Here is a 115,343-nt window from a genome sequence, read left to right as displayed (position 1 = left end):
ACTTCACGCGCAGCACGCGCCGCACCGCCTCGTCCACCACCGCCTCCGGAAGCCGTCCGGCGCGCACCTCCTCGGCCAGCTTCCGCACGTAAATCCCGCTGACCATGTCCATGTCCACCCCCGCCTCAAGCGCCTTGCGCCCCGCCTCGGCACTGTCGGCCGCAATTCCATGGAAAAGCAGCTCCCAGATGGCCGTCCAGTCGCTCACCACCAGCCCTTCGAAGCCCCATTCGTTGCGGAGCACGTCGGTCAACAGCCAGCGGTTGGCCGTGGCCGGCACGCCCCCGATCTCGTTGAAGGCCGACATGATCGAAAGCGCCCCGGCGCGCACCGCCGCCTCGAACGGCGGCAGATACACCTCCCGAAGCGTCCGCTCCGAAACATCCACCGTGTTGTAGTCGCGTCCGGCCTCGGCCGCCCCGTAGGCCGCAAAGTGCTTCGCCGTGGCCAGAATCGTCGTCGGATCCCGGAGATCGCGCCCCTGAAAGCCCCGCACGCGCGCCGCCGCCATCACCGCGCCCAGATACGGATCCTCGCCGCTACCCTCGACGATCCGGCCCCAGCGGGCATCCCGCGCAATGTCGACCATCGGCGCAAACGTCCAGTTGAGCCCCACCGCCGACGCCTCCACGGCCGCCACGCGGGCCGCCTGCTCGACCAGCGCCGGGTCGAACGTGGCCGCCTCGGCCAGCGGCACCGGAAAAATCGTCCGAAAGCCATGGATCACGTCCAGCGCAAACAGCAGCGGAATGCCCAGCCGGCTCTCCTCGACGGCCTGGCGCTGCATGGCGCAGACGGCCTCGGCCCCGAAGAAATTCATCACGGCGCCCACGCGGCCGCGACGTATGGCGTCGGGCTCGCCTTCGCGCACGACCGGACCAGTTTCGGCCATGCCGCCGTTGTAGAGCGTGAGCTGGCCGAGCTTTTCTTCGAGCGTCATGCGGACCAGCAACGCTTCGATGAGCGAGTCCTCGCGAGCCCGGTCCACCGGCTGTGCCACAGCAGGGAACAACCAGCCACTCCAGAACAGGCTCAGCACAAGCAGGCGTAACGCGCGCATGGTGCTTCAAACGACGGGTTCAGGTGTCTGTCGGGAAGGTTAACACGCCGGCCTCTTTCCGGCAAGTCTTTTTTCAGGAGACAGTCCCCCCCGCCGTTTTCCCTATCGATCACGGTGCGGATATGGAAGATCGTCCAATACTTCGGGAAAATTGTTATACCTCGTATTGCGCACGTTTTGCTATGCTTGTAGCGTATCCGGCCACCCACCAATCGAGCTGCCATGGTTCGCCTGTTGCTTCCCTGCTGTTTGTTCTGGATGGTTACGAGCAGTTATGCCCAGCAGCCTGCCGGAGCTACTTCGGAGGCCACCGCCACAGAAATCATTACCCTGTCGCAGAAGAAATGGCAATGGATGGCCGATCGGCTGGTGGACTCGCTGGAGGTGCTGTTCCATCCGGAGGCGGTCTTCGTGCACATGGGCGGCACGCTGACTCGTGAACAGGAACTCGAAGTCATTCGAACCGGCCGCATTCACTACAAACATGCCGAGATTTTTGAGGTGTCCGTACGGTTTCTTTCGCCGACTACTGCCGTCCTGCTCAATCGCATTCGCCTGGATGCCGTCGTGGGCGGCAACGAGGTGACCAATCCTTTCATGGTGACCGAAGTGTACGTGCGGGAAAACAACCGATGGAAACTGGGAACCCTGGCCTTTACCCGATTGCTCGAACGATGAAACCCACCTTCTTCAGAGGCGGCGCGCTTACGCTGCTTTCCGTAATGCTTCTCAGCGCATGCGGAAGGCATCGGGTTGATCCATCCGCGCTGATCATTCAGGAACAGGGGAGCTTTTTCGTAGGCGGGACGGTCATCTCGGCCCCGGGTACGTTTGACCCCATACGCCAGGGGGCCTTCAATCCGGCCGGGCCGGACCCTCAGGGCCAGACGCTGCACGGCGACCACGCCTACGTGTTCTATCAGATTCCGGCCGACGCACGTAAACTGCCGCTTGTCTTCTGGCACGGCTACGGCCAATCGGCCAAAACCTGGGAGACGACGCCGGATGGCCGGGAAGGCTTTCAGAACCTGTTCCTGCGCCGTCGCTTTGCCGTTTACCTGATCGATCAGCCACGCCGGGGAAGGGCCGGTCGCAGCACCCAGCCCACAACGATTCAGGCCACACCGGACGAACCGTTCTGGTTTGGCATCTTCCGCCTGGGAATCTGGCCGGAATTCTTTCCCAACGTGCAGTTTTCGCGCGATCCGGAGGCGCTGGAGCAGTTCTTTCGTCAGATCACGCCGAACACCGGCCCGTACGAACCTCCGGTGTTCGTCGAGGCCGTCTCGGCCCTGTTCGACCGCATCGGCCCGGCCATTCTGGTCACGCACTCAGCAAGCGGCGGTCTGGGATGGCGTGTGGCCATGCGCAACCCGAACGTTCGGGCCATCGTCTCCTTCGAGCCCGGTAGCAATTTCGTCTTTCCGGAAGGAGAGGTGCCCGAACCCATTCCGTTTGCCGGAGGCCAGGCGTGGGCTACGTCGGCCCCGCTGGAAGATTTTCTACAACTGACCCGGATCCCCATTCTGCTTTACTACGGCGACAATATCCCTGAGGAACCGTCGCCCTACCCGGGCCAGGATCAGTGGCGGGCTTTTCTGGCCATGGCCCGCCTGTGGCAGGAGGCCGTCAACCGCCACGGCGGAGATGTTACGCTGATCGAACTACCGAAAATCGGGATTCACGGCAACACCCACTTTCCCATGTCCGACCTGAACAACGTGGAAATTGCGGACCACCTTTTCAAATGGCTCCAGCAGAAGGGGTTGACCGAATGAGCTGACCAACCTGCAAGGCGACATGGTGCGATTGCTCGTTTTGCTGATCCTGACCGGTGCAATGCTCGCAAACGCATCCCACGGACAGGGCGCGATCCGGGTCATAAGCGGTGTTGCTCCGGTGGATACGGCGCAGGCGCAGCATTTTACAGGGGTCGCCCGTGTGGGGGGAAATTTTCAGGCCGCTTCGCCTGCACGCACCTATGGAGCCACGGTCACTTTTGAACCGGGGGCCCGAACGCACTGGCACGTCCACACACTCGGCCAGATCCTTGTCGTTACGGCCGGTCGAGGCATCGTTCAGGAATGGAACGGACCGGCCCGGGAAATTCGGCCGGGGGACGTTGTGGTGATTCCGCCCGGCGTCAAGCACTGGCACGGGGCATTCCCCGACACCCGTCTGACGCACGTGGCCCTGGTGGAACGCCCCGAAACGGGAGCGGCGACCACCTGGATGGAGGCGGTTACCGATGCCCGGTACGCCGAAGCGCTGGCTGGTGCCGCAGCCGCCGCGGGCGAACTTCGGCCTTCTCGGGCGCAGCAACTCTTTGGCGAAATCGCACCCGAACTGGCCGAGTTAACCGACCGGGTGCTGTACGGCCGGGTATGGGCCGATCCGACGCTTTCACCCCGGGATCGGAGCCTGATCACGGTGGCGGCGCTGATCGCCCTGAACCGGCCGGACCAGCTTCGATCGCACCTTGCCCTGGCGCTGCAAAACGGGGTTTCCCCGAGCGAACTGATCAGCACCATCGTTCATCTGGCTTTTTACGCCGGATGGCCGAACGCAGTCACGGCGCTTCAGAGTGCCCGGGAAGTTCTCGCCCGTCAGTAGCTGGCCCTCATTCAACCCCGCCCGAGGCTGAGCTGGCGGTGCGCCCTTGCCAGGCAAACGACACCTTTCCGCCAGTCGTGTCCACGGCTCGCGTCGGGCATCCGGGATGTGGCCTCATTCTTGCTCCGACAAGCCATGCGCTTCATGCATCTGCTGGCGGGTACCTACGGATCAGGTTCAGGTATTTCGCGCGGACGACCACAGGGCAACGAGTCGATCGAATTGTAGGCGGTTGACACCGGACCGTTATCAACGGATTGGAGCACGTCGGCAACGTTCGTCCGCAATCCACTTTTTCGGAAAAATTCGCCTCGTATGCAAAATATGGTCATGCAGTCGGTTGTTTCAGGCGCTGAAGGTTCGTAAGTTACCGATTCTCCTGTCGATCATGGCTTCATTGCCATCCTTGCCTTAAGGCATTCGTTTACGCGTACCCTCGAAACAACCGGTCTGTGTTATGCCACATACGAAAACCTTCCCGGAAACCTCAGCGGTCGAACTGCGGGATCGTCTGCTGGAAACGGTCCGTCAGCAGGTGCCGGTGCCCTTCACCGAGCGCGACGCCGAGCGGGCACTGGCGGCCCTGCTGACCACCGACAATCTGTGGGACGCCATCCGGATGAGCCGCGTGCCGTTGCGGGTGCTCAGTGCCTTCTGGCATCAGCTGATTGCCGAGGGTCTGCTGGAGGCGCACGATGGCGCGCTGCGCCTGACCGAAAGTGGTCAGGCGCTGGCCCAGGCACTGGGCGCGGCCCCCGTCCGCGAGGCCACCTGTGTGCATTGCGAGGGCCGGAGCGTCGACTATCGCACGCTCCCCGACGACGTGGTCGAACGCTTTGCGGAAATTTGTCGGCACCGCCCCGAGGCCATTCAGGACTACGACCAGGGCTTCGTCACCGAAGCGACCACCCTTGCGCGCATTGCGTTCGCCTGGCACCGGGGCGATCTGGAGGGCAAGCAACTGCTCGTCCTGGGCGACGACGACCTGATGAGCATCGCCGCGGCGCTGACCGGCGCACCGGCCTACGTACTGGCCGTTGACATCGACGACCGGCTGATTCAGTTCATCAACGACGTGGCCCGGCGCGAGGGGCTCGACCGGCTCGAAGCCGTTCGCTACGATCTGCGCGAACCACTTCCCACTTCGTGGCTTCGGAAGTTCGACACGTTCATGACCGACCCGACCGAAAGTTTTCTGGGCTTCAAAACGACGATCGAGCGCGGGCTGCTGGCACTGCGCGGCCCGGGATGCGCGGGCTACTTCGGGCTGACGCACGTAGAGTCGAGCTACGAGAAATGGGCACAAATCCAGCGCTTCTTGCTCGACAGCGGCGTCGTGCTCACCGATCTGATCGATGATTTCAGCGCCTACGTCAACTGGGGCTACATCGAATCGATGCGCTCCTGGGAATGGCTGCCCACCCACCGCCTCCCCGAGCGGCCCTGGTACTACTCGGCGCTCCACCGCATCGAGCTGCTGCACACGCCCGCACTGGAAAACGCGGCCGTCGAGGGCGACATCTTCACCGACGAAGAAGCTGCCACCACCTAACGTATTACAAAGCCATTACATAGGCGCTGAAGCGATTTTGGCACAACGACGTTCGAGCTACCGGTTGCCCAAACAGCCGGTAGCTTTTTTATGGCTGGAGCTGTTTCGCGCGAGGCCGGACCGCTGGTCGAAGCGATCGTATCGCTGCGGCATGCGGCCGCCGCCGCGCCGCCTCTGGAGGGCGTCCCAACGGGCGTCGAGGGTCTGGACGAACTGTTTTTCACGACGGAGTGGCGAGAAGGTCGTCCGGTGCGCAAGCCCCTGGGGGGCATTCCTCGCTATGCCGTTTTGCAGGTAACCGGTGTGGCCGACACCGGCAAGAGCCTGCTCGTGGAGCAGTTCGCCGTCGCGCAGGCCCGGCGCGAGCAGGTGTGCCTGTTTCTGACCACCGAGAGCCCGGCGCCGTTCGTGGCGATGGGTCTGCGTACGCGGGCCGCTGCCATGGGCGCCGACTGGAACGCCATCGAAGACCGGATCGTGCTGGTCGATGCGGCCACGCACACGATCCTGACGCAGGACCTTCCCACGCTGTTCAACACGCTGGCGCACGCCATCAAAACCTACCACGTACGGGCCGTGGTGATCGACTCGATCACAGGCCTTTACGAAGCCCGCGAAATGCTGGCCCGCGACGTGGTGCGGCCGATCTTCACGTTCCTCAAAAAATGGCACCAGACGGCGCTGCTCGTCTCGCAGAAGCGCAGCGGTCACGAACTGCTCACGGCCGAAGCGGCCGGCGGCTATGCGGTAGGCCATATTCTCGACGGTACGCTGGTGCTGGCCAAGCAACCCATCACCAGCGCCCAGCAGGCCCGGCTCTACCGCGTGCCCATCGGCGAGACGGTCCGGCTCTTTCGGATCGACGGCTGCCGGCTGTGCGGGCACGACACCAGCACGCACCTGCTGGAAATCACCCCGACGGGGCTGGTCCGCATCGGCCCCAGCCTGCAGACATTCCATCAGGAAGCATCCGTCGAACCCAACTACCAGACGTAGCCATGCCGGTCGAAGTCACTCCGCAACCGGTCGATCTGGACCAGCGCGCGCTGCAGGTGTTTCTGAAAGCCATTGAACTGGCGGGCGGCCCACGCGGTCTGCTCGAGCGGAAACGCCTGACCTGGCTGCCCAGCCTGATGGAGGCCGCCTATGCCGTCGTGCTCGAAGCCGAGCATCATCGCTCGGTGGATGAAATCGCCCGTTTTCTGGGGCTTTCGACGGCCGCCACGCGCAACCTGCTCCGGGCCTCGACCGAGGCCGTCCGAGAGCGGCTGGAGCAGGAAGAGCCCTCGGAACGCAACGTGCACATCGCCGGCGGCCTGGCCCGCCTGGCCTACGAGGCGCTTCAGCGCGAGGCGGCCCGGGCTGGTTGAAGGGCGGGTATTTTCCACCTGAGGCCAGGCTACGGGAGCCGGTTCACCGGGCCGGAACGAGGGTCAGCCGCGCGCCCGCTCGAAGGCCTGCCGGAGCGCCCGCCGCGCAAGCACGTGGCACAGGTGCGCCCGGTATTCGGCACTGGCGGCCAGATCGCTGAGCAGGTCGTCGGGATCGACCATGTCTTCGAGCGAGGCGGCCAGCGTCCGTTCGTCGATCGTCTTCCCGACGAGCCGCTTTTCGGCCTCGGTGGCCCGGAAGGCGGCCGCCGCGGCACCCGTGATCCCGATGCGCACCTCGGCGCACGTGTCGTCGGGTGCCAGCTTGACGAAAGCCGCCACGCCCACCACGGCGTAGCGCGAGGCCGGGTTCGGGAACTTGAGATAGGCGGCGCCGCTGCGCGGCGGCATCACCGGCACGCGCACGCGCGTGAGCAGCTCGCCAGGCCGAAGTGCCGTGGTGAAAAGCCCCTGGAAAAAGTCGCGCGCCGGAATGGTGCGGCGGCCGTCCGGCCCGGTCGCCTCGATTTCGGCATCCAGTGCCAGCACGACGGCCGGGTAGTCGGCGGCCGGATCGGCATGGGCCAGGCTGCCCCCGATCGTCCCTTTGTTGCGCACCTGCGGATCGCCGATCTGCGCGGCCGCTTCGGGCAGCACCGGGCATTTCTGCCGGAGCAGCTCGGAAAATTCGATCGTCCGGTGCGTGACGAGCGCTCCCAGCTCGAGGCGACCGTCCCGTTCGCGGATCTCCGTCAGTTCCCGGATGCCGCCGATGTCGACGAGCAGCTCCGGCGTGCTCAGCCGCAGTTTCATGAGCGGAATCAGGCTGTGGCCGCCGGCCAGCACCTTGGCTTCGTCGCCGTGCTCCCGGAGCAGCGCGAGCGCTTCGTCGATCGTGTGCGCCTTTCTGTATGCGAAGGTCTGCGGAATCATGGCCGTTCCGGTCGTTTTCGTTGGTCAGGAAGCGTGTCCGTCGGTTGGGAGCCCGCGCATGGCGCGCCAGACGCGCTCGGGCGTCAGCGGCATGCGGATGTCGCGCACGCCCAGATGGTAGAGCGCGTCCACGACGGCGTTGACCACGCAGGCCGTGGCCGCGATCGTGCCGGCCTCCCCGGCGCCCTTCGCGCCCAGCGGGTTGTGCGGACAGGGCGTCTCCTGGTGCCCGACCTCGAACGACGGCAGGTCGTCGGCCCGCGGCAGCGCATAGTCCAGCAGCGAGCCGGTCAGGAGCTGGCCGCTGGAGCGATCGTACACCGCCCCTTCGAGCAGCGCCTGGCCGACGCCCTGCGCCACGCCGCCGTGGATCTGGCCCTCAACGATCATCGGGTTGATGATGCGTCCCACGTCGTCCACGGCAATGTAGCGGAGCAGCTTCACCCTGCCGGTCTCCGGATCGATCTCCACCACCGACAGGTGCGTCCCGAAGGGAAAGGTGAAGTTGGCCGGATCGTAGAAGGCGTTCTCCTCCAGACCGGGCTCCAGCCCTTCCGGATAGTCGTGCGGCACGTAGGCCGTCAGCGCAATGTCGCCAAAGCCAATGGCCCGGTCGGTGCCCTTCACGATGAACTGACCGTTGCGGAACTCCAGGTCCTCTTCGGCCACTTCGAGCTTGTGCGCGGCGATCTTCCGGGCTTTGGCCTTGATCTTTTCGAGTGCGCGATAGATGGCACTACCACCCGTGGCCAGGCTGCGCGAACCGTAGGTGCCCATCCCGAAGGGGATCTCGGCCGTGTCGCCGTGGATGACCTCTACGTCTTCGAGCGGGATACCCAGCTCGTGCGCCACGATCTGGGCGAAGGTGGTCTCGTGCCCCTGACCGTGCGAGTGCGTGCCGGTGAAGACCTGCACCTTGCCGGTGGGCATCACCCGGATGGCCGCGCTTTCGTACAGGCCGGCCCGCACGCCGATGGCGCCGGCCACCTTCGAGGGCGCCAGGCCGCACGCCTCGATGTAGCAGGAAAGTCCGATGCCGATGAGCCGTCCCTGCTCACGTGCCCGCTTCTGCTCCTCGCGGAGCTTCCAGTAGTCGGCCATCTCCAGCGCCTTGTTCAGCGCGCCCTCGTAGTTGCCGCTGTCGTACTGGAGCACGACGGGCGTCTGGTAGGGGAATTCGTCCGGCTGGATGAAATTGCGCCGCCGGAGTTCGGCCGGGTCGATGCCCAGCTCATGGGCCCCCAGTTCCACCAGGCGTTCGACCACGTAGGTCGCCTCGGGCCGTCCGGCCCCGCGGTAGGCATCGACCGGGGTCGTGTTCGTGAAGACACCCTTGACCTCGACGTGAATGTGCGGCGTCTTGTACTGACCGGCCAGAAGCGTGCCGTAGAGCCAGGTAGGCACGCCCGGTGCGAACGTCGAAAGGTAAGCGCCCAGGTTGGCGATCGTCCGCACGCGCAGCCCCACGATGCGGCCATCGCGATCGAAGCCCATTTCGGCCGTCGTGACGTGGTCGCGGCCGTGCGCGTCGCTCACGAAGCTCTCGCTGCGGACGGCCGTCCACTTTACGGGCCGGCCCAGCTTGCGGCTGCTCCAGGCACAGATGACCTCTTCCGGATAGTGAAAGATCTTCGAGCCGAAGCCGCCCCCCACGTCCGGCGAAATCACGCGCACTTTGTGTTCGGGAATTTTCAGCACGAAGGCGCTCAGCAGCAGCCGGATCAGATGCGGATTCTGGGACGATGTGTAGAGCGTCAGCTCGTCGCGTCCCGGATCGTAATGACCGATGGCCGAGCGGGGTTCGATGGCGTTCGGAATGAGCCGCTGGTTGACGAACTCCAGCTTCGTGACGTGGTGCGCTGTAGCCAGCGCGCGGTCGGTGGCTTCCCGATCGCCCAGTTCCCAGACGTAGCACAGGTTGCCGGGCGCGTCGTCGTGCACGAGCGGCGCCCCCTCCTTGAGCGCCTCGGCCGCATCCACCACGGCTGGCAGCTCCTCGTAGTCCACCTCCACCAGCTCGGCGGCGTCGCGGGCGGCCGCCTTCGTTTCGGCGATCACCACGGCCACCCCGTCGCCCACGTAGCGCACCTTGTCGACGGCCAGCGCGTAATGCGGCGGCTCCTTCATGTCGGGACCGATCTGCCAGCCCGTGGGCAGCGATCCCACGCCGTCGTCGAGCAGGTCTTTGCCCGTAAAGACGGCCACCACGCCCGGATGCTGCCGGGCTTTCTCGGTGCGAATGGCACGGATCCGGGCATGCGCATGGGGACTGCGCACAATCCAGGCGTAGAGCATGCCCGGCAGGACGATGTCGTCGGTGTAGCGCCCTCGTCCTGTCACGAAACGCCGGTCTTCGACCCGGCGAATGGGCGCGCCGATATAGCCTCTGGCTTCCATGGCTCCAGACAGGTTTTCCGGTTCGTGGATATGCGCCGATCAGGATGCCCCCGTGGACGCGGCTTCGCCCCGCGGGACGACGGCCTCGCCGCGCATGCGGGCGGCCGCGTACTGAATGGCCCGCACAATGTTGTGGTAGCCCGTGCACCGGCAGAAATTCCCTTCCAGCGCGTGCCGGATTTCTTCCTCCGACGGATCCGGGTTGCGCCGCAGCAGGTCGGCCGCCGCCATGATGATGCCCGGCGTGCAGAAACCGCACTGCAGGCCGTGCTCCTGCCAGAAGCCCTCCTGCAGCGGATGCAACGCGCCATCTCGAGCCAGTCCCTCGATCGTGGTGATCTCGCAGCCGTCGGCCTGCACGGCGAACATGGTGCAGGACTTGACGGCCTCGCCGTTGACGTGCACCGTGCAGGCGCCGCACTGGCTCGTGTCGCAGCCGACGTGCGTGCCCGTCAGCCCCAGTACGTCGCGGATCAGTTCGACCAGCAGCAGGCGGGGCTCGACCTCCACCCGGTGCGTCTGCCCGTTGACCGTGACCTGAATCGTGTGCCGCATGACGCCCTCTTTTTTTATTCGCCCGATTAAAAGCGCTTCCAAAAGGCCACAACCACTGCTATTCACCACAACTTCACTTCCGGTTAATTAAAAATTTTCCATCGCTCAGTCAAGAGATGGGCCTTGCCTTTCGGGGCGTTACCGGTTTGTAACAATTCCGGAATGTAGCAATGTGAACAAGAAAGGAGGTGAGAAAGCACGGGCGCACACGGCGGTACGCCCCTGCCAGATCCCTGACGTTTTCCCCATCCTGTAGGGGCGACCCCCTGTGTCTGCCCGGTCATACCCGCCGGATTATGTCCGGCACCCAGGGATGTGTCACCCTCATACACCGGTAAATCAGCGATCCTATAGGATCACCGCCTGCCCACACGCTCCGATGACTATCGGGTAGCTCTGGCGGCGTGGGCCGAACCCGCTTCGGGTTCCGGAGGCCAGTGGGTGCGGCGATTGCGCACGAAGGGACTTTCGGGCGGTCCCAGATAGCTCGGGCGCAGCCCGCCCGTGTCGATGACGATCCGTTCCACCACGACGCCGCCGTCCACCGCCCAGAGCTTGAGCGTGTGGGGGCCGGGTCGGGTGATTTCGTGCACGGACGTGACGATGCGCACGTTGCGGGCGACGGCGTCCATCCACACGCGGCCGTAGCGCCAGTCGGGGATCGTGTCGGCGGCGTGTACCTCGACGAGCTGTGGCGGCGCGTCGTCCAGCGAGACGGCCAGCCGGAGTCCACCGGGGCGGTTGACGAAATTGTAGGTAGGCGTCAGGTAAAGGTGCACGCGAATGCGTCCGGGCGCGGGCAGCAGCACGTCGTATTCCAGGCGCGGGCTGTCGGCGCCGGGCGCTTGCGCCCGCATCGTCACGGGCAGCGGAGTGACGGCCGAGGCCGTTCGTCCCAGGTTGGGGATCACTTCCCAGCGGGCTTCGCCGGCCGGCACCTGTCGGCTGAAATGGTGGGCCTCGATGGCCAGGTGTCCGTCACGCGCCACGAAGCCCTCGAAGTCCGGCGGTATGCGGTCCACGATCCGCTCCAGCGGGGCCACGACGGGCACGCGCATACCTGGCCCTTCCACGTAGAAGACGAGCTGCGCTGCTCCGGGCGGCACCTTCGCCCAGTCGACGGTCACCTGGATGCGCTGCTGCTCGGTCACTTCTCCTTCGGTGGAGGAGAAAACCAGGCCGGGCGATTCGGCCTGAATGCGAAAGCGGAACGGTTGCCGCCCCCGGTTGAACACTTCGAGGTAATGCACCGGGCGGGTCAGATCGTCGAAGACGGGCAGCGTGGCCGGTGCGTCGGGTCCGGGCCAGGCCTCGGGCTGTCCCTCGACGGCCACGGCCGGCAGGGCCGTGTCGGGCACGGCGATCGTTTCGACCTCCGGCATGATGTTCTCGTCCGGGTCGTCCCAGCTCGTGTAGCCGATGCGCGGCTGGTCCATCATGTGGTTCCAGCGGCCGCCGCCCATCACGTGATTGTAGTAGGCGGCCAGTTCAGCGTCGCGCGCGAACAGACGCCGCACCTTTTCGGCCATCCGGTTGGTGGCGGCGCGCCGCTGGCGCGCATAGAGGCGGTTCAGCGCCAGCGCATGGTACATCTCGTACAGGTTGGCGCTGGCCATCACCGGATAGGCCACAAGCTGGTAGAACGCATCGCGGTAGGCGGCGGGCATGCGCTCATGAAGGGCCTGCGCACGGGCGGCCAGCGCCCGGTAGTCCGCGACGACGCGATCGAACTCCCGGTAGTGGTGCAGGCTGTAGGTGTCGGCGTCGAGCAGCTCCGGCTTGCGACGGGCGTTGTACTTCGTGTAGGTAGCCAGCAGCGTCGCGATCTCGGCGGCATACCGGGGCCCGAACTGTTCGGCGGCCCAGCGTTCGTAGTAGCGGGGCAGGTCGGCGGCCGTGAAGCGCTCCGGATCCCAGGCCATGTCCATGAAAAAAGTGAGGGGCAGCTCCATGGGCTTGATGTCGCCCACGTTCACGACCCAGAGCCGATCGACGCCGTGCCGGTAGGTGAGGCGCATCTGCTCCCAGGTGCGTTCGATCTGCACCGTGTTGATCCATTTGTAGCTGCGCGGCGCCCCCACATAATCGAAATGGTAGTACATGCCGTAGCCGCCCTTTCGCGGCGGACTACCGGGCGGCGGCAACAGACGCACGTTGCCCCAGTTGTCGTCGGTGAACACGATCGTGATGTCTTCGGGGACGCGCATTCCCTTTTCGTAGTAGTCCTGCACCTCTTTGTAGATGGTCCAGGCCTGGGGGATTTCGGAGGGATCGCGGCCGGTTTCTTCGGCCAGAATCCGCCGCTGATCGCGGATGATACGCTCCAGCAGTTCGATGGCCGTCTCTTCGCTCATGGGCTCGTCGCCGTCGCCCCGCATGCCCACCGTCACGATCGCCTCATTGTGCTTCATGCGCCGGATCCCCTCCCGCCAGAAGGCCTGCAGCGTCGCGGCGTTTTTCGTGTAATCCCAGGGTCCTTTGCCGTGCCATTGCCATTCGACGTGCGCCCGGAGCATGGGCTCGTGGTGCGAGGTGCCGATCACGATGCCGTAGCGGACGGCCGTGGGGATGTTCAGACTGTCCTCCTCGAAAAACGAGCGGCCCCACATGGCCGGCCAGAGGTAATTGCCCTTCAGGCGCAAGATCAGCTCGAAAACGCGCGCGTAGAAACGGTGGTTGAAGCCGCCGAATTTTTCATAGGCCCAGCCCGAAAGCGCGGGCGCTTCGTCGTTGATGAAGATTCCCCGATAGCGCACGCGCGGGTAGTCCGTGCGGCGAAGCGTACGCGCCACGTAAAGCGCGGACCGGTGCGGTACAGGCACGTCGGTCCACCAGTACCAGGGCGAGACGCCCATCGCCCGCGACAGGTCGTAGATGCCGAAAACCGTCCCGCGCGGATCGCTGCCGGCGATGACCAGGCGGTCGGCTCCCCGGACGTCGGGTACGACCTGCAGCAAAAACGCCTCCCAGCGTCCTTCGATTTCGCCTGGAGCGAGCTGTCCGGTCTCCACCAGTTCCCGGATCAGGGGACTGTGCGCCAGGCTGCCCACGACGAGGGACGGTTCGGCGGGCCACGTGTCGTAGTGCACGACGGGACGCCGCCCCGTCACGCGCTCCAGGTCGGCCACCAGATCCTCGATGGCCCGGAGCACCACCGGATCGTCGGCCCGGCTCGCCACGATCGACACGACACGGCCGTTTTCGGCCAGAGCAAAGCAGTCGTCCGGACAGGCGTCCTGCACGTACGACGACAGGGGCTGCGCCGGTGCCGATTCGATCAGCAGCAGACCCGTCAACAGCAAAAGCAACGCGCGCATCTGCGAAAGCATGTTTTTAGATAGAGACCTGCGGAACCGGGTAATTCCCTACCGGTGGAAGATCTTTCTGAAAAAGGGATCCCCGCGAGTCGGCTCTACCCTGACTGCATGCAACCTCTTCTGCATCGAGAAGCTTTTCTGGAGCGCCTGCGCAAGCAAGAACAGTGGGATGTGCTCATTATCGGAGGAGGGGCTACGGGGCTGGGAGTGGCGCTGGATGCAGCGGCCCGGGGCTTTCGGACGGTGCTTTTCGAGCAGCACGACTTCGGCAAAGGCACTTCGAGCCGGAGCACGAAGCTCATCCACGGCGGCGTGCGCTACTTGCGGGAAGGCGATCTGGGGCTGGTGCGCGAGGCGCTCCGCGAACGTGCCCGGCTCCGCCACAACGCGCCGCACCTGGTCTGGCCGCGCCTGTTCGTGGTGCCCTGCTACCGCTGGTGGGAGCGGCCCCTCTACGGCATCGGACTCTGGCTCTACGATCGCCTGGCCGGCAAGGGCCGGCTGGGACGGACCCGCCGGCTTGACGCCGTCGAGACGCATGCCCTGCTGCCAACGCTCCGGCGCAATCATCTGCGGGGCGGCCTGGCCTACCCAGACGGACAGTTCGACGACGCCCGGCTGCTGGTGCATCTGGCCTGGACGGCCGCCGAGCACGGCGCCGTCGTGCTCAACTACATGCCCGTCGAGGCGCTGATGGGCACGCGGTCGCGCCTGGAAGGCGTCGTCGTGCGCGATCTGGAGTCGGGCGAGCGCTTCGAAGTGCGGGGACGTGTGATCGTCAACGCGACGGGTGTCTTCGCCGACACCGTGCGCCGTATGGACAACCCGAACGCCACCCCGCTCATCATACCCAGCCAGGGCGTGCATCTGGTCCTGCCCCGACGCTTTCTGCCGGGCGAAGCGGCCCTGCTCATTCCCCGCACCGACGACGGCCGCGTGCTGTTCGTGATCCCCTGGCACGGACAGGTGCTGCTCGGCACCACCGACGAGCCGGTACCGGATCCCGAGCTGGAGCCCCTGCCCACCGAGGAGGAAATCACCTACCTGCTGACGCACGCCGGCCGCTACCTGGAGCCGGCTCCCACCCGGACCGACATCCGCGCCGTCTTTGCCGGACTTCGGCCGCTGGTACAGCGCGGTGGGATGCAGGAAGACACGGCCCATCTATCGCGTGAACATGTGATTCTGGTCTCCCGCCGGGGGCTGGTGACCGTCACGGGTGGGAAGTGGACCACCTACCGGCTCATGGCCGAGGAGACGGTGGACCGGGCGCTGCAGGTGGCCGGTCTGCCGCACCGCACTTCGCCCACCGCCACGCTACGCCTGCACGGTGCCACGCGGCACGTCAATGTGGCCGATCCATGGCACGTCTACGGCACCGACGCCCGGCACCTGCGCCGACTCATGGAAGCCGAACCCGAACTGGCGGCTCCGCTGCATCCCCGACTGCCCTATCGCATGGTCGAAGTCGTCTGGGCTGCACGCTACGAAATGGCCCGCTCCGTCGAAGACGTGCTGGCCCGGCGCACGCGGGCGCTGTTTCTGGACGCGGCCGCCGCGCTCGAAGCGGCACCGGCCGTGGCCCATCGGCTCGCCGCCGAGCTGGGCCGCGACAACACCTGGGTAAATGCGCAGCTCCGTGACTTCGTCGCTCTGGTCCGCCGCTACGTGCCCGATCTGCACGCCCACGACCCGAACGACGCATCGCCTTCTGAGCAAACGGCACCGCGCCGGGACTGATACGATTTCCGGAAAATCATCGTGCATGTGAAAAAGCACGGGGCACCCTGTGGTGCGCTTCTACCGGACAAAAGACAACGTTGCCGCCAGGTAGAGGCGGAGCGCTATTTCGCCCTATCATGTTCGCGGATCGATATTGCACCATCATGCACCGCTAAATCGGCGATCACGCTGTGCAAAAGACAAAGGGGACGGCTCGGCATGAGCCGTCCCCTTTGTTCGTCAAACCAGCAAAGCTCAGCGAATACGTACGACCTGGCGTGAGACAACCTGTTCACCGCTACGGGCTACCACCAGGTAGAGTCCCGACGCGACGCCGGCGCCCGTGTCGTCCCGTCCGTCCCAGGTAATCGTATGCGTGCCCGGCGTCAGCCGTGCCGACGACTGCAGCACACGCACGCGCTGGCCAAGCGCATTGTACACCTCAAGGCTGACCGTCTGCGGCCGATCGATCGCCAGCGTCACGGCCAGCTTTTCACCAAACGGATTCGGATAAGCCTCCACGGCACCCAGCCCGGACCGCTTCTCGTCCGGCAGCCGCTCGTTGCTGGTGGTGGTCACGCCCAGAAAGTCCCGCATAATCGGGAACAGGTCCGTATTGTCGAGCAGCCCGCGGCCGGTAATGCGGCTGGCAAACGCCCCGTCCACGTTGTCGTCGGCGCCGACCCATACGTCCTGCGGCGTGTGGTTGCCCGGCGTGGTGCCGATCGTACCGCCGTTGCCGTTGACGAGCGGGTTCGAGCCGTAGGCGATCACGATACGCCGGGCGTTCGGTCCGGCCGGCTCGGGCCACAATTTGCCCTGAAACTCCACCAGTTCGTACTCCGGAAACCAGCCACCGATTTCATCATCGCCACGGTCGATGTTTTCCGGAACGGGCGTGAACTGGCCGTCGGTCTTTTCGGGCTGGCGGGCATAGGTGCGAATCAACGTGCCGTTCCCCTGCGCGTCTTCGGCATCGTGCAACCCGACCACCGTGAAGCCGCCACATTCATGGTCGGAGGTGCTCAGGATCAGGGTCTGCCCTGCGGTGGCGTCATTCATGAAATTCAACCCCTCCTCGATGGCATAGTCGAAGTCCAGCACTTCTTTGATCATATAATCCGAGCCATAGACGCCGGCCAGTCGATCCGTTCCGCCCCCGTAGACGTCGTCGGCAATGATCGCCTCGACGTCGGCCACGACGGTGTACCGATCGCCCTCGTAGCCGATGCCGCCTGCGTTGGCATGCTCCAGATGATCGATGCGACCGCCCTCGACCACCAGGAAGAAGCCTTTGTCGCTTTTGCGTTTGAGCACTTCGATGGCCACCATGGTCATTTCCCAGAGGGCCGGCTCCCACGGATAGAGCTGCTGGCGCTCGGCCTCGTAGCTGCGGTGCGAGCTGCTGAAGAGGCCCAGCAGTTTGGCGTCGTTCTCCGGAGAGAACTCGTCCAGGCGGTCCAGAATGCCCAGCAGCGCATCACGGCTGTTGACGTACACGTAGCCCCGATCTTTGGCAATTTCGATCAGGTCCACGTTGTCGCTGCGGCGGCCGCTCAGCACCACCGGCTGGCCGTTGCCATCGGTGATGGGCTGGCCGTTGCGGTCGCGCACCGTGGCATTGCCGTTCACGTCGGGATTGTTACGCGGCAGAAAGTGGCGAGCGCCACCGCCCAGAATCACGTCGATCTCCACCCCCACTTTGGGCTCGGGCAGCACCCAGTCGCGGGCCGGATCGTAGCCGGGGCCGGCGTTGAAAATGGCCTCGTATTCTTCCTGGCTGGCCGACAGGTACTGCGCGGCAATATAGTCTTCCAGATCCCGATTCCAGATGTGCGCGGCGAAGGCAGCCGGCGTGGCGTGCGTTACACGCGTCGTGGTCACCAGGCCCACCGCATAACCGGCCTTTTTGGCCGCCTCCAGGATGGTTTCCAGCGGCTCAAACGTCTCCGGGTCGAGCGAAATGAACTCGTTGTCGATCTTGCCGCGCTTGCCCACGGCATAGACCGAGGCGCCCGGCGCCGAGTCGGTAATCCAAGAGTTGAGCGAGTGGGTGGTCACCATAGCGTTGTAACGCAGGCGGTCCTGCGCCAGTAGATGAAAGTTGGGTTCGTCGCTGAAGCGACTACCGGGCCGTCCCTGTCCGAGCGCCATCCGCGTGGCCGTGCGCGGCGCAATGCCGTGGCCGTCGCCGATGTACAGGATCACATGCTTGCGGGTCTGGGCCGTCAGGCTCGCCGGCAGGCAGAGCAACAGCATCAGGGCCCATTGTAACGCGCGTCTCATAGGGCTTGTGGAAGGTTGGGTGAACGGTGTTTCCGGTGCCCGCAACCTACAGCACTGCTGCAAAACGGGTGTTAGGAGGCCGTTAGCGATCCGTTAGCAGACGGTAGTCAAATCGTTAAACCGATGGCAGCGGCTTGTCCGATCGGTCTGTGCATGCTAAACTCGCAGCACCGGAAACTGCACGCTGCATGTTTCAGGACGCTTCAAGCCATCCGTATTTCCCCGTGAGAAAAACCGAGCTGCTATTATGACGCCCCGCGCGCTCCTCTGGATGGTGCTGCTGGTGGTGGCCGGGTGCCGCACGACGCAACCCGTCACGGTCACGCTGCCCGCATCGCTTCCCGAGCCGCCCACCGTACTGCTCCCCTGGCACGACGGCTGGCTACTGGGTGGCGGGACGGTGTTGTGGTGGCTGCGCGACGAACGCCCGATCCACCGCTGGACACTGCCCGCGGCCGTGCAGGGCGGGGTCGTCGATCCGGAAGGCGTCCTCTGGCTGGGCACCGGGGCGGGTCTGGTGCGGCTTGTGGCACCGACGGCCCAACCTGAACGCGTTCCGCTTCCGGCGCTGAATCGCTTCCCTTCGGTGACCGCCCTGACACTGGACGCACAGCAGCGTCTCTGGGTTGCTACCGAGCAGCATGGCGTCTTCCTGCGCGCCGACACGAGCTGGCGACCGGTGCTGGCCGCTGCGCCGGTGTACGCGCTGGCCACCACGACCGACGGCACCGTATGGGTGGGAACCGGTATCGGCCTGTTCCGACAGACATCCGACGGCTGGCTGGTCTATTCGGAAGAGGGTACGGCCAACCACGGTTTGCCCGACAACATCGTCGAACGGCTCGTTGCATTGCCTGAGGGGCTCTGGGTGATCATGAGCGAGGCCGTGAGCTTCTTTCCGGTCGACGAAGTAGATCACCCCGTCGAATTTGCCTACCTCGGCCACCCGGGCAACCGCATCCACGACGTGGTGGACCTGCCGGAGTCCGGCTACCTGCTGACCACGGACGATGGACTCGTCTGGCTACGCGAACTGCCGCATTTCGATACGCACGGTGGTCTCCGGGAGCTGCGCGTGATGGAATACGACCTGGCTCGTCCCCTTTCTTCAGAAAGGCTCGATCTGCCCGACGAGCCGATCACACGCCTGGATCGCCGGGGAAACTGGCTCTACCTGGCCGGCCCCTCCGGCCTGTTTCGCCGGCTGCTCCCTCCCGCTGCACTTGCCCACAGATGATCACGACGCCCGAAAGCGCAGCAGGCGCAGTCCGTTGAGCGAGACGAGCACGGTCGATCCTTCGTGGCCGACCACGGCGAGCGGAAGCGGCAGGCCCTGCAGCAGAATGGCCCCGATCATCAGGCCCATCATGCCGAAGGCGATCGCAAAGTTCACCAGTAGCGTGCGACGTGTGGCCCGGCTGAGCGCCAGCACATAGGGAAGTTGCCCGAGATCGTCGCGCATGAGCACGACGTCGGCCGTCTCCAGCGCCACATCGGTGCCGGCGCCGCCCATGGCGATCCCGACGGTGGCCGCCGCCAGCGCGGGCGCGTCGTTCACGCCGTCGCCCACCATGGCCGCCGCGCCGTAGCGATCGACCAGCGCCTTCACGTGCGCCACCTTCTGGGCGGGGAGCAGTTCGGCATGCACGGCATCGACGCCGGCTTCGCGTCCGATCGCCTCGGCCACATGCCGGTTGTCGCCGGTCAGCAGCGCCACATGCACAACGCCCAGTTCGCGCAACCGGCGTATCGTTTCGGCCGCGCCCGGTCGCAACCGGTCGGCGAAGGCCAGCCAGCCCAGTATTTCGCGCCGTCCGTCACGCTCACGGGCTACCAGTACGGCCGTCTGGCCCTGCCGCGCCAGCGTCTCGACGGCTGCCCGGCCTTCGTCGAACCCATCCGCCGCCTGCCACACCGCCTCGAAGTAGCGCAGGTTGCCCACGTGCACGGTGGCGCCTTCGACCACGGCCCGGACGCCCTTACCCACCACGGCCTGAAAGCCTTCGGCTTCCGGCATCGTCAGTCCCCGCTCACGAGCCGCCGCCACGGTGGCCCGCGCCAGATGGTGCTCCGAGCGCTGCTGCACGGCCGCGGCCAGCCGCAGCAGCTCGTCCTCGGAGAGTCCGGCCGCTTTCCGCACGCCCACCTGCACCAGTCGCGTGCGCCCCTCGGTCAGCGTGCCGGTCTTGTCGAAGGCGATCGCCCGCACGCGCGCCAACGCCTCCACATAGACGCCGCCCTTGAAGAGCACGCCCCGTCGGGCACCGGCCGCAATGGCCGAAAGCACGGCGGCCGGCGTCGAGATCACCACGGCGCAGGGCGAAGCGGCCACCATCAGCGTCATGGCCCGGTAGAAAGCCCGGGCGAACGGCTCGTTCAGAAAGACCACGGGAATCACGATGGCCAGCGCCGTCATCGCCAGCACGCCCAGCGCGTAGGGTTGCTCGAGCCGATCGATGAGCCGCTGCGTGACCGCCTTTTCGCTCTGGGCCTGCTCGACCAGTTCGATCATGCGGGCCAGCGTCGAGGCCGAGGCGGGACGCGTCACACGCACCTCCAGGCTGCCTGTCGTGTTGATCGTACCGGCAAACACCTCCTGACCCGGCCCCTTGTCGACGGGCATCGACTCGCCCGTGATGGACGATTCGTCCAGTGCACTTTCGCCGCGAACGATCACGCCATCAAGCGGCACCCGGTCGCCGGGCCGCAGCACGAAGATCTCACCCACCCGGACTTCCTCGACGGGCACCTCGACTTCCTGCCCCTCCCGCAGCACGCGGGCCCGATCGGGCCGCAGCTCCATGAGCGCCTGAATGGCCCGACGCGATCGGCCGATCGCGTAATGCTGGAGCAGGTTGGAAAGTGAAAACAGGAAAAGCAGCGTGGCGCCTTCGGCCGGCGCACCGATCACGAGCGCGCCGAGCGCGGCCAGCACCATGAGCAGGTCCACGTCGACCGTTCGATGCCGGAGCGCGTCGATCCCGTTGCGCAGCCCGTCCCAGCCACCGAACACATACGCCACCCCGTAGGCCACGGCCGCCACGAGCGGCGCGCCCAGCCGTCCGGCCAGCCAGCCCGTGGCAAGTCCGGCGAGCGTCAGCGCCACGAACAGCGCCTCGCGTCGTGTGCCTTCGAGCCAGAGACGCCAGGAGACTTCCGGCTTCGGGGGTAGCGTGCGCACGCCGAAGCGCTCGACCACGCGGGCCAGTTCCTCCGGCGAGGTCCGGGTCGCGTCGTAGACGACATGAAGCACCCCACCTCGGAACGACACGCGCGCCTGCCGCACGCCCGGAAGTGCCCGGAGCCGACGCTCCAGCGCCAGCGCGCACGTCTCGCAACTACGGCCGCCCTGACCCTGCACGTGCAGCGTGCAGTGGGCCGGACGCTCCTCGAAGGCCGCCACCAGACGCCGCGCCAGCCGCTCGGCGTCGGCCGGCGAGAGCCGCGCCCGGTCGTAGGTAAGCGTCAAGCGCCCCGAAGTCGGGTCCACCTCCACCTGCACCAGTCCGTCCGCTTCGGCTGCCGATTGCTCGACCAGCTCCGCACAGGCCCTGTCCTGAGCTTCGTCGGTCATCAAGAATAACCTCCACTATCTGTTTTCACCTGAGAAACGCAAACAATAGCGCGACGAGCGTGCCGATCTGACCCACCCAGAACAGAAACATCCACCGGATCAGATCGGCCCGAACACCCGCCAACCGCTCTCCGAGGCGCGCTTCGACTTCAGCGATTTGCTTTTCAAGCTTCGCTTCCACCGAGGTAATTCGTTCATTCAGCCGACTCTCCACCTCGGTGATCCGTTCATTCAACCGACCCTCCACCTCGGCAATCTGCTTTTCCAGTTTCGCCTCCACCTCGGTGATCCGTTCGTTCAGACGCGCCTCCACCTCAGCGATCCGTCCGTTCAGCCGACCCTCCACCTCGGCGATCTGCTTTTCCAGTTTCGCCTCTACCTCGGTGATCCGCTCGTTCAGGCGAGCCTCCACCTCAGTGATCCGTTCGTTCAGGCGGGCCTCCACCTCAGTAATTCGTTCGTTCAGACGGGCCTCCACTTCGGTGATCCGATTGTCCAGACGTTTGCCTTCGTCTGTCACCCGTCGCTCAAAGCGCTCTTCCAGGATGCCCAACAGGTTATTGCGTTCGTGATGGGCCGCTTCGTTAAGGAGCGCGACGAGCGCCTCGGCCCCTTCCTCGCCGAGCTTCTCGCGCAACACCCTGGGAACGGTGACGATTGCCATAGACCTGTTTTTTTCAGCAGAAACTCCAGACGCCGTGTTGCAAGTTCCACCACGCGCCTCGTCCAATGCATCCTCCACGACTTCTGGAATGCTCTAACGCCGGGAAACGTTTCAGGATGCAGAAAATGCCAGATTTAGAAGCAATCCGAATTCAGTTCGCCCTGTCATGCTTCCACCGTCGGGGTTTTATCTTTGCCAGGAATAAGCTGCATAACTTTCTGTATGTCCGTCTGGGCGAGCCGCTTCGATGGGGGCGGCACGCTTACAAGCGACAGGTGGGTTTCATGCTCGAAGACCTGGCGTTGATGGAGCGGCTCACCGGTCGCGAGCAGCTCGAACTGGCCGCCCGGCTCTACGGTCTGTCACCGGAACAGGCGACGGCCACGATCGAAGCGCTGGTGGCGCCTTTCGAGGTCGCCACGGCGCTCGATCGCTGGATCGAAACCTATTCGCACGGCATGCGCCGCCAGCTCGCTTTTCTGCTGGCGCTGCTGCACCGGCCGCGGCTGCTCGTGCTCGACGAACCCTTCGAAGCCATGGATGCGCAGGCGATCGAAGCGGCCATCGCATTACTGCAGGCGCGCCACCGCGAAGGTGCCACGCTCCTGATCAGCTCCCACCGCCTCGACAAGCTCGAACGCCTCTGCGATCACCTGGTCGTGCTACACCGGGGACGCGTGCGCTTCGCCGGACCGATGGCCGCTTTCCGCGATCACCTGCCCGAAGCCGCCACCCTGGAGACCGCCTATCTGCGCTGGCTTCGGGAGAGTGATTGAGCTGCTGAAAGGAACGAGGTTGTCGGACTGATGTGTAAAAGCCCAGTATCCCAAAATCTCCACCAGGTGCTTATGCCCTCTGAAAAAGCACGGATCCAGTTCATTACCGATCAACGCGGACGGCGTATTCGAGCCGTTTTGCCGCTTAAGCGGTATCGAGAGCTTCTGGAAGCCGAAGAGGAGCTCGAAGCCATTCGCGCCTATGACCAGGCCAGAGCTTCAGAAGACGAAGCCATTCCTTTTGAGCAGGCGCTCCGTGAAATAGAAGCGCAGCGTCAGTGCCGTACGAAGTCTTCATCCTTCGAAGCGCCCAGAAAGCGTTAGCCGACCTACCCGAACGCGACTATCAACGCGTGTGCCGGGCTATCCGCGCGCTGCGGGACAATCCACGGCCGCCCGGAAGCAAAAAACTGACCGGCCGCGAAGGCTGGCGCCTGCGTATCGGAGCGTACCGCGTCATCTACGAAATAGACGACGCACAACGGCGCGTCACGATTCTGGCTATTGGCCACCGGCGGGATATCTACCGCTGAATCTTGCCGGTATGGACATCAGTCTTCGTGCGGTTCTTCAGCTTCTTCGGCCGCTTCCGGTCCGGGCACCGGGGAGCGCGTCGTTTCCTGCAGCGCAGCGCCGGTGATTTCCGGGTGGCTGATGCGGCCGCCCAGGTTGGCCGCATAACCCACCACACCCAGCACGACCAGCGCCAGCACGAACAGCGCCGTGCGCCAGGCCGGAGCAACGGGTCCCCGTCGCAGCAGCGTCCCCAGCGACAGCACGCCCAGTGCGATCGTCAGATAGGCGGCCAGGTTGCCCGTCTCTTCGTGCGCCTCGATGGCATCGTGCGAGCGCCCCAGTTCCTCAACGATCTCTTCGGCGCCGTGCCCGCTGAAGTAAGCGGCCACGGCACCCAGCGCGCCCAGCACGAACAGCATCAGCGCCACGCGCACGACGCTTTCCTCGCGCCGCCAGGCGCCGTAGAGCCCGACCAGCAGGCCCAGCAGCACCGCAAACAGCGGCAAATGATTCGTCAGCAGGTGCAGGTGTGCAGCGTTCATGTGATCTCAGGGGTTGGTGAAGGTCAGTTCATGTCCCAGAAATCGCTCCAGTTCGATCAGCTGGTGATAATAGTCCCGAAGCGCCTCATAATAACGCTGCTCGCTTTCCAGAACAAGCCGCTGCGCGTCGAGCAACTCGATCAGGCTGACTTCACCCAGACGGTACCCGCGTTGCAGACGGTGCAGGAGCGTGCGCGAACGGTCGCGGATCTGACGGGCGTAGCGTTCAACGACGATGCGGGCCGTCTCGTAGCCATGCCAGGCCTGTTCGGCCTGTTTTTTGAGCTGGAGACGCAGGTCTTCCAGCTCCCATCGTCGCATTTCATAGAGGGCACGGGCTTCGCGTACACGTCCCCGATATCCCGGCAAAAAACCCAGAGGGAGTGAGATTCCGATCTGAAAGCCTACGAATCGATACCCGCTTCCGTAATCCTGGGGATAGACGTCCAGTTGCAACTGGGGCAGTAGCGAGGCCCGTGCCTGTCGGATGTTCACTCGGGCCGCCTGGAGCTGCGCCTGCTGGCTGTGTAGTTCGGGCAACTGATCGAGGCGTGCCAGCACTGCCTCCTGGGGAATCTCGACGGTCACATAGGCGAGGGTGTCCGGAAAGACAATGTCGTAGCGCTGCGCTTCCGGATCGAGTCCGACGGCCCGAAACAGTTCGTAGCGAGCCTGCAGGAAGTCGCGGCGTGCGGTTTCCAGCCGCGACTGCGCGTCGGCCAGCTGGATTTCGGTGCGCGCCACCTCCAGATCGGTTGCCAGTCCGGCCGCCACACGCGCCTGCACCGCCTCTCGGAGTTGCTCGAGTAGGGCGACCTCCTCCTGTCGGAGATGCACCAGTTCCTGCGCGTAGAGCACGTCGGTATAGGCGCGTTTTACGTCGGCGCGGATGCGCGCGGTCGTGGCTTCCAGTTCGGCCGTCAGCGCCCGGGATTCCAGGCCGTTGGCTTGCAGGCGATAGTACGTAACCAGCGGGAAGTCGATGCGCTCGACCAGCGTCCAGCGCTGCTCGGCGAAGGCCTGACCGCTCCCGATGCCTTCGCGAAAAAAGTAGAGCTGTGGCGTTTCGATCCCATAGGCTTGAAGCCTTCGCCCCTGTAGCGCCTCCTGCCGGGCGCGCAGCGCCTGCAATTGGGGATGGTGGCGCAAGGCCAGGGCCAGGGCCTCCTGAATGCCTAGCGTGTCCGGGGCGGGCGCGACGTTGGGATTGCCCAGCAGCAGACTCAGTCCCAGCAGCAAACCCAGCATGACTTGTTCCGGTTACGTCTGAGCAGTTGCAGCCGACACAGAGGCCGCCATCTGTCCATCTTCCTCCCACTCCGGTTCGGGACCACGAGGCGGCCGGTCGTCTCGCTCGAGCCAGTCGTAGATGGTGGGCAGCACGCGTAGCGTGAGCAGTGTGGCCGTAATGAGCCCACCGATCACCACGGTGGCCAGCGGCCGCTGCACTTCGGAGCCCGGCCCCGTATTGAAGGCCATGGGCACAAAGCCCAGGCTGGCCACCAGTGCGGTCATCAACACCGGCCGTAGCCGGTCGGTGGCCCCCTGCAACACCGCCTCACGCACCGACAGTCCCTGACGCCGAAGCGCGTTCAGGTGCGCGATCATCACCACACCGTTGAGCACCGCCACCCCGAAGAGGGCAATGAAGCCGACGGCCGCCGAGATCGACAGGTACATGCCGCGCAACCACAGCGCAAACACTCCTCCGGCCAGCGCCAGCGGCAACACCGAGAGAATCATTAACGGATAGCGCATCTCACCGAACATCAAATAGAGCAACCCGATGATGATGAGCAAAGCCAGCGGAACCGCCACATACAGGTGACGCATGGCGCGCTGCTGATTTTCGAAGGTTCCGCCGTACTCCAGAAAGACGCCGGGCGGCAGCTTGACCTGCGTCTCAATGGCCCGCTGCAGGTTCGACACATAGGTCCCGATGTCTATGCCCTTGATATTGATGCCCACCACGAGCCGGCGCCAGCCGTTTTCGCGAGCGATCTCCCGGGGTCCCTCTTCGGCCCGGATGTGCGCCACCCGGCGTAGCGGAATGGTGCCGCCCCCCGGCAGCGTCACCGGTGCCTCCATGATGGCCTCGAAGTTATTTCGGTACGCTTCGGGAAAGCGCACGACGATATCGAACCGCCGCTGCCCTTCGAAGACCTGTCCGGCCGGCGCACCGCCCAATCCGGCCTCGATCACCTGCTGCACGTCCTCGACGTTCAGGCCGAAGGCCGCAATGGCTTCGCGATCGATTTCGATGTTCACATACGGCTGACCGGCGAATTTTTCCACGTAGAAGTTGTCGGTGCCGGGCAGGTCCGGAAGCAGTCGGGCGATGCGCGCCGCCACCGCCGCCAGCGTGTCGAGGTTTTCGCCGTAGAGTTTGACTGCAATATCGCTTTTGACCCCTGAGGTCAGCTCGTCGACGCGCATTGCGATGGGCTGCGTGAAGTTGTAAGCCAGACCGGGCTCGGTTTCGAGAAATGGCCGGATCTGCTCGATGATCTTTTCTTTGGTCATACCCGGCCGCCACTGTTCGCGTGGCTTGAGTATGATCCATACGTCCGTCTGATGCACGCCCATCCAGTCGTTGGCCAGATCGCTACGGCCTGTTTTGGGCACGACGGTTTGAATTTCCGGGATGTGTCGGATGAGCTGTCCGGCCAGCCAGTTGGCATTTTCCACCGAGGTCTCCAGCGTGACGCTCGGCATCCGTACTTCTTCGATCAGGATCGACCCCTCGTCCAGTTCCGGCAGAAACTCCGTGCCCAGAAACGGCAGGAGCGCCAGCGCTGCGCCGAATACCAGCAGGGCAACGGCCAGGGTCGTCTTGCGCCGTTCCAGGCTCTTTTCCAGGAAGCGCCGATAACGCGGCCGCAACCAGTCCATCAGATAGTTACGACGTACCCGAACGCCCCGGCGAAAAACCAGAGTAGCGATGGCCGGCACATAGACCAGCGCCAGCAAGAGCGAGCCGAACACGGCCGACGCCACCGTAATCGCCATCGGACGATAGAGAATGCCCTCCATACCCCGAAACGTGGCGATTGGCACATACACCATCAGGATGATGAGCACGCCGAAAAAGATGGGGCGGGCGACTTCGTGCGCGGCCTGACGCAACAGCGCCAGTCGGCTGCGGCCGCTTCGGTCTGCCTCGAGCCGATGTACCATGTGCTCGACCATCACGACCGAGCCATCGACAATCATCCCGAAGTCGATGGCTCCCAGGCTCATCAGATTGGCCGCCAGCCCGAAGGCGCGCATGCCGATAAAAGCAAACAGCATCGAAAGTGGGATGACCGAGGCCACAATGAGCGCGCCTTTGATCTCGCCCAGCAACAGCAGCAGCACGGCGATCACCAGAAAGCCCCCTTCCAGCAGGTTTTCCTTGATCGTGCCCGTGGTGCGCGCGATCAGATCCGACTGGTCATAGAATTTCTCGATGCGAACGCCGGGGGGCAGGCGTGGATTGATTTCCCTGATTTTTTCTTCGACGCGACGGATGACTTCGCGGCCGTTCTCGCCCCGAAGCATCATGACGATACCGGTGACGACCTCGCCCTTCCCATCCTGCGTGACGGCCCCCTGTCGGATCTGCCGTCCCAGACGTACGGTGGCCACGTCGCGTAGATAGATGGGTCGCTCGCCCCGACGTGCCACGATGATGCGCTCCAGATCGTCCGTCGAGCGAATCTGTCCGAACCCGCGAATGATGTACTGTTCCTGGTTGTGCTCCAGGTAATTGCCGCCCGAGACGCTGTTGTTGCGTTCGATGGCATCGATGATGTCGCGCAGGCTCAACCGCAGCGCCCGGAGTTGCTCCGGATCGACAATCACCTCGTACTGCTTGACGAAACCGCCAAAGCTGTTGACTTCGGTCACGCCGGGTACCGCACGGAGCTGCGGCGCGATGATCCAGTCCTGAATTTCGCGCAGCTCGGTGAGCGAATAGCCATCGCCTCGCACCACATACTGGTAGATCTCGCCGAGCGCCGTCGAGATGGGTCCCAGTTGAGGCGACGAGACGTCGGGGGGGAGCTGGTCCCGTACATCCTGCAGACGCTGGGCCACGAGCTGTCGGGCAAAGTAAATGTCGGTGCCTTCTTCGAATTCGACCGTGACGGCCGACAGACCGAACTGGCTGATCGAGCGCACTTCTTTGACCCGCGGTAGGCCGGTCATGGCCGTTTCGATCGGGAAGCTGACCAGCTGTTCGACGTCGTACGGCGAATAGCGACCGGCCTTGGTGATGATGAGCACCTGAACGGGCGTAACGTCGGGAAGCGAGTTGATCGGAATGCGCTCAAGGGCCACGATCCCGCCGAAGGCCATCAGGGCCACCAGGCTCAGCGCGACAAAGCGTTGCCGGAGGCTGAAATCAATCAGACGATGCAGCATGGCTCACTCTTCGGCAAATTCGCTGTAACGCATCAGCGCCTTCAGACTGAAGACCGGATGAACGACCACGCGTTCGCCTTCGCGGACGCCATCGAGCAGCAGCGCCTGGGCGGCATCGGTGCGCCAGACGGTCACGGGACGCACCTCGTAGGTATCGGGAGCCTGTTGCACAAAGACGATGGCCTGCTGGCCGTCGTAGGTCAGGGCTGCAAGGGGTACGACGTAAACCGGACGAGGCGTACGCAATCGGATCCATAGCCGGACGTTCTGCCCGGGCCGCGGCCATCCCTGATGGGTGCTGGCCAGAATGTTGACCACCACGGCCCGATTTTCGGGATCCAGCGCCGGATTAATCGTGTGAACCCGAGCCCCCAGCGTTAGCGAATCGGGCACCTGAAGCACCAGCCGAACGGAATCGCCTGGTTGCAGGCCCAGCGCATCATCCGGGGCCAGAAATCCTCGGATGTGCACCCGCGATGGATCGACGATCGTCATCAGCGTCTGATTGGCGCTGACGGCCTGTCCCAGCTCTACCTGATGCTGGTCCACGTACCCGTCGATGGGCGCCCGCAGGGGAAGCAGGGGGCGCTCCTGTTGCCCCAGCGCCCGGGCAACTTCGGGCGTAACTCCGAGCGCCCGCAGACGTACTTCAGCCGCCTGACGGCGCGCCTGGGCGCGCAGATAATCGGCCTCGGTCTGATCAAGCGTGCTCTGCGGCGTAAGCTGCTCGGTCACCAGCTGCCGGAGGCGAGCTACCTGCCGGGCCAGATAGGCCTCCTCGGCCTGCGCCTGCAAAAAGTCCGAGATCAGCTCGGCAAACGCCAGACTTTCCAGTTCCAGCAGCACCTGCCCGCGTCGTACCGGTTCGCCTTCATGAACGTTCAGATGGGCCACCCGGCCCTCAATCGGCGTGGAAACCTGGGCCATCAGACCTGGGGCCGGATAGACTTCGCCGGGAATGCTGACGGTGTACGTAGCGCGCTCATGGCGCACCGGGACCACCTGCACCTGCAACCTGCGCTGCTGAGCCGAGTCCAGACGCACCATCCGATACTTTGCCGAAGCGGAATCCGCCTGAAGGGAAGGAGGCACACCGATCGCTTCCGGAAGCAGCGCCTCGATGGGCGCCCTGCGACAGGCACTCAGGCCCAGCAGCACCAGGATCGTCAGCGTAATACGGCTCATTGCTTTCGAAGTCCTCCCCGGGTTTCTTGCTCCACAATCGCCGAAACACCCGGTGCAGTTCTTAGAAAAGGCTTAAAACCTGCTGAGCCTTCCTTTAAAAGTTTGGCCGGAACAGGTCCGGAGTCAGCTCTTGGCGTATAAATGCCCAAAAAACCCGGACGCAATGCCTCGTCCGATTTTACTGGTGGAAGACGAGATCGCCATGGCGGCCCTGTTGCGTCAGGGGCTGGAAGAAGAAGGGTACACGGTCGAGTGGGTACTCACCGGCGAAGAAGCGCTGGCGCGACTGGAGCATCTGGAGCCGGCCTTGCTGGTGCTGGACGTGCGGCTGCCGGGCATGGATGGCGTAGAAGTGTGCCGCCAGGTACGCCAGCGCTGGCCGGATCTACCTGTTCTGATGCTGACGGCCCTCGACGATGTCGAAAATCGCGTGCGCGGGCTACGGGCCGGTGCCGACGACTATCTGTCCAAACCGTTCGCCTTCGAAGAACTGCTGGCCCGGATCGAAGCCCTGCTGCGCCGAAGCAAGCGCCAGCCCACCCGCCACCTGCTACGCGACGGTCCGCTCACGCTCGACCTGAACGCCCGCACCGCTACCTGTGGCGAACGCCCGCTTTCCCTTACGCCGCGCGAATTCGATCTGCTGGCCTACCTGATGCAACACCCCCGTCGGGCGATTTCGCGGCTGCAGATCTACCGCGAAGTGTGGGGCCACGACTTCGACCACGGCACCAGCCTGCTCGAAGTGTATATCAGCTACCTGCGCCGCAAATTGCAGGAAGCAGGCTGCCCGGGCTACATTGCAACGGTCCGGGGCGTCGGTTACCGCTATGAACCGGCCGAAGGGTGAACCATGCCTCCATCTTCCCGCCATCCATCCTTTCTGAACAGGCTGCTTGTGCAGAGCGGTGGTACCCTGATCGCCGCTCTGGCCCTGCTGGGTCTGCTGGCCTGGCTGGCGGCCTACGGGTGGATCAACGAACTGGCACGGCTCCCGCTACGCAACGAAATCCAACTGGTCGCCAGCCGCATTGTCCGCGACGACCATCTGGACGTCGACGCCTATTACTGGGACGAACCGCACCATCGGCTGCTGGAACGGCACGTGGATCCTTATTTTCTGCAGGTCTTCGATGCCAGAGGACACCTGATCCGCCAGTCGACCAACATACGACTCCTTTCGGACCGCTATCCCGAAGTGCTCCTGCACGCCCCGGTGCAGCAGGAACCGTTCTGGAAGCCACTCCAGACGTTCCAGGTGGGCGAATATCGCCTCTATTATCTGGTGTTTCCCTTACACGATCCAGCCGGACGCTATCTGGGCGCTATCCAACTGGCCCGCTTCGAACCCGGCTTTGTGGCGCTTTATCGTCAGCTTGCCCTTGGCCTTTTTGTAAGCTGGGTGCTGCTTTCGGGATTGATTCTGACGCTGCTGGCCGTCAGTGGCCGACGCGTGCTGCGGCCTTTGCACGAACTGACCCGGGCGACGGCCGCCCTTTCGCCTGAAAGCCTCCACGAACCCATCCGCCTGACGTCTCCGCTGGACCGGGAGACCGCCCAGCTGCTGGCCACGCTGAACGCGCTGCTCCATCGTCTGCACCGGGCTTTCGATGAACTCCGGCGCTTTACGGCCAACGCAGCCCACGAGCTGAAAACGCCACTGGCCATCCTCCACGGTCAGGCGGAGCTGGCCCTGCGACGCCCACGCTCGACGGATAGCTACCGCACCACCCTGCGCCAGATCCTCGATCAGACCGAGCAGATGACGAGACTGGTCCAGCACCTGCTGCTGCTGAGTCGTCTGGACCAGCCTGAGGCGGCCTTTCCATTTGCCCCGGTGGACTTCTCCGAGCTGGCCGCCCGCGAACAGGAGCTTTTTGCAACGCGCGCCCGCACCCGCGGTGTTACGCTGACGGCATCGCTGGCACCAGACGCCCGGCTTTATGGCGTCGAAACCCTTCTGCAGGAGGTTGTCCGAAACGTGCTGGACAACGCCGTCAAGTATACCCCGCAAGGACAGATTGACGTAGTAGTGCGCGCCACGGGCAACCACATACTTTTCGAAGTCCGCGACACCGGCATCGGTATTCCCCACGAGGCGTTGCCACACGTCACCGAACGCTTCTACCGCGCCCCCCAGACCGCCCCCGGCATCGAAGGGCACGGTCTGGGCCTGGCCCTTGTAGCCCGCATTGTAGCCCTACACCAGGGCACGCTGGAGATCACCTCAGAACCCGGTCAGGGCACCACGGTGCGCATTGCGCTACCTGCGCTGTCGGTAACGGCTTCCGAACCCACACCAATGGCTCAGCTTCCCCGATAGATCACCCGCCAGATGCGGCCGCGGACCGAATCGGAGATGTAAAGCGAGCCGTCGGGCCCTACGGCCAGCCCCATCGGCCGGTGCTTCGCGTCGCCCGTGCTCCGGATCTGGTCGGTACCAGCAAAACCGTCGGCAAACACTTCCCAGTCGCCGGCCGGCGTGCCGTCCGCATTCATGGGCTGGAAGACCACGTTGTAGCCGGCCTGCGGGAGCGGCGCGCGGTTCCAGGAGCCGTGGAAGGCAATGAAGGCGCCGCCCCGATAGCGCTCGGGAAACTGCGTGCCGTCGTAGAAGATCAGGTCGTTGGGCGCCCAGTGGGCCGGATAGGCCACGATCGGATCTTCAAACTGATCGCAGCGCCCGACGGTCTGGCCGTCGCCACCATACTCGGGCGCCAGCACCTTTTTGTTCTGAATCGGATCGTAGTAGCAGTAAGGCCAGCCAAAGTCGTCCCCTTCGTCCACGCGGAAGAACTCCTCGGCCGGGAGGTTGGCGTTGTCCTCGGCGTCGAAGTACTCGGGCCAGAGCGTATCGAGCTGGTCGCGGCCGTGCTGCACGACGTAGAGCGCGTCGGCGAACGGATTCCAGGCGATGGCCACTGCGTTGCGGATACCTGTGGCGTAGCGCAGGCCGTCGTCCTGACGTTGACCGAGCACGTCGGTCCGGAAGCGCCAGATACCCCCGTAGCGCTCCAGCAGCGGACACGGATCCATGCCCGGCACGCCCCGCTGACGGTCGCGCGACTGACAGGCGTTCGAGGGCGCCCCGATGTTGATGTACACGTAGCCGGCCTCGTCGAAGGCGAACGTCTTGGCCGCGTGCTGGCCGCGTTCGGGCAATCCTCCCACCACCAGTTCAGGCGGCTCCTGCGGGAGCAGCTCGCCCTCGACAAGCCGATAACGCAACAGGGCCGTATCGGGCGCAAAGTACAGGTAGCCGTCCCGGATGTCGATCCCGGTACCGGGCACGTCCCCGAAGTAGGCCACAATGTCGGCCCGGCCGTCGCCGCTCGTGTCGCGCAGCGCGGCAATGCCGTGGCCGTTCTGCAGGCGCATCAGCGCCACGTAGATGTCGCCGTTGTCGCGCACCACGATGTGGCGGGCGCGGCCGACGTTGTCGGCCACCACCAGCGCACAGAAGCCTTCAGGGAGCGTGATGCCGCCGTTATCCGGGTCGCAGGCCAGACTCTGCTGAACCGGCCGGCTGTTTATGCCGTTACATCCGGCCAGCAGCAATACCAGGAGCCATTGCGCAACGATCTTTCGACTGCTTTTCATTTCCAAACCGTTCGGCTTATGTCCATTCGACGTGCTCCAATATACAAAACGGTCCTGAAGATCGCGCTCCTGGCGGCCGTCGTCGTGTTGAACTGGCAATGCCGCACGCTGCGCGCGTGGCAGGCGCTGCGCCAGGTCGATTTCTACATCGACCGCGTCTCGGACGTCAACCTGGCCGGCGTCGAGCTGGACCATGTGCGCAGCTACGAAGACCTGACGCTGGAGCAGACGCTCCGAATAAGCCAGGCGCTGGCCCGGGGCACCCTGCCGCTACGCTTCCGGCTACACCTCATCGCCGAAAATCCGGCCGACAACCCGGTAACCGCCCGCCTGGAGCGGCTGGAATGGACGCTGCTGCTGGACGACCATCCCACGCTCAGCGGCACGCTGGACCAGACCTACCGACTGCCGCCCGGCGAACCGCAGGAAATCCCGCTGGATTTCGAACTGGACCTGCTGGACTTCTTCGAAAAGAACCTGCAGGATCTTGTCGAGCTGGCCCTGGCGCTGGCCGGCACCGAAGGGGTCACGAAGCGCGTCAGCCTCGAAGCGCGGCCGTTCATCGAAACGCCGCTGGGTCCCTTGTCCTATCCCCGCCCGATTCGTATCCTGACGCGTGAAGTCGGGCGCACGTCCTGAAGCGATGTCGGGGCTCTGGAAACGCTGGCTGATCGTGCTGCTCGGTCCGCTGCTGTGGGCTGGCTGCCTGGGTGATCTGCCCCGGGACAATCCGCTGGATCCACGGTCGGATCGCTACGAGCCGCTGGGACGCCTGGAAGGGGTGGTTACCCGGCTGTATCCGCCCTACCCGCCGCTGGCGGGCGTAGCCGTGCGCCTGTTGCCCGCCGCCGACTCGCTGCAGGGCGGGCGCCTGGCCTACACCGGTCCGAACGGACGCTTCGCCTTCGACGAACTGCCATCCGGCGACTACCGCCTGGTGGCACAGGCCACGGGTTTCCGGGCGCTGCAGGACACGCTCGCCGTCTCGATCGCGGCCGGCCAGACCCAATCGGTCACCGTCCGCATGAACGCCCTGCCCCGCTTCACCGACTACACGGCCGTCACCGTACATATCAGCCGCTGGTGGCCGGCCACCGACCTGTACCGCCTCGAAGTCGAAGCCACCGTCACCGACCCCGACGACGTGCGCGACGTCGTGCGCGTGTGGCTGAAGATTCCCGCGCTGGGCTTTGCCGACACGCTCGAGGCCACGCAGCCGGCCGGTCGCTTTTTCAAAGCATTGCTTCAGCAGGAGCTGCCAGGCGGCTCGCTGCACAACCTGCTGGGCTACGCACTGTACCTGGGCGCCCGCGACCGCACGGGCGACACGGTCTACACCCCGGCCTTCCAGCTCGCCCGTGTGATCGAGGCCGTGCCCGTCGCGCTCGATCCGCGCGGACTGGCCGCCGTCGACACCACTCGCCCCGTGCTACGCTGGGAGCCGATGAGTCTGCCCTTCACCTTCACCTACCGCATCGACCTGGTGCGGCGCGAAGCCGATCTGGACATCCCGATCCTGACGCTCGAAGGACTGGCTTCGACGCGCGATTCGGTACGCGTGCCGCAACCGCTGATGCCCGGCGTATATTACTGGACGGTTTCTGTGGTCGATATTTTCGGTAACCGCAGTCGCTCCAAAGAAGCAGGATTTCAGGTGCCATGAGTGTTTCGCCCCCGCGGACGTCGCTGGATGCGCTGGTAGAAATCGCCCAGACGATCAACACGCTCCGGGATCCGGAGGCCGTGCTGGAAAAGGTGCTGGAGATCGCCATGGAGACACTCGAAGCCGAGCGCGGCTTCATTCTGCTGAAGGCGCCCCAGCACCCCGAAGGGTTCGCCATCCGGAGCCAGCGCAATTTTACCGAGCAGCAACTGGGCGAACTGGTCCGGATTTCGACCAGCGTCGTGCGCGAAGTCCTGCGCCAGGGCGAGCCCGTGCTCGTCTATGAAGCGCAGCAGGACGAACGCTACGGGAAGGCCGAAAGCATCGTCCTGCAACGCATTCAGTCGATCGCCTGCGTGCCGCTGCGCATCAAGGAGCGACTGATCGGCGCCATCTACCTCGACAGCCTCTCCCAGCGTGGTCGCTTCACCCGCGACAACCTGCCGTTTCTGGAAGCCTTCGCCCACCAGGCGGCCATCGCCATCGAAAACGCTCAGCTCTACCAGGCCCTGCGCGAAGAAAACCGACGGCTGCGCAGCGAAATCCAGCGCCTGCACGGCTTCGACGAAATCGTCGGCCAGAGCCCGGCCATGCGTGAGGTATTCGACACCATGGCCCGCGTGCTCGATACCGACGCCACCGTGCTCATCGAAGGCGAAAGCGGCACCGGCAAAGAACTCATTGCCCGCGCCATCCACTACAACAGCGAGCGCAAGGATAAACCGTTCGTGGTGGTCTTCTGCGGCTCGCTGCCCGACGAGCTGCTGGAAAGCGAACTCTTCGGCCACAAAAAAGGCGCCTTCACCGGAGCCCTGTCCGACAAAAAAGGCCTTTTCGAAGTGGCCGACGGCGGCACGGTCTTCCTGGATGAAGTGGGTGACCTGAGCCCGCGCATGCAGACGGCCCTGCTGCGCGTGCTGCAGGAAGGCGAGATCCGACGCGTGGGCGACACCCAGGTGCGCAAGGTGGACGTCCGGGTCATCTCGGCCACGAACAAGCCGCTGCGCGAACTGGTCCAGCAGGGCAAATTCCGCGAAGACCTTTACTACCGCCTCAATACGATTCAGATCACGGTACCGCCGCTGCGGCATCGGCGCGGCGACATCCCGCTGCTGGCCCATCACTTTCTGGACAAATACGCTGTCAAAAAACGCGCGCACATCAAGGGCTTCACGCCGGAGGCGCTGGAGCTGCTGGAACGCTATCACTGGCCGGGCAACGTCCGCGAGCTGGAAAACACGATCGAGCGGGCCGTCGTGCTGGCGCGGGGCGAGCTGATCACGCCGGAAGACCTGCGCCTGCCCGACACGGACGGGGCCGATCCCTTCGAGCCCGACCTGCCGCTGAAGGAAGTCGAGCGTCGCGTGGTGCTGCACACGCTGAAACGGCACGGCGGCAACATTTCGGAAACGGCGCGCGTGCTGGGCGTATCGCGTCGCTGGCTGCACTACAAGCTGAAGGAATGGGACGTCCAGAACGCATAGGCGACCTGCAGCCCTTTGCGGAGCTGGCCTCGGGCCCCACGGCCACCGTCTACAAAGCCTATCAGGCGTCGCTGGACCGCTTCGTGCTGCTGAAAATTCTGCGACCGGAACTGGCCGAAGATGAGACCTTCGTGCAGCGCTTCGAGGAAGAAGCCCGGCTGGCGGCGCGCGTTCAGCATCCGAACGTGGTAGCCGTCTATGCCTTCGGCCGCGAAGGGCCGCACGTCTACTTCGCCACGGAATTCGTCGAGGGCGTTTCGCTGCGCGAGCTGCTGGCGCATGGGCCGCTGCCCCCGGCGCTGGCACTGTACATCGCGGCCGAGGTGGCCCGCGGCCTGAAGGCCGCCCACGAGAAGGGCGTGCTGCACCGCGATCTCAAGCCTGCCAATATCCTGATCTCGCTCGAAGGCCAGGTCAAATTGACCGACTTCGGCATGGCCTCGCTGCTTGCGTGCGGCGACGGCGAAGTGCGCGGCACGCCCGGCTACCTGGCGCCCGAGCAGGTGCTGGGCGAAGCGCCCGGGCCGGCCGCCGACCTGTTCGCCCTGGGTGCCACGCTCTTCGAAATGCTGACGGGCACCCCGGCTTTTCCAGGCGAGACGCCCGGTGAAATCTTCGACGCGGTGCTGCATCACGATCCCATTCCACGCCTGCGCAACCTGGCGGCCGTGCCGGACGACGTGGTGGCCCTGTGCGCCCGGCTGCTGGCCAAACGTCCGGAGACGCGCTATCCCGATGCCGCCGCGCTGCTGCAGGACCTGGCGGCACTGCGTCGTCGGCCCGAACTGCACGCCACGGCCGAAGACCTGGCGGCCTATGTGGAAGATCCAACGGCCTTTCCGCGCACTCCGGTCCCGACGGCGCAACCCGAACCGCCCGCTCCACCTCCTGCGCGGCGTCGTCGTCGGTGGTTGCCGGCCACCGCCGTTGCCGTCGCCCTGCTGCTCGGGCTGGGGTTTCTGTTCTGGGAGCGCCTGTCTGTCAGAAGGGAAAGTACGGCGCCCTCCTCTCGGGCCGCTTCCGTCCGCACTGCGCCGGAAGACGAATCGCTGACTACAACGCCGGAGCAACCAACACCGGATGCCGAATCGCACCCGGCGACGGACACAACCGTCCCCCACTCCCGGCCTGCTCTCAACTCGACCACGGATCGATCATCTGAATTCACCCAAACGCCCGCAGGTGCATCCCACGCTTCGGCCTCGGTCGCAGCTCCTCCGTCCCGGACGCCTCCTCGCCCGGCCCGGCTCCGGCTGGAAGTCACGCCCTGGGCCTATGTGTTGCTGGAACGCCCGGACGGCCTCGACTCGCTGGGCACCACCCCGCTGGATGCTCCGCTGACGCTGCTTCCCGGAAGCTACACGCTGCATGTGCGCAATCCGGAATTCCCCCCCTACCGGCTGACGCTGACGCTCCGCCCCGGCCAGGACACCCTGGTGGCCGTTTCGCTGTGGATGCAAGTAGCCCGTCTGTGGCTGGAGGTTCATCCGTGGGCCCATGTGTACATCGACAACCGCTACTACGATGTCGTCCCGCCTCAGCAGCGACCATTCATTCTGGCACCGGGCCTGCACCGCCTCCGGCTGGTGCATCCGGAGCTGGGCACCCGCGACACACTGATCCAGCTTCAGGCCGGCACAGAACAGACGCTCCGAATCGATCTGCTGCGGCGACGACAACCGGAACGCTAATTGTTTGACCAAACATTTACATGCTGGATCTGCTAAAAAATTGTCGCAACCGTCGTGCAAAGCCTGCGCAGCCGCCGTTACCGGGCTGCACAGGAAACCTCTGCGTCATGCGTCTGCTAACGCTCTGCAGTCTGCTGCTGATTGCCCTGCCGCTGCACGCGCAGGTCTGGCACGAACTGCCCCCCATGCCCACGCCACGTTATGCGGCCGCCGCTGCCGAGCTGGACGGCTACCTCTACGTCATCGGCGGCATCGGTGAAAACGATGCCCTCCTGACTACCGTCGAAGTCTACGACCCGGCACGCGGCGTCTGGATCTATGAGGTGCCCCAGCTGGACGAGCCCCGCGCGTATGCTGCCGCCGTCGTGCTGGAAGACCGCCTCTACCTGATCGGTGGGCTGGAAGGCGACACGTTGGCCCATGCTGAGGCAACCGACGACGTGCTCGTCTTTGATCCGGAAAGTGGCTGGAAAGAAGTGGCCTCTCTTGAAGAAGCCCGCTACGGACTGGCGGCCGTCGTGTTCAAAGGTCAGATTTACGCGATCGGGGGGCTGTCGCGCGAAGCGCAATTTTTCAACGATCGACTGAATCGACAGCCGACGCCGCTCAGTACGATCGAAGTGTATGACCCGCAACAGGACCGGTGGGAGACGGTGGCCCGGCTGCCGCAGGCCGTTGCATTCACGGCCGCCGCGCTTCTGGGCGAGGACGTCTATGTGATCGGCGGGCTCAGCAGCAACATTCCGGTCACGCTGATCCAGCGCTATCGCCCGGCCACCAACGAGGTGGTCCCCCTGACGATCGCGCTGCCGCAGGAGTGGTGGGCCGGAGCTGCGCTGACCTATCGTGATCAGATTCTTCTGCTCGGAGGACTGGGCGGCGCCCGGGGCACGCCGCTGGCAAACGTCTATGCCCTGCAGTTTAACTCAGGAAGCCCGGAATTCCGCGACCTGCCCGGCCTGCAACAGGCACGTTTCAGCTTTGCGGCCGCCTCGTACAACGACACAGTTTTTGTCTTCGGGGGGCTGGATCAACCCGAAGGCCATCCGCTGGACTCGGCCGAAGCGGCCTCCGCTTCCATCCTGACGCCTCGTGAATCTCCGACACTGCCCGCCGACTTCGGTCTGGCACCGCCCACGCCCCATCCTTTCCGCGAACAGGTCACTTTCACGCTGAGCGTCAGTGCCCGACGGCCCGACGCCCCGGTGCAGCTGGTCGTGTACGATCTGCTGGGACGCCCGATCGCGCGGCTGCTGGATCGGCCGCTACCGCCCGGCCGCCACGTGCTTTCCTGGAACGGCACCGATGCGGCGGGACATCCGGTGCCGGCTGGCGTTTACCTGGTACGCCTCACGCAGGGGCCCTACCACCGGGAACACCTGTTGATTCGGATTCGCTGAGCGCATGTGCCGGGTCGTACGCCGCTGCCTGCCGATCCTGCCGGGGATCCTGCTCGGGATAACCGCCCTGGCCCAGCCCGTCCGTACGCCGGAGCAGCTCCTGCAGGCCGTCTGGCGGGCCTACCAGGCGCTGGATTACGAGCAGGCCGACAGTCTGGCCCGGAATGCGCTGAACGATTATCAACACTTCACGCCGGACCAGCTCGTCGAACTGCATACGGTGCTGGCGCTGGTGGCCATGTCGCGCAACGAAACCACCGAAGCCCGACGCCACTTCGAGGCCGCTCTTTCGCTGAATTCCGAGCTTCAGCTCGACCCGGTGCTGGCCTCGCCCAAAGTCCGGGACTTCTTCGAGCAGATTCGTCAGGAAATGCAATCAGCGCTTCCGGTCACGGCCTCCTCGGAGGCCACCATTCGCTACGTGATTCAGCCCGATCCGCGCCCGGAGGCGGCGCTGCGCTCGCTGCTGCTGCCCGGCTGGGGGCAGCATTACAAAGGCCAGCACCTGAAGGGCTGGATCCTGACCGGAAGCTGGGGCCTGTTGCTCGGCGCGAGCCTGACCGCCCATCTGCAGTACACACGCGCCTACGACCGCTACCGTGGCGAAACCGACCCCGCCCGCATCGAGCGCCGCTACCGCACGGCCAACCGTTGGTTCAAAGCCCGCAACGGGTTGCTCATGGGTCTGGCGGCCGTGTGGGCCTACAGCTACCTGGACGCCCTGCTGCAACCCGTTGCCCCGACTGCCTCGCCGGTCGTGCGCCCCTACGTGTCGGGCACCGGAGCCGGGCTGGAAATGCGCTGGCACTTCTGAGGCGTGCACGTTTTGCACGGGAGCGGTCCGCGATATGCACATCGCTCCCGAGAAAGCACGGGCGCACACGGCGGTGTGCCCCTACCAGATCCCTGACGTTTTCCCTATCCCGTAGGGGCAAACCCCTGTGTCCGCCCCGTCGTACCCGCCGGATCACGTCCGCCACACGGGGTGTGGCCCCCTCATGCACCGGTACATCAGCGATCCCATATTACCGGGTATTTTTTCCTGTGTGCGGACCGGCATGTTCTTTGTGTCTCTGCAACGCAAGGGGGGTGATCGACCCGTCCCGCGCCGGAAGCCGGGATGAGGGAGCACGCGAAAGGGGATCCCGCGCCGGGATCCCCTTTCGAATTTTTATCCTTATCCCTTGATGCAGCCGATCGGCCGGAGCTGCGCCACCTTGCGGGAGATACCCGCCCGATGGCACACCTCGACCACCTCGGCCACGTCTTTATAGGCCTCGGGAATTTCCTCGTTGATCGTGCGGATGCTGGCGCCCCGCACGATGATGCCCCGGGCGCGCAACTCCTCGGCCACGTGGCGGCCACTGGCCACTTTCTTGGCCTTCGTCCGGCTGAGCTGGCGACCGGCCCCATGGCACGTGCTGCCGAACGTCTCCTGCATGGCCTGCTCGGTGCCGACCAGCACGTAGGAGTAGCGTCCCATGTCGCCCGGAATCAGCACGGGCTGGCCGATGCTCCGGTAGGCCGCCGGAATCTGGGGATGGCCCGACGGGAAAGCCCGCGTCGCGCCTTTGCGGTGGACGCACACGCGCCGCCGCTCGCCGTCGATCGTGTGCTCTTCGATCTTGGCGATGTTGTGTGCCACTTCGTAGACCGTTCGCAGCCCGATGTCCTCTTCGCGCATGCCCAGCGCCTCGGCGAACGCCTCGCGCGTGTTGTGCGCGATGATCTGGCGGTTGGCGAAGGCGAAGTTGATCCCGCAGCGCATGGCGGCCAGGTACTGCTGGCCTTCCGGCGAGCGCAGCGGTGCGCAGGCGAGCTGGCGATCCGGCAACCGGATATGGTACTTGGCCAGCGCGCGGTCCATGACGGCCAGATAATCGTCGCAGATCTGGTAGCCGAAGCCGCGCGAGCCGGTGTGGATGATGACGGTCACCTGCCCCGGAAACAGCCCCAGGATCCGCGCCGCCTCGTCGTCGAAGATCTGCGCCACGTAGCCGACCTCCAGGAAGTGGTTGCCCGAACCCAGCGTGCCGAGCTGGTCCGCGCCCCGCTCGTAGGCACGCTCCGAGACGGCCGCCGGATCGGCCCCTTCGATGCGCCCGTTTTCTTCGATGAACTCCAGATCGACTTCCGAACCGAATCCATGGCGCACGGCCCAGTGCGCGCCTTCGACGGCCACGCGCCGCAGCTCCTGCTTCGAAACTTTGAGCGCACCCGAGGCCCCTACGCCGGTGGGCACGCGCCGGAAGAGAATCTCAACAAGACGTTCCAGATGCGGCTCGACCTCCTCGTAGGTCAGTCGGCTGGCCAGCAACCGCACCCCGCAGTTGGAGACCACAAAGCCGTTGGCAACGAAGTTGTGATCGGGATGATCGACGGTCAGGTCGTACACCCGGAGGTCGGGACGCTCCACCGGCTCGATGCGCACAATCTCTTCCCAGACGCAGCCCAGGGGCTCCTGGCCGTCCTGCCGCTCCCGACGAAATGCCGCATAGCTGCACACCGCATCGCCGATGCGAGGCGCGCCGCTACGCTGCTCGTAATAGGTGCGTTCGACAAAGCGCCGGTTGATGCCCTGGTCGGCCAGCCGCCCCGTCGCTTCTCCGACCGACACGCCGGCCGTCTTCCAGCGACGCAGCAGCCGCACCGCCTCCTGGCGCTGCCGCACCACCTGTTCTTTGTACTTGACGTACTGCAGCGCGCAGGCGGCTTCGTGCTGCCGCCGCAGATTGTACTCGTAGCCGATGCGGCCCCAGAGTGCCCGCAGGCTGGCCGGATCGGATGCCAGCCGCCACTGCCAGCGCACGCGCTCGCCGGTAGCAAGCAGCTCACGGCGGGCTTCGATGGCCTGCGTGCGCACGCCCAGCGCGGCCGCCCAGCGCGCCAGCGTCTCCAGAAAACGGCGGCCGCTTTCGGCAAACGGCGCCCGCTTGGTCAGCGTCAGCACCGGAGCCGCAAACGTGCGCGCATGCCCGCTCATGAGCCGCGGCATCGAAAGCTCGGCCCCGAACAGTCCGGCCAGAAACAGGCGTTTCTGCCAGCGAGGCGCCCGCTCCAACCAGGCCGGCGCCTCGAAGTCCTGAGCGGTTCGGTCGCCGATTGGCATGCCCAGCGCGACCAGCAGCAGGGCAAATGCCCGGCTGGTGATATGCAGGCTGACCTCTTCACGCTCGAAGGCATAGGTGCGGTAAACCGTCTGCACCCGATGCCGACGGCGACGCCGGTACACTCGGGCCGCACGGATTCCCAGTGCCTCCAGATCGCGCCGCATCGTTTCCAGATCTTCCGCGCGGCCGTAGGCAACCAGTCGGATACGGCCGTTGCGCTCCCGGTAGCAGGTGCCATCGCCCAGAAGATAGCCCAGCAGCTTGCAGAGTAGCGGTAGCGCAGGCGAATCGTAGCGCAGCGGCAGCAGACCACGACGCGTCAGATAGCGCACGAGCTGCCGGTAACGCTGGCCGCGATCAGGAATGCCCCACTGCCGCAGCGCTTCGCAGAAAGCCTCGGGACTCAGAATGGTCTCGGATGACGGCGCCTCGTAGGGCACGCCTTCGAAGGGACAGAACGCCACCCGATCGCCGGGACGCAGCTCCCGCAGCGGCACCATTCCCTGTGGCGTCCAGAACGGATGGTCTTCGGTAGCCTCCACGCTGTCGCCGCTCCGGGTCCAGACGCGCCAGACGCGCGTACGCGGCGTTTCCCCGAAACGATAAATGATCCGGGCCGACTCGGGCCGACGCACCGCAAACCGATAGCTGCAGAGCGGATCGTTCGTGTCGGCCTCAACGATTTCGGCGATCGTGCGATAGTAGCCATGGGCATGAAGCACCCGCGCCTCGCCGGTAAGGCAGTTGATATCGTAGCCTACACCGCCGGGCGAAATCACCCCTTCGTCCAGATCGAACGCGGCCACGCCGCCGATGGGAAAGCCGTAGCCCCAGTGGATGTCGGGCATGGCCAGCGAGTACTTGACGATGCCCGGCAGGTGCGCCACGTTGACGGCCTGCTGAGGCGCCTGGTCTTCCTTCAGTTCACGCAGGATCTTCTCGCTGGCGTAGATGCGGGCGGGCACCCGCATGCCGCCCGTCTTGGGAATCTCCCAGAGATAGTCGTGGATCTTGACAAAGCGCAATTCCGCCATGGCTGTTTTCCCTTCGGACGATTGATGCGTCCTTTTTTAACAGCCAGGCGGAGATTCCGTTCAGGCCACGGCGCGCCGACGCGTCGAGCGCACGCCCCACTGCATCCATTCGGGCCGGCGTGCCAGCAGGTCCAGCACCAGCGCGGCCGTCCAGGAAAACTGCTCCGAGCCGTGCCCTTCGCCCGTGTACGGATGGTAGTACTCGTAGAAGCCGTTGCGTTCGACGAGCAGCCGGACGGTGCGACAGAGATGCGCGGCGTGCTCGGTATAGCCGTAGCGGGCCAGCCCTTCAATCAGCAACCAGTTGATGTTGATCCAGACCGGTCCCCGCCAGTACTGCACCGGCGAAAAACCCAGTCCGTTGGGATCGTAGCTCGGCACGGAGTAATAGGATCCGTCCCAGTTGAAAAAGCCCGATGCTTCCAGGTGGCTGACCAGCCGGGCGGCCTGCAGCCCGTCCGGGATGCCGGCAAACAGCGGCGTAAAACAGGCGGCCATGCGCACCCAGATCGGTCGATCCAGCACCAGATCGTAGTCGAAATACAGTGCCCGCCGATCGTCCCAGAGCTTTCGGTTGACGGCCTCGGCTACGCGACGGGCTCGTTGGCAGAACGGCTCGGGATCTTCGCCCAGCTCCGCGGCGATTTCGGCCAGATCCTGCTCGGCCTGGCAGAGCAGCGTGTTGAAGAGCACATCCTGCACCAGAAACGGACACGCCTCCCGGATACGCGCCTCGTCATAGCCGGCCTCGGCAAACAGTCGCACCAGGTACAGATAGCGGTCGTACTCGGCACTTGTCGGGCGATCGGCCTCGGCCACCAGCGTCGTATCCACACGGCGGTAGCGCGGACGGTCGCCCGGATTCAGATGCATCCGCTGGGCAATTCCATCCCACAGCGGCGCATTGTCCATGCCTGATTCCCACGGATGCCGGATGTAGACCAGCCCCTCGCCGTAGTAGTCCCGCTCCCGGAACAGGTAGTCATGCCAGGCCGCCAGCTTCGGAAACAGCTCCTCCAGAAAAGCCCGCGCCGCGCTTCGGTCACGTGCCTGCTGATAGATGGCCCAGGCGGCCGTAGCATGCACGGGCGGCTGTACGATTCCGGAGGTGGCGATCCGGACTGGTGCGTCCGGGCTACGGTGCGTTTCCCAGACACCGGGCCCCGGGAAATACCCGCGTGTCCCTCGGTGAAACACGATGTGCGGCACCAGCCCGTTCTTCCATTGCGCCCGGAACAGATGCCGCAACTCCTGCTGCGCCCGTTCCTGATCCTCGTGCATCCACCCCAGCGCGATGAAGGCGGCATCCCAGGACCACTGATGCGGATACAGGCGCGGCGCCGGTTTCGTGAAACGACCTGTCCAGTTGGCTTCCAGAATCTGACGCGCCTGTTCCTCCAAGGCCGTGGCTGTACCCATAGATTACGACGTAAACTGCTCCGGTATGTGCAGGATAGGTTATCGGATGTTTTCACCAAAGCTTAACAAGGCGCAAAACAACTTCACCATTGGTTCGAAAAAAGGGGTATTTCTGGCGCAAGGCCTCTGACGGCTCCGGCGCATCCGATTCTGGAACCTGAGCGGTAGGCTCCGCCGTTTCTGGATTAAAGAAGCATGCCGCTATTCGTCTGTTCTTTTCAGGCGGTCACCAAACGGGAAAATCACCATGCGTATCGAGATACCACGGGAAGCCGAACGGTTTGGCGCCAATCACATCTATGGCGTACAGAAGGTCTATGAACTGGACTCCGGCCTGCGCCAGGATGCACCGGCTTCGGAAAACAGCGTGATTCAGAATCTTCCCTACGAGACGCTTTACGAAATCGAGCGCGACATGGCCATCGTCGTCCCCATCCGGGACGAACGGCTCAAGCTGCTGGAAGGCGTGCTGTTCGGCATTCCCCATCAGTGCACGGTAATCATCGTGTCGAACAGCCGCCGCGCGCCGGTCGATCGCTTCAAAATGGAACAGGACGCCGTCGAGACCTGGTCGCGTTTCACCCAGAAGCAGTTGTTGCTCGTCCACCAGAAGGATCCTTTCATCGCCCGGGCGCTGGCCGAAGCTGGCTATCCGTACATCCTCGACGAAAACGACCTGGTGGCCGATGGCAAGGCCGAGGGCATGATCGTCGCCACGCTCCTGGCGCGCATTCTGGGCAAGCGCTACATCGGCTTCATCGACGCGGACAACTACTTCCCGGGCGCGGTCTACGAGTACGTGCACGAGTACGCGGCCGGTTTTGCGCTGAGCAAGTCACCCTACACGATGGTCCGCATCGCCTGGCACAGCAAACCCAAGGTGGTCCAGTCGCAGCTTTTCTTCGCCAAATATGGACGCACGTCGGTGGTGACCAACCGCTTCCTGAACCAGCTCATCAGCTACTACACGGGCTTCGAAACCGAGGTGATTCGCACGGGCAATGCGGGCGAGCACGCCATGACCATGGAGCTGGCGATGCTCCTGGACTATGCAACGGGCTACGCCATCGAGCCCTATCACTACATCGACCTGCTGGAAAAGTACGGTGGCGTGATCGAAAGCGCCCATCCGGAAGTAATGCAGCATCAGGTCAATGTCTTTCAGATCGAATCGCGTAACCCGCACCTGCACGAATCGAAGGGCGAAGAGCACATCGACGACATGATCCTTGCCTCGTTGCAGGTCATCTATCACTCGAAAATCTGTCCGGAGCCCATCAAGCGCGAGGTGTTGCGCGAGCTGTATCGCCGGGGCATTCTGTCGAAAGGCGAGGAGCCGGCGCCCCCCCGCATCTATCCGGCCCTGCTGCATGTGGATCTGGAGGCGTTCCGCGATGCGTTGATGCGGGCCCCCTACAGCGAACAACTGGAGACGATTGCCCAGACGCGGGGCTATCGTCGCCGGCTGCCCCGACCGACGGTCACACCGCCCGAAGGTGACGGCTCCGAACAGGTCGCCACGCCCGCATGAACCGGACGCCTACGCCCCTGCCGGTCATTTTTACGGATCTGGACGGGACGCTGCTCGATCTGCACACGTACGATCCCGGTCCAGCCCGTGAAGCCGTCGCCCGATTGCAGGAGCGCGGCATCCCGATCGTATTCTGCTCTTCCAAGACACGGGCCGAGCAGCTCGCCTACCGCCGGCAACTGGGCATCCGGGATCCGTTCATCGTCGAAAACGGCGCGGCCATTTTCATCCCCCGCGGGTATTTCACCGTACCGCATGAGGCGCGTCCCACCTCGCACGGCCTGGAGGTGATCGAACTGGGGCGGCCCGCCGCCGAAATCCGCCGGGCACTCCGGGAAATCCGCAAAGAGACCGGCCTGTCGTTCCGGGGCTATCACGAGATGACGGTGGAGGAGGTGGCCGAACTGACCGGCCTGCCGCCCGAGGCGGCGCGCCGCGCCATGACCCGCGAGTACAGCGAAACGATCATCGTGGACTTCGGACCGGCCGACTGGCAACGGTTCAACGCCGCGCTGGTGGCGCATGGGCTGGTCTGCTTCGCGGGCGGTCGCTTCCACACGGTGGTGGGCCTTGGCACCGACAAGGGACAGGCGGTGCATCGGCTGGCCGAGCTCTACCGCCAGCAACATGGCGCCATCCTCACCGTCGGCCTGGGCGACAGCCCCAACGACGTGCCCATGCTCCGCGCCGTCGATCGGCCGTTTCTGGTGCAGCGGCCGGACGGCACCTGGGAGTCGGTCGATGTGCCCGGTCTGGTGCCCATTCCGGCACCCGGACCCGAAGGCTGGTGCATGGCCGTGGAGCAGCTCCTGACACAGCTTGCCCTTTAGGCTGCGCCGTTGCCACTCAGCACCAGCGCCATCTCGCTTCTAAACTGTACAAATGATTTGCCGTTGATCAGCGGCATGCGCTCCCAGGCTTCATGCCAGGGCGGCAGCAGCAACCGGGCCGGAATGTACGTAACGGACACGGTTGGCGTTTGCACCCGACGCGCCGGAAACTGCTTCAGAAAATGCCAGAACTCCGGAAATGCCCGGCGCAACAACACCTCCCGGGTCCACCCGCGAAGCAACAACCCCTGCAACAGGGCCGGGGTGCACACGTCTTCGGGCTGCACGGTTACCTGCGGCGCCCGGCAACTCAGCACCTGCGTCGGAATGCGCCGTCCCTCCGGTCCCGGATAGCGCTGTTGACGCAGCGTCAGGTCGATCACGTCGTAAGGCGGCGCCACCACCCAGGCGTGCGGGACCTCCACCGGCTGCAGGTCGAACAGATAGAAAACGCGCGGTCGCACGTCGGCCGGCACAAACGAGAGTACGCAGCCTCCGGCCACCACGTAATTCCAGATGCCCAGCTCCTCCAGCAGACGACTCAGCAGCGCACTGGTCTGCACGCAGAGCCCCGGCCGCCCGTCGGCGGCCACCTCTTCCCCGAGCCAGCGAACCAGCCGGGGAACGAGCTGCCGCACCCGCTGCAGGTAAGCCGGTTCATGCGCCTGCGCCTCCACGTGCCGGGCATAGAGCTGCAACGCCTCCGGATGGCGCGCCAGCAGCGCCTGGAAGGCCTGCGTGCGATAGCAGCCCGGCACGTCGAACCGAAAATGCTCGTCTGTGGCAACCTGTCGCGTCCCGGACATGCGCGGTGCCATGACAGGCGATTTTTGCCCGAAAGGATGTTTCTGGAATCGGCCGGTACGCACTTTTTCTTAAATGCGACCGCCGTCAGCGCCACCGGTCGGCCCGCAGCGGCGCCGGATCGACGGGCGGTTCGACGCCTCCGATCAGCGCCGCCACCAGCTCGCCCGTGACGGCCGCCAGCGAGATGCCCAGCATGGCATGGCCGGTCGCCAGCCAGAGATTTTCGGTGCCCGGCACACGATCGATCACCGGCAGGCCGTCGGGTGTGCAGGGACGCAGCCCCGCCCAGAGCTCGGCCTGTTCTCGGGCAGGCAACCGAAGCGCAGGTAGGTAACGGCCGGCCGCCCGGTAAATGGCCTGCACCCTTCGGTCCCGGATGGACAGCTCCAGCCCCGACAGCTCCAGCGTCCCGGCCAGGCGAAACGCCTCCCGGAACGGGGTCACGGCCACCTTGGTCTCGGTCAGCAGCAGCGGGCGCAGGGGCACGCCCTCCGGCGGTGGCGCAAAGGTCAGGCTGTAGCCTTTGGCCGGCTGCAGCGGCAATCGGTACCCGACGGCCCGCACCAGACGCGCCGACCAGGCACCGGCCGCCACCACCACCTGATCAGCCGAGAGCAAACCGTCAGGCGTGCGCACGCCCGTCACCTGCCCTCCCCGACGTTCCAGTTCGGTCACCGGCGTCTCCGGCAGAAACCGCACGCCCTGCTGCTCCAGGTAGCGATGCAGCGCCGCCGTAAAGCGGTCCGGCCGCAGATGCGCATCCCCGGGGAAGAACAGGCCGCCCTCCGCCCGCACCTCGGTGCCGGTCAGCTCCGCCAGCCGTTCGGCCGGGATCCACTCGTGCGCCATCCCGAGTCGTTCGGCTTCACGCGCCAGCTGCTCACACTCGTGCCGTCCCTCCTCGCTCTGGAACGGCATCAGCAATCCGTCCCGCCGAAACTCGAAATCGCCCACCGTCTCCTGAAGCCGGGCCGTCAACTCCCGACTCCGCTCCAGCAATGCCTGCAGGACCGGCGCGCTTCGGGTCACATGGAGCTCGGTGGCCGAACGCCGGAAAAGCCAGAGCCATCGGAACAGCTCCGGATCCCACCGGGGCCGGATGTAGAACGGGCTCTCCGGGTTCAACAGCCAGCGCAAGCCCTTGCCGATCACGCCCGGCGCCGCCAGCGGCACCACATGACTGGGACTGATAAAGCCGGCATTGCCGTAGGAGCAGCCATCCCCGATCGGCCCCTGATCAATCACGGTGATCGAAAAGTTGCCACGCTGGCGAAGAAAAAAGGCGGACGCCAGCCCGATGGCGCCGCCCCCTATGATGACAACCGATGGCATGTCCTGTCGGCCCGATGGTTACCTGAAGCGATCCACGTTGCTTTTAAAGTACCTGAAATCCGTGACAATAGGGATCGCGCTCATCAATGAAAATCGTGTTGAATCCGGTCACCCGTGCCCATCCTTCGATGCTGGGCACGATGGCCGGGAAGTCGCCTACCTGTGCGGCCGCTTCGACACGTCCGACAAACAGGCTGCCGATAATGCTTTCATGCACGAAGGTGTCGCCCACGCGGAGCTTGCCTTTCGCATAGAGCTGGGCCATCCGGGCCGAAGTGCCCGTCCCGCAGGGCGAACGGTCGATGGCTTTCATGCCGTAGAAGACAGCATTGCGGGCATGAGCCTCCGAGTGGTGCGGCGGTCCCGTCCACATCACGTGGCTGAGCCCCGCAATGCGCGGGTCTTCGGGATGGACGAAGCGATGGGCGGCATTCAGGCGCTCCCGGATCACCGGACTCCAGCGCAGGATGTCCAGCGCCGAGATGGCATCCAGTCCCGGATAGTTTTCCTGTGGCTCGATGATGGCGTAGAAGTTACCGCCGTAGGCCACGTCCACCGTTAGCTCGCCCAGGTCCGGGCACTCCACCCGGAGCCCTTCGGCGTAGAGAAACGAGGGCACGTTGACGATACGAACGGACTCGACGTACTCGCCCGCTTTTTTGTAGTAGGCTTCCACGCGGCCGGCGGGCACCTCCAGCGCCACGACGCCTTCCGTGCGGGGACGTACAAGCCCGTGCTCCAGCAGCACGGTAACCGTCCCGATGGTCCCGTGGCCGCACATGGGCAGGCAGCCGCTCGTCTCGATGAAGACGAGCCCGATGTCGCAGTCGGGCCGTCGGCTCGGATAGAGCAGGCTGCCCGACATCATGTCGTGCCCGCGTGGCTCGAACATCAGCCCGGTGCGGATCCAGTCGTAGCGCGCCATGAAGTCCAGCCGCTTTTCGGCCATGGTATCGCCCTGCAATTGCGGCGCACCGCCCACCACCACACGCACCGGGTTGCCGCAGGTGTGTGCATCGATGCAGGAGAACGTGTAGCGCGCCATCACTCCACCTTCTGTTCAATGTAAGTATGAACCAGACGCTCCAGCGTGCCAAGCGGCACGTCGCCCTGGCGTAGCACGACTTCATGGAAATCGCGAAGGTCGAAGCGATCGCCCAGTCGCGTTTCGGCCTCCCGGCGCAGGCGCAGAATCGTCAGCTCGCCCATCTTGTAGGCCAGCGCCTGTCCGGGCCAGCTGATGTAGCGGTCCACCTCGGTCGTGATCTCGTGCAGCGAAAGCGCCGTGTTGGCGACCATGTAGTCGATGGCCTGCCGGCGCGTCCACCCCAGCGCGTGCAGCCCGGTATCGACCACCAGGCGACAGGCCCGCCACATCTCGTAGGTCAGGCGGCCGAACTCTCGATAGGGGTCGGCATAGAAGCCCACCTCTTTGCCCAGCTTCTCGGCGTAGAGCGCCCAGCCTTCCCCGAACGCCGAAAAAGAGACCCACCGCCGGAAGGGATGCACATCGGTGAGTTCCTGCCGAATTGCATATTGCAGATGATGACCGGGCACGGCCTCGTGCAGCGTCAGCGCCTCCAGCACGTAGAGCGGCCGACCGTTCAGGGGATAGGGATTGACCCAGTAGTAGGCCCCCGTGCGCGACTCCGGTGGGGCCGGGATGTAGCGGCCGCCGGTATAGCGGGGTTGCAGATGCGGCGGCACCGGCGCCACGCCGTAAGGCTGGCGCGGCAGCGTGCGCACATGAAACAGCGCGGGCAGGCGTCCGTCCATCTGCTTGGCAATCCAGGCCGCCTCGCGCAGCAGCTCGTCGGCCGAGCGGGCATAAAAGCGCGGGTCGGTCCGGAGAAATTGCAGAAACTCCTGAAAGCTTCCGCGGAAGCCGGTGCGCCGCATGACCGAATCCATCTCCGCGCGAATGCGGGCCACCTCGCGCCGGCCGATCTCGTGCACTTCTTCGGGCGTCAGCTCCAGCGTGGTGTAGTAGCGCACCAGGTGTTCGTAGTAGGCCCGCCCGTCGGGCAGATCTGAAAGCGCCGTGGTCGTTCGCGCCCCGGGGATGTATTCCGTCTCCATGAACTGCAGAAAGTCCCGATAGGCCGGGATCACCTGTTCCCGGATCACCCGGCGCGCCTCCGCCCGCAACTGCTGCTGCACCGAATCCGGGATGCCCGGCGGAAACTCCCGAAACGGCCGGAAAAACACACTCTGCGCCGGATCTTCCACAATATAGCCCGTGATGGTGGCCGTGTAGTTCTGCAGCACCACTTTCGGCTGCGTGATGCCCTGCCGCAGACCTTCGCGCATCAGCGCGATGTGCTGGGCCATATAGGTCGGCACGGCCTTCAGCCGGGCCAGGTAGTTACGGTAATCCGCCTCGGTGCGCAGCACCAGCCATTCGGGCAGCCGCCCCAGTGCGATGTGGAAGCCCTCGTCCGAAGTAATGGGAATCAGGTATCCGCGATAGCGATAGACGGCTCGCTGATGCGTCAGCCAGTGCCGGAAAATGTCGTACGTGATGCGATCGTTTTTGGGAAGCTGCGCCGGATCGATGGCGTCCAGTCGTTGCTCGACCTGCGCCCAGAACGAGTCGCGCCGGGCCAGATCGGCCGCCGTCACCGACGGCAACCGGTCGTCGTAGGTATGCACGCCCACGTAGGTGGCCATAAGCGGGTTCTCACGCAGCAGAAACGCCCAGCTTTCGTCCAGCAGTGCGCGAAATTGTGCCGCCGGATCCGGCGCCGGCCGACAGGCACTCAGCAGACCGACCAGCAGCACCAGTCCGCTCCATCGAAGCGTCTTCATCGGGGTTCAATCGTTTGTTGTAGAACACGCTGCGTAAAGCCTATCATGGCATCCACCAGCTCGACGGCCGCCGCCTCGGCTGCTTCCGCGTCGCCTTCGGCGATCTGTTCCATCAAATGCGCATGCAGCTGAATGGACGCCTCCAGATCGCCTTCGTGGTGATAGGCATACCAAAAACGCCGGCCCAGCGTATGCAGCGGCGCCGCCGCCCGCACGGCAAATCGGTTGTGACAGGCCTTCTCGACCAGCCGGTCGAACAGACGGTCCAGATGCATGAACAGATCCAGATCTTCTTCCCCCAGCTTGCGCATGGATTGCGCCAGCTCCGCAAACTGGACCCGCTCCTGTGGACGTGCCAGTCGGGCCGCCCGCCTTGCCATCAGCCGGTCCAGCTCCCGCCGCACCTCCAACGCGGCCAGCTGGTCGGTCAGGTTGATTTCCGAGATGTAGATGCCCTTGCGGGGCAGTATGGTAACCAGCTGCTCCTGCGCCAGCCGGAGCACTGCCTCCCGAAGCGGCGTGCGTCCTACGCCGACTTCCTGAATTAATTCCTTTTCGGTGACAACCGTCCCGGGTACCAGCTGAAGCGTTACGAGGCGGTGCTCCAGCACCTCGTAGGCCCGATCGGCCAGACTTGCGCGTTGCACTTTCATGGTTCAGGCAATCTCCGGTGCGACATAACAGGTTTTGACTACCGTGTAGAATTCCTGGGCATAACGCCCCTGCTCCTTCGGACCGTAGCCGGACGCTTTGTGCCCGCCGAATGGAATGTGATAGTCCAGTCCGGCCGTCGGCAGGTTGACCATCACGGTACCGGCCTGCACGTGGCGCCGAAAGTGATGGGCATACCTGAGCGAGCGCGTGAAAATCCCGGCCGACAGGCCGTATTCCGTGTCGTTCGCCACTGCCAGCGCCTCCTCGTAGTTACGGACGCGAATGAGCGCGGCCACCGGTCCGAAGATTTCCTCCCGGTTGATCGTCATGCGGTTGTCCGTCTCATCGAACAGCGTGGGCGCCAGGTAAAACCCCGGTGTTTCCAGCTCCAGTCGCTGCCCCCCGCAGGCCAGTACGGCACCTTCCTGCTTTCCCAGTTCAATGTAATGCAGAATGCGCTGCATCTGCGCCTCGTCAATGACCGGCCCGACGTCGGTGTTCGGGTCCAGCGCCGGCCCGACCTGAAGCTGCCGAATACGCTCCAGCAGCGCCGCGCGGAAGCGCTCGTAAATGCCCTCGGTGACGATCAGCCGACTGGAAGCCGTGCAGCGTTCCCCGGCCGAAAAGTACGCGCCGTTCACGGCCGCCTCGACGGCCGCCTCTAAGGGTGCATCGTCCAGCACCACAAGCGGATTTTTGCCGCCCATTTCCACCTGGACGCGGATCATGCGGCGGGCGCATGCCTCGGCCACCTGACGCCCGACCTCGCGCGAGCCCGTGAAGCTGATGGCCGACACGCCCGGCTGCGCCACCAGTGCGGCGCCCACCGAACCATCTCCCAGCACCAGGTTGAAGGCGCCCGGCGGCAAACCGGATCGCGACAGGATCTCGGCCAGCGCCCAGGCACTGGCCGGCGCCTGCTCGGCCGGCTTCAGCACCACCGTATTACCGTAGGCCAGCGCCGGCGCCACCTTCCAGGCCGGAATGGCGATGGGAAAGTTCCAGGGCGTGATGAGCCCCACCACACCGACCGGCTCCCGGATCAGGTCGATCTCCACGCCGGGACGCACCGAGCGCAGGTGCTCGCCGCTCATCCGAAGCGCCTCGCCTGCAAAAAACTTGAAGATCTGTCCGGCCCGCTTCACCTCGCCGATGGCCTCCTTCAGCGTCTTGCCCTCTTCGCGGGCCAGAAGCGTGCCCAGCTCTTCGGCACGGGCCAGAATCTCGCTGCCCACCCGATCCAGCACGTCGAAGCGCTCCTGGGGCGTCGAGGCCGCCCAGCGCGGAAAGGCCGCCGCGGCCGCCTCGACGGCCGCCCGCACGTCGGCCTCCGTGCCCTGCGCGTAGTGGCCGATGACGTCGCGCGTGTCGGACGGGTTGACGTTCGGGAACGTCTCCGTTCCCACCACCCATTCGCCGTTGATGAAGTGCCCGTAGATCTTTGTCTGCATGGCTCAGTCTTTCGAGTTTTCAGAGCAGGTCTTCGATCTCCGCGTGGGTATCCAGCGCCTTGCGGATGAGGGCTTCCACCGCCCGACGCCGCTCACCCTGCAACGGCTGGCGGGGCGGTCGCACGTGCTCGCTGCCCACGCCCACCAAGGCCTGCGCCAGCTTGATGTGCTGCACCAGTTGCGGCGAAGCGTCCAGATGCAACAGCGGCATGAACCAGCGGTAGAGCCGCCGTGCTTCGTCGAGCCGTCCTTCCCGCGCCAGCCGAAACAGCGCCACGCTCTCACGCGGGAAGGCGTTGGTGAGCCCGGCCACCCAGCCGTCGGCACCCGCGGCCACCCCTTCCAGCACCAGATCGTCCACGCCCACAAACAGACGGTAGCGGTCGCCCGTATGCACGCGGATATCCGTAATGCGCCGCACGTCTTCCGACGATTCCTTGACGGCCACGATATGCGGCTCGTCGGCCAGCTCGTCCAGCATCTCGGGCGTCACGTCCACCCCGTAGAGCACCGGATTGTTGTAGAGCATCAGGGGAAGCTCGGTCGCCCGCGCCAGCGTCCGGAAGTGGGTCAGCGTTTCGTGCGGCAACGCGTTGTAAAGCAGCGCCGGGAGTGCCATGAAGCCCTGCACGCCCAGCGCGGCTGCCCGCTCGGCGAAGCGACAGGCCGCCCGCGTGGTCGTCTCGGCCACACCGGCCAGCACGGGCACGCGTCCGTCGGCCGCCGCCAGCGCCTCCCGCAGCACCAGCTCTTTTTCCTCCGGGGTCAGCACACTGCCCTCACCCAGCGTCCCCAGCATGATCAGTCCGTCCACGCCGCCTTCGACGAGAAAATCCACCAGCCGGTGCAGACCGGGCACGTCCACGCGGTCGTCCTCGGTAAACGGCGTCGTTACGGCGGGAAAAACGCCCTGCCAGTTCGATCCGGGTGTCTCCATGTAAGCCTATGTTTTTCCGAAGTACCAGTTCAGACATCAGTAATATATCAGAAGCCATGGAGAAAAGCAACCCGCCCTGTGCTGGCGGAAAGCCGCTCAGCCTTTGAAGATGAAGTACACGGCCCCCAGCAGGCACAGGGCGGCCCAGAGGTAGTTCAGCCGGATCGGCTGATTCATGTAGAAGACGGCAAAGGGCACGAACACACTGAGCGTGATCACTTCCTGCAGGATTTTAAGCTGGGCCAGGTTCAGCACGGTGAACCCGATGCGGTTGGCCGGCACCTGCAGCATGTATTCGAACAGGGCGATACTCCAGCTCACGAGCACGGCCACGTACCAGGGGCGATCGCCCAGATGCCGCAGGTGCCCGTACCAGGCGAAGGTCATGAACAGGTTCGACAGCATCAGCAACCCGATGGTCTGCCACAGCGGATGCATAGGCTCGTTCGAAGATGGTCTGGCTTCAAGCGGCCGATCAACGTCGGACAGGCCACAGAGATTCGAAGTCCCGAAAACCGCGGCCGGGAAATTTCGGTAACGAGCAGGGCGGGCCTTTCGCCATTCACTTTTCATTCACACTTAACACAGGGCTTTTTGAAAAGCACCGACCCGAAACATAGCTTACCGGTCAGATGTGATATGTACCGGTTTAAATACCGATCATTCGTTTGAAAAAACGCGACGGCCTCCGACGTTCATGGAAGCAAGCTGGCTGGCGGAAACCCCTCATCGGCGACGTAATGCGCTGACCGGCGAGTGGGTGCTGGTTTCCCCCCACCGGGCATGCCGCCCCTGGCAGGGGCTGGTCGAGTCGATCCCGGCCGAAACGCGCCCGGCCTACGATCCCACCTGCTATCTCTGTCCGGGCAATGCGCGCGCCGGCGGTCGGCGCAATCCCCCCTACACCGAGACGTTCGTCTTCGACAACGACTTCGCCGCGCTGCAACCCGATGCGCCGGAAGCGCACTGGACGGCCGACGAACTGCTCGAAGCCCACGCCGAGCGCGGCATCTGTCGCGTCGTGTGCTTTTCGCCGCGCCACGACCTGACGCTCGCCGAAATGGACGTGGCCGCCATCCGACGCGTGGTGGACGTCTGGACCGAACAGTACCGGGAGCTGGGCGAGCGTCCGGAAATCCGCTACGTGCAGATCTTCGAGAACAAAGGCGAACTGATGGGGTGCAGCAACCCGCACCCGCACGGCCAGATCTGGGCGCAGGAGACGATCCCCAACGAGCCACGCAAGGAATGCCACCAGCAGCAGGCGTACTTCGAGCGTACCGGCCGCACGCTCCTGGCCGACTACCTGGCGCTCGAGCTGCGCCTGGACCAGCGGATCGTCTGTGCCAACGATCACTTCGTAGCGCTGGTGCCGTTCTGGGCCGTCTGGCCCTTCGAAACGCTGGTGATAAGCCGACGCCCGGTGCCCAGTCTGCTCGAACTCACCGACGCCGAACGCGACGGCCTGGCCGACCTCCTCAAGCGGCTGCTGGTGCGCTACGACAACCTGTTCCAGATTTCCTTTCCGTACTCGGCCGGCTTTCACCAGGCACCCACCGACGGCCGGCCGCATCCTGAATGGCACCTGCACCTGCACGTTTATCCGCCGCTGCTGCGCTCGGCCACGATCCGGAAGTTCATGGTGGGCTACGAAATGCTGGGCATGCCGCAGCGCGACCTGACGCCCGAGATGGCCGCCGCGCGCTTGCGCGCCCTCTCCGAAGTACATTACCGCATGCAAACGGCTTTCTGACACTCATCAACCCGACCGAAGCATGACGTTCGGAATCGTTGACCTGATCGCTTTCGTCGGCTTCATCGCCATCGTGATCGGCGTCTCGCTCTATGCTTCCCGCAAGGAAGAGACGGGCGAAGATTACTTCCTGGCCGGGCGCGGCCTGACCTGGTGGCTGATCGGTTTTTCGCTCATTGCCTCCAACATTTCGACGGAGCACTTCGTGGGCATGGCCGGACGTGGCTTCGAGCTGGGCCTGGCCATCGCCAGCTACGAATGGATGGCGGCCGTTACGCTGGTCATCGTGGCCTTTTTCTTTCTGCCCAAGTTCCTTCGCGCCGGCATCTACACGATGCCCGAGTACCTCGAATACCGCTACAACACGACGGCGCGCACGATCATGGCCACCTTCATGATGCTGGCCTACGTGTTCGTGGCGCTGGCCACGGTGCTCTACTCCGGCGCACTGGCGCTCGAAGCCATCTTCGGGCTCGACACGGTGCTGGGCATCTGGCTCATCGGCCTGCTGGCCGGCTTCTACACGGTGTACGGCGGGTTGAAGGCGGTGGTGTGGACCGACCTGTTGCAGGGCACCGCTCTGCTGCTGGGCGGCCTGCTGGTGACGGTGCTGGGCTTTCAGGCGCTCGGCGGCGTGGACGTGTTCTTCACCCAGGCGGGCGACAAACTCCACACCGTGCTGCCCTGGGACCATCCGGAAATGCCCTGGGTGGCCGTGTTCATCGGTGGCCTCTGGATTCCCAACCTGTTCTACTGGGGACTGAACCAGTTCATCACGCAGCGCACGCTGGGTGCCCGCAGCCTCGAAGAAGGCCAGAAGGGCATCATGCTGGCCGCCCTGCTCAAGCTGCTCATCCCGTTCATCATCGTTTTCCCCGGCATCATGGCCGCCATCCTCTACCCGCAGGAAGTGACGCAGGCCGACCAGGCCTATCCGGTCCTGATCCGCGAATTGCTGCCGGTCGGACTGCGCGGGATCATGCTAGCCGCGCTGTTCGGCGCCGTAATGAGCAGCCTCGACTCCATGCTGAACTCGGCCGCCACGATCTTCACGATCGACCTCTACCAGCGCCACTGGAAGAAGGGCCAGGCCACCCCGCGCGAGCTGGTAACCATCGGCCGCGTGGCCACGGCCGCCTTCGTGCTCTTCGGCTGCCTGTGGGCCCCCATCGTGGGACGTACGGGAAGCGTCTTCCAGTACATTCAGATGTTCTGGGGCTTCATCTCACCGGGCATCACGGCGGCCTTCCTGTTCGGGCTGTTTTCGAAGCGCACGCCGCCCGAAGCGGCCATCGGCGCCATGCTCCTGGGCATTCCGGTTTATGGCCTACTGCTCTGGAAGCTGCCGCACGTGGCCTTCCTGCACCACATGATGATCACGTTCCTGGTGCTGGCCGCGTTCATGTGGATCGTGACGAAGCTTCGCCCGCTTCCCGAGCCGCCGAAAATGCCCGACGCCCCACCTATCCCCATGGAAACGTCTCCCCGTCTGCGCTGGATGGGACTCGGGATTGTGGGACTGACCGCCTTGCTGTACCTGCTGTTCTGGTAACGCGCGTCAAACCATGCCTTCTGCTGCAACGGAATCCATCGTGACACGACTGCTCGAAGCTTTTGCGGCGCACTTCGGCGCCCCTGCGCCGGCCGTCGTGGCCCGGGCGCCCGGCCGGGTCAACCTGATCGGCGACCACACGGACTACAACGACGGTTTCGTCCTGCCCATGACGCTCGACCGGGCGGTCTATCTGGCCGTGCGCCCCCGTCCGGATCGACAGGTGCGACTGCTGTCGCTCAACTTTGACGAAGCGATTCGCTTCGAGATGGGCACGCCACCGGCCGATACGCCCCGCTGGGCGGCCTACGTGCAGGGCGTGGTGACCGAACTGCACCGCCGCGCGCTACTGCCGTCCGGCTTCGAGGGCGTGCTCTACGGCGACGTACCGCTCGGCTCGGGCCTCAGCTCGTCGGCCGCCCTGGAGGTGGCCACGCTCGTGACGCTCCAGCATCTGTTCGGCTTTGCCATGTCGGGCGAGGAAGCCGCCCGCCTGTGCCAGTACGTGGAGCATACCTACGTGGGCGTGCAGTGCGGCATCATGGACCAGTTCGCCGCACGGCTGGGACGCCGGGGCCATGCGCTGTTTCTGGACTGCCGGAGCCTGGCCTACCGGCATGTGCCCGTGCACCTGAAAGACTGGCTGTTCGTGATCATCGACAGCCGGGCGCCCCGCGAGCTGGCCGCCTCGCGCTACAACGAACGCCGGGCCGAATGCGAGGCCGGCGTGGCCTTTTTCCGCCGCTTCGATCCGGAGATCCGGGCGTTGCGCGACGTCTCGCCCGAGCTGCTCTGGGCCCATCCGGACCAGCCCACGCCGACGATCTGGCGCCGCTGCCGCCACGTGGTGGAAGAAAACCGACGCGTGCAGGAAGCCGTCGTCGATCTGGAACAGGACCGTCTGGAAGCCTTCGGCCAGCGGATGAACGCCTCGCACGACAGCCTGCGCGACCTCTACGAGGTCAGCTCCCCGGCGCTTGATCTGATCGTCGATACGGCGCGCCAGGTCGAGGGCGTGCTGGGCGCGCGCCTGACCGGAGCCGGCTTCGGCGGCTGCACCGTGGTGCTCGTTCACCGCGACGCCCTGCCCGAACTCGAGCAGCGCGTCGCCCGGGCCTACGAGGCGACTTTTGGCCGACAACCGGCTTTCTACCCGCTGGATCACAACGTCGAGGCCGGCCCCATCTGGCCGGAAACGGCCGCCCTGCCGGTCTCTTCGACCTCCGAAGGCGACGAAGCGGGGGCTTCCGAGGAATAGCCGTTTTACGGCACAAGCGCCACCTCGGCCACTTCGAACGCCAGCGCGCCCTCCGCTGCCCGCACGCGAAACTGCAATCCGTCCAGCCGCGCCGGATCGATCCGGTCCGCGCGCGGAGTCGTCCTGAAGAAATAGGGATGGAACGGCGGATAGGGCCGGGGCAGCAGCGCCAGTTCGACGGGCCGTAACGCATGGAGCGGGATCCGCACGTCGCGCCAGTCCTCGCGCAGCGTGACCGTGGCTGCCCAGGCCACCCCATCCAGATCGACCAGCGCCACCTCGAGCCGCCGCACCCCCTGACGCGCACGGGCCCGCACGCGCAGGTGCGTCCAGCTCCCCCGGGCCAGCCGATCACGTAACGTCGCCGGCAATTCGGTCCGGAACACGAACCCCTGCGCTTCGGGATCCGGACCCGAGGCCGTCGCCCGGAGGGCCCACCGGCCGGGCTCGTCGGTCGGAACCGGCTCGACCGCGAACCGGAAGCCGCGCCCGAAGCGGGGAAGCAGCAGCCGGTCGGCGTCGCGGCGGGGGTCCAGCAGCACGATCGGCGCCTCCGGCGTCACCAGCGCGGTCTGCCAGAACGTACGACCGGCAAAGTCCCAGTCGCGCACGTCCCGGGGTTCGTCGGCCGGGAAGGTGTGCGCCCGTCCGCCGATGTACACGGTGACAGCATAGGTCAGCACGCCGGGCTGCGCGACCGACGGCGGAAGCGTGGCCCCGTAGCGATCCCCACCCAGCGGTACCATGCGCACCGCCGCAAAGCCACGCCAGCCAGGCCGCTGCACGTAGAGCCGCACCGAATCGGGCGCTGCGTCGGCCACCACCTGCACCCGGAGCGTATCGGTGGCCGTCAGCTCGACGGGCGGCGTGTGCAGCACCTGCAATCCGACCTCGGCGACCGGCGGCAGATAGAACGGCACAGGCCGGAGCCAGCTCGAATCGACCGCGGCCGCTCCGGCCGCCCGCAGCAGATACACGCCGGGCCGAATGCCGAAAGCACCCGCCACGACGGCCGGCCGGTGCGCATTGCCCGGATTCAGCGGCTGCACCGAAAAATCGGAGCCCAGATCCGGCAATCGGATCGTCATGCGACGCTGGCGGCGCACCAGCCGCGCCACTGGTCGGTGCAGACCGGTACGCCCGAACGGATCACGCACCCAGTACGCATCGGGGTACACCTCCAGCCGCCACACGCCGTCCGCCAGCCGATCCAGAAAGTAAGCGCCGGTTCCTTCGTACTGCACGACCGGCGAGCTACCCACCCCGGCCACGTGCCGGAGCCGCTCCGGGCGCGGCGGACGCGTGTCGGTCGTATTGCTGTAGAAAAAGGCCGTGTCGGTCACCATTTCGCTCAGATTCCGCGCAGCATCCACCCGGAACGGTCCGAAACGGGCGCTTTCCGGATACGTGCCCGTCTCGACGCCACGCGGCAACCGCCGAAACGCCTCGGCTGCAATCATCAGGCTGATCGCCTTGGCGGGCGTGTAGACCAGATTCACGTAGTGCGTGGGGTATTCCGTGTTCGCGTCAGCAATGAACAGCGGATCGTAGGCGAACTGCGTGGCCCACTGGAAGCCCGCCGCCCGGAAACTCCGGGCCATGGCCGGATACATGTAGGCACCGCCCACATCGGCCGCGTCGAACTCGTACACCATCCGGGTTTTGTTGCGGCATTCGGGAAAGGCGGCCGGCGGCATGGCGTAGCGATCGACGTTGGGCAGCATGTTGCCCTCCAGCATCCGCCCCCGCACCAGCCCCGTCGGATACCACTGGAACGTAATGCCCTGCACATCGGCGGCGCAGACGGCCCGCCCGTGCGCGTCGGTGTAGCCTTCGCTGATGTTGTAAAAGATCGGCTTGCGCAGCCCGGCCTCCCGAAGCGCCGCCACCAGCGTGTTGATGTAGCGCGTGGTGGTATCGGGCGTGGTCCGGTGACAGGGCTCGTTGAAGAGTTCGACGGCCAGGATGTCGGGATCGTCCCGGTAGGAAAGGCCGGTGTACGGATTGACGTGCCGGATGAATTGCCGGAGGTAGTTGGCCTGAATGCGCCAGGCGGTTGTATCGGCGGTCAGCTCACACTTGGAATAATGGTCCGAAAAGCCGTCGGTTTTTGGATCCGGTTCGGGGTAGCCCGTCCCCCACCAGGCGATCGGCGTCAGAATGATGGCAATCCCGTGGTCCTTGAGGCGGGCGATGAGATAGTCGAGCAGGTCCAGGTGTTCGTTTTCGATCAGGTTGCCCCGGTGATCGGAGATTTCGCGGTCCCAGACGTGAATGCGGAAGGCATTCAGGCGCAGCCGCGCCAGATGGGCCACGTCGGCTTCGATGGCCCGTCGCAGGTCCACGCGTCGGAGTCTATGGGCCCGGTAGGCATGGGCGAAGGGCGTCGTGTAGTTCACCCCGAAGAAGGCCAGTTCGGCCCCGGTGTCGGTCCGGCGCCAGACGCCCTGCGCATCGACGAAGGTGCGGACCGGTTCGGGCGCCTGCGCCTGCACGGCCAGCGCCACCAGCATCAGCATCCAGGGCGCTTTTTTCAGGAATCGCGATCGCTTCATGAGCGTAGCCGATGATGAACTGATTACCGGTCTTTAAACAAAGTAAACCGGTTTTAAAAGTCAAGTCTTTCCGATCGAGAACCCGGTCAACGCTGGGTGGTAACAGGGTATAGCGACTGACGCGGATCAGTCCCGGCCATTACGCACGAAGCCTGGTCCTGTCCACGACGAGGGAGACGCCAAGCTGACGGCAATGTGCTCCCGAGCCCGCCGGTAGCTCCGGGCTTTTGCAGGAGGATTCATCATGACACCCTGGCATCGCTGGCTCGCTTACGAGCGTTACTGCATCCGACCGGTTGTCGAAGCCCTTCGGAGCGTGCCGGAAGCCCGTCGGCTTGAGCCCTCCTATCAACGAGCGGTTACCCTGCTGGGACATCTGGCGGTGGCGCTTGAATGCTGGCTTGCCCGGGTGGACGGTGAGGCGCAGTCGGCGGTGGCGTTGTTTCCGACCGACCTTTCTGTGGAGGAAGCGGCCCATCGCATCGACCGGGCACTTGACCACTGGGAACACCTGCTTTCGCGGCTGAACGCCGAAGAACTGGAGCGCACGGTGTCCTATCGCACGACTTCCGGCGTCGCCCACAGGAACACCCTGGCGGACATCCTTGCCCATCTTTTTGCCCACGGGGCCTATCATCGGGGCCAGATCATGCTGCTGGTTCGCCAGCTGGAGGGAGTGCCGACACAAACGGACTTCATCGTCTGGGCCCGCACCACGCAAAACCCGGCATGACCTCCATGTGTCTCAGGCCGCACTTCGGCCAGGCAAAAGGCCGCAGCGCGATCTTTACGGGAGCGGGGACGCCCGAATTGATTCGGGCAGGCTATCCGCCCTCATGCGATGCGGCTTCCCACTTGTGGCCTGGAGGGGCTTGTCGTCGCGCTGCGCGACGCTCCGCATGGAACCTTCTGCGGGCAGTCACCTGTAATGTGTAGCCCTGCGGGGGAGGCCGCGCCCGATGAACCCGCGGGGTATCCGGAAGCGGCGCGGCGCTTCGTCTGGATTACGCTCCGGGCTGCTGCCCTACGTGCAGCAGCCCTTTTCTCTGCAAGTCGCGGCCGATCCGGCGGCATCCTTTCGACGGAACGATCCCCGCGTATGCGAGGCACCGCGAACGCAGGTTACGCACGCGCCGGTGCAGCTCTCGAACCGACGCCTGGAAGGCTTTGTCGTCCAGATGGGCGATGATCCGTACAGACATGGAACCGTTGTCAAGCTACTTCTTGTAAGACCATGTCGTCGCGCGTGGAGGTCGCGCCCGTCGAAGCGCGCGGCGTACCCGGGAGGGCAGCGCGGTGCTTGGCCCGGGTCACCTATTAGGCTGCTGCTTTATGTGCAGCAGCCTTTTTCTGTATTTGCGACCGATGCGACGCCAGTCTCGAGGTTTTTCCGCATCGACCGCGGGACTATCCCCGCGGGTGCGGGGACACCGTGAGAGACGATCTCATGGCTCTGTTGGTTTGGGGACTATCCCCGCGGGTGCGGGGACACCTGGCGGGGCATCATCGATCCCGACTCGATAGAAGGACTATCCCCGCGGGTGCGGGGACACCCTGGCCGACTTCGCGCCCAAGCCTTTCAAACCGGGACTATCCCCGCGGGTGCGGGGACACCGCACACGAAACCAAACGCCACAACCTTTAAAGGGGACTATCCCCGCGGGTGCGGGGACACCGGCGCGCGTTCTGCTGTTCAACCTTCCGGAAGAGGACTATCCCCGCGGGTGCGGGGACACCAACCGGGTGCCGGTGGTGCCTGATGACTTCGTGGGACTATCCCCGCGTGTGCGGGGGCACCGCATCGACGATGAAATGCGCGACCTGGTGCAGAGGACTATCCCCGCGTGTGCGGGGGCACCGACGGTAGCCGCTCAGCATCAGACCTCCAGCAGGGACTATCCCCGCGGGTGCGGGGACACCACGTCCAGCGTTCCGTTTTTTATGTCCAGCGCAGGACTATCCCCGCGGGTGCGGGGACACCATCTCTACTACCCCGATATCACAACTTCAAACGGGACTATCCCCGCGGGTGCGGGGACACCGGCTTTGGGCTGGTGCGCCGCGTCTTCACCAAGGGACTATCCCCGCGGGTGCGGGGACACCGACATCCTCTACCTGATGACGCATCCTGAATCGGGACTATCCCCGCGGGTGCGGGGACACCTGCAATCCAGTTTGCACCGATTGTGCAATCCAGGGACTATCCCCGCGGGTGCGGGGACACCTCCCCCGATACGCCAGTTGACATATCTCTTTGCGGACTATCCCCGCGGGTGCGGGGACACCTTTTTGTGCGCACATGCCCCGACGCACCTGTTGGGACTATCCCCGCGGGTGCGGGGACACCGACCGCAGCGTCGAGGCCGTGCCGATCGAGGAAGGACTATCCCCGCGGGTGCGGGGACACCCGTGACGAAGCCTGTAGTAGGAAACGCAGGAAGGGACTATCCCCGCGGGTGCGGGGGCACCTGCGGCAAGAGAATGGCTGAGCGCACGATCACGGGACTATCCCCGCGGGTGCGGGGGCACCGGCGGCCCGGACGGATCGACCGAGCGGGTGCTGGGACTATCCCCGCGGGTGCGGGGGCACCGCGCGATGTTTACGAAGCGGACGTAATCAACAGGGACTATCCCCGCGGGTGCGGGGGCACCCGAATGTTCAACTTTTTCATAAGTCGATCATAGGGACTATCCCCGCGGGTGCGGGGGCACCGCGTCTAAGTACCTATACACCACACCATTCGAAGGACTATCCCCGCGGGTGCGGGGGCACCCAGGACCTGCTTCCTGAGCCTTTCTTCGTGACGGGACTATCCCCGCGGGTGCGGGGACACCCTGGTGCAGGTGGCCGAGTCCGTCAAAGCGCAAGGACTATCCCCGCGGGTGCGGGGACACCCAGGTCATCCGGATCGGCGACCAGGAGATCGAAGGACTATCCCCGCGGGTGCGGGGACACCTCGACAAGGCCCAGCAGGATGGGGAGACGGTCGGGACTATCCCCGCGGGTGCGGGGACACCTTCACGTCGCCCACGAAGTCGGGCTTGAAGCGGGGACTATCCCCGCGGGTGCGGGGACACCCGCTACGCATAGGCGAAAAATCTCATCCGGAGGGGACTATCCCCGCGGGTGCGGGGACACCTCCTTAAGACACTCCCGCCAGCCGACTACTGCGGGACTATCCCCGCGGGTGCGGGGACACCGTATGCGCCTGCGTTCTTCGTACTCCTCTGTGGAGATCTCCCCGCGGGCATACCGGAGCTGAAGTACCTCCAGCGGGGAAAGTGGAGCGCTTTTTGGCGGATGGGCAGAAGGCCGGCTGCCCAGCTGGCGGATGAGGTAGATAACCAGCACAATGATGGCTATCCAGAACAGGACCCAGAAGATCATCATCCACCAGCCACCGCCCCATCCCCACATCCAGTCACAGCATCCGTTATACATGGTTGCCTCCTATGTTTGTGCATCACCGAAATCCAGGAAGCACCGAGGAGGCGATCCCATGCTGGGGATCACCTCCTGGCATGCTTCCCTGTGCCAGCCAGTCGGAGGTAGCGTATGCTTCTGGCACCCGGTAACATCAATGCTGCCGTTGCATGGGCATCTGTCCATGCCTCATACCGCCCTGCATCATGCCACCCATGCCTCCGCCCATCATCATGCCCATCCCCATCATGCCGCCGTGCATCTGCATCATGTGCATCATCTCCATCATGGGCATGTGGCGCATCATGGCCTGCATCCACTGCTGAGGCGTAAAGCTGCGGAGCTTCTCACGCTGCTCTTCGGTCAGCACCTGCTCCATTTTCCGGGTGGTCTCCAGCGCCAGCATGTGCATGTTGAGCCCCATGTTCATCATGACCTGCATGGTGGCCCGGATGTCGTCCAGCGAGGCATTGGGGTCCTGCATCTTTTCCATAAGGGTCTGGTGCAGTCCCATCATGGCCTGCATGGTGGCCTGATGCTGCTGGAGAAACTCCTGCTTCAGCGCTTCGAGCTGCTTCTTCTGCTCCTCGGTCAGCCCCAGCTCTTCCTCCAGGTAGGGCAGCGCGAAGACCATGGCCATGGCCCGATGCATGGGGTGCTGCATCATCATTCCCATCTGCTGCACCATGCCCATCATTCCCATGCCGCCACCCATCATACCACCCTGCATCATACCTCCACCCATCATACCCATCATCCCGCCCTGCATCATTTTTTTGGTCGTATCGGGCTGGGACATCATGCCGCCCATATGTCCGTGCTGCTGGCCCAGGGCCAGTAAAGGCATGCTCATCAACAGGCCCGCAATCAGTAGCTTTCTCATGGTGTGCTCCGGTTTGGTTTTTTCCTGTATGGGAATATAGCCTACCTTTGCTTAAAAGAACCTGAACGGTATTGCGCTATCCAGGCTTCCAGCGCCTTCCCCTCCGGCATGCCCATGAAGACGACCTCGTCATCGACAAGCAGTACCGGTGAATGTCGAATGTGGTACCGTGCTACGAGATCGGGGCGTTCATCCGTATAGACCACCTCGTAGGGGATTCCGCGACGACTCAGCTCCTTTTCCAGGTATGGCCGGTGGTGGCAGGTCCTTGTGGCCAGAATACGTACGTTTGCCATGGTAACCTCCTCGTTTTTCAGTACCAGACCCGCAGGCCAAAGACCAGCCGGCTGAGACTCACGGGCTCCCCTTCGTCACGGACCAGATCGGCCGTTGGCCCCAGGAATCGCTGCCATCGGAATCCCACATAGGGGGCAAATTCCCGGCGGATCTCGTAGCGAAGCCGAAGGCTTGCATCGACGAAGTTCAAGCCACTTCCCACCCCCATTCCGGCACCTCCTGAAGGGCGGCCAGCGTCTCCAGTTGCCCCTGGAGAATGAGCCGCTGGGTGATGAACACATCGTGTGAGGCCAGCAGGGAGGCCGAGATGTCGCCGTCCTGGCTGACGGAGAGCTGGGGCTCCAGCTCAAACCAGTAGGGGGCCAGTCCCTCCAGTCCCACGGCCAGGTGCACGCGGCGACGCACCTCGCCCTCGGCCAGGGCCAGCTCCACCCGGGCCCCTACCTGGGCATCCCAGTACGGCGCGATGAGTCGGCTGTAGAGGGCCTGAAACTCCACATCGCCCTCCCGGCGGTCGGTCCTTAATTCCCCTTCACTGCGCACCCAGAGGCGATCGTAGACCTTTCCGGCCCAGCCGTCCATGTCCCAGGCCAGGGGATTCCCCGCCGAGGCGGGCTCCATCTCCAACCGGTCGAACAGAATGAACGTAAGCCAGTGCTCGTTGGCAAAGCGGATGAGCGGGCGCTGCTGTCCCAGGGCAGGAAGCCCTCCGACCAGGAGCAGCACGCCAACCAGTAATCCTTTACGTATACTTCTCATCGGACGTCTCGGCTTTGGGTTCAAGGACTTGGAAGACACGGAACATCCCCATCTCCATGTGATAGAGGATGTGGCAATGGAACACCCACGGCCCCGGCTCATCGGGGGTAATGAGCACGGAAAGACGCTCGGCGGGTTTGACGATGACCGTGTGCTTGCGGGGAATCCAGCGCCCATGCCCGTTCTCCAGCTCCATCCACATGCCGTGGAGGTGCATGGGGTGTTCCATCATGGTATCGTTGACCAGCGTAAGGCGCACACGCTCGCCGTACTTGATTTCAATGGGCTCGGGCGCTTCGGAATAGGCCTTGCCATCAATGGACCAGAGGAAGCGCTCCATGTTGCCCGTCAGGTGCATCTCAATCTCCCGCGTGGGCGGACGAAAATCTTCCCGGGGATAGAGCGTCTTCAGATCCGTATAGACGAGCACCCGCCAGCCATCCTGCCCCAGTCCAATCCCCGGTTCATGGAGCCGGCTGAAGGTCATCATGGGAATGGCCGCATTGGTCGGGCTGTGCCGGTCCTTTGGATGGGCCCTGGGTGCCGGCGGCATTCCCGGGGGCTGGCTATCTTTGCCGGCCATGGCCATGCCGCCCATCATCATCCCGTGGCCTCCGTGGGACATCCCCTGCATGTTTCCATGGGACATGCCCTCCATATCCCCGTGCATCATTCCCATATCTTTCATCGAACGGTAGGGCGGCTTCCGGCGCGGCGGAATGGGGCCTTCCATCCCCTCCTGGGGTGCCAGCGTCCCGCGGGCATAGCCGCTGCGGTCCAGCGACTCGGCAAAAATGGTATAGGCCTGCTCCTCCTTCGGCTCCACGATGACGTCGTACGTCTCGGCAATGCCAATGCGGAACTCATCGACCACCACGGGCTGCACGTACTGCCCGTCGGCCTGGATGACCGTCATGCGCAGTCCCGGAATGCGTACGTCAAAGAAGCTATCCGCCGCGGCGTTGATGAAGCGCAGCCGTACGCGTTCGCCGGGCTTGAAGAGGGCCGTCCAGTTATCCCCCGGTGCCCGGCCGTTCATGAGGTAAGTGTACGTGGCTCCGGTAATATCCACGAGGTCGCGCACGTCCATACGCATGCGTCCCCAGGCCAGGCGATCCTGAATGGCCGCCTTCAGGCCTTTTTCCCGGATTTCCTCGGGTAGATCGAGCAGCGTGCGCCGCTGGAAGTTGTAATAGCCCGGGTACTTGCGCAGATTGCTCAGCACCCGCATGGGGTTCTCGAACGTCCAGTCGCTGAGCATGACCACATACTCCCGGTCGTAGGGATAGGGCTCGGGACCTTCGGGGTCAATGATGATGGGGCCGTAGATGCCCGTCTGCTCCTGGAGTCCGCTGTGGCTGTGGTACCAGTACGTTCCGTGCTGGCGCACACGGTAGCGGTATTCATAGGTTTCACCAGGTCGGATGCCCGGAAAACTCACACCCGGGACGCCGTCCATATCAAAGGGGACGAGGAGGCCATGCCAGTGAATGGAGCTGTCCTCCTTCAGGCGGTTGGTCACGCGGAGGATGACCTCCTCCCCCTCCCGGAAGCGAAGCAGCGGCCCCGGCACCGTGCCGTTAATGGCCGTGGCGTGTCCCGTCTTACCGCCCACGGTAAAGGGGACCTCCCGGAGTTCTAGTTCAAAGATACGGGGACCCTCTACGGGCTCTGGAGGCCCCATGACCCGGGGGATGGCCCGGGCATAGGGTGGAAGCAGCGCCTCCAGTCCGGCCGTAACCCCCAGGGCCAGCAACGCCTGGAGGAATTCTCTGCGGTTCCGTGAGGATGGTATATTTTTCATACGGCTTGTGGTTTTCAGGTGTACAGCCTGCTGAGGCTCAAGCATACGAGGTCGTAACTTAAGGAAGGCTTAAACCCCGAAGCAATGGCCCGCACCGCACCCTTTGACCAATACCCCGAGCGCTACGATGCCTGGTTCGACCGCCACGAAATGGCCTACCGGTCCGAACTGGAGGCCCTCCGGAAGCTCTGGCCTCCGGAGGCACGGGAAACGCTGGAGGTGGGCGTGGGAACCGGACGGTTTGCCCTCCCGCTGGGCATCCGCCTGGGGGTGGAGCCCTCGGAGACCATGCGGCGTGTGGCCGAGGCACGCGGGCTTACCGTCGTGCCCGGCACCGGCGAGGCCCTGCCCTTTGAGGACCATCGGTTCGATGCCGTACTCATGGTCACCACGCTCTGCTTCCTGGACGATCCGGCAAGGGCCTTCTGGGAAATCCACCGCGTGCTGAAGCCCGGGGGATACGTTGTGGTGGGATTCATTGACCGGGAGAGCCACCTCGGGAAGACCTATGAACGGGAAAAGGTCCGTAATCCCTTCTACCGGGAGGCCACCTTTTACAGCACCTCCGAGGTCCTGGACCTCCTCTGCGAGGCGGGCTTCCGGCACGTGGCCATGGTGCAAACGATCTTCACGTTCCCCGACCGGATGACCCGTCCCGATCCCGTGGAACCGGGCTACGGGCGGGGCGCCTTCGTGGCCCTCCGCGCACAGAAACCGGCCCCGGATCACGAAGAGGTGTAGCGAAACTCCCGCGCCATGCCGGCCTCGAGATGATACACGTTATGGCAGTGGAAGAACCAGCGGCCTGGATTATCCGCCCGGAAGACAAAGCTGCCACGCCCCATGTGAGGCCGGACGGTCAGCGTATCCTTCAGGATGCGTCCCGTACGGAAGAAGTGCCCGTGCAGGTGCATGGGATGGAGCATCATGCTCATGTTGAACATCTGCACGCCCACATGCATCCCCTCTTCAATCAGCAAGGGGTCGGCATCGGGGTAGGCCTGGCCGTTGATGGTCCAGCGGCCTCCCATCATGCCTCCGGAGAGCGTCATGCGAAACACGCGATCGGGCCGTACGGGCGCCGTGTTCTCCAGCTCCACGGAGACCAGGCGTGAGAGGTTCAGCACACGCCCACGACGAAGTCCCTCCGGCAGGGCACGCAGCGGCGGATCGGCATCCTGAACGCCGGCATACCGCACGACAGCCCGTGCCGGCGGGGCCTGCACCTCCACGGGTAGGGCCATCAGGTTCCATGCGCCCGGGTGGTTCATCTCGACGACCACATCGTAGCGCTCGCCCATGGCGATGTACAGACTGTCCACCTCGTAGGGCTCCACGGGTCGCCCATCCGTATGCGTGACCCACATCCGGTGGCCCGCCAGCGCCACCCGGAAGGTCGTGGCCCCCGAGGGATTCATCAGCCGAAACCGCACGCGCTCGCCCTGCTTTACCTCGAAGGTCACCGGTGCGGAGGGCAGACGCCCGTTGACGAGCAATCCCCGGTAGGGTGGCGTTACCACCCCGCCCATCATACCCCGACGTCGCATCATGCGTGGCCCCATCATCACGCCCGTAAGCGGCTCCGGATCACCGGGCAGATAGTCGTCGAGTACCACGGTGTATTCCCGGTCGTAGGCCACGTGAGGGGTTGTCTCCTCCACCACGAGGGGGGCAATTAAGCCACGGTCCAGTTGCAGCCCCACATGGCTGTGGTAGAGGTAGCTTCCGGCCGGTCCGGCCGTAAACCGGTAAAGGAAGATCTCGCCCGGAGGAATGGGGTCCTGCGTCAGCCCCGGCACGCCGTCCATGGCGTTGGGCACGGGGAGGCCGTGCCAGTGCACGGTGGTACCCTCCGGAAGGCGGTTCTCCACCTCCACCTCAAGGACATCTCCCTCTCGCACGCGGATCTCCGGACCGGGAAACTGACCGTTATAGAGCCAGGTCCGGTAGACCTCGCCGGGCCCCACCTCCACCTCGCCCACCTCGGCCACAAGCCGGTACCTCTGTGCTCCGCCCCTGCCGGACAGGGGCACAAAAGAGGGAAGCGTAGCACCCTCGGCCGGCGCCAGGCGGGAACACCCTTCCAGGAGCAATCCCCCACCTCCCAGCCCCAGAACGGTGCTTCCGAGCGCAAATTGTTTCAGAAAAGATCTTCTGGAACGCATGGCTTTGCTCTTTTGGGTCAATGTAATATCACGACCTTAAAAAAGGCTTAACCGCAGATACGGGAACTTCCCCGTATCCCCGGAATATGCTGCGGCAATGGCATACGCCTCCCAACATAGAACTTCTCCCAGCGTGAGCCTGTTGCTCACGCTTACCCTGCTGATCTTTCCCCTGAGCCAGATGGGGTGGGGAGGTCTGCTCCTCTGCATAGAGTCTGATGGTGTGACGCACGTAGAAACCCTGGAGAATGCCGACTGCCTCCCTGCGCTGCCGATTACCCAGCACATGGCCCACCGGGATAGCCCCGCAGCGTTTCAGGGTCATGTAGATCAGAAGGATCCCTGTTTCGACATCCCCCTGGTACTCTCCATTGTTGAGCACCGAGTATCTGTACCCGTTGCCTATGTATCCCTTCCCGTGGTCTTCCAGACCGCGTATGTATCCCTTCCGGAGCCTGCCCCTTCCCTTCCTCGTTTCGAGGTCTCCGGACATGTTCCCGCTTCTCCCGCGCTGACCACACTGCAGACCGTCGTGCTGCGTATTTAGGCTTTCTCCGGTTCGCCCTATTCACGGGGCAACGATGGCGGTTTTCAGTCCCCAAAACCGGAGAAAGCGATGCGGTATGTCGTGTACCTGTGTATCTGGATAGCGTGCTATGCACTTCCAGCCTTTGCACAGTCCTCACCCCCTGATACCCTGAGACTGGAGCAAGCCCTCCAGCAGGCACTGCAGGAACATCCTGCGGCACAGACCGCCCAGTGGCGCACAGAAGCAGCCAAGGGGCAGATCCGGCAGGCGGGCCTGTGGCCCAACCCTGTCATAGAGGTAGAAGCTGAAGAATGGTCGTCCGGCCAATCGCCTGGAGGCCTGTTCTATCGTCTGTCCCAGGACGTACTCCTCGGACGCAAATTACACCGTCAGGTCCAGTTTGCACGCCGAACGTACGAGGCCACGCAGTACGAAGCCTTTGTGGTCCAGCTCACCGTGGCCCAACAGCTCACGGAGGCCTACTTCAATGCGCTTGTGGCCCGCCGGCGAATGCAACTTGCCGAGCAGCTATCCGGCCTGGCCACCCGCCTGTACGCCACCATTACCTCCATGGTAGAAGCGGGCAAGCTATCGCCTGTGGAGCAGCAACGTGTTCGGGTAGAGAAAAGTCGGGCCGAGGCCCAGTACCTTGAAGCGCGTCGGTCCTATGATGTCGCCCGGAGCCAGTTGGCGGCCGCACTCGGTCAGCCCATCCTCCCTGATGTGGTGTTAGAGGATGTACTGGATACCCTGCGTACGCCTCCCCCCTACGATCGCTTGGCAGAAAAACTGCGGGCCCATCCGCTGCTCCAGCAACTGGAAGCATTGCAGCAAGCCGCACAGGCCCGGGAGCGCCTTGAACGTGCCCGGCGCTGGCCCGACATCGGCATCACGGTAGGCACCCAACAGCTTGCCGATACCCCCAAACGGTTCCTGACGGTTGGTTTTACCCTGCCCATTCCGCTGTTTCATCGAAATCAGGGGGCCATTCAGGCGGCACGTGCCACGTACCAGGCAACCGTGGCCGAGTGGAAAAATGCCCGGATTGCCCTCGAAACCTCCCTGCAGGCAACCTATAGCCGCCTGCTTGCAACGTATCGCGAACTCCAGCTTCTGAAGCAAGAGGCACTACCTGCGGCTGAGCAGGCCTACGAGGCCATTCGTGAGGGCTATCAACAGGGCAAGTTTAACGTGCTCGATGTGCTGGATAGCCAGCGCACGTTCTTCGAGATCGAGATGCAGTACGTGGACGTGCTGGCACGCTATCACCGCACCTACATCCAGCTCCAGGCCCTGACCGGGCAACTGCTGCCGTTTTCCTCTTCCAACTAAGACCCTATGAACGCCATGAACCGGTACCCTGCACTCCTCATCGTACTCACCATCGCCTTCCTGACCGGATGTGGCGATGAACCCGAAACCTCCCCCACCCCAGCGACCGAACATGCCGAAGAAATGGTAACGCTGCCCCTTGAAGTCCTTCAGGACTACGGGGTGGTTCTGGATACGGCCCGCGCCGGCACGATCACCGTAACGGTGGCGTTACCCGGCGAGATCAAGGTCAACGAAGACCGGCTCGTGCATGTAGTCCCCCGTGTACCCGGTATCGTGCAGCAGGCTTTTTACACGGTGGGCGACCGGGTTCAGCAGGGGGCACGCATGGCCCTGCTTGAAAGCAGGGAACTGGCCGAACTACAGGGAGCCTACCTTGCGGCACTGGAACGCTACAAGCTTGCCCGCGCCAATGCCGAACGTGAAGCCCGGCTCTTCAGGCAGAATATCGCATCCGAGCAGGAATACCTGGAAGCCCAGCAGCAACTGGCCGAAGCCACCATTGAACTGCAGATTGCACGGCAGAAACTCCTGGCCCTGGGCTTTTCGCAGGCGTATGTCGATAGCCTTCCGCAGCTTCCGGAAGAACAACTGGCAAGGTACGAACTGCGAGCCCCCCTCTCCGGCATTGTCGTCGACCGGCATCTTGCCCTCGGGGAAGCGCTTGAGGCCAACGATGTGGCCTTCACCATTGCCGATCTCCGGACCGTGTGGATTGACCTGAGTGTGTATCCCCGCGATCTCCCGAGGATACAGGCCGGTCAGCCCGTAACCATTCAACTGGGTCATGGGCTTCCCGTTATCAAGACGCGCATTCGTTTTGTGCGTCCCATCCTGGGCGAGGAGACCCGCACAGCCATTGCCCGGGCCGTCGTACGTAATCCGGAGGGACTGTACAAACCCGGAACGTTCGTGACGGGCCAGATCGAGGTGGGTAGCATTCAGGCGGACATTGTGGTACCCAAGACGGCTATCCTCTACATGAATGAGCAGCCGGTCGTGTTCGTGTATACCGGCGAGGGATTCAAACCCGTACCGGTAACCATAGGCCTGGAAAACGACACCTTGGTACAGCTTACGGGTGGCCTGCGCCCCGGGGATGTGTATGTACGAAAGGGTGGGTTTGTCTTACGTGCCGAACTGGAGAAAAGCGAGATGGAAGAAGGCCACGGTCATTAAGAGTCCCCGCTAAACGACTGAGAAACTGCCATGAACAAGCTGATTCAATTTACGCTCCGTAACCGCCTGCTCATGCTCGTGCTGGGCGCCCTTATCATGGGGGCGGGTTACTACAGCTATACCACGCTGCCCGTCGATGCCTTTCCGGATGTCTCTCCTTCCCTGGTCCAGGTATTTACCGTTACGGAAGGGCTTGCCCCACAGGAAGTAGAGCAATACGTAACCTATCCCATCGAGGCCGCCATGAACGGCCTGCCAGACGTGGAACGCATCCGTTCCATCTCCAACTTCGGCCTGTCGGTCGTCAACATTTACTTCAAAGATGGTACGGATATCTACTTTGCCCGGCAGCTGGTCAACGAACGCCTGCAGGAAGTGCGTGCCGAGATTCCCGAGGGCTTTGGTACGCCCCAGCTCGGTCCTATTTCCACCGGCATGGGCCTCATCCTGTTTTACTACCTGGACGACACCACGGGAAAGTACTCCCTTACGGAGCTGCGTACCATTCAGGACTGGCTGATCAAATACCACCTGCAGACCGTCCCGGGCGTTACCGAAGTGTTGGGTATCGGGGGGTTTGAGAAACAGTTCCACGTGAACGTGGATCCCGAAGCCCTTCTCAAATACAATCTGACCATCAACGAGATTATTGAGCGCATTGAAGCCAACAATCTGAACGTTGGGGCCCAGTTCCTTGAAAAGAACGATGAAGAATTCATCGTCCGGTCGGTGGGGCTGGCCACCGGGGTGAACGATCTCAGAAACATCGTCATCAAGACGGTTGACGGCACCCCCATCTACCTCCACGATGTGGCCGATGTACGCATCGGAGGGGCCATTCGCCGCGGGGTGCAGACCCGCAACGGTCTCGGGGAAGTGGTTGCGGGCATGGTGATTAAACTCTACGGGAGCAATGCTTCCACGGTTATCGGGCGGGTAGAACAGCGACTGGCAGAAATCAACAAAATGCTTCCGGAGGGGGTCCGTATCGTGCCCTACTACGAGCAGAAGACCCTGGTACAGGCCGCCGTTCATACGGTAACCAGTGCGCTGATTCAGGGGATTCTGCTGGTTATTCTGGTACTGGTGGCCTTCCTGGGAAGCTGGCGTCCCAGTGTGGTGGTTGCCCTCTCCATTCCCTTTTCTGTCCTGTTTGCCACACTGGGCATGAAACACTTCGGTATATCGGCCAACCTCATGTCGCTGGGCGGCCTGGCCATTGCCATCGGTATGATGGTCGACGGCACCATTGTCATGATTGAAAACGTCGACCGTCTGCTCCGCACCGCCGATCCCGATGAACCCCGTCTGCACGTGATTGCCCGGGCCTGTATGGAAGTGGCACGGCCCATCGTCTTTGCCATCTCCATCATCGTGATCGTATTTCTTCCGCTGTTTACCCTGCAGGGCGTCGAGGGTAAGACGTTTCGCCCGCTGGCCTACACGACGGCCATGGCCATGTTCGGCTCCCTCCTCTTTGCGCTCTTGCTGGCCCCCACCCTCTCCAGTTTGCTCATGAAACGTCCACGAAAGGAGCGCACGCGCCCTCCGCTTGCCGAGCGTATCCTCACGCGCATGATGGAGGCCTATCGTCCCGTGGTAACCTACTTCGTCCATCACCGCAAAAAGGCCGTGATGCTTGCCGCTGGATTGCTGGTCGTAGGAGCTTCCGTTTTTCCCTTCCTGGGCTCGGAATTTACCCCTACCCTGCAGGAAGGGACCATGGTCCTCCGGCTCACCATGGCGCCTTCCATTTCCCTGGAGGCGGCCAAAGAAATGGCCCTCCGGGTAGAGCGTAAGGTGATGCAGATCCCTGAGGTAACCGGTACGGTTACACGCATCGGGCGAGGTGAAGTGGGCGCCCATACCGACCCCATCAACAGCGCCGAGATGTACATCTTGCTCAAACCCCGTGACGAGTGGCGTGTGGATACGCAGGAAGAACTGGAAGTGCTCATACGGCAATCGCTCGGAGAAATTCCGGGGGTACTGACCAACTTCACCCAGCCCATCCAGATGACGGTGGATGAACTCCTGGAAGGCGTACGCGCCGAACTGGCCATCAAACTCTTTGGCGAGGATCTTCAAACCCTCAAAGAAAAAGCTGACGAAATCGCCGCGGTGGTCCAGCGGGTACGAGGCGCGGCCGACGTACAGCCGGACCAGATTGCCGGAAAACCTCAGCTCCGCATCCGTGTGGACCGTGAGGCCATCGCCCGCTACGGGCTGAACGTAGAGGATGTGCAGCGCACGGTACGTGCGGCCATTGGCGGTGAAGAAGCCGGGCAGATCTTCGAAGGCGTGCGGCGGTTTGATATCTACGTGCGGTATACCCCCGAACATCGCACGACGGTGGAGGACGTGCGGAATCTGCTTATTCCCTCTCCCGAGAACGAGCGTCTGCGCATTCCCCTGGAAGAAGTCGCCCTCATTGAGGAAATTGTGGGCCCCCGGCAGATTACCCGTGAGAACAACCAGCGGTTTATCACCATTCAGGCAAACGTGGTCGGCCGCGATATCGGCACCTTCGTTCAGGAAGCCCAGCAGGCCATCGACGCACAGGTTGATCTGCCGCCGGGGTACTATGTAACGTGGGGCGGCCAGTTCCGCCTGCAGCAGGAGGCCAACAAGCGGCTGATGGTCGTCATACCTATCACGCTGCTGCTGATCTTTATCCTGCTCTACTCCAGCTTTAATTCGCTCAAGAACTCGCTTCTTATTCTGCTGAATATTCCGCTGGCCCTCGTGGGAGGCATTGTGGCCCTGGCACTGACCGGGCAGAACCTCTCCGTGCCCGCCTCGGTGGGGTTCATTGCCCTTTTCGGTATTGCCCTGGAAAATGGTATGGTACTGGTTACCTACCTGAACAAGCTCGTTCGCGACGGCATCCCGATAGATGAGGCCTCCATTGAAGGCGCACTGCTTCGTCTGCGTCCGGTACTTATGACGGCCCTTACCACCTCCCTGGGCCTGATCCCGCTGCTGGCCACCGGGACCGGGAGCGAAGTGCAGCGCCCGCTGGCTACGGTCGTCATCGGCGGACTCGTTACGTCCACGATCCTGACCCTGCTGGTTCTCCCTGCACTCTACAAGTGGTTCGCCATTGAACCCGAAGCTCTCTAAACCACCCCAAGCACCATGAAAGCCATACACGCCTACATCAAACGCCACAAGCTCAGTGCCGTAACCCTCGCACTACGCAAGCTGGACACCCTCACCGGCGTCACGGTTATCGATACCCGCGGATTCGGCCGCGGCAGGGCCGAGAATGAACCCCATCGCATCGTCGAAGATCTCGTGGACTACGTACCCGGGGTCAAATTAGAGATTGTTTGCCTGGACGAGCTGGTTGAAGAGGTCGTCCAGATTATTCAGGAAAAGGCCCACACCGGCTTACGGGGCGATGGCAAGATCTACATCTATCCCGTAGAAGATGCCATACGTATCTCAACGGGGGAACGTGGACCTTCTGCCGTATAATCCAAGGAGGTGGCATGGCCAAGATTCGCATAGAACTCCCCATCATCCTTCCGGAGATCCCGGACGAACGTGACCCCTGTGTACAGCGGCTCATCGAAGCCCTTTCTGCCAAACCGGGTATTGAGCGGGTGCACGTGCTCCCTCCGGAGAATGGGACACCTGCCCGTCTGTGCGTCCACTACGATCCCGAACAGGTGCGCCTGGAGGATATCCGGCGCTGGGTACGCCAGACAGGCGCCCGCCTCACGGAGGCCTACGGGCATCTCATCCTGCCGGTCTCCGGCATCCGAAACGTACGTCACGCCCAGCGACTGGAACACCAGCTCCAACACAAGCCGGGCATCCTGGATGTGCAGGTAAGTCCCGCCGGTATCGTACGGATTGAGTACGATCGCCAACAACTTACCGAAGCGGATATCCGCACCCTGCTCAACCGGTTAGGGCTTGTACCCCGGGAAACATCCCTCCCACACCCGCACGAGAAAGAAGAGGAACATGCCCACGGGGGAGTCTTTGGCGAGCGTACGGAGCTTATCTTTGCCCTTCTTGCAGGCTTCTTCCTGGTATTGGGCTGGGTAGGCGCCACCTGGCTGGGTTTCCCGCCGCTTCTAAGCCGCATCAGTTACCTTGCCGCCTATTTCTTTGGCGGCTACTACACCGTCATCGAGACCCTGGAGAGCCTGAAACAGCGGCGGCTGAACATTGACTTTCTCATGCTGGCCGCCGCTGCCGGAGCCGCCGTGCTGGGCCACTGGGCCGAGGGTGCCTTTCTTCTTTTCCTGTTCAGTCTGGGCCATGCCCTGGAACATTACGCCATGGGGCGCGCCCAGCGGGCCATTCGTTCCCTGAGCGAACTCATGCCCCGTACGGCGCTACGCAAGGAAAACGGCACCCTGAAAGAAGTCCCCGTCGAAGCCCTGCAGGTGGGGGATGTGGTCGTGGTACGCCCCGGAGAACGCATCCCCGTCGACGGCATCGTGATGGAAGGTCAGAGTAGCGTCAACCAGGCCCCGGTGACCGGGGAAAGCATTCCGGTAGACAAACAGCCGCACCCCCAGCCCGATGCCGCGCTCAAGCAGTGGGAGCGTCTCTCAGATACCTACCGCGTCTTCGCGGGCACCATTAACGGCAATGGCACGCTGGTAATTCTCGTGGCCCGCAGAAGTCAGGATTCCACCATTGCCCGACTGGTCCAACTGGTTATGGAGGCAGAGACGGCCAAATCGCCCACCCAGCGCTTCACCGAACGTTTTGAGCGTATCTTTGTGCCTGCCGTCCTCGCCTTCGATGTCCTTGTGTTCATTGGAGGCATCGGACTCATCGGCTGGCCGGTGGAGCTGGCATTCTACCGTGCCATGGCCATCCTGGTGGCGGCCAGTCCGTGTGCGCTGGCCATATCCACTCCCAGCGCCATTCTCAGTGGCATTGCCCGGGCGGCTCAGCTTGGCGTCCTGGTCAAAGGAGGCGCACCTCTTGAAACGCTGGCGCTCGTACGGGCCATGGCCTTCGACAAGACAGGCACCCTCACCATGGGCCAACCACAGGTCACCGACATTCTGCCCACCGAGGACTCCCTCAAAGAACGCCTCTTTGAGACCCTGCTGGCCGTGGAACGGCTTTCCGATCACCCGCTGGCTGAGGCGGTCGTACAGTATATTGAGCAGCAGATGACGCTATCTTCCCTTCCGGATCCCGAAGAGGTGGAAACCATCCCCGGACACGGCATCCGCGGATATATGGAAGGAGAGCGGGTACTTATCGGAAACCTTCGCCTGTTTGAGCGCGAGCAGATTCCTGTACCTGAATCCCTGCAACGGCAGCTTGCCGCCCTGGAGCAGGACGGTAAAACCACCATGCTGGTCTACCGGGGAGACCGCTTTCTCGGCATCGTGGCTCTGCGGGACAACCCGCGTCCCGAGGCTCCCTCGGTCATTCAGGAGCTTCGCGCCCTGGGCATTCAGCGGATGATCCTGATCTCGGGAGACAACCAGCGGGTAGCCCAGGCCATTGCCCGGCAGGTCGGCATCGAGGAGGCCTGGGGCAATCTGCTCCCCGAGGATAAGGTAAAGGCCATACGGCGCCTTCGCGCGGAGACTCCACCGGTGGCCATGGTGGGCGACGGCATCAACGATGCCCCGGCGCTCGCGCAGGCCGATGTGGGCATTGCCATGGGGGCGGCAGGCTCCGATCTGGCCCTTGAGACGGCCGACATCGCGCTGATGGCCAACTCCCTGACCGGACTCCCCTTTGCCCGCGCCCTCAGCCTGAAGACGCGGCGCATCATCCAACAGAACCTCTGGGTCAGCCTGGGCATGGTGGCCATCCTCATTCCCGCAGCTTTGCTGGGACTTCAGCTAAGCCTTGCGGTCGTATTTCACGAGGGCTCAACGCTGGTCGTCGTCTTCAATGCCCTTCGTTTGCTTAGATTTACCTACCAACCTGCCTAATCCCATGTCCGATAAACGGCAACACGAAAAAGAGATCCAGGAAGAAGAACTTGAAGAACTCCTGGAAGGCGAGGAGTTTGATGAACTCCTCCGTTATACCGTGCCGGGATATGTCCTCAGCCTGGTGGTGGGCTGGTTCTTTGACGTCCAGGGCATGGAGCGAAGCGCCGTCGGTCAGTGGATTGTGCGCACGCTGGCCGGCGAGGGCGAAAGCATCTTTGAAGGCCTCTTTGCCCTGAAGAAACGCCTGCAACAGCAGGCCTTCTCCATGGCGCAGGCCTATGGATGGGGCAAAGCGATAGGCATGGTCGTACCCTGGATCATTGACTGGGGAAGTCGTGCGGCAGGGATAGATGTATATGGCGTTGAGGGGTTTTACATTCCTTTTTTCTATGCCATGAGCGATCAGCTTGGTGCCAACATTGCCGGCTTCGTGTATCTACGGCGACGTACGGGTTCTACCAGAGAGACCCTGAGCACCTACTTTACCCATCCTGTCATGCTCTCCAGTCTCCTGGTGATTCTCCTGGTGCCCGTAGGTCTGCTGGGCGCACGCCTGCTGGGCTTCAGTCCCACAACACAGGTGTATACCGCACTGGAGACCATTGCGGCCAACCTCTGCTGGGTGCCTCCGCTCGTCGGCATGCTGGTTGAACGGCGCGCCCAACGTCAGAATCCCTGACGATCCCGCTCCAGCACACGTCGGCGCTCTTCATACTCCTCCGTCGGGACTATCCCCGCGGGTGCGGGGACACCCGCTCGCCGAGCAGCTCGTCGTGCTCCAGAAAGGGACTATCCCCGCGGGTGCGGGGACACCGGCGTCCAAAAGAAGGGTGCCGATTGAAGGTAAGGACTATCCCCGCGGGTGCGGGGACACCAGTCATAGGTGGATTTTATGATATCCTGAATGAGGACTATCCCCGCGGGTGCGGGGACACCGCCTTCAAGTATTGCCTGTAAACAGCCTGCTTGGGACTATCCCCGCGGGTGCGGGGACACCCACCAACAAAACAGTAGGCGAAGATGGCTCTGAGGACTATCCCCGCGGGTGCGGGGACACCCGTGACGAAGCCTGTGGTAGGAAGCGCGGGAAGGGACTATCCCCGCGGGTGCGGGGACACCCTTGAAGCCGCTCGGGCGCCGGAGCCAGATCGGGGACTATCCCCGCGGGTGCGGGGACACCTCGTAGTCCTCTCGGTCCAGGGGCACGGTCAGGGGACTATCCCCGCGGGTGCGGGGACACCTGCTACGACCTTCACGGTTCCGCCTCCGTTTTGGGACTATCCCCGCGGGTGCGGGGACACCTCCTCTCCGGTGCAATACTCTTGCCACCGTTTGGGACTATCCCCGCGGGTGCGGGGACACCGGCTGCAGCGGCTTGGGCGGAACAACATCACAAGGACTATCCCCGCGGGTGCGGGGACACCGCCGCCCCAACACTTCCGGCGGAAAGCACTTGGGGACTATCCCCGCGGGTGCGGGGACACCTTCCGCGCCCTTCCGAGTGACGCGGCCGGGTTGGGACTATCCCCGCGGGTGCGGGGACACCGGGACCCGCACGGACGTGTAAAGATTTTGTGAAGGACTATCCCCGCGGGTGCGGGGACACCCAATATCGTAGGCGGTGCCGTCACCCGCAAAAAGGACTATCCCCGCGGGTGCGGGGACACCTTTCAGACGGCATCACTCCTTGTGCTGGTGAGAGGACTATCCCCGCGGGTGCGGGGACACCTGCTACGACCTTCACGGTTCCGCCTCCGTTTTGGGACTATCCCCGCGGGTGCGGGGACACCTCCTCTCCGGTGCAATACTCTTGCCACCGTTTGGGACTATCCCCGCGGGTGCGGGGACACCGGCTGCAGCGGCTTGGGCGGAACAACATCACAAGGACTATCCCCGCGGGTGCGGGGACACCGCCGCCCCAACACTTCCGGCGGAAAGCACTTGGGGACTATCCCCGCGGGTGCGGGGACACCTTCCGCGCCCTTCCGAGTGACGCGGCCGGGTTGGGACTATCCCCGCGGGTGCGGGGACACCGCCGAACGGAAAGAGTCGGCGGTGAAACTCAAGGGACTATCCCCGCGGGTGCGGGGACACCTCCGGGGGAGCAGTGGATCACCCGCGCCGCCGGGGACTATCCCCGCGGGTGCGGGGACACCCGGCCCGGCGCATCGTCGCCGGTGAGACGGCGGGGACTATCCCCGCGGGTGCGGGGACACCGCCACCTACGTTGAGACCGATCCGCTCGACAAGGGACTATCCCCGCGGGTGCGGGGACACCATTTCCGCAACGGTTATTTAGATTCGGACTAAGGGACTATCCCCGCGGGTGCGGGGACACCTGGATCGTCACCCAGAGCGAGCCAGTGGCTTTGGGACTATCCCCGCGGGTGCGGGGACACCAGCTTGGTGGACGTCTGCGTGATCTCCGTGCCGGGACTATCCCCGCGGGTGCGGGGACACCCCGGCCGATCCGCAACCGGCCGTGAAAGATGAGGGACTATCCCCGCGGGTGCGGGGACACCCTGGCCGTCTCCGATCGACCACCGGCGGCGCAGGGACTATCCCCGCGGGTGCGGGGACACCACTCAGATGAATTGCGCGCCGACAGCGGGGATAGGACTATCCCCGCGGGTGCGGGGACACCCCCGGCAAAACGTCGGTGATCACAAGTGAGAAGGGACTATCCCCGCGGGTGCGGGGACACCCCGCCCGTTGTCGTTCCGCATCCGGCCGAGCAGGGACTATCCCCGCGGGTGCGGGGACACCAAGCGCCAGGGCACTTCGCCCTGGCGGCTCACGGGACTATCCCCGCGGGTGCGGGGACACCAGGAAGCGTTACTATCGCGGCGGTTACCGGGAGGGACTATCCCCGCGGGTGCGGGGACACCCCGCTTGTCAGCTGAAGTGATAGCCGAACCGAAGGACTATCCCCGCGGGTGCGGGGACACCCGAGGCGCTCGTCAACGGGGTGGAGGAAGGCGGGGACTATCCCCGCGGGTGCGGGGACACCTCTATGCCATTATGGCATAACCGCGGCAAAAAAAGGACAATTAAGGATTGATTAGAGAGACGATCCCTCCTCTTCGTCCAGGTCCGGTCTTTCCACCAGCCGCAGGATCGGATCTCCCGCCTCAAGCGGCGGCTCCTCGGCCTCCACCAGTCGAGCAAGCTCCTCCACGTCGTGCGCCGCCGTCAACCCACGCCACGCCAGCCACAATCCTTCGTACTCCACCAGCTCCTTTTTGGGCCAGCCCAATAGCCGCATATCCAGACCAGAAGGCGCTTTGCGATTGCGCCAGAGCAGCACCACACCCCCATCTGGCGGAATCAACTCGGCCCAGGACAGCAGGACCTGCCAGACCCGCTCACGCACATCCCGGGGCATCCGGGGCGCCACATACACGCCCGGTGCTATTTCCAGCATGCAGGAAGCCAGAAAGCCCCGAAAGCGGCCAGGCGTGTTACGGGTCACGGCGATCGTCATGGCCATCGATCAGTTCCTTGATGTAGTCAATCATGCGTGGAATGACCTCCTCGTCCCGCAGCGTGCGCCCGGCCAGCGTCCGGGTCACCGATTCGATGTCGCGCCCGCCCTCCGTGATGAACTGCCGCACCGCACGAAAGGCCACCGGTACGGTGACCGTGGTTCGAAACAGATCGGCAATGTCCAGCGCAAAGGCATGGCCGGAGGCCTCATGGATGAAGCCGAGCTGTGGGATGGTGCCGGTTACGGCCACGGCAATCCGGGCGGCCGCGTAAACGGCAACGGCTGCATGGTTGATCGCGTTGTTGACCAGATCGTTGAGTTCAGGATGCTGGCGATCGTACCGACGGCCCCGCCAGTCAATGCCGAACTGCCGCGCAAGCTGCCGATAGCTTTCTTTGACGCGTGCCCCTTCGATTCCGCGCAGCGTGTCCAGATCCTGAATGTACGGTGGCAACGCTCCGCCCAGCCGAATGGCGTACATGGCACGGGCCACCTCCAGCCGACGCGTTTCGTCGGCCCAGAGACGGGCATGCCGACGTGCTCGCTCCGAACGGTCGGGGCCAAACGGCATGCTGACGGCATAAAGCCGTACCCCACCGGAGCCGACCGCCAGCAACCCGGTCTGCTGACGGGCCAGCAGGCGCAGCGCATCGTGGCTGACGACGGTGCCCGGTCCGAGCAGGATGTTGGAGACCTGCTGCAGCGGAATGTCGTAGGTGCCGGCGGCCAGCCGATCGGTACCGGCCGTGGTGAACACCAGCGTTCCGTCTTCGGCGCTCAGGCGGCCCCGCTCCAGCCACAGCAGTCCGTGCCGGTCGGCCTGCGGCACCCGCGCCGATTCGAGTCCGAGGCGTCCTTTGAAAACCATGAGCGCATTTCTCCTCTTCAGGCCCGGCGGAGCTTGAGCATGCCGTAGCCGAAGCTGGTGTGGCGTCCGACGCCCCGGCGGAGCATTCGCATGAACGCGGCACTGTCGGTGACGGTCAGCACCCCTTCGAGGGTTACGTCCGGACGCTGGATGACCGTGACCGAACGCGACGAACCGTTCGTCCGGCGCGTCATTCGTTCGATGGAAAACCGCGTCATGCGAACGGTCTCCACCCGGGCGCCTCCTTTTTCAGGGCGGGCCATCTGACGGCGAAGCCATTCCGCATAGACGGCCTCGCGATCCAGCACAGCCTCGGGTTGGCTCCAGGCCGCATCGAGGAAGACGTCCAGTTCCTGACCTTTCTGCCAGCGCCGCCCCCGGGGCGATTGCCCGGCCGAGGCCTTGCGCACCACCGGGCAGACCCGTACGCTGAAGGCCAGCCGCATTCCGCGCGGGATCTCCGTGGGCATCGGCTTCGAAGCGCCACGATCCCAGCCGCAGATGGCATAAACGGCCGGGCTGGCAAACCCCCGGGCAAGCTCCTGCAGCGTCTCCCACGGCACATCCGCATAGCCGAGTACCCGGACCCAGGGTCCCCGCCGATTTTCCCCCTCGACGGCAAACGGCCGCGGGGCCTGCGCCTGGAAGAGTTCGCCCAGGGCGCAGTGCACCAGGTAGGACAGGCTCACCGGCCGGCGCGCCCGGAAAAGATCAAGCATCCGGCCCAGTTCGTAAAGGCGCCGGACGTCGAGCCAGAGTTGCACCATGTGAAAAGGCGTCGGGTCGGCTCGTCCCTGGCTTGCATTATCCTTCATGACGTTCTCCGGCTGGATGGACGGACAGTTCTCCCATGGCGATCCAGCGGCTGCCCACGTGGATCTGGTTGGCCCAGTCACGCCGGTCGGTAACCGGCCGCCGCAGATTTTCTCGAATGCCTTCGACGGGCGGCGGATCGTCAGGGCCCGTCTCCCACCAGACCCGATAGAAGTCAGCGCGGTCGGCCCGCGCGTCCAGCGGCGCCCGTCGCAGCGCATCCAGCAGATCGGCCGCCTCCACGCGTCCGATAAAAAGCGGCGCAGCCGGCAGACAGGGCTTGCGGCCGATAAACAGCGGCCGCGCCGGAAAGCGGAGAGCCTGTTCGAGATCCGCCAGCGTGGGCGGCTCGTCCGGTGGGTCAAGCGTGAGCGCGACGGTATAGACGGCGTCGGCCCAGTAGTCGCGCAGGCGGATGTGGATGCCGAGGCTGGCCGTACCGCCCTGGCGGGTTTCCAGCGTACCGCGGGTGGTCCAGGCCCGCTCGTCATGCAGAAACGGCTGCGATAGATCCACCGTCTGAAAGTCGCGCAGCTGCTGACCGCGTCGGTCTTCGCGCACGGCGTAGCGGAGGCGCTCCTGCAGACGCTCCAGGCGGGCCGTCTCGGCATGCGTGTAGCCCAGCGCATTGGCCAGCAGGCCGGTCATCATGGAAAGCGCCGGATAGGGCTGGATAAATCCATACTGATCCACGATGGGCGCCCCGAAGCTCATCAGCGGGGCATCGAAGCGTAGCAGGAGGATTTCCATCATGCCCCTCCCTGGATTTTTTCAGCAACCCAGTCGGCAATCTCCGGCACGGCATTGAGCGTGTCCACCTGAAGCTGGCGTTGCACCGCTTCGGGCAGGTCGATGGCCGCCAGTCGGCGCTCCGTCAGCTTGCCGTACATCCGGTCCATCTGCTCGACGTAACGGCCGAGGGCGCGGTAGCTGTTGACGAGCACGCCCTCGCCGTCCAGCGATACCGGTCGGTGGAAGGCGTTGGCCAGGGTGCGCGGCTGGGATCGGCCCCACTCCACCAGCATAAACTGAGCGTAAGCGTGGGGTGCCGTCGAACCCAGCTTGGCGCCCGGCGAGACCGTGGCGATCAGGTGCAGCAACCGCCTGACGACTTCGGCGGCCAGCGTACGATCGGCCTCCTGCCAGGCCGCCGGCGGCACGCCTTCCAGGTTCGAAACCAGCAGCGGCACGTCCACCACCACGTAGCCATAAAACAGGCCGCTCGTCAACTCCTGGTTGTTGAGGTGCCCGCTGCCCAGCTCGCCTTCCCCTTCCTGCGCGACCAGTTCGTCCACCGCCGTAAAGTAGTCGCTTTCGCTTTCTTCCGCGTGCGTCGTGAAGGCATGCGCCACGTGGATGGCGGCATCGCCCCGGGCCAGCACGTCGCTGGTCGCCATGCGCCCGAACAGGGCTGCGTCCAGCCCGGCCGCCAGATACAGCCCTTTGAGATTCTTTTTCAGCTCCCCCTTGCCGATGGCCTGCAGCTCCTGATATACCCGTTCCAGCTGCTCGTCGGAAAGCGGCGCCGCGGCATCCGCCCATACCTCGCGCAGGGCATCCAGCCGCTCCCGGATGCGCCGAGTCAGGTAATCGACTTCGGGACGGCCCAGGATGATGACCTGGTTTGATTTGAGCTGGTCCAGCAACGTCGCATCGTCCACCTCATCGCTCATCAGCTTCTTGAAATCGGTTTTGCTCAACGACTCGTCCGAAACGATCAGCTTCTGCAGATGCAGCGCGAAGGCTACCACCAGCCGCAACGGATACCCTTCCTCGACGAGCGGCCGGGCAATGCATCGTTTGAACGTCTCGCGCGAACGAAGCGAACGGGGCACATCCAGTCCGTAGAGGGCATGCTCGCCCGAAAAATTGCGCCAGTGATACTTCAGGCACTGGGACGAAACACGGGTACGAATAGCCCCGCCGAAGGGCAGGCGCTTGGCGAATCCGGCGTCGTCCCGGTTGAGCAGCGCGGCGGGATACGCCGTCAGCGTGTGGATCTGAACGAATGCGGATACCATGGCTTTTACGGGTTTGGTTTTGATGGAAAGGACGTATCGATCGGGCCTCAGGCGGCCTCACGTTCCTGTTGATAGCGCCGGGCGTAGTAGTCCCGGGCGATGCGCAGCCGGACGGTGTCGGCCTTTGCCCCTTCCTGCTCAAAAAGCAGATCGGCCACGTCGGCCCAGTTGGCCAGCTGGTTTTTGGCCGAGAGGTACTGCGCCATCCTCCGCAGGAAAACGGCAAGCTGCGGTCCCCGGGCGCGAAGGAGCTGCGTGAAGCGCAGCTCGGACCATCCGGCCTCGGCCAGCGCACGCCCGAGCGGAACCTGATAGTCGTGCAGCTTAATGCAATGGGCCATGCCCATGAGTAGCGTAGCCCAGCAGCGTTCGTCCGCCTCGTCGCCGATACGCACGGGCGCTCCTTCGTCGCGCAGGTAGAACAGCACCTTCCACAGGGCCGCGGTGAACGGCGCCTCAAAAGCGATGCGGCGCAGTTCGGCGCGCTCGCCGGACGAGAGCGCCTCTGAGGCCAGCAATCCAGCCGCCTTACCAACGGCCTGGCCGCGCGTGATCGACGGCCCTTCGGTCTGGATCTGCGTCTTCATGACCGGACCTCCTGTTCGGTTGATAGGGAACGGGTTGCATTGAAGGCATACGGCAATACCTCGCGGGATCGGGCCTCGAAGATCGCATGGGCCCGGCTGCGCGCCCGCCAGTGATGCGCGGACGCCACGGGCATACCGTGCTCGGCCACCGCGAACTGACGCCGGGCTTCGGTCAGCAGAAAGCGTTCCCAGTCGCGACGGGCAGTTTCTTCGTCCTGCTCCACGGAAGCCCACAGACGATCGAAGAACTGCGCATCCACGGCGCGATCGAAGGCTTCGATCCAGGGCGTCACCTGCTCCCACTCCACGCGGGCATCCCGTCCACCGCTCAGCAGCGCGGCCAGCGCCGGATAGAGCACCTTGCGCTGCACATCTGCTGCCAACCGGACGCGCTGTTCGGCCCGGCGGGCCAGCTTCGTGCGCCGCTCCTCGGACCCCGAGAGCCATCGCGCCGCCGCCTGCGACACCGGCACGATCCGAAAGTGCAGACCGCCGGTCTTTCCCTGACCGCGCACGAGCGTACGGGCCACCAGGTACACCCCGTCTTTTTCATCTTCCCGGAAGGCAAGCGCTACAGGCGGTTCGTAATCGCCGGACAGGAAGACCTGCTGGAGCAGCCGGTACGTGAAGCCACTATCGCTTACGGTCAGCGCTTTCGGTTTGTCCGACTTTTCCACGGGCGTCCAGGGATCGCCTGTGACGCCGTTCAGCTCCTTCGGAGCCGCAACACGTGGCCCTTCGGTGTTGGCACGCCAGCACACGATGTGCCCGTTCTCCTCCAGGAATCGAATCCGACGACACACTTCGATGAAGTATGGATCGCAGGTTTCGAGTGGGATGCCGCTCTGCTTCTTTCCATCCCAGGGCAGCAACCACAGCAGCGCGTGCCCCCCGAGGTCGTAGCGGTCGGCAAACGACAGGCGGGCGTCGAGCAGCACCTGCACGTCGCGGCGGAAGTGGGCGCCCGGCGAAAGTGCCCGGGTGAGCCCCACCAGGGGACGATTGCCGAATCCCCCGTTCATGCGCACAATGCCATAGTTGCCCCGGCCCAGAAAGCCTTCCATCGTCTGGAGCGTCACCAGCGCGAACAGCCAGTGTTCGGGCCGGGGCTGCACGATGCGCCGGGCCTTCAGGTCGTGATTTTTTGCCGTAATCAGCACGTCGAGCTGGTCCGGCGTCTGCACATCGGCCTTATAACGGGCAGCTTCCAGCGAGCCTTCCGGAACAGGAGGCTGCATGAAGGCCGGGCGGCTGAGATCGGATACCACCAGATACCAGGCCGCTTCTTCGCCGCCGGCCAGCTCCACCAGGGCCTGTCGCCAGCGTGCGGCCTCTTTAGGAAAGGCATCGCCCGTGATGCGCGCCACGGCCATGGCCACAAGCTGCACCAGAAAGCTGTGCCAGGCCTGCTGCTGGTGCGGTTGCAGCGCTTCGAAGCCAAGCACCGCATCGCGTAGCAGGGCCACGATCACCTCCGGCAACGTACAGCCCCGCACCGTCTTGTCTTTGAACCGCACCCGGATCAGGGGTTCGTCCAGAAGAGCGTATCGCATCATGATTCCTCCCTAATCGTCAGGTTACCTGGGGCCGACGTCTAAAACCACGTTGTCCAAGAATCATTCTGGGAAAGCGAGCGGCTGGAATCCTGTATGCTAAGCGTCCTCTAGTACCAGTTACTTCCATCTGGCACCGAGCATCCCTGCAAATTGTGATTGTCTGGACTTTATAATTGCCTCCCAAATCAAGCAGCTGACACCACTCATCAGGTGAGAGGACACCAACCGCCTCTTGTCCACAAACCAGAATCAGATACGCACCGAAGAGACCACTTTGTGCATAGTCATTTAGAAGTGTAGCTATATCTTCCTCTCTCAATGTGAAGCGCCATCGTCCATTCTTTCCGCTGGCATAGCGAACCAGAATTCGAGTACTGCTGTTGATGATAAAGTGACCAGCGGTATCGTTAAGTTCGCGAACCGCTAACTGACCGTTGTGCCGTAGAAGAATTCGCAAAACGGCACCGTCCACTTGAGAACGACGAGAAATGCACATAACTTTACCTCCGTTTTGGATTAAAGGATTACCTAGCCCTATCGCCAGAAGCGAAACCCCGAAGCTTGAAGCTTGCGGGGTTTCGCTTTTTTCAACCTCCACGGGAGTGGAGAATCTGTTGATCTACGGTAGAACCTAGATCAACAGTAAGGACTATCGCCAGCATTCTGGCGTCACGTTCATTTTAATTACTGTTGATCTAGGAAAGTTCCAACGCCTCATTAAAATCTTTCCGGAGGCCCAGGCGGTCGTAGTGGAACCGCCTTCCGGCGAACACAAAGGAGAAGCCGCCGTCGAACGGAGTCACGTCCCGGGCTTTCGGTTCTTCCGGTAGCTCGTCGCCGACCATCCAGGAAGCCACCGGTAGCGTTCCGACAGGCCAGCCGAACGGTCCCAGAACCGGCTCCGGTAGCTCGACCCGGTAGTCGTCGTCGCCCAGCCGAGTACGCGGCGCAATGTCCCGGCCGAATGGATGCGCCCCGAACGGCCGCTCGAAATGAAGTCCTGTAATCTCGGGCACATAGCGATTGGCGGCTTCCTGTCCGAGTATGTGGCGCTGATGGGCCTCCCAGCGTTCGCCTTTTTCCCGGACGATCTGCTGCAAAACGGCCGGATGCGTGGCGCGTTCTACCAGGCGGCGGTTGTCGCGGGGGATCTGCCACAGGTTCTGGCCTTCGAGCACGCGCCAGGTCGCCTCGATCACCCGCAGGTCCGGATACACGGTGCCGAGGCCGTGCGGTCCCCGTGCCCCACCGTCGGGCTGGATGGTCCGGGTCAGATCTCGTTCCGCCGGCGTCAGCACCAGACACACGGCCTGTTCGTAGCCTTTCGGCCGCGGGCGCTCGTGGCGATGCAGCCGTCCGATCCGCTGCAGCAGCACGTCGATCGGGCACAGGTCCGTGATCAACAGGTCCGCATCGATGTCCAGGCTCTGCTCCACCGTCTGCGTACAGGCGGCCACAATGCCCCGCTTCGGACTGTTTTTGCCAAAGGCCGCCTCGATGGCGGCATCCAGCGCCCGGCGATCTTCCGGAGCGTAGCGGCCATGATGCGGAACGGGCTGGCCGTTGCAGGTCAGCAGCAGCGAACGATCGTCGCACGCCGCTTCCTCGAGGGCCCGCTGTACGGCCAGACAGTCTTCCACCCGGTTGCGGATGAGCAGCACGCGCGCTCCGGCGCGGGCATGCTGCAGGGCCCGTTCGGCAATGGCCTGCGGATCGGAAGCGATGGGCTCAAGACGGAGCGTCACCGGCTTTTCCCGGCCGGACGATGCAGCGGATACCGTCTCGAGCCTCTGGCGGCCGGCATCCACGTGCGTCAGCAACGGGTAGCGCTCGCCTTCCGCCTCGTCGAGCGGTGGTGGCGTACCGCCCTTCGTCGCGTAACGCACGCGCGCCACGGAACCCAGGGTGGCCGACATGAGCAGCGCGTGCCCTCCCGCCGCCAGATGAAAGGCCAGGATCCGCTCCAGCAGGGTCGTCATGTAGGGGGCCGAGGCGTGCACCTCGTCGACTACCAGAAAATGGCGAAGTAGTGCGGCGGCCCGCATGTGGGCATGGCTGACCTGAAGGCCCGCGAGCAGCACCTGATCGATCGTCCCCACCACGATGGGACCGGCCAGATAGCGCTTGGGATGCTCGGCCGCCCATCCGCGGTAGCGCAACGCTTCGTCGTCCCACAGCACCTGAAAGTCCGGCAGGCGAACGGCCTCCGCCTCGTCCACGCGCAGGTAGCCCGGAACGGCCAGCACCACCGGAGGACGATGGGCTTCCGGAAAGACCCGGGCCACGATCTCGGTAATGCGTCGGTGGATCTGCGAGGCCGCGCTGCGGGTAGGCAGGGCGAAGTACATCCCATCCACCAGCCCCTCCTGATAGAGCCGGAAAAAGCGGGCCACGGCCGCCTCGGTTTTGCCCGAACCGGTGTCCGATTCGAGAATGGTCAGACTTCCCTGCGGATGCACCGGAAGGTCGTAGCAGGCCTGCTGGATGGGATAGGGCGTACCGGCTTCGATCACCCCGCGGAATCCCACGGGCACGTCCCCCAGCGCCTTGCGCCCGCCTGCAGCGTCCAGAAACAGCGACTGCAGTGCCTGCCGTGCTCCCTCCCGCGCCCGCTCGATCGGACACATCGGATCTGCCGTCTCGTCGGCATAGGGGAAGAAGCGCGTGTCCGAACCGATCCAGTCGGCCAGTGTCAATAGACCGTTGAACGCGTGCTGAAAGCGTGGATCTGCGGGAAATGGTTCGGCGCCGTCTGCAAAAGCCGCCGGGAACCACAGGCGCACCAGTTCGGCCAGACGGCGCCAGGCCGCTCGAGGATCGCGCCGCGCGTTAGGGCGCCAGTAGTGCGCCCGGAAATCCCCTTCCGGCAGCACCGGCCGGCCATGATGAGACCAGGTGGCCAACAGGAAGTGGTAGAACACTTCTTCCGACACGAACCATCCCGCCATTTCCCCTATTTTGAGCGGCTCCAGCCACCGGGCCGGTTCATCTGCGCAGAGGATCTCGACGATGGGGCGCACGTGCCCCGGGCTGCGCACGCGAGGATCGAACGCCTGGTCCTGAAAGCCGTGGTTGGCTTTGCCCGCATCGTGCAGCGCCGCCAGCACGGCCAGTCGGGCCACGTGCACCTCCGCCAGGTCGTTCCACCCGATCAATCGGGCCAGGCGTTTCCGAAGCAGCGTGCGTTGCAGCAAGGCCTCGACGACGGCCGCCACGTCGGCCGCGTGGGCAACCAGCGGATGCCAGGCCACAATGTTTTCGGGGTGTCGCTCCTCCGTGTACCGGAGCTTGGCCCAGAACTGAGCAGGCGAAGGGGCTCCCTCCATGGCTTTTTTCTGGATTGGTTCAGCGATGAGTCCAGGTCAATTGCTTCATGCCGGCGTCGGCCAGGGTACGCAGCTTGCCTCGTTCCACCAGTTTCCAGAAAAGCGCACGGGTAGCCTGTGCATCGGCTACGGCCGTATGCAGGGGGTTGTCCGGTTCGATCCCCAGCGCGTGCAGCAGGGCGACGAGCCGGTAATCAGCCTGTTCGGGCAGCAAACGCCGGGCCAGTCCAAGTGTGTCGATGAACCGGATGGGTGGCACGGACAATCCCAGCCGTCCGGCCTCGTACGTGACGAACCAGAAGTCGAAGCGCAGGTTGTGTCCGACGACCACCCCTTCCCGAACATGCGCGAACAGCTCCCTGAACTGTGCGCGCTGCAGTCGCTGCGCGCTTGTCCCTTTCCAGAGCAGGAGCGGCTCGCGTGCGCCGAGCAGCGCCAGTTCGACGATCGCGGCGCCACGATCAGGCCGCAGCCCGCTGGTCTCCACGTCGAAGAAAAGCAGCGGTGCCACTTCGAGCGGCATTCCTTTCCAGCGCATCTCCCTGAGCTGGAATAAGCCGAAAAGCCCTGTCTCGGCAAGGTGGCACCCCGGTTTGCTCCGGCCGGTTCCGCCTGGAGCAGGCTATCGCCGGCTGCTCAGCGGCAACGATCCCAGTAGATCGTGTAGCGCTCGTGGTGCACTTCGTAAAAGGGCTTGAGCAGCACGTCGGCGGGTTTACCGACGCCCACGGTGTGGAAACGCAACTCGCCGCCGGTGGCCAGGGGTTTCACCCAGTCTTCCACGCGGTTCAGATCGCCGCAGAGCTTCGGGACCGGCGGGGCCGGCCAGCCGAAAAACTCCCACTGATCCTTCGCGTAGGCGCCGCCCTCGGGCATGCCGCGGCTTCCGAAAACGCCGGCCAGCACGATCGGTCCGTAGAGGATGGCAAAGCGATCGGGATTGTCCGGCATGGTTTCGACACGAAGGCGCATCGGGAGCGTGATTTCCACTTCGTCGCCCGGCTGCCAGACGCGTGCCAGCGTCAGGTAGCTTCCCGGCCGGCTCGTCACGGATTGCACCTCGCCGTTGATCCGGACGTCGAGGGCGTCCTGCGCCCAGGATGGATGCCGCACTTTCACCACCAGCCGCTGCGGCACCTCCGGGTCGAAGTCCAGCCGCACGCGGTTGCTTTCCGGAAAGGCCGTCTCCAGACGCAACCGGAGCGCCCGCCGCTCCCAGTTCAGCTCCGAAGGAATGAACAGGTTCACGTACAGCGTATCGCCGTTGTAGAAGTAGATGAATTCGTTGTACTTGACATGGTTTTCCATGCCGATCCCGACGCAACACCAGAAGGAATGCTCCGGGGTCGCGTAGGTTTTGAAGTGTCCGGGACGAAGCGACATGTAATAGGTGAACATACCCCGTTTGGGGTCCTGCGAGGCCAGAATGTGGTTGTAGAGCGCCCGCTCGTAGAAGTCCACGTAGCGGACTTTTTCCGGGTGCAGCGCAAACAGATGGCGCGTGAGGCGCAGCATGTTGTAGGTGTTGCAGGTCTCGGCGGTACCTTCACCCAGGCGGTTGGCGAGGCTGTCGCGCGGTCCGAAGTGCTCGTTCTGCGAGTTACCGCCGATGACGTAGGTATGGTGCTGCACCACTTCTTCCCAGAAGAACTCGGCCACGGCCCGCAGCGAGTCGCTGCCGATCAGTTCGTACTGCCGCACCACCCCGATGACCTTGGGGATCTGCGTGTTCGCATGCAGGCCGGTCAGGTTCGGAATGCCGCGGGCCAGTGGGGAGAGCACGGCCGCATGGTAGAATTTCTCGCTCAGCTCGCGGTGTTTCGGGTTGCCTGTGATGCTGTAGAGGTTGGCCAGCGCTTCGTTCATGCCGCCGTGCTCGGTGCGGAGCATCTGCTGCCACTGGGCGGGCGTCAGGTTCTTTGTGGTTTCGTAGGCCCAGTCGGCCAGTCGGGTCACCACCTCCAGCGCCTGCTCGCTGCCGCCATACCAGTAGGCATCGATCAGTCCCTGAAAGATTTTGTGCATGGTGTACCAGGGAACCCAGGCGCCGTTGAGCGAGAAAGGCTCGGCCTGCCAGATCTCGCCCCGGGCGATTTCGGCCCAGAGGCGATCGCCTTCGGGAATGGCTCCCACGTAGCCGTTGCCGTGTGCGCGTTGCACTTCGGCCAGTTCGCTTACGATGTAGTCGATGCGCGCACGGGCCTTCTCGTCGCCGGTGGCCGCGTAGTACATGGACAGCGCCGACAGGTAGTGCCCCAGCGTATGGCCCGAGATGCCCTGCGATTCCCAGCCGCCGTACTCCGGCGCTTTCGGCTCCAGACCGGCGAAGCGACGAAAGCGGCTGAGGAGTCGGTCGGGGTCCAGCTCGAACAGATAGGCCACGTCCCGCTGCATGGCTTCAAGGAAAGGGCTGTCGAGCAGCCGGACGGCCCGCGGCGGGAAGGCGAAGGCCCGGAGGCGTTCCCGGGAGCGGGCGTCCGTTTCGGCCGTGAGCGGCTGCGCCTGCAGCGTGTGGCTCAGCAGCAGTCCCGATAGCAAAATCCAGCAGATGCGTGTGGGCATAGTAAACAGGTCAGGGTCTGAAAAAGAAGCAGTTGGCGTCCAGCGGTTCACCTCTCGACCTGAGGGCTCGTACCACACAATCTGACGGGTGGTCGTTACTGGAAGATAGCCTCTGCCTTAACCGCTTTCTCCGACAGAGTTCTATCACTGATCCATAATCGACTGCGCAAAGCAATGACGCATTTCCAACTTTCATGAATTCCTAAACATTTTCAATAATATAAAATCATTTCATATAATTTGTCAACAAAAAAACAAAAATACCCTTTCCAGAAAGAGAAATCGCTTTTTCTCAATCGAAGAAATGCTGTGCAAAAATCAAATTTTTCACGTTCTTTCGATTTTCACAGAACAGGCCGCATGCGCTGGCTGAACGCCGATCGAATCTTTTTGCAGCGCTGGCCCGTTTTAGCAAGGATTTAGGATGCACGTAGCTACGAAACGTCCTATGCCCTCGGAAGCCTCCACGCAGAAGCGCGTCACCATCTCGGACGTGGCCCGCTACGCGGGCGTCTCGAACGCGACCGTCTCGGCCGTGCTCAACAACAAGGGTACAGTCAAGGAGAGCACCCGTCGTCGTGTGCTGGAAGCCATCGAAAAGCTGAACTACCGGCCCAGCGGCGCCGCCCGCCGTCGCCTGCAGCCCACGCTGCACCGCACGATCGGCCTGGTCGTCAAGGAAGTCGATAATCCCTACTTTGCCGACATCTTCCTGGGCGCCCGCGCAGTGGCCAACCAGCATGGCTATACCGTGCTCATCACCAGCTCGGAAAGCGACTTTGCTTCCGAACACCGCATCGTCGACCTGTTGGCCGACAAGGACGTCGATGGCCTGATCATCAATCCGCTGCTCGAAGAACAGGCGGACCTTTCCCACCTGTTCGAACTCAAGCGCCGCAACATTCCCTTTGTGCTCATTGAAAACGTCCTCGGCCTGCAGGCCAACATCGTGGACGTGGACAACGTGGCGGCCTCCAAAGAAGCCACGCGCTACCTGATCGAAGGCGGACACGAACGCATCATCCACTTTGCCGGGCCGCGCTACTCGCTGCACACCGAAGAACGCATTGAAGGCTTCCGGCGGGCCTTCAGTGAAACGAATCTGATCTTCCGCGAAGACATGATCGTCTACGCCGGGGCCCGCCTGAAAGACGGCTACGAAAAGGGCCTGGCCTACTTCCAGGAACATCGCGACAACCCGCCGACGGCCGTCACCTGCTACAACGACCTGGTGGCCATCGGGCTGATGCGGGCGCTGCACCAGCTCGGCATCAAGGTGCCCGATCAGGTCTCCATCATCGGGTACGACGACATCGCCATCGCCGAATACCTGCCCATCCCGCTGACAACCGTGCGCGTGCCCAAAACGGAGATGGGCGCCAAAGCGGCCGAACTGCTCATCCGCCAGATCGAGGGGGCCAATGGACGGGGCGGTTCGGATGCGGTCGAGCGCATCTTCTTGCAGGCCCAACTGGTCGTGCGGAATTCGACGCGCCCGCTGAAGTGAGTCAGGGCGACCAGGCGAGCACAAAGCCGCCATTCGGCTGCATAGAGACCGTAAGCGGCGACTGGTAGCGCAGCGTTTCGATCCGAAAAGCGCGTGCGGTTTCGCCGTCGGTCAGGAGCAGGCCGGTCTGCCCGGGCTGTAGAAACGATAGATCCAGCGTGACCGTCCGCGACGTCGCCTCGCCGTTGATGCCGGCCAGATACCAGCGCCCGTCTCCGGCTCGGCGGGCCAGCACCACGAACCGACCGGGCCAGCCGTCCACAAAGCGCGTCTCCTCCCACACGACCGGTACCTCTCGCAGAAACGCCCGCACCGCCTCAGGCACCCGGCGCATGCCCTCGGGCGTTTCGGCAAAGTGCTGGACGCCGGACGTAAACAGCACGGTCAGCGCCAGCTGAAACCCGTTCGTCGTACGCCGCACTACGCCTGGAATTTCACCCAGGCTCAGGGGCGTGTAGTCCATCGGATCGAACACGTTGCGCGTGAACGGCAGCATGGCCGCATGGTTGGCCTCTCGATCGGCTCCTTCCTGCGTGAAGGTGACAAATTCGAAGCCCCGGACCGCCTCCATCGTCATCAGGTGGGGATAGGTGCGGACCCAGCCGCGCGGCAACGTGCAGCCGTGAAAGTTCACCAGCAGTCGGTGCGCGGCCGCGTCCTGCAGGATTTCATGGTAGTAGCGGATCATCGAGCGGCCATCGCCTCCGAAGAAATCCACCTTGATCCCCCGAATGCCCATGGCGGCCAGCCGCGCAAATTCACGCTGCCGATCCGCACGGGTCAGCAGCCGGCTTTTCGGCCGATAGGTGGTCGTGTTCCAGTTGCCCGACGAGTTGTACCAGAGCCAGAGCCCGACGCCTCGCGCGGCGGCATAGCGGGCCAGTTCGGCCATGCGGTCATAGCCGATCGTCGAGTCCCAGTTGACGTCGATCAGCGTGTACTCCCAGCCCATCTCGGCCGCATAGTCGATGAAGCGGCGCTGCACCTCATAGGTAATGGAAGGGTCTTTGAGCAGCGCCCAGCTCCAGGAGGCACGGCCCGGCCGGATGAACGTGGTATCGACGGCAATGGCCGGGGCGGCCAGATCGGTGCCCAGGGTCGATTCGACGATTGTTTTCAGATCGCCCACCGCGAGCACGCGCCAGGGCGTCTGCCAGGGAAGCGCGCTGCGCGGTAGATGCCCCTGACCGGGAATGGCCTCGCGGGCGTCCGGATAACCGATCCGATAGGCACCGCCCGGTGCCTCGGGGCGCAGCCGTACGCCGCAGAACGTACTGTCGACGTCCGCCTCGGTGATCAGCACCCAGTGCGACCCCACCCGGAACAGCGCGGGAAAGACCCAGCCGGCCATGGGCGAGGGCGTACCGACCGGGATGTCCTGCAGGTAGTACTCTTCGTAGGAAGGGTTCGTCTGGCGCCAGCCGCTTTTCGGCTCGGCCAGCGGTTGCAGCCAGGCCCGCGCGCTGTCGGGGAAGTCGAACGTGGTCCGTTCTTCAAGGATTTCCCGGGGCGTCGGGTCGCTTTCCGGAAAGCGATAGCGGAAGGCCACGCCGTCGTTCGCGACGCGAAACACCACCTCCAGCGGCCGTCCCCCGGCATTGCGCAGCCGGTAGGTGCGCTCGTTCGCTTCATGGCGATTGACGCGGCGCTTGCCGGCCACCAGCGTGTAGGTTTCGACAACCCGACGCACCGGACTGACGCCCTCCAGCCGGAGCCCGCCCGTAAAGTCGGCATCGGATCGGACCAGCCCCAGCGGTGAGGGTTCCAGTACGGGCTGTCCCTGGCGCCACACCTGGTACAACAGCCGTCCGTCCTGCAGCCCCACCTGTACGGTGAGCTGTCCGTCCGGGCTGGAAAGCGAGCGCTCCGTGGCCGGCCGACAGGCGGCCGCCGCCAGCAGCGCCAGCGTCAACCACAACGACGCGCGCCGCATGTCAGCGCGGATAGAAAGTGAGCGCCACGACCGATTTGGCGGGAAGGCGTAGCTCATAGACGCCATTGCCCACGGCACGGTAGGCGGTGAAGGCGACCGGTCGCACCCGGTCGGGCGCCTCGAACGTGTTGTGCGCATCCATTGCCTCGGCGGTCAGCACACGCCCTTCCACACGGGCCGGCTGGATGCCCTCCAGCCGAGCCTGCACCACCCGCTCCTGATGGGGGTCCAGATTGGCAATCGTCAGATGCACGGCCCCTTCCGCATTGCGCGAAGCCGAAGCATGCAGCGCCGGAATGGCCTCGTCGCCGTAGCGGTATTCCCCGGCCTCCAGCTCGACAGGCAATAGCGTCGCGTCCTGATGTTCTTTGTAGAGGTCGAACACGTGATAGGTGGGCGTCAGCACGATCGTTTCCTCGCCTTCCCGCGTGAGGATCAGCGCCTGCAGCACGTTGATCGTCTGCGCCAGATTGGCCATCTTGACGCGTTCGGCGTGGTGGTTGAAGATGTTCAGCGAAACGGCCGCCACGAGCGCATCGCGCAGCGTGTTCTGCTGCACCAGAAAGGCCGGGTTCGAGCCGGGCTCGGGCGCATGCCACATGCCCCATTCGTCCACGATCAACCCCACCCGCTTTTCGGGATCGTAGCGGTCCATGACGGTTTCATGCCGGCGCAGCACTTCGTCCAGAAAGAGCGCCTTCTGCAATCCTTTGAACCAGCCCCACTCGTCAAAGCCGGTAGCCGGTTCTTTTTCGTTCCAGCGGCCCGTTTTCGAGATCCAGGTGTAATAGTGCACGGAAATGCCCTGCATCAGCCAGGGATTGCGACGGAAGACATCGCGCATGAGCACGCTGGTCCAGGTCGTGTCGGCATCGGCCGGTCCGGCTGCAATTTTGTAGAGCTGGTTGCCGCTATAGTTGAACAGGTACGTGGCAAAGCGGCGGTAGAGGTCCGCATAGTACTCGGGGTCCATGTTGCCGCCGCAGCCCCAGCTTTCGTTGCCCACGCCCCAGAAGGGCACGCGCCAGGGCTGTTCGCGACCGTTCTGCTTGCGCAGGCGGGCCATGGGACCGTCTTCGGCCGTCAGGTATTCGACCCACTCGGCCATTTCGCGGGGCGTGCCGCTGCCCACGTTCCCGGCGATGTAGGGCTCGGCGCCCAGTGCTTCGACCAGCGCCATGAATTCGTGCGTGCCGAAGCTGTTGTCCTCGACCACCTGTCCCCAGAAGGCATTCAGGATCGGCCGACGCTGCTCCTGCGGACCGATGCCGTCTTTCCAGTGGTACAGGTCGGCAAAGCAGCCGCCGGGCCAGCGCAGGTTCGGGATGCGAATGCGCCGGAGCGCGTCGATAATGTCCTGCCGCAGGTGCCAGCGTCCCTGCGCGTCCCGCTGCCAGAAACCACCATAGATGCCGTAGCCCAGGTGTTCGATAAAATGCCCGTAAATGTGCCGGCTGATCTGCACCCGACCCTGATCCGCGTGAATGACGAGCCGGTGCGTCGGTTGTGCCTGCAAAACGCTGCCGGTGCAGGCCAGCACGATCAGCAGCAAAAGCCCTTTCGAAAACAGTCCACGCATGGCAATGCTCGGATTGTGTTGAAGGCGAATAGACAAAACCTGTGCGATGCACTACTCGGCCACGTCGAAGGCGTAGACCGTACGCGAGCGGTAGGTCTCACCCGGACGCAGCACCGGCGACGGAAAATGCGTCTTGTTGGGTGAATCTGGAAAATGCTGCGTTTCCAGACAGAAGCCGGTGCGCCGGGCGTAAACCATGCCGCCTTTGCCGGTCAGCGAGCCGTCCAGAAAGTTACCGCTGTAGAACTGAATGCCCGGCTCGGTGGTGTAGACGCGCATGATGCGGCCGGTGGTGGGCTCGTAGACGCGGGCGGCCAGCTCCAGCGCGCCGCGTTCGGTGTGGCGCAGCACGAAGTTGTGGTCGTAGCCACGGCCGCGACGGATCTGCTCGTGGTCGGCGTCGATGCGCGCGCCGATGCGCTGCGGGGTGCGAAAGTCCAGCGGCGTGCCCGCCACCGGGCATATCTCGCCGGTAGGAATCAGCCGCTCGTCCACGGGCGTGTAGAAATCGGCCAAGAGCTGCAGTTCATGGTTCAGAATGTCCCCGCGACCGGCCAGGTTGAAGTAGGCATGCTGCGTCAGGTTGACGATGGTGGGTTTGTCGGTGGTCGCCTCGTAGTCGATCACCAGCGCGTTCGAATCGGCCAGCGTGTAGGTGACCGTCGCCCGCAGCGTGCCCGGATAGCCCTCCTCGCCGTCGGGACTCACGTACGTCAAGCGCACGCCGGCTTCGTTCCCGTTCGTGAACGGCTCAGCCTCCCAGAGCACCTTGTCGAAGCCTTTCAGCCCGCCGTGCAGGTGGTTGGGCCCATCGTTGGCCGCCAGCTCGTAGGTCTGGCCGTCGAGCACGAAGCGGGCGCCGCCGATGCGGTTGGCATAGCGACCGACCATTGCCCCGATGTAAGGATGGGGTTGCAGATAGGCCGCAAGACTGTCGAAGCCCAGCACCACATCGCCCGTGTTCCCCTCGCGATCGGGCACCCGAATGGCCCGGATGATCGCGCCGTAATTCAGGACTTCGACTTCCATCCCGCTGGCATTACGTAACCGGAAAAGCGTGACAGGCCGTCCGTCGGGCAACTGGCCAAACGATTCCTCGGTGACGGTTACCGTTGTCGTTTCCACAGGCGAAGGGGTTTCGTTGGACGAAGGCTGACAACCAAACAGCAGCCCCCCGCAGAGTACGAGCCAGAACGTTCGCATAGCTGCTTCTAAGATGGTGGACGCAAAAACACGCGCAGTCCCCTACAGGTCCTGATTTTTTCACAGCTTTCTCATTTCAAAACGATTCAATTCTAAAATCGAATCGTTTCGCCAAAAATAGCAGCTATTCAAAATTAAGTCAAGGCCCACTCATCATAAAAAACGCACGGTCCGGAGTAGCGCAGGCCCTCTTGTGTCCTTATGGGACAGGGATCATATGTGATCGCCAAGTCACCGGTACGCCGATGGCGCAACGCCACATGTGCCCTGACGTGAGCCGGCGGGTATGATCGGGCGAACACAGGGGTCCGCCCCTACGGGATAGGGAAAACGTCAAGGATCTGTAGGGGCGCACCGCCGTGTGCGCCCGTGCTTTCTCACATGCACGATGATTTCCCGGAAATCGTATTACAAAAAAGCTCCGGCACCGGACCGGAGCTTTTCTGATCTTTCTGCACGGTAAAACCGGTCAGGCCGTCTGCACGCCCTGCTTTGCCTGCAGGTAGGCTTCCCAGTCCTTCAGGAAGCGTTCCAGCCCCACATCCGTCAGCGGATGCTTGAGCAGTTGCATCATAACGCCGAAGGGCATGGTGGCCACGTCGGCACCCATCAGAGCCGCCTCGAGCACGTGCATCGGATGGCGCAGCGAGGCGGCCAGCACCTGCGTCTTGAAACCGTAGTTCCGATAAATCTTGACCACCTGCTCGATCACGTGCATGCCGTCGGACGACACGTCGTCGAGGCGACCGGCAAACGGACTGATGTAGGTCGCCCCGGCCTTGGCCGCCACGAGCGCCTGTGTGGGCGAAAAGCACAGCGTGCAGTTCGTGCGAATGCCTTCCTCCGTCAGCGTCTTGATGGCGCGGATGCCTTCGGCGATCAACGGGATCTTTACGACCACGCGCTCGTGGATGCGGGCCAGTTCCCGCGCTTCGCGCAACATGCCCTCGTAGTCCGTGGCCGTCACCTCGGCCGACACGTCGCCCTCGACCAGCTCGCAGATCTGGTAGATATGCTCGTGGAAATCACGGGCGCCCGCTTTCCGGATCAGCGTGGGGTTCGTGGTCACGCCATCGAGAATGCCCAGGCTCGCCGCTTCTCGGATTTCGTCCAGGTCGGCCGTGTCCAGGAAGAATTTCATGGTTCCCTTTCGTTTTTTTATCCTGTATTTTCGAAGCTTACGCCTGATCAAGTTCAATGGTTCTGCGCCAGCAGCGCACGCACTTCACCGGCCACCCGCTCGGGCGTGAAGCCGAATTTTTCGAACAGGACCTTGCCGGGAGCCGAAGCGCCGAAGCGCTCAATGCTGACGATGCGGCCCCGGCACCCTACGAACTGCTCCCATCCCTGTCCGACCCCGGCTTCGACGGCCACCCGTACGGTCACCTCCGGCGGGAGCACCGATTCCCGATAGGCCGCCTCCTGCTGCTTGAACAGCTCCCAGGAAGGCACGCTGACGACGCGCGTGCCGATGCCTTCGGCTTCGAGCTGTTCGGCGGCCGCCAGCGCCACATGTACTTCGCTGCCGGAAGCCAGCAGGATCGCCTGCAAGGTGCCCTGCGCTTCTCTGAGCACGTAAGCGCCGCGGCGCACGCCTTCGGCCGGCGCCAGACGGCTCCGGTCCAGCACCGGCACGTTCTGACGCGTCAACACGAGCACCGTGGGACCGTCTTCGCGCTCGAGCGCCACCTTCCAGGCTTCCACCGTCTCGGTCGCGTCGGCCGGCCGCAGCACCACCACGTGCGGGATGGCACGCAGGCTGGCCAGATGCTCGATCGGCTGATGCGTGGGACCGTCCTCACCCAGCCCGATCGAGTCGTGCGTGAACACGTAGATAACGGGCTGTTCTGAAAGGGCACTCAGCCGCAGCGACGGTCGCAGGTAATCGCTGAAGACCAGGAAGGTGCTCGCGTAGGCCCGCAGTCCGTGCAACGACAGCCCGTTACAGATGGCCGCCATGGCGTGCTCGCGCACCCCGAAGTGGATGTAGCCGCCCCTGCGGTTATCGCGGCTGAAGGCTTCGCGCCCTTTCGGATGCGTTTTGTTCGACTCGGCCAGGTCGGCCGAGCCGCCGATCAACTCGGGAATGCGGGCGGCCAGTACGTCGAGCACGGCCCCGCCGGCATTGCGCGTAGCTACGGCCTTGCCCGCCTCGAAGGTCGGGAGTCCCTCGCTCCACCCTTCGGGCAACCGCCGGCTCAGCCAGCGGTCCAGTTCGGCAGCTTCGGCGGGATAGGCTTCCCGATAGCGGGCGCGCAGCGCCTCCCATTCGGCCTGCCACTGCTGCCCCCGCGTGACGGCCTGCCGCATGTGCCGGTAGACCTCCTCCGGCACGTAAAAGGTTTTGTCCTCGGGCCAGCCCAGGTTGCGCTTGGTCAGGCGCACCTCTTCAGGACCGAGCGGCGCGCCGTGCGCGGCGGGCGTGTCCTGCTTGTTCGGGCTTCCGTAGCCGATGTGCGTGCGCACGATGATCAGCGAAGGGCGTTCGGTCTCGGCTTTGGCCTGCCGAAGCGCCGCATCGATGGCTACCAGGTCGTTCCCGTCGTCCACGCGCTGCACATGCCAGCCGTAGGCCTCAAAGCGCGCGCCGACGTCCTCGGTGAAGGTGACGTCCGTCGAGCCGTCGATGGAAATGTCATTGTCATCGTAGAGCACGATCAACTTCCCCAGCCCGAGATGTCCGGCCAGCGAAGCCGCCTCGTGCGAAATGCCTTCCATCAGGTCGCCGTCGGAGGCAATCACGTACGTGAAATGGTCGAACAGCGGGAATCCGTCCCGGTTGAAATGCGCCGCCAGATACTGTTCGGCGATCGCCATACCGACGGCATTTCCGAAGCCCTGGCCCAGCGGTCCCGTCGTGGTCTCGACCCCGGGCGTCAGCCCGTACTCCGGATGGCCCGGCGTGCGCGATCCCCACTGACGAAAGCGCTGCAACTCCTCCATGGGCAGGTCGTAGCCGGTCAGGTGCAGCAGCGCGTAGAGCAACATCGAGCCATGACCGGCCGAAAGCACGAACCGATCCCGGTTCGGCCACTTCGGATCGCTTGGATTGTGCCGCAGATGCCGGGTCCAGAGCACGTAGGCCATCGGCGCCGCGCCCATCGGCATGCCCGGATGGCCGGACTTCGCCTGCTCGACGGCATCGACGGCCAGGAATCGAATCGTATTGATGCACAGATTGTCCAGTTCGCCCGGCGAAAAGTCGGTTTCCCGAATCGCCTCCGTCGCCTTCTGTTCCTGCATGGTTTATGGTTTATGTCTTTCAGGTTACACCCAGAAGGAGAAGTACAGATAAATCGCCAGCACCAGCCCCAGAACCACCACCGTCAACGCCACATCCCGCCAGTCCCACGTCTTCCGACTCTCGGACCGATCCGACGCCGACACCGTCCCAAACGTCAACCCCCGTACCTTCTCCTCCGGCGGCGCCTCCGTCAGCAACGACACCCCCACCACAATCGCCACGCTCACGAAAAATAACAGTCCGGAGAAGTAATAGCCATTAAACGCGCCAATCGCCCCCAGCACCGTCCCCGGATCCAGCGCCCCGTTCTGCACCATCGACTGCAATGTCAGCTTCACCATCCCCAGCACAAAGCCAACGCCCAGCCCCCACACCGCACCCCGCGCGTTGATCCGACGGCTGGCCAATCCCAGCAGAAACACCGCCGTGATCGGCGGCGCCAGAAAACCCTGCACGTTCTGCAGGTAATCGTACAGCCCCGCCTTCGACTCGGCCATCACTTTCATGATCGGAATCCAGAGCAGACCCAGCCCCACCACCACCGCCGTCGCTATCCGTCCCACCCGCACCAGCTCCCGCTCCGGCCGTCCCGGCCGCAGCTTCTCATAAATATCCACCGTGAAAAGCGTCGCGCACGAATTAAACAGCGACGACAACGACGACATCAGCGCCGAGAGCAACCCCCCAACCACCAGCCCCCGCAAGCCCAGCGGCAATAGCTCCGCCACCAGCGTCGGAAAGACCATGTCCCCCAACAACTGACCCGAAGCGTCCGTCGGAATGTGAATCAACCCCTTCTGGTGCAGCGCATAGCCGATCATCCCCGGCACCAGAAAAATGAACACCGGCCACACCTTCAAAAAACCACCCCAGAGCGCGCCCCGACGCGCATCCTGCAGCGAACGCGCCGCCAGCGTCCGCTGCACAATGTACTGGTCCGTGCACCAGTACCAGATGCCCACGATCGGCGAGGAAATCATCACGCCCAGCCACGGAAACACCGGATCACTGTTCGAGCGCCACAGGGCCCACTGCTCGCCCTGCAGGCGGGCTACCTCCCGCAGCTCGCCCCAGCCCCCCAGTGCCGAAAGCCCGAATACCGTGATGAACACACTCCCCAGAATCAACAACCCCGTCTGCAACACCTCCGTGTAGACCACCGCCCGAAGCCCCCCCAGGATCGTGTAAATCCCCGTGGCCAGCACCGTCGCAATCGCCCCCACCCAGAACGCCTGGTCCGGCGAACCAAACACGTCGGCCAGAAGCGTCCGAAACACCAGCGCCCCCGCATACACCGTCACCGACACCTTCGTGAACACGTAGGCCGTCAGCGACACAATCGCCAGAATCCAGCGCGCGCGGCTGTTGAAACGCCGCTCGAGAAACTCCGGCATCGTGAAGACGCCCGAGCGGTAGTAAAACGGCACGAACACCCAGGCCAGCAGCACCAGAATCCAGGCGTGCAGCTCCCAGTGCGCCTGGGCCAGGCCGTTGGCCGCACCGCTTCCGGCCAGCCCCACGATGTGCTCCGAGCCGATGTTCGAAGCAAAAATCGAGGCGCCGATGACGAAAAAGCCCACGTCGCGGCCGGCCAGGAAGTAGTCCGTGGTGGTTTTGACGCGGCGGGCCGACCACCAGACGATCCCGGCCAGGATCGCGAAATAGGCCGCCACGATTAACCAGTCCAGTACCGTCATAGGGCTCCAGAAGGTTCGTTGGGGAAGGAGTCTATCGCTGTCCGTAGTAAGCCTGGCTTCCGTGCTTGCGCCGGAAGTGTTTGTCCAGCACGTACCGCTCGAGCACGGGCGCTTCGGGATTGAGCTGGTAGGTGTAGAGGGCCATTTCGGCCACCAGCTCGAGCACCAGCGCGTTTTCGGCCGCTTTTTCCGGGGTTTCACCCCAGGCAAAAGGGCCATGCCCGGCCACCAGCACGCCGGGCACCTCCAGCGGATCGAGCCCGCGCTCCCGGAAGCACTCGGCGATCACTACGCCCGTCTGGTGCTCGTAGGCTTCGGCGACCTCTTCCGGCCGCAACGGTCGCGTAACCGGAATTTCTCCGTAGAAATGGTCGGCGTGGGTCGTCCCCAGGCACGGAATCGGTCGGCGCGCCTGGGCCCAGGCCACCGCATGTCGGGAGTGCGTGTGCACGATGCCGCCGATTTCTTCGAACGCCAGGTACAGGTAGCGGTGCGTGGGCGTGTCGGTCGAGGGCTTCAGCGTGCCCTCCACCACGCGGCCGGTTTCCAGTTCGACGATCACCATGTCGTCCGGCCGCAGTCGGTCGTAGTCCACGCCGCTGGGTTTGATGGCCATGACGCCGGCCTGGCGATCCACCCCGCTGGCATTGCCCCAGGTGAGCTGCACCAGCCCGCTCCGCACGATATCCCGGTTCGCCTTCCAGACCGCCGCCTTCAGTTTTTCGAACGCCATACCTCGTCACGGATTTGAAGCAAGCGCTTCATCACTGGATAAAGATCCATTTCGACGCCGGATACCCCAAAGGCGTCGTGCAAATTCTTATAAAGTGCAAAAAGCTCGTCGTAAACGCGCCGTCGCTCCGGGTCCGGTTCGTAGGCTTCCGGCCGCACGCCGGTCATGGCCCGGATGGCTTCGTCGAAGCGATCGTAGCCACCGTTCTGCTTGCCGGCCACCACGGCCCCGCTGATGGCGGCACCCAGCGCACAGGTCAGATCGCTTCGGGCCAGCTCGATGCGACGACCCATCACGTCGGCATAGATCTGCATGAGCAGCGGATTTTTGGGCGGAATGCCCCCGCAGGCCAGCACGCGCCGAACCGGCACGCCATATTCCTCAAAGCGCTCCATGATGACACGGGCCCCGAAGGCCGTCGCTTCCATCAGCGCCCGGTAGATCTCGGCGGGTGTCGAGCGCAGCGTCAGTCCCACGATCAGCCCGGTCAGGCGCTGATCGACGAGCACGGTCCGGTTGCCGTTGTGCCAGTCGAGCGCCAGCAGGCCGCTTTCGCCCGGATGCAGCCGCGCGGCCGCCTCGGTCAGCGAAGCATGATCCTGGCCTTCCGGGCGCACCACCTGCACGAACCAGTTGAAGATGTCGCCCACGGCCGACTGGCCGGCTTCCAGCCCGTAGTAGCCCGGGAGCACCGAGTCGCGCACGATGCCGCACAGCCCGGGAATGTCGGCCAGCGGCTGATCGCCCGGAGCGATCATGATGTCGCAGGTGGACGTACCGATGATCTTGACCAGCACGCCCGGTTCGATGCCCGCCCCCACGGCCCCCAGATGGGCGTCGAAGGCGCCGACGGCCACGGGAATGCCGGCCGGAAGGCCCAGCCGCTCGGCCCATTCGGGCGTGAGCCGCCCCGCCGGCTGCGACACGTCATAGGCCCGGTCCGGCAACGAGCGCCGCACGCGCACCAGCGCCGGATCGATGGCGGCCAGGAATTCTTCGTCCGGGTAGCCGCCCCAGTCCGGGTTGAAGAACGCCTTGTGGCCGGCGGCACAGATCGAGCGCCGAAGCCGGGCGGGATGCTCGGTGCCGGTCAGCGCCGCCGGGATCCAGTCGGCGATCTCCACCCACGTGTAGGCCGCCTCGAACACCTCCGGATCCACCCGCCGACAGTGCAGGATTTTGGCCCAGAACCACTCGGCGCTGTAGGTGCCGCCGTAGCGGGCAATGTAGTGCGGCCGCAACGCCCGCGCCTTTTCGGTGATCTCGGCCGCCTCGGCATGGCTCGTATGGTCCTTCCAGAGCCAGGCCTGAGCATTGAGGTTGTTGCGAAAGCGTTCGTCGAAAGCCAGCGGACGCCCCTCAGCGTCGACCGGCAGCGGCGTCGAACCTGTCGTGTCGACCCCGATGCCGATGACGCGTGCGGGATCGAAGTCGAGATGGCGCCGCGCCTGCTCCAGCGCTCCCCGAATGCTTGCCTCGGCGCCCTGCAGGTAGTCGCCCGGATACTGACGGGCCAGATCCGGATCGGACGCGTCCAGAAGAATACCCTGCTCGCCCGAAGGATACGGAAACACGCAGGTGCCGACTTCCTCGCCGGTCTGCACGTTGACGATCAGAGCCCGGACGGAATTCGTGCCGTAGTCCAGTCCGATGGCGAACGTCGGTTGCATGGCGTTTTCCTCCGGTGTGGTTCAGGCCTGATGGCGGTACACGTCCCAGCCCAGGTACGTCCCCAGCGCCTCGGCCAGCACGTCGGCCACATGGTTCAGCGTGGCGGCCACGTGGTGCGGAAAGCCGTTGGCGCAGACGTAGCGCAGCAGCTGCTGCAGGCCGGGCACTTCGAAGACCCCGTAGCCGCCAAAGGTCTCGAGCGGATCGTCCGTGAAGCGTCCTTCGCCCACATAGGTGCGGATGCGGCCGCTGAACTCGTCGGTAGTCAGCCCGCAGAAGGTGAACGGCCCCGGTGCAATGCGCCCCACCAGCGTGCCGTAGGTGTTTTCCTTACCGACCGTGCCCGCGATGATCTCCTGATAATCCATGCGTTGCGACTCGAAAAAGGCGGCCGGCAGGTTGCTGCAGTGGAACACGACGCCCTTGTCCAGCTCGTCTCGGTAGTTGTTATTCCAGTCCAGCAGCGCCGCGGGTTTGCCTGAAGCCTGCTGCAACAGGTACATGCTGAGCACGCCCGGGATGTCGGCCTCGCAGGCGCTGGGGATCAGCCGGTTGCTGAGCATGCTCATGGGCGTACAGGGCACCACGCCGTAGAATTCCTCGAGGGCCGTCCAGCACTGAATGGCCACCGCCTTGAGTTCTTTCTCCTGCAGAAAGCGATCGATGGCCACGCCCAGCTTGGCCAGCTTGTACAGGCTTTCTTCAGGGATGCCCTGCGTGTCGGTATAGGCCCGGATTTCCTCAAGCTTCTGCTGGACCGGCGGGTCCTGATCGTTCATGCGCCGGATCCAGCCCAGCAGCTCCGAAAGGTCCAGCGGCTCGACGGTGATGCCCGTCCGCTCGAGCAGTTTTTCGCTGTAGCGCACGGTGTTGAAGGCGGCCGGCCGCGCGCCGATCTGTCCGATCCGCAGCCCGCGCAGCGAGCGCACCACGCGACAGACCGCCGCAAAGCGCCGCAGATCGGCCCGAAACGCCTCGCTGTCGGGATCGACCGTGTGCAGCGTCGTCAGCGAGTAGCGGATGCCGTACTGGTACAGGTTGTTGCAGACCGAAATCTTGCCGCAGAAACTGTCGCGGCGGAAGTTGATCGACATGCGATCAGGCCGATCCGGAAAGGCGTGAATCAGCACGGGCACGTCGATCCCGGCCCAGCGCAGCGTGTTAGCGATGGCCCGCTCGTCGCCGAAGTTGGGGAGCGAGACCAGCACGCCGTCGAGTTCGTCCCGATGCGCCCTGAAAAACTCGGCGTATTTCCGCGCTTCTTCGAGGCTTTCGACGGCACCGTTGCGCGTGGCCTCTTCCGGAAGGATGAGCGCCCGAATCCCCTCCGATTCCAGCACCTGCAATACCTTCTGGCGGCCTTCGGTGCAGAGATGGGCGGGGAAGAAGCCCCGGTTGCCGATAAGCACCCCCAGTGTAACCATGCGTTGCACCTCCCTGGGTTTTACAGTGACAGCAAAAGCGATTTCAGGTAGCGTTTAGGTAATGAGCGAAGCGATTCAATAATAGGAAACCTCTTTTTGTTAAGCAAGCCTGTGGCCGGCTTTTCACCGGACAGCCACTTTGTAAAGATCCTGTGAATAAACCGAAGCAGATTTATTTTGTAAAATGAATGGATTATAGTAACCCTGTGTTATGCCACCGCCACCGCTTTCCATCCCGCGCCATGCTTCGCACGCTGTTGCTGCTCGGACTGCTCCTGCTCGGCTGTCATGCGGCCGATTCGCAGCCGTCCGTCGCCCCCTCCGATCCGGAGGCCACCGCGGAAACACGCGCGCTCTTTCACAACCTGTACCGTCTGGCCCCCCGCGCCATCCTCTACGGCCATCAGGACGACCTGGCCTACGGCGTCTCCTGGTGGGCCGAACCCGGCCGCTCCGACGTGAAAGCAGTGACCGGCTCCTATCCGGCCGTCTACGGCTGGGACGTGGGCGACCTGGAACACGGGGCCGAACGCAACCTTGACGGCGTGCGCTTCGACGACATGCGCCGCTGGATCATCGAAGGCTTCCAGCGCGGCGGCGTCATCACGATCAGCTGGCACATGGACAACCCGGTCAGCGGCGGCAACGCCTGGGACACCACGCGGGCGGTCTATGCCATCCTGCCCGGCGGCCCGCAACACGCCCTGTTCCGGAGCTGGCTGGACCGCTTCGCCGACTTCGTCCGCACGCTCCGGGGCGTACCGCCCGGCCGCACCGACACCGTCGCCATCCCCATCATCTTCCGCCCTTACCACGAGTGGACCGGTAGCTGGTTCTGGTGGGGGCGCGGCCACTGCACCCCGGACGAATTCATCCAGCTCTGGCGTTTTACCGTCGATTACCTGCGCCGGGAAAAGGGCCTGCACAACCTGCTCCTGGCCTACTCCTCCGATCGCTTCCACTCGCCCGAGGATTACCTGGAACGCTACCCCGGCGACGACTACGTGGACCTGCTGGGCTTCGACGACTACCACTCCCACAAAAGCGAGGAAACGCTCCCCTTCCTGATCCGTGAGCTGCACGACGTGGTTCGCATGGCCCGGGCGCGCGGCAAACTGGCCGCCCTGACCGAAACCGGCTACGAAGCCATTCCCGACAGCACCTGGTGGACAGGCAAACTGCTCCGGGCGCTCGATCACGACGACACGACGCGCCAGATCATCTACGTGCTCACCTGGCGCAACGCCTACAACCGACCCGGCCACTACTTCGCCCCCTATCCCGGTCATCCCAGCGCCGAGGACTTTCGTCGCTTCAAGGCCCACCCGCTCATTTACTTCGAAGACGAACTGCCCGACCTGTACCGCCTGGAAAACGGCCGTTGAAAACATCCCGCGCCGGCTTCGCACGGCTTCCGGGAACCTGGCCCCGGGGTCCTTTATTCCACGACGGAATTTGAACCGATTTAACGGTCCAGTTTACCTGCAATGAAGAAGCGGCGCAATCCTACCATCTCGGACGTTGCCCGTCTGGCCGGCGTCTCGAAGGCCACCGTCTCGGCCGTGCTGAACGATCGGGATACGGTCAGCGCGGCTACCCGCGAAAAGGTGCTGGCCGTGATCCGCGAGCTCAACTACCGGCCGCGCGAATTCGCCCGCCACCGCTTCCGCTCCGACAGTGAGCGCAGCATCGGCTTCATCATCAAGGAAGACGACAACCCGTACTATGCCGAGCTGATCGCCGGCGCCCGGCGCGTGGCCGAGTCCAAAGGCTACACGATCCTGGTGGCCAGCTCCGAAGGCTCGTTCCGCGCCGAGCAGCAGATCATTCAACTCATGACGGCCAAGGACGTCAACGGCTTCATCATCACGCCGGTCATCGACGACGAGGCCGACCTCTCGCACATCTTCGAACTCAAGCGCCGCAACATTCCGTTCGTGCTGCTGGAGGGGATCCGCGGGCTGCAGGCCAACCTGGTGGACATCGACAACGTGCGCGCCTCACAGGCGGCCGTGCAGTACCTCATGGAGCAGGGGCACGCGCACATCGTCTATTTTGCCGGCCCGCGCTACTCGCTCCACACGGAAGAACGCCTGGAAGGCGTGCGCCGGGCCTTCAGCGCCTCGAACCGGGCGCTTCGCGACGATCAGGTCATCTACGCCGGCGCGCATGCCCGCGACGGGTACGAAGCTGCCCGGGCATACTTTGCGCAGCGGCCCGATCCCATGCCCACGGCCGTCGCCTGCTACAACGACCTGGTGGCGCTCGGCGTGCTCCGCGCACTGCAGGAACTGGACATCCGGGTACCCGACGAAGTATCGGTCATGGGCTTCGACGACCTGGCCTTCCTCCGCTACACGCCCTGGCCGCTTTCGACGGTGCGCGTGCCCAAAGAAACGATGGGCGAAAAGGCGGCCGAAATTCTGATCCGCAATATCGAGGCGGATCAGCCCGTGCCGATCGAAAAGGTGCATCTGGACTTCGAGCTGGTGCTTCGCGCCACGACGCGCGCCCTGCAGCCCTCGACCTAAAGGCCCGAGGCGATCAGCAGCTCGATGTCGCGGTAGGGGAGGCCGAACATGGCCGCCAGGCTCTTCTTGGTCAGGTGGCGGCGGTAGACGTAGGTGCCGTTGCGCAGTCCCACGTTGCGCCAGAGCGCTTCGTGAATGGAGCCGCTCTCACCGATCTCGATCAGGTAGGGCACCAGCACGTTGTTCAGCGCATAGGTGGCCGTGCGGGCCGCGTTCGAGGGCATGTTCGGCACGCAGTAGTGGATGACGTCGTACTTGCGGAAGACCGGATTGGAGTGCGTGGTGGGACGGCTCGTTTCGATACATCCGCCCTGATCGATCATCGTATCGACGATCACCGAGCCGGGCTGCATTTCGGCCACCATGTCTTCGGTGACCAGAATGGGCGCCCGCTGTCCTTCGCCCATTTTGGCCCCGATCACCACGTCGGCCGACCGCACCGCCTTGCGGATGAATTCGACCGAGGCCATCGCCGTGGTAACCCGTCGGTCCAGGTAGTGTTCAATGGCCCGGAGCGCACCCAGATCGGTATCGAGCACCACCACGTGCGCACCGAAACCCAGCGCCGTGCGGGCGGCCCACTCCCCGACGACACCGGCGCCGATGATCACCACGGTGGCCGGCGGCACGCCCGAAATCCCGCCCAGCATGACGCCTTTGCCCCCTTCGTTGCTCTCCAGATAGCGGGCGGCGATCTGGACGGCCATCGACCCCATGATCTCGTGCATCATGCGCACGATGGGCAGTGTGCCGTCCGAATCACGGATAAATTCAAAGCCAATACCCGTAACGCCCAGCTCCATGAGCCGCCGCAGAAAATCGGGCGTGGTGTTGCCCAGGTGCAGCGCGGAGATGAGCACCTGGTTTTCCTGCAGCAGCTTGAGTTCGTCGTCGGTAGGCCGCCCGACCTTGACGATCAGCTCACACTGGCTGTAAAGGTCCTCCGGCGTGGCCACGATCTGCGCCCCGGCCTCCATGTACTCCGCGTCCGGGAAGTTCGCCAGCACCCCGGCGCCCTGCTCGACGTACACCTCGTGCCCGTTGGCGACCAGCGTGGCCACTCCGCTGGGGGCCAGCGCCACGCGACGCTCCTCGTTCGCTACTTCCCGGGGCACGCCAATCCGCAACGAGCGGTGCTGTTCGCGAAGCCGCAACGGCTTCTCCATCGGCAGAAGCGCCTGACCGATGGTCATCCCTTGAAGGGCGGGGATCTCCATACGCAGCGACGGCCACCTTACTGGTTGCTATAGTTCTTCAAATATACGACGAACGCCCCTTAAAAAAGAAGGAACGGCCGGCTTTACCGGCCGGGAAAGTTTTTTCTTTTCAGGATTTTCCCGGTATGCCGACGTGCCTACCCGGTGCGGCCCAGCCATTCGTACAGCAACACCGTGGCGGCCATGGCCACATTCAGCGACTCGGTCGCCTGACGGCGCGGCGAGCCCGGCACCGTGACGCGTGCCGTCAGCCGCTCCCGCACGGCCGGCTGCAACCCGTGCGCCTCGCTGCCCAGCACGAGCACGGCCGGCTCGCGGGGCTGCCACCGGGAGGCCGGCGTGCCCTCCAGATCGGCCCCATAGCAGGTGAATCCGTTTGCCTGAAGCTGTGCGAGCAAGTCGGGCAACGCACCCGTGCGCACCAGCGCCAGATCCCAGTGGCTTCCCATGGCCGCCCGCACCACCTTGGGGTTGTAGAGGTCCACCGTGCCGGCCCCGGCCACGACGGCCTCAATCCCGAACCAGGCCGCCGCGCGCAGGATGGTACCGGCATTCCCCGGGTCCTGCAGGCCGTCGAGCGCCAGAATGCGACGGCAGCGCAGCAGGTGCGCCTCCGGCTGCCACTGCATTCGGGCGACGGCCAGCACGCCCTGGCTGGTCTCCACCTCCGAAAGCCGGGCCATTTCCTGCTCGGACACTTCCGCGACCGGCACCACGACGCGTGCCAGCAGCGCCTGCACCTCGGGC

At 64.0% G+C, this 115,343-nt stretch carries 86 protein-coding genes, 2 pseudogenes and 2 CRISPR repeat arrays (2 of these 90 cut by a window edge); of the genes and pseudogenes, 36 read left to right on the top strand and 52 right to left on the bottom strand.

Annotated elements, in window-relative coordinates; all coding sequences use genetic code 11:
- Window positions 1–1,060, bottom strand: partial view of a beta-glucosidase BglX gene (gene bglX, locus GYH26_RS02830; protein ID WP_161540406.1) — the start only. Its footprint begins 1,214 nt before the window's first position; only the first 1,060 of its 2,274 coding nucleotides appear in the window; it begins with the start codon at window positions 1,058–1,060; its stop codon lies beyond the left edge, outside the window.
- A gap of 222 nt (window positions 1,061–1,282) precedes the next feature.
- Here bglX and GYH26_RS02825 point away from each other — a divergent pair, with 222 nt between their 5' ends.
- The 6 genes from GYH26_RS02825 to GYH26_RS02800 all read left to right on the top strand — a co-directional run bounded on the left by GYH26_RS02825 (window position 1,283) and on the right by GYH26_RS02800 (window position 6,595).
- A complete protein-coding gene (locus tag GYH26_RS02825; protein ID WP_161540405.1) occupies window positions 1,283–1,738 on the top strand; it encodes a nuclear transport factor 2 family protein in 456 nt (151 codons plus the stop codon).
- A complete protein-coding gene (locus GYH26_RS02820) occupies window positions 1,735–2,838 on the top strand; it encodes an alpha/beta hydrolase (RefSeq protein ID WP_161540404.1) in 1,104 nt (367 codons plus the stop codon). The genes GYH26_RS02825 and GYH26_RS02820 overlap by 4 nt, the downstream gene beginning before the upstream one ends.
- 22 nt (window positions 2,839–2,860) lie before the next feature.
- A complete protein-coding gene (locus tag GYH26_RS02815) occupies window positions 2,861–3,673 on the top strand; it encodes a (R)-mandelonitrile lyase (protein ID WP_161540403.1) in 813 nt (270 codons plus the stop codon).
- 457 nt (window positions 3,674–4,130) lie between these two features.
- Window positions 4,131–5,225 (top strand): bis-aminopropyl spermidine synthase family protein, encoded by a 1,095-nt coding sequence (locus GYH26_RS02810; RefSeq protein WP_161540402.1) that lies wholly within the window; start codon window positions 4,131–4,133, stop codon window positions 5,223–5,225.
- A gap of 90 nt (window positions 5,226–5,315) precedes the next feature.
- Window positions 5,316–6,221, top strand: a complete 906-nt coding sequence (locus tag GYH26_RS02805) for a KaiC domain-containing protein (protein ID WP_161540401.1) — start codon at window positions 5,316–5,318, stop codon at window positions 6,219–6,221.
- A gap of 2 nt (window positions 6,222–6,223) precedes the next feature.
- Window positions 6,224–6,595: a hypothetical protein gene (locus GYH26_RS02800; RefSeq protein ID WP_012843045.1), complete on the top strand. Its 372-nt coding sequence runs from the start codon at window positions 6,224–6,226 to the stop codon at window positions 6,593–6,595.
- A 63-nt stretch (window positions 6,596–6,658) separates the two neighbouring features.
- Here GYH26_RS02800 and GYH26_RS02795 read toward each other — a convergent pair whose 3' ends face one another.
- From GYH26_RS02795 to GYH26_RS02780, 4 genes are all read right to left on the bottom strand, one after another.
- Complete coding sequence (locus GYH26_RS02795; protein WP_012843044.1) at window positions 6,659–7,528, bottom strand: FAD binding domain-containing protein; 870 nt, start codon at window positions 7,526–7,528, stop codon at window positions 6,659–6,661.
- A gap of 24 nt (window positions 7,529–7,552) precedes the next feature.
- Window positions 7,553–9,925 (bottom strand): xanthine dehydrogenase family protein molybdopterin-binding subunit, encoded by a 2,373-nt coding sequence (locus tag GYH26_RS02790; RefSeq protein WP_161540400.1) that lies wholly within the window; start codon window positions 9,923–9,925, stop codon window positions 7,553–7,555.
- A gap of 39 nt (window positions 9,926–9,964) precedes the next feature.
- Window positions 9,965–10,480, bottom strand: a complete 516-nt coding sequence (locus GYH26_RS02785; protein ID WP_012843042.1) for a (2Fe-2S)-binding protein — start codon at window positions 10,478–10,480, stop codon at window positions 9,965–9,967.
- Between the two features lie 383 nt (window positions 10,481–10,863).
- Window positions 10,864–13,809 carry a glycosyl hydrolase 115 family protein gene (locus GYH26_RS02780; RefSeq protein WP_161540399.1) on the bottom strand — a complete coding sequence of 982 codons (2,946 nt, stop codon included), beginning with the start codon at window positions 13,807–13,809 and terminating at the stop codon, window positions 10,864–10,866.
- A 96-nt stretch (window positions 13,810–13,905) separates the two neighbouring features.
- Between GYH26_RS02780 and GYH26_RS02775 the strand changes: the two genes are divergently transcribed.
- Entirely contained in the window at window positions 13,906–15,537 is a 1,632-nt protein-coding gene (locus GYH26_RS02775) for a glycerol-3-phosphate dehydrogenase/oxidase (RefSeq protein WP_161540398.1), read from the top strand.
- A gap of 237 nt (window positions 15,538–15,774) precedes the next feature.
- On the opposite strand, the gene GYH26_RS02770 is transcribed toward GYH26_RS02775, so the two are convergent.
- On the bottom strand, window positions 15,775–17,805 hold the full coding sequence (locus tag GYH26_RS02770) for an alkaline phosphatase (protein WP_161540397.1): 2,031 nt from the start codon (window positions 17,803–17,805) through the stop codon (window positions 15,775–15,777).
- 247 nt (window positions 17,806–18,052) lie between these two features.
- Between GYH26_RS02770 and GYH26_RS02765 the strand changes: the two genes are divergently transcribed.
- Entirely contained in the window at window positions 18,053–19,042 is a 990-nt protein-coding gene (locus GYH26_RS02765) for a hypothetical protein (RefSeq protein ID WP_161540396.1), read from the top strand.
- Here GYH26_RS02765 and GYH26_RS02760 read toward each other — a convergent pair whose 3' ends face one another.
- Both GYH26_RS02760 and GYH26_RS02755 read right to left on the bottom strand, forming a co-directional pair.
- Window positions 19,043–21,379: a heavy metal translocating P-type ATPase gene (locus GYH26_RS02760; RefSeq protein WP_174238064.1), complete on the bottom strand. Its 2,337-nt coding sequence runs from the start codon at window positions 21,377–21,379 to the stop codon at window positions 19,043–19,045. It abuts the gene before it with no gap.
- A gap of 25 nt (window positions 21,380–21,404) precedes the next feature.
- Window positions 21,405–22,043 (bottom strand): apolipoprotein A1/A4/E family protein, encoded by a 639-nt coding sequence (locus GYH26_RS02755; protein WP_161542350.1) that lies wholly within the window; start codon window positions 22,041–22,043, stop codon window positions 21,405–21,407.
- Between the two features lie 65 nt (window positions 22,044–22,108).
- On the opposite strand from GYH26_RS02755, the gene GYH26_RS02750 reads away from it, so the two are divergent.
- The 3 genes from GYH26_RS02750 to GYH26_RS02740 all read left to right on the top strand — a co-directional run bounded on the left by GYH26_RS02750 (window position 22,109) and on the right by GYH26_RS02740 (window position 23,352).
- Window positions 22,109–22,819 (top strand): ABC transporter ATP-binding protein, encoded by a 711-nt coding sequence (locus GYH26_RS02750; protein ID WP_369684567.1) that lies wholly within the window; start codon window positions 22,109–22,111, stop codon window positions 22,817–22,819.
- Window positions 22,820–22,891: 72 nt separating this feature from the next.
- Window positions 22,892–23,143, top strand: a complete 252-nt coding sequence (locus tag GYH26_RS02745) for a hypothetical protein (RefSeq protein WP_014066211.1) — start codon at window positions 22,892–22,894, stop codon at window positions 23,141–23,143.
- A complete protein-coding gene (locus GYH26_RS02740; protein WP_014066210.1) occupies window positions 23,098–23,352 on the top strand; it encodes a type II toxin-antitoxin system RelE family toxin in 255 nt (84 codons plus the stop codon). Before GYH26_RS02745 ends, GYH26_RS02740 begins: the two co-directional genes overlap by 46 nt.
- Before the next feature lie 18 nt (window positions 23,353–23,370).
- Here GYH26_RS02740 and GYH26_RS02735 read toward each other — a convergent pair whose 3' ends face one another.
- Genes GYH26_RS02735 through GYH26_RS02720 form a run of 4 tightly spaced genes read right to left on the bottom strand, consistent with a single transcriptional unit; the run spans window position 23,371 to window position 29,466 of the window.
- Complete coding sequence (locus GYH26_RS02735) at window positions 23,371–23,877, bottom strand: hypothetical protein (protein WP_161540395.1); 507 nt, start codon at window positions 23,875–23,877, stop codon at window positions 23,371–23,373.
- Between the two features lie 6 nt (window positions 23,878–23,883).
- Complete coding sequence (locus GYH26_RS02730) at window positions 23,884–25,125, bottom strand: TolC family protein (RefSeq protein WP_161540394.1); 1,242 nt, start codon at window positions 25,123–25,125, stop codon at window positions 23,884–23,886.
- 12 nt (window positions 25,126–25,137) lie between these two features.
- Complete coding sequence (locus GYH26_RS02725) at window positions 25,138–28,281, bottom strand: efflux RND transporter permease subunit (protein ID WP_161540393.1); 3,144 nt, start codon at window positions 28,279–28,281, stop codon at window positions 25,138–25,140.
- Between the two features lie 3 nt (window positions 28,282–28,284).
- Window positions 28,285–29,466 (bottom strand): efflux RND transporter periplasmic adaptor subunit, encoded by a 1,182-nt coding sequence (locus tag GYH26_RS02720; protein ID WP_161540392.1) that lies wholly within the window; start codon window positions 29,464–29,466, stop codon window positions 28,285–28,287.
- 163 nt (window positions 29,467–29,629) lie between these two features.
- On the opposite strand from GYH26_RS02720, the gene GYH26_RS02715 reads away from it, so the two are divergent.
- Together GYH26_RS02715 and GYH26_RS02710 are read left to right on the top strand one after the other, a co-directional pair.
- Window positions 29,630–30,316: a response regulator transcription factor gene (locus GYH26_RS02715; RefSeq protein ID WP_161540391.1), complete on the top strand. Its 687-nt coding sequence runs from the start codon at window positions 29,630–29,632 to the stop codon at window positions 30,314–30,316.
- A gap of 3 nt (window positions 30,317–30,319) precedes the next feature.
- Window positions 30,320–31,789 (top strand): sensor histidine kinase, encoded by a 1,470-nt coding sequence (locus tag GYH26_RS02710; RefSeq protein ID WP_161540390.1) that lies wholly within the window; start codon window positions 30,320–30,322, stop codon window positions 31,787–31,789.
- Here GYH26_RS02710 and GYH26_RS02705 read toward each other — a convergent pair.
- Window positions 31,774–33,066: a PQQ-dependent sugar dehydrogenase gene (locus GYH26_RS02705; protein ID WP_161540389.1), complete on the bottom strand. Its 1,293-nt coding sequence runs from the start codon at window positions 33,064–33,066 to the stop codon at window positions 31,774–31,776. The genes GYH26_RS02710 and GYH26_RS02705 overlap by 16 nt on opposite strands.
- A gap of 18 nt (window positions 33,067–33,084) precedes the next feature.
- Between GYH26_RS02705 and GYH26_RS02700 the strand changes: the two genes are divergently transcribed.
- The 6 genes from GYH26_RS02700 (at window position 33,085) to GYH26_RS02675 (ending at window position 40,118) form a co-directional block, all read left to right on the top strand.
- Window positions 33,085–33,705 (top strand): hypothetical protein, encoded by a 621-nt coding sequence (locus tag GYH26_RS02700; RefSeq protein WP_161540388.1) that lies wholly within the window; start codon window positions 33,085–33,087, stop codon window positions 33,703–33,705.
- Window positions 33,706–33,709: 4 nt separating this feature from the next.
- Window positions 33,710–34,729 carry a carboxypeptidase-like regulatory domain-containing protein gene (locus GYH26_RS02695; protein WP_161540387.1) on the top strand — a complete coding sequence of 340 codons (1,020 nt, stop codon included), beginning with the start codon at window positions 33,710–33,712 and terminating at the stop codon, window positions 34,727–34,729.
- The gene (locus GYH26_RS02690; RefSeq protein ID WP_161540386.1) at window positions 34,726–36,213 is read left to right on the top strand and encodes a sigma-54 interaction domain-containing protein; all 1,488 of its coding nucleotides are present in this window, start codon (window positions 34,726–34,728) and stop codon (window positions 36,211–36,213) included. Before GYH26_RS02695 ends, GYH26_RS02690 begins: the two co-directional genes overlap by 4 nt.
- Window positions 36,192–37,904: a serine/threonine-protein kinase gene (locus GYH26_RS02685; protein WP_161540385.1), complete on the top strand. Its 1,713-nt coding sequence runs from the start codon at window positions 36,192–36,194 to the stop codon at window positions 37,902–37,904. The genes GYH26_RS02690 and GYH26_RS02685 overlap by 22 nt, the downstream gene beginning before the upstream one ends.
- 107 nt (window positions 37,905–38,011) lie before the next feature.
- Entirely contained in the window at window positions 38,012–39,304 is a 1,293-nt protein-coding gene (locus GYH26_RS02680; protein ID WP_161540384.1) for a Kelch repeat-containing protein, read from the top strand.
- Between the two features lie 4 nt (window positions 39,305–39,308).
- On the top strand, window positions 39,309–40,118 hold the full coding sequence (locus GYH26_RS02675) for a DUF5683 domain-containing protein (RefSeq protein WP_161540383.1): 810 nt from the start codon (window positions 39,309–39,311) through the stop codon (window positions 40,116–40,118).
- Window positions 40,119–40,481: 363 nt separating this feature from the next.
- Here the strand turns inward: GYH26_RS02675 and GYH26_RS02670 are convergent, their stop codons facing one another.
- Both GYH26_RS02670 and GYH26_RS02665 read right to left on the bottom strand, forming a co-directional pair.
- On the bottom strand, window positions 40,482–43,448 hold the full coding sequence (locus GYH26_RS02670) for an intein-containing RctB family protein (protein ID WP_161540382.1): 2,967 nt from the start codon (window positions 43,446–43,448) through the stop codon (window positions 40,482–40,484).
- Window positions 43,449–43,508: 60 nt separating this feature from the next.
- Window positions 43,509–44,867 carry an amylo-alpha-1,6-glucosidase gene (locus tag GYH26_RS02665; protein ID WP_161540381.1) on the bottom strand — a complete coding sequence of 453 codons (1,359 nt, stop codon included), beginning with the start codon at window positions 44,865–44,867 and terminating at the stop codon, window positions 43,509–43,511.
- 247 nt (window positions 44,868–45,114) lie between these two features.
- Between GYH26_RS02665 and mpgS the strand changes: the two genes are divergently transcribed.
- Both mpgS and mpgP read left to right on the top strand, forming a co-directional pair.
- On the top strand, window positions 45,115–46,398 hold the full coding sequence (mpgS, locus tag GYH26_RS02660; RefSeq protein WP_161540380.1) for a mannosyl-3-phosphoglycerate synthase: 1,284 nt from the start codon (window positions 45,115–45,117) through the stop codon (window positions 46,396–46,398).
- Window positions 46,395–47,228, top strand: a complete 834-nt coding sequence (gene mpgP, locus GYH26_RS02655; protein WP_012843015.1) for a mannosyl-3-phosphoglycerate phosphatase — start codon at window positions 46,395–46,397, stop codon at window positions 47,226–47,228. The genes mpgS and mpgP overlap by 4 nt, the downstream gene beginning before the upstream one ends.
- Here the strand turns inward: mpgP and GYH26_RS02650 are convergent.
- The 8 genes from GYH26_RS02650 to GYH26_RS02615 form a co-directional block, all read right to left on the bottom strand.
- On the bottom strand, window positions 47,225–48,046 hold the full coding sequence (locus GYH26_RS02650; protein WP_161540379.1) for a hypothetical protein: 822 nt from the start codon (window positions 48,044–48,046) through the stop codon (window positions 47,225–47,227). The genes mpgP and GYH26_RS02650 overlap by 4 nt on opposite strands.
- Before the next feature lie 73 nt (window positions 48,047–48,119).
- Window positions 48,120–49,367, bottom strand: a complete 1,248-nt coding sequence (locus GYH26_RS02645) for an NAD(P)/FAD-dependent oxidoreductase (protein ID WP_161540378.1) — start codon at window positions 49,365–49,367, stop codon at window positions 48,120–48,122.
- Window positions 49,368–49,410: 43 nt separating this feature from the next.
- On the bottom strand, window positions 49,411–50,412 hold the full coding sequence (locus GYH26_RS02640; protein WP_161540377.1) for a 4-hydroxyproline epimerase: 1,002 nt from the start codon (window positions 50,410–50,412) through the stop codon (window positions 49,411–49,413).
- On the bottom strand, window positions 50,412–52,175 hold the full coding sequence (locus GYH26_RS02635) for a DUF885 domain-containing protein (RefSeq protein ID WP_161540376.1): 1,764 nt from the start codon (window positions 52,173–52,175) through the stop codon (window positions 50,412–50,414). The genes GYH26_RS02640 and GYH26_RS02635 overlap by 1 nt, the downstream gene beginning before the upstream one ends.
- A complete protein-coding gene (locus GYH26_RS02630; protein ID WP_161540375.1) occupies window positions 52,172–52,828 on the bottom strand; it encodes a GntR family transcriptional regulator in 657 nt (218 codons plus the stop codon). The genes GYH26_RS02635 and GYH26_RS02630 overlap by 4 nt, the downstream gene beginning before the upstream one ends.
- Before the next feature lie 3 nt (window positions 52,829–52,831).
- Window positions 52,832–54,280 (bottom strand): aldehyde dehydrogenase family protein, encoded by a 1,449-nt coding sequence (locus tag GYH26_RS02625; RefSeq protein ID WP_161540374.1) that lies wholly within the window; start codon window positions 54,278–54,280, stop codon window positions 52,832–52,834.
- A gap of 19 nt (window positions 54,281–54,299) precedes the next feature.
- On the bottom strand, window positions 54,300–55,217 hold the full coding sequence (locus GYH26_RS02620; protein ID WP_161540373.1) for a dihydrodipicolinate synthase family protein: 918 nt from the start codon (window positions 55,215–55,217) through the stop codon (window positions 54,300–54,302).
- Between the two features lie 96 nt (window positions 55,218–55,313).
- Window positions 55,314–55,655 (bottom strand): DMT family protein, encoded by a 342-nt coding sequence (locus GYH26_RS02615; RefSeq protein ID WP_161540372.1) that lies wholly within the window; start codon window positions 55,653–55,655, stop codon window positions 55,314–55,316.
- A 259-nt stretch (window positions 55,656–55,914) separates the two neighbouring features.
- On the opposite strand from GYH26_RS02615, the gene GYH26_RS02610 reads away from it, so the two are divergent.
- Genes GYH26_RS02610 through galK form a run of 3 tightly spaced genes read left to right on the top strand, consistent with a single transcriptional unit; the run spans window position 55,915 to window position 59,780 of the window.
- Window positions 55,915–56,970, top strand: coding sequence for a UDP-glucose--hexose-1-phosphate uridylyltransferase (locus tag GYH26_RS02610; protein ID WP_161540371.1), 1,056 nt, complete (start codon window positions 55,915–55,917; stop codon window positions 56,968–56,970).
- Between the two features lie 22 nt (window positions 56,971–56,992).
- Window positions 56,993–58,522, top strand: a complete 1,530-nt coding sequence (locus tag GYH26_RS02605; RefSeq protein ID WP_161540370.1) for a solute:sodium symporter family transporter — start codon at window positions 56,993–56,995, stop codon at window positions 58,520–58,522.
- A 13-nt stretch (window positions 58,523–58,535) separates the two neighbouring features.
- Entirely contained in the window at window positions 58,536–59,780 is a 1,245-nt protein-coding gene (gene galK / locus GYH26_RS02600; RefSeq protein WP_161540369.1) for a galactokinase, read from the top strand.
- Between the two features lie 5 nt (window positions 59,781–59,785).
- Here the strand turns inward: galK and GYH26_RS02595 are convergent, their stop codons facing one another.
- A complete protein-coding gene (locus GYH26_RS02595) occupies window positions 59,786–62,335 on the bottom strand; it encodes a hypothetical protein (RefSeq protein ID WP_161540368.1) in 2,550 nt (849 codons plus the stop codon).
- Between the two features lie 244 nt (window positions 62,336–62,579).
- Here GYH26_RS02595 and GYH26_RS02590 point away from each other — a divergent pair, with 244 nt between their 5' ends.
- Window positions 62,580–63,068, top strand: coding sequence for a DinB family protein (locus tag GYH26_RS02590; RefSeq protein WP_161540367.1), 489 nt, complete (start codon window positions 62,580–62,582; stop codon window positions 63,066–63,068).
- Between the two features lie 670 nt (window positions 63,069–63,738).
- Window positions 63,739–65,536: a CRISPR direct-repeat array (repeat unit 29 nt; unit sequence GGGACTATCCCCGCGGGTGCGGGGACACC).
- A 13-nt stretch (window positions 65,537–65,549) separates the two neighbouring features.
- On the opposite strand, the pseudogene GYH26_RS15720 reads toward GYH26_RS02590, so the two are convergent.
- The 5 genes and pseudogenes from GYH26_RS15720 to GYH26_RS02570 all read right to left on the bottom strand — a co-directional run.
- A pseudogene (locus tag GYH26_RS15720) lies at window positions 65,550–65,723 on the bottom strand (SHOCT domain-containing protein); the annotation flags it as partial.
- Window positions 65,724–65,913: 190 nt separating this feature from the next.
- The gene (locus tag GYH26_RS02585; RefSeq protein ID WP_161540366.1) at window positions 65,914–66,642 is read right to left on the bottom strand and encodes a Spy/CpxP family protein refolding chaperone; all 729 of its coding nucleotides are present in this window, start codon (window positions 66,640–66,642) and stop codon (window positions 65,914–65,916) included.
- Between the two features lie 41 nt (window positions 66,643–66,683).
- Complete coding sequence (locus GYH26_RS02580) at window positions 66,684–66,938, bottom strand: glutaredoxin family protein (protein ID WP_161540365.1); 255 nt, start codon at window positions 66,936–66,938, stop codon at window positions 66,684–66,686.
- A gap of 17 nt (window positions 66,939–66,955) precedes the next feature.
- Window positions 66,956–67,560 (bottom strand): annotated as a pseudogene (locus GYH26_RS02575) (copper resistance protein B).
- Window positions 67,561–67,681: 121 nt separating this feature from the next.
- Window positions 67,682–69,502: a copper resistance system multicopper oxidase gene (locus tag GYH26_RS02570; RefSeq protein WP_161540364.1), complete on the bottom strand. Its 1,821-nt coding sequence runs from the start codon at window positions 69,500–69,502 to the stop codon at window positions 67,682–67,684.
- Between the two features lie 84 nt (window positions 69,503–69,586).
- On the opposite strand from GYH26_RS02570, the gene GYH26_RS02565 reads away from it, so the two are divergent.
- Window positions 69,587–70,243, top strand: a complete 657-nt coding sequence (locus GYH26_RS02565) for a class I SAM-dependent methyltransferase (protein WP_161540363.1) — start codon at window positions 69,587–69,589, stop codon at window positions 70,241–70,243.
- Here GYH26_RS02565 and GYH26_RS02560 read toward each other — a convergent pair.
- Window positions 70,228–71,667: a multicopper oxidase family protein gene (locus GYH26_RS02560; protein ID WP_161540362.1), complete on the bottom strand. Its 1,440-nt coding sequence runs from the start codon at window positions 71,665–71,667 to the stop codon at window positions 70,228–70,230. The two genes, GYH26_RS02565 and GYH26_RS02560, sit on opposite strands and share 16 nt — an antisense overlap.
- Window positions 71,668–71,800: 133 nt before the next feature.
- Here GYH26_RS02560 and GYH26_RS02555 point away from each other — a divergent pair, with 133 nt between their 5' ends.
- The 7 genes from GYH26_RS02555 to GYH26_RS02525 all read left to right on the top strand — a co-directional run bounded on the left by GYH26_RS02555 (window position 71,801) and on the right by GYH26_RS02525 (window position 81,316).
- Window positions 71,801–72,214: a hypothetical protein gene (locus GYH26_RS02555; RefSeq protein WP_161540361.1), complete on the top strand. Its 414-nt coding sequence runs from the start codon at window positions 71,801–71,803 to the stop codon at window positions 72,212–72,214.
- A gap of 69 nt (window positions 72,215–72,283) precedes the next feature.
- On the top strand, window positions 72,284–73,528 hold the full coding sequence (locus tag GYH26_RS02550; protein WP_161540360.1) for a TolC family protein: 1,245 nt from the start codon (window positions 72,284–72,286) through the stop codon (window positions 73,526–73,528).
- A 15-nt stretch (window positions 73,529–73,543) separates the two neighbouring features.
- Window positions 73,544–74,707, top strand: coding sequence for an efflux RND transporter periplasmic adaptor subunit (locus GYH26_RS02545; RefSeq protein WP_161540359.1), 1,164 nt, complete (start codon window positions 73,544–73,546; stop codon window positions 74,705–74,707).
- A 30-nt stretch (window positions 74,708–74,737) separates the two neighbouring features.
- Entirely contained in the window at window positions 74,738–77,830 is a 3,093-nt protein-coding gene (locus GYH26_RS02540) for an efflux RND transporter permease subunit (protein WP_161540358.1), read from the top strand.
- Between the two features lie 15 nt (window positions 77,831–77,845).
- Window positions 77,846–78,187, top strand: coding sequence for a P-II family nitrogen regulator (locus GYH26_RS02535; RefSeq protein WP_161540357.1), 342 nt, complete (start codon window positions 77,846–77,848; stop codon window positions 78,185–78,187).
- Between the two features lie 14 nt (window positions 78,188–78,201).
- A complete protein-coding gene (locus GYH26_RS02530) occupies window positions 78,202–80,634 on the top strand; it encodes a heavy metal translocating P-type ATPase (RefSeq protein ID WP_161540356.1) in 2,433 nt (810 codons plus the stop codon).
- A 4-nt stretch (window positions 80,635–80,638) separates the two neighbouring features.
- Window positions 80,639–81,316 carry a hypothetical protein gene (locus GYH26_RS02525; RefSeq protein ID WP_161540355.1) on the top strand — a complete coding sequence of 226 codons (678 nt, stop codon included), beginning with the start codon at window positions 80,639–80,641 and terminating at the stop codon, window positions 81,314–81,316.
- A gap of 45 nt (window positions 81,317–81,361) precedes the next feature.
- A CRISPR array of direct repeats spans window positions 81,362–83,647; the repeat unit is 29 nt; unit sequence GGGACTATCCCCGCGGGTGCGGGGACACC.
- A 51-nt stretch (window positions 83,648–83,698) separates the two neighbouring features.
- On the opposite strand, the gene cas2e is transcribed toward GYH26_RS02525, so the two are convergent.
- The 11 genes from cas2e to GYH26_RS02475 form a co-directional block, all read right to left on the bottom strand.
- Window positions 83,699–84,127, bottom strand: a complete 429-nt coding sequence (gene cas2e / locus GYH26_RS02520; RefSeq protein ID WP_161540354.1) for a type I-E CRISPR-associated endoribonuclease Cas2e — start codon at window positions 84,125–84,127, stop codon at window positions 83,699–83,701.
- Window positions 84,099–84,992, bottom strand: a complete 894-nt coding sequence (gene cas1e, locus GYH26_RS02515) for a type I-E CRISPR-associated endonuclease Cas1e (RefSeq protein WP_161540353.1) — start codon at window positions 84,990–84,992, stop codon at window positions 84,099–84,101. The genes cas2e and cas1e overlap by 29 nt, the downstream gene beginning before the upstream one ends.
- 17 nt (window positions 84,993–85,009) lie before the next feature.
- Entirely contained in the window at window positions 85,010–85,807 is a 798-nt protein-coding gene (gene cas6e, locus GYH26_RS02510; protein ID WP_012842999.1) for a type I-E CRISPR-associated protein Cas6/Cse3/CasE, read from the bottom strand.
- Window positions 85,797–86,558 (bottom strand): type I-E CRISPR-associated protein Cas5/CasD, encoded by a 762-nt coding sequence (gene cas5e, locus GYH26_RS02505; protein WP_049772336.1) that lies wholly within the window; start codon window positions 86,556–86,558, stop codon window positions 85,797–85,799. Before cas5e ends, cas6e begins: the two co-directional genes overlap by 11 nt.
- On the bottom strand, window positions 86,555–87,826 hold the full coding sequence (gene cas7e / locus GYH26_RS02500) for a type I-E CRISPR-associated protein Cas7/Cse4/CasC (RefSeq protein WP_012842997.1): 1,272 nt from the start codon (window positions 87,824–87,826) through the stop codon (window positions 86,555–86,557). Before cas7e ends, cas5e begins: the two co-directional genes overlap by 4 nt.
- A 47-nt stretch (window positions 87,827–87,873) precedes the next feature.
- Window positions 87,874–88,413 carry a type I-E CRISPR-associated protein Cse2/CasB gene (gene casB, locus GYH26_RS02495; protein WP_161540352.1) on the bottom strand — a complete coding sequence of 180 codons (540 nt, stop codon included), beginning with the start codon at window positions 88,411–88,413 and terminating at the stop codon, window positions 87,874–87,876.
- The gene (casA, locus tag GYH26_RS02490; RefSeq protein ID WP_161540351.1) at window positions 88,410–89,969 is read right to left on the bottom strand and encodes a type I-E CRISPR-associated protein Cse1/CasA; all 1,560 of its coding nucleotides are present in this window, start codon (window positions 89,967–89,969) and stop codon (window positions 88,410–88,412) included. The genes casB and casA overlap by 4 nt, the downstream gene beginning before the upstream one ends.
- Before the next feature lie 16 nt (window positions 89,970–89,985).
- Window positions 89,986–90,567, bottom strand: a complete 582-nt coding sequence (locus GYH26_RS15110; RefSeq protein WP_161552300.1) for a hypothetical protein — start codon at window positions 90,565–90,567, stop codon at window positions 89,986–89,988.
- 97 nt (window positions 90,568–90,664) lie between these two features.
- Window positions 90,665–93,295 carry a CRISPR-associated helicase Cas3' gene (cas3, locus tag GYH26_RS02485; RefSeq protein ID WP_161540350.1) on the bottom strand — a complete coding sequence of 877 codons (2,631 nt, stop codon included), beginning with the start codon at window positions 93,293–93,295 and terminating at the stop codon, window positions 90,665–90,667.
- Between the two features lie 19 nt (window positions 93,296–93,314).
- On the bottom strand, window positions 93,315–93,833 hold the full coding sequence (locus GYH26_RS02480; RefSeq protein WP_242006561.1) for a 3'-5' exonuclease: 519 nt from the start codon (window positions 93,831–93,833) through the stop codon (window positions 93,315–93,317).
- 98 nt (window positions 93,834–93,931) lie between these two features.
- On the bottom strand, window positions 93,932–95,857 hold the full coding sequence (locus GYH26_RS02475) for a glycoside hydrolase family 127 protein (protein ID WP_161540349.1): 1,926 nt from the start codon (window positions 95,855–95,857) through the stop codon (window positions 93,932–93,934).
- Between the two features lie 448 nt (window positions 95,858–96,305).
- Between GYH26_RS02475 and GYH26_RS02470 the strand changes: the two genes are divergently transcribed.
- Window positions 96,306–97,364 (top strand): LacI family DNA-binding transcriptional regulator, encoded by a 1,059-nt coding sequence (locus GYH26_RS02470; RefSeq protein WP_161540348.1) that lies wholly within the window; start codon window positions 96,306–96,308, stop codon window positions 97,362–97,364.
- A gap of 1 nt (window position 97,365) precedes the next feature.
- On the opposite strand, the gene GYH26_RS02465 is transcribed toward GYH26_RS02470, so the two are convergent.
- The 9 genes from GYH26_RS02465 to GYH26_RS02425 all read right to left on the bottom strand — a co-directional run bounded on the left by GYH26_RS02465 (window position 97,366) and on the right by GYH26_RS02425 (window position 110,848).
- Entirely contained in the window at window positions 97,366–99,297 is a 1,932-nt protein-coding gene (locus GYH26_RS02465) for a glycoside hydrolase family 97 protein (RefSeq protein WP_161540347.1), read from the bottom strand.
- A 1-nt stretch (window position 99,298) separates the two neighbouring features.
- The gene (locus tag GYH26_RS02460; protein WP_161540346.1) at window positions 99,299–100,876 is read right to left on the bottom strand and encodes an alpha-N-arabinofuranosidase; all 1,578 of its coding nucleotides are present in this window, start codon (window positions 100,874–100,876) and stop codon (window positions 99,299–99,301) included.
- Window positions 100,877–100,927: 51 nt separating this feature from the next.
- Entirely contained in the window at window positions 100,928–102,079 is a 1,152-nt protein-coding gene (locus GYH26_RS02455) for an aldose epimerase family protein (protein ID WP_161540345.1), read from the bottom strand.
- A 469-nt stretch (window positions 102,080–102,548) separates the two neighbouring features.
- Window positions 102,549–103,220, bottom strand: coding sequence for a fructose-6-phosphate aldolase (gene fsa / locus GYH26_RS02450; RefSeq protein WP_161540344.1), 672 nt, complete (start codon window positions 103,218–103,220; stop codon window positions 102,549–102,551).
- Between the two features lie 53 nt (window positions 103,221–103,273).
- Entirely contained in the window at window positions 103,274–105,322 is a 2,049-nt protein-coding gene (gene tkt / locus GYH26_RS02445) for a transketolase (RefSeq protein WP_161540343.1), read from the bottom strand.
- Between the two features lie 24 nt (window positions 105,323–105,346).
- Entirely contained in the window at window positions 105,347–107,020 is a 1,674-nt protein-coding gene (locus tag GYH26_RS02440; RefSeq protein ID WP_161540342.1) for a sodium:solute symporter, read from the bottom strand.
- Window positions 107,021–107,051: 31 nt separating this feature from the next.
- Window positions 107,052–107,753, bottom strand: coding sequence for an L-ribulose-5-phosphate 4-epimerase (locus tag GYH26_RS02435; protein ID WP_161540341.1), 702 nt, complete (start codon window positions 107,751–107,753; stop codon window positions 107,052–107,054).
- A complete protein-coding gene (locus GYH26_RS02430; RefSeq protein WP_161540340.1) occupies window positions 107,735–109,423 on the bottom strand; it encodes a ribulokinase in 1,689 nt (562 codons plus the stop codon). Before GYH26_RS02430 ends, GYH26_RS02435 begins: the two co-directional genes overlap by 19 nt.
- A 21-nt stretch (window positions 109,424–109,444) precedes the next feature.
- Complete coding sequence (locus GYH26_RS02425) at window positions 109,445–110,848, bottom strand: L-fucose/L-arabinose isomerase family protein (protein ID WP_014066164.1); 1,404 nt, start codon at window positions 110,846–110,848, stop codon at window positions 109,445–109,447.
- Window positions 110,849–111,090: 242 nt separating this feature from the next.
- On the opposite strand from GYH26_RS02425, the gene GYH26_RS02420 reads away from it, so the two are divergent.
- Window positions 111,091–112,233, top strand: a complete 1,143-nt coding sequence (locus tag GYH26_RS02420) for a glycoside hydrolase family 26 protein (protein ID WP_014066163.1) — start codon at window positions 111,091–111,093, stop codon at window positions 112,231–112,233.
- A gap of 102 nt (window positions 112,234–112,335) precedes the next feature.
- On the top strand, window positions 112,336–113,379 hold the full coding sequence (locus GYH26_RS02415; protein ID WP_161540339.1) for a LacI family DNA-binding transcriptional regulator: 1,044 nt from the start codon (window positions 112,336–112,338) through the stop codon (window positions 113,377–113,379).
- Here the strand turns inward: GYH26_RS02415 and GYH26_RS02410 are convergent.
- Both GYH26_RS02410 and GYH26_RS02405 read right to left on the bottom strand, forming a co-directional pair.
- Complete coding sequence (locus GYH26_RS02410) at window positions 113,376–114,545, bottom strand: alanine dehydrogenase (protein WP_242006560.1); 1,170 nt, start codon at window positions 114,543–114,545, stop codon at window positions 113,376–113,378. The two genes, GYH26_RS02415 and GYH26_RS02410, sit on opposite strands and share 4 nt — an antisense overlap.
- A 188-nt stretch (window positions 114,546–114,733) precedes the next feature.
- A protein-coding gene (locus GYH26_RS02405; protein WP_161540338.1) for a TrmH family RNA methyltransferase crosses the window boundary here: on the bottom strand, window positions 114,734–115,343 show its 3' portion. 164 nt of this gene lie beyond the right edge of the window; 610 of the gene's 774 nt are visible here — the last part of the coding sequence; its start codon lies off the right edge, out of view — the gene reads right to left on this strand; it ends in the stop codon at window positions 114,734–114,736.

The sequence above is a fragment of the Rhodothermus marinus genome, from assembly GCF_009936275.1.
GTDB lineage: Bacteria > Bacteroidota > Rhodothermia > Rhodothermales > Rhodothermaceae > Rhodothermus > Rhodothermus marinus_A.
The sequence above is the reverse complement of the archived record's forward strand: the minus strand, read 5'-3'. Positions and strand labels throughout refer to the sequence as shown.

What these genes read in the sequence shown, in the direction of transcription:
- GYH26_RS02755 (WP_161542350.1), bottom strand. Translation starts at nt 22,043, where the DNA reads ATGGCAATCGTCACCGTTCCCAGGGTGTTGCGCGAGAAGCTCGGCGAG.
- GYH26_RS02550 (WP_161540360.1), top strand. Translation starts at nt 72,284, where the DNA reads ATGCGGTATGTCGTGTACCTGTGTATCTGGATAGCGTGCTATGCACTT.
- GYH26_RS02545 (WP_161540359.1), top strand. Translation starts at nt 73,544, where the DNA reads ATGAACCGGTACCCTGCACTCCTCATCGTACTCACCATCGCCTTCCTG.
- GYH26_RS02455 (WP_161540345.1), bottom strand. Translation starts at nt 102,079, where the DNA reads ATGCGAACGTTCTGGCTCGTACTCTGCGGGGGGCTGCTGTTTGGTTGT.
- GYH26_RS02465 (WP_161540347.1), bottom strand. Translation starts at nt 99,297, where the DNA reads ATGCGGCGCGCGTCGTTGTGGTTGACGCTGGCGCTGCTGGCGGCGGCC.
- GYH26_RS02825 (WP_161540405.1), top strand. Translation starts at nt 1,283, where the DNA reads ATGGTTCGCCTGTTGCTTCCCTGCTGTTTGTTCTGGATGGTTACGAGC.
- GYH26_RS02570 (WP_161540364.1), bottom strand. Translation starts at nt 69,502, where the DNA reads ATGAAAAATATACCATCCTCACGGAACCGCAGAGAATTCCTCCAGGCG.
- GYH26_RS02745 (WP_014066211.1), top strand. Translation starts at nt 22,892, where the DNA reads ATGCCCTCTGAAAAAGCACGGATCCAGTTCATTACCGATCAACGCGGA.
- GYH26_RS02795 (WP_012843044.1), bottom strand. Translation starts at nt 7,528, where the DNA reads ATGATTCCGCAGACCTTCGCATACAGAAAGGCGCACACGATCGACGAA.
- GYH26_RS02615 (WP_161540372.1), bottom strand. Translation starts at nt 55,655, where the DNA reads ATGCATCCGCTGTGGCAGACCATCGGGTTGCTGATGCTGTCGAACCTG.
- GYH26_RS02675 (WP_161540383.1), top strand. Translation starts at nt 39,309, where the DNA reads ATGTGCCGGGTCGTACGCCGCTGCCTGCCGATCCTGCCGGGGATCCTG.
- GYH26_RS02425 (WP_014066164.1), bottom strand. Translation starts at nt 110,848, where the DNA reads ATGGTTACACTGGGGGTGCTTATCGGCAACCGGGGCTTCTTCCCCGCC.
- GYH26_RS02415 (WP_161540339.1), top strand. Translation starts at nt 112,336, where the DNA reads ATGAAGAAGCGGCGCAATCCTACCATCTCGGACGTTGCCCGTCTGGCC.
- GYH26_RS02790 (WP_161540400.1), bottom strand. Translation starts at nt 9,925, where the DNA reads ATGGAAGCCAGAGGCTATATCGGCGCGCCCATTCGCCGGGTCGAAGAC.
- GYH26_RS02435 (WP_161540341.1), bottom strand. Translation starts at nt 107,753, where the DNA reads ATGGCGTTCGAAAAACTGAAGGCGGCGGTCTGGAAGGCGAACCGGGAT.
- GYH26_RS02645 (WP_161540378.1), bottom strand. Translation starts at nt 49,367, where the DNA reads ATGCCATCGGTTGTCATCATAGGGGGCGGCGCCATCGGGCTGGCGTCC.
- GYH26_RS02640 (WP_161540377.1), bottom strand. Translation starts at nt 50,412, where the DNA reads ATGGCGCGCTACACGTTCTCCTGCATCGATGCACACACCTGCGGCAAC.
- GYH26_RS02775 (WP_161540398.1), top strand. Translation starts at nt 13,906, where the DNA reads ATGCAACCTCTTCTGCATCGAGAAGCTTTTCTGGAGCGCCTGCGCAAG.
- GYH26_RS02810 (WP_161540402.1), top strand. Translation starts at nt 4,131, where the DNA reads ATGCCACATACGAAAACCTTCCCGGAAACCTCAGCGGTCGAACTGCGG.
- GYH26_RS02590 (WP_161540367.1), top strand. Translation starts at nt 62,580, where the DNA reads ATGACACCCTGGCATCGCTGGCTCGCTTACGAGCGTTACTGCATCCGA.
- GYH26_RS02525 (WP_161540355.1), top strand. Translation starts at nt 80,639, where the DNA reads ATGTCCGATAAACGGCAACACGAAAAAGAGATCCAGGAAGAAGAACTT.
- GYH26_RS02595 (WP_161540368.1), bottom strand. Translation starts at nt 62,335, where the DNA reads ATGAAGCGATCGCGATTCCTGAAAAAAGCGCCCTGGATGCTGATGCTG.
- casB (WP_161540352.1), bottom strand. Translation starts at nt 88,413, where the DNA reads ATGAAGACGCAGATCCAGACCGAAGGGCCGTCGATCACGCGCGGCCAG.
- GYH26_RS02480 (WP_242006561.1), bottom strand. Translation starts at nt 93,833, where the DNA reads ATGCGCTGGAAAGGAATGCCGCTCGAAGTGGCACCGCTGCTTTTCTTC.
- mpgS (WP_161540380.1), top strand. Translation starts at nt 45,115, where the DNA reads ATGCGTATCGAGATACCACGGGAAGCCGAACGGTTTGGCGCCAATCAC.
- GYH26_RS02605 (WP_161540370.1), top strand. Translation starts at nt 56,993, where the DNA reads ATGACGTTCGGAATCGTTGACCTGATCGCTTTCGTCGGCTTCATCGCC.
- GYH26_RS02735 (WP_161540395.1), bottom strand. Translation starts at nt 23,877, where the DNA reads ATGAACGCTGCACACCTGCACCTGCTGACGAATCATTTGCCGCTGTTT.
- GYH26_RS02770 (WP_161540397.1), bottom strand. Translation starts at nt 17,805, where the DNA reads ATGAGACGCGCGTTACAATGGGCCCTGATGCTGTTGCTCTGCCTGCCG.
- GYH26_RS02650 (WP_161540379.1), bottom strand. Translation starts at nt 48,046, where the DNA reads ATGGCACCGCGCATGTCCGGGACGCGACAGGTTGCCACAGACGAGCAT.
- GYH26_RS02690 (WP_161540386.1), top strand. Translation starts at nt 34,726, where the DNA reads ATGAGTGTTTCGCCCCCGCGGACGTCGCTGGATGCGCTGGTAGAAATC.
- galK (WP_161540369.1), top strand. Translation starts at nt 58,536, where the DNA reads ATGCCTTCTGCTGCAACGGAATCCATCGTGACACGACTGCTCGAAGCT.
- GYH26_RS02665 (WP_161540381.1), bottom strand. Translation starts at nt 44,867, where the DNA reads ATGGGTACAGCCACGGCCTTGGAGGAACAGGCGCGTCAGATTCTGGAA.
- GYH26_RS02540 (WP_161540358.1), top strand. Translation starts at nt 74,738, where the DNA reads ATGAACAAGCTGATTCAATTTACGCTCCGTAACCGCCTGCTCATGCTC.
- GYH26_RS02475 (WP_161540349.1), bottom strand. Translation starts at nt 95,857, where the DNA reads ATGCCCACACGCATCTGCTGGATTTTGCTATCGGGACTGCTGCTGAGC.
- GYH26_RS02560 (WP_161540362.1), bottom strand. Translation starts at nt 71,667, where the DNA reads ATGCGTTCCAGAAGATCTTTTCTGAAACAATTTGCGCTCGGAAGCACC.
- GYH26_RS02470 (WP_161540348.1), top strand. Translation starts at nt 96,306, where the DNA reads ATGCCCTCGGAAGCCTCCACGCAGAAGCGCGTCACCATCTCGGACGTG.
- GYH26_RS02630 (WP_161540375.1), bottom strand. Translation starts at nt 52,828, where the DNA reads ATGAAAGTGCAACGCGCAAGTCTGGCCGATCGGGCCTACGAGGTGCTG.
- GYH26_RS02750 (WP_369684567.1), top strand. Translation starts at nt 22,109, where the DNA reads ATGCATCCTCCACGACTTCTGGAATGCTCTAACGCCGGGAAACGTTTC.
- GYH26_RS02530 (WP_161540356.1), top strand. Translation starts at nt 78,202, where the DNA reads ATGGCCAAGATTCGCATAGAACTCCCCATCATCCTTCCGGAGATCCCG.
- GYH26_RS02440 (WP_161540342.1), bottom strand. Translation starts at nt 107,020, where the DNA reads ATGACGGTACTGGACTGGTTAATCGTGGCGGCCTATTTCGCGATCCTG.
- GYH26_RS02625 (WP_161540374.1), bottom strand. Translation starts at nt 54,280, where the DNA reads ATGCAGACAAAGATCTACGGGCACTTCATCAACGGCGAATGGGTGGTG.
- GYH26_RS02610 (WP_161540371.1), top strand. Translation starts at nt 55,915, where the DNA reads ATGGAAGCAAGCTGGCTGGCGGAAACCCCTCATCGGCGACGTAATGCG.
- GYH26_RS02670 (WP_161540382.1), bottom strand. Translation starts at nt 43,448, where the DNA reads ATGGCGGAATTGCGCTTTGTCAAGATCCACGACTATCTCTGGGAGATT.
- GYH26_RS02620 (WP_161540373.1), bottom strand. Translation starts at nt 55,217, where the DNA reads ATGGAGACACCCGGATCGAACTGGCAGGGCGTTTTTCCCGCCGTAACG.
- GYH26_RS02410 (WP_242006560.1), bottom strand. Translation starts at nt 114,545, where the DNA reads ATGGAGAAGCCGTTGCGGCTTCGCGAACAGCACCGCTCGTTGCGGATT.
- cas2e (WP_161540354.1), bottom strand. Translation starts at nt 84,127, where the DNA reads ATGGCCATGACGATCGCCGTGACCCGTAACACGCCTGGCCGCTTTCGG.
- casA (WP_161540351.1), bottom strand. Translation starts at nt 89,969, where the DNA reads ATGATGCGATACGCTCTTCTGGACGAACCCCTGATCCGGGTGCGGTTC.
- cas1e (WP_161540353.1), bottom strand. Translation starts at nt 84,992, where the DNA reads ATGGTTTTCAAAGGACGCCTCGGACTCGAATCGGCGCGGGTGCCGCAG.
- GYH26_RS02705 (WP_161540389.1), bottom strand. Translation starts at nt 33,066, where the DNA reads ATGAAAAGCAGTCGAAAGATCGTTGCGCAATGGCTCCTGGTATTGCTG.
- GYH26_RS02695 (WP_161540387.1), top strand. Translation starts at nt 33,710, where the DNA reads ATGTCGGGGCTCTGGAAACGCTGGCTGATCGTGCTGCTCGGTCCGCTG.
- GYH26_RS02725 (WP_161540393.1), bottom strand. Translation starts at nt 28,281, where the DNA reads ATGCTGCATCGTCTGATTGATTTCAGCCTCCGGCAACGCTTTGTCGCG.
- cas5e (WP_049772336.1), bottom strand. Translation starts at nt 86,558, where the DNA reads ATGATGGAAATCCTCCTGCTACGCTTCGATGCCCCGCTGATGAGCTTC.
- GYH26_RS02565 (WP_161540363.1), top strand. Translation starts at nt 69,587, where the DNA reads ATGGCCCGCACCGCACCCTTTGACCAATACCCCGAGCGCTACGATGCC.
- GYH26_RS02680 (WP_161540384.1), top strand. Translation starts at nt 38,012, where the DNA reads ATGCGTCTGCTAACGCTCTGCAGTCTGCTGCTGATTGCCCTGCCGCTG.
- GYH26_RS02760 (WP_174238064.1), bottom strand. Translation starts at nt 21,379, where the DNA reads ATGACCGACGAAGCTCAGGACAGGGCCTGTGCGGAGCTGGTCGAGCAA.
- mpgP (WP_012843015.1), top strand. Translation starts at nt 46,395, where the DNA reads ATGAACCGGACGCCTACGCCCCTGCCGGTCATTTTTACGGATCTGGAC.
- fsa (WP_161540344.1), bottom strand. Translation starts at nt 103,220, where the DNA reads ATGAAATTCTTCCTGGACACGGCCGACCTGGACGAAATCCGAGAAGCG.
- GYH26_RS02715 (WP_161540391.1), top strand. Translation starts at nt 29,630, where the DNA reads ATGCCTCGTCCGATTTTACTGGTGGAAGACGAGATCGCCATGGCGGCC.
- GYH26_RS02635 (WP_161540376.1), bottom strand. Translation starts at nt 52,175, where the DNA reads ATGAAGACGCTTCGATGGAGCGGACTGGTGCTGCTGGTCGGTCTGCTG.
- GYH26_RS02820 (WP_161540404.1), top strand. Translation starts at nt 1,735, where the DNA reads ATGAAACCCACCTTCTTCAGAGGCGGCGCGCTTACGCTGCTTTCCGTA.
- tkt (WP_161540343.1), bottom strand. Translation starts at nt 105,322, where the DNA reads ATGCAGGAACAGAAGGCGACGGAGGCGATTCGGGAAACCGACTTTTCG.
- cas7e (WP_012842997.1), bottom strand. Translation starts at nt 87,826, where the DNA reads ATGGTATCCGCATTCGTTCAGATCCACACGCTGACGGCGTATCCCGCC.
- GYH26_RS02460 (WP_161540346.1), bottom strand. Translation starts at nt 100,876, where the DNA reads ATGCGTGGACTGTTTTCGAAAGGGCTTTTGCTGCTGATCGTGCTGGCC.
- GYH26_RS02720 (WP_161540392.1), bottom strand. Translation starts at nt 29,466, where the DNA reads ATGAGCCGTATTACGCTGACGATCCTGGTGCTGCTGGGCCTGAGTGCC.
- GYH26_RS02800 (WP_012843045.1), top strand. Translation starts at nt 6,224, where the DNA reads ATGCCGGTCGAAGTCACTCCGCAACCGGTCGATCTGGACCAGCGCGCG.
- cas6e (WP_012842999.1), bottom strand. Translation starts at nt 85,807, where the DNA reads ATGAAGGATAATGCAAGCCAGGGACGAGCCGACCCGACGCCTTTTCAC.
- GYH26_RS02585 (WP_161540366.1), bottom strand. Translation starts at nt 66,642, where the DNA reads ATGAGAAAGCTACTGATTGCGGGCCTGTTGATGAGCATGCCTTTACTG.
- GYH26_RS02580 (WP_161540365.1), bottom strand. Translation starts at nt 66,938, where the DNA reads ATGGCAAACGTACGTATTCTGGCCACAAGGACCTGCCACCACCGGCCA.
- GYH26_RS02815 (WP_161540403.1), top strand. Translation starts at nt 2,861, where the DNA reads ATGGTGCGATTGCTCGTTTTGCTGATCCTGACCGGTGCAATGCTCGCA.
- GYH26_RS02700 (WP_161540388.1), top strand. Translation starts at nt 33,085, where the DNA reads ATGTCCATTCGACGTGCTCCAATATACAAAACGGTCCTGAAGATCGCG.
- GYH26_RS02685 (WP_161540385.1), top strand. Translation starts at nt 36,192, where the DNA reads ATGGGACGTCCAGAACGCATAGGCGACCTGCAGCCCTTTGCGGAGCTG.
- GYH26_RS02780 (WP_161540399.1), bottom strand. Translation starts at nt 13,809, where the DNA reads ATGCTTTCGCAGATGCGCGCGTTGCTTTTGCTGTTGACGGGTCTGCTG.
- GYH26_RS02430 (WP_161540340.1), bottom strand. Translation starts at nt 109,423, where the DNA reads ATGCAACCGACGTTCGCCATCGGACTGGACTACGGCACGAATTCCGTC.
- GYH26_RS02765 (WP_161540396.1), top strand. Translation starts at nt 18,053, where the DNA reads ATGACGCCCCGCGCGCTCCTCTGGATGGTGCTGCTGGTGGTGGCCGGG.
- GYH26_RS02805 (WP_161540401.1), top strand. Translation starts at nt 5,316, where the DNA reads ATGGCTGGAGCTGTTTCGCGCGAGGCCGGACCGCTGGTCGAAGCGATC.
- GYH26_RS02420 (WP_014066163.1), top strand. Translation starts at nt 111,091, where the DNA reads ATGCTTCGCACGCTGTTGCTGCTCGGACTGCTCCTGCTCGGCTGTCAT.
- cas3 (WP_161540350.1), bottom strand. Translation starts at nt 93,295, where the DNA reads ATGGAGGGAGCCCCTTCGCCTGCTCAGTTCTGGGCCAAGCTCCGGTAC.
- GYH26_RS02535 (WP_161540357.1), top strand. Translation starts at nt 77,846, where the DNA reads ATGAAAGCCATACACGCCTACATCAAACGCCACAAGCTCAGTGCCGTA.
- GYH26_RS02730 (WP_161540394.1), bottom strand. Translation starts at nt 25,125, where the DNA reads ATGCTGGGTTTGCTGCTGGGACTGAGTCTGCTGCTGGGCAATCCCAAC.
- GYH26_RS02710 (WP_161540390.1), top strand. Translation starts at nt 30,320, where the DNA reads ATGCCTCCATCTTCCCGCCATCCATCCTTTCTGAACAGGCTGCTTGTG.
- GYH26_RS02785 (WP_012843042.1), bottom strand. Translation starts at nt 10,480, where the DNA reads ATGCGGCACACGATTCAGGTCACGGTCAACGGGCAGACGCACCGGGTG.